Raw genomic sequence first — 111620 nt, 5'->3', positions numbered from 1 at the left:
CTTCCCATCACTGGACAAGCGCATCCAGCTTCGATTGGCCGAGACGAGGCACTTCGACACCGTGGTGATGCTGCGCTACCGCGCCGACTGAAGTTCGTTCAACCGCAACGGCCTTCGTCCTGCCGGAGGATGATCCGAGCAGACGAGCAAGAGGCGGCAATGATCGCAGCGGCGTCGTTGTCTCTCCCACAGGCGTGTGCTACTGATCGTCTCGTCGACAGTCGAAAAGGCTCGAGGCGGGGTTCGCGTCAATACACTGTGCGGTGAACTTCTAGGCAGGAGGGGGCTTCTGGGCACGCTCTGGAATTTCGTCGTCGATCATCACAGGCAGCTGCTCACCGACTCGTACCTGCATGTATCCGCGGTGGCGCAGTCGATGCTGATCGCGACCGCGTTGGCGGTGCTGATCGGGATCGCGGTGCACCGCAGCCCGTGGGGGTCGGCGCTGGCGACCGCGCTGGCCAGCATCATTCTCACCGTGCCGTCGTTCGCGTTGCTGGGCTTGCTGATTCCGGTACTGGGGCTGGGCGTGCGGCCGACTGTGGTCGCGCTGGTGCTGTACGCGCTGCTGCCGATCCTGCGCAATACGATCATCGGGCTGGGCGGGGTGGATCCGGCGGTGTCGGACGCGGCGCGCGGGGTCGGGATGAACCGGCTGCGGGTACTGGTCGGCATCGAACTGCCGCTGGCGTGGCCGTCGATCCTCATCGGGATGCGGGTCAGCACCCAGATGATCATGGGGATTCTGGCCATGGCCGCCTACGCGAAGGGGCCCGGACTGGGGAACCTGATCTTCTCCGGGCTGGCCCGGCTGGGCAGCCCGACCGCGGTGCCGCAGGCCTTCACCGGCACGGTGCTGATCATCGTGCTGGCGTTGCTGCTCGACGCCCTGCTGGCCGGCGTCGGCCGATTCACTACTCCGAGGGGGATTCGTGTCTGAAACCGTCACTGCGGCGAACGATTCCGCGCACGCGCCACGTGGCGCGCGGATCGTGCTCGACACGGTCAGCAAACACTATCTGGGGCAACGGGATCCGGCGGTCGACGAATTCTCCATCACCATTCCGGCCGGGGAGATCGTGGTGTTCGTCGGCCCGTCGGGGTGCGGCAAGACCACCATCATGCGCATGATCAACCGGCTCATCGAGCCGAGTTCGGGCACCATCACCATCGACGGGCATGATATCGGTCGTCAGGATCCGGACCAGCTGCGCAGACAGATCGGGTACTCGATCCAGCAGGCCGGGCTGTTCCCTCATCAGACGGTGGCGCGCAACGTGGCCACGGTGCCCGCGCTACTCGGCTGGAATCGCGCGAAGATCAATGCCCGCGTCGACGAGATGCTCGACCTGGTCGGCCTGGATCCGGGCACCTTCCGCCGCCGCTACCCGCGCCAGCTGTCGGGCGGTCAGCAGCAGCGCGTCGGCGTCGCACGCGCACTCGCCGCGGACCCGCCCGTCCTGCTGATGGACGAGCCGTTCGGCGCGGTCGACCCGATCACCCGCGGGCTCCTCCAGGACGAACTGCTGCGCCTGCAGGCCGAACTGCACAAGACGATCGTCTTCGTTACCCACGATTTCAACGAAGCCGTCAAACTCGGCGATCGAATCGCTGTGCTGGGCAACGGCTCCCGACTGTTGCAATACGACACCCCGGCCGCCATCCTGGCCGCACCCGCCGACGACACTGTCGCCGGATTCGTCGGAGCGGACGCCGGGCTCAAACAGCTCACGCTCACCCGCGTCGAGGACGTCGAACTCGGGCAGTGCCCGACGGCTGCCGAAACCGATGAGATGCAACCCCTGCTCAACGCCCTCGCCGAGCGGGAATGGCACTGGGGCCTCGTGCTGGACGCGGAACAGCGTCCCCTGCGCTGGGTTTCGGCCGAGGAGCTGGCCCACGCCCCCGCACTGCGCGAGGCCGGACACCCGGTCACCGGCACGGTCGCCCTGCGCTCGTCCCTGCAGGAGGCGCTGGAAATGCTGCTCACCGAGAGCACCGCCCACGCCGTGGTCACTGGCGATCACGGTGAATACGTGGGCTTGATCGCGATCGACACCCTCGTCACCCACCTCTCCACCACCCGCGCCGAGAGCGGCCGAGCCACCACGAAACCCGCCGATGCGGTCAAGGATTCCAGCGCGGCGGAATCGGGCGAGCGGGCATGAGGGGGCGGAATACCGACCGGCGGTCGGAGCTGATTCGACTGGTGGCGCAGCCGGTGTTGGCGGTGGGGCTGGGGGTGGCGGTGCTGGTGTGGGCATTCGATCGGGACCTGACAGCCACACAGAAGGCGAGTATGAATGCGGCGAATATAGGGACCGTCACTCGACAGCATGTCGTGATCACGGCGACGGTGGTGGCCATCGTTGTCGCTATCGCGGTTCCATTGGGGACCTTGCTCACCCGGCCCGGATTTCGCAGGCTGGCACCGCTTTTCGTGGGGATGGCCAATACCGGTGCGGCTGCACCGGCTATCGGGCTCATCGTGCTTTATTACCTGGTGACCCAGCGTACGGGGTTCTGGGTCGGGGTGGTGCCGATCGCGTTCTACGGGTTGTTGCCGGTGTTGCGGAACACCATTCTCGGGTATCAGCAGGTTGATCCGACGTTGGTGGATGCTGGGCGGGGACAGGGGATGTCCGCGGCTATGGTGTTGCGGCGCATCGAGTTTCCGCTTGCCGTGCCGTACATCCTCGCGGGTCTGCGGACCTCGCTGGTGCTGGCGGTGGGGACGGCGACGCTGTCGTTCCTGGTCAGCGCGGGTGGGCTGGGAATTCTCATCGATACCGGATACAAGTTGCGGGACAACGTGACGCTGTGGGTAGGGGCGATGCTGGCGGTGGCGCTCGCGCTGCTGGTGGATTGGCTGGGAGCGCTCGCCGAACAGTTCCTCGGCCCACGGGGTCTGCGATGAGGAGACGATGGACGGCGGTGTTGGCCGTGCTCGGGCTGATGCTGGTGGCGGGATGCGGGCTCGAGTCCGGCGGGGCGGTGCCATTGCAGGTCGGAGCCGGCAGCATCCGGCCGGATCCGAGGTTGCAGGGGGTGGCGATCACGGTGGGGTCCAAGGATTTCACCGAGCAGAACATTCTCGGCTATATGATCGAATTCGCGCTCACCGCGGCAGGCGCTCGAGTGCGCGATCTCACCAATATCACCGGGTCCAACAGTTTGCGCGATGCCCAGCTGCACGGACAGGTCGACATTGCCTACGACTACACCGGCACCGGCTGGATCAACTATCTGGGCAACGAGACGCCGATTCCGGACTCACAGCAGCAGTTCGAGGCCGTACGTGACGCCGACCTGGCCGCGCACGGCATGCTGTGGGCGGACGTCGCCCCGATGAACAACACCTACGCGCTGGTCACCAATGTGGCAAGCGCACAGCGGACCGGGACGAAGACGCTCTCCGACTACGCGCGGGCCGTGAACACCGAACCCGGCACCGGACCCACCTGCCTGGGCACCGAATTCAGTGTCCGCCAGGACGGATTCCCGGGCATGGCCCGCAAGTACGGCGTCGACATCGGCAAGGTGCACAAGCAGATCATGCAGGACGCGCTGGTCTACACCTCCACCGCGAACGGCGGCTGCCAGTTCGGGTCGGTCGCCACCACCGACGGCCGTATCAAAGCCCTCGACCTGCGCATTCTGGACGACGATGTCGGGTTCTTCCCGAAATACAATGCGGCACTGGTGATGCGGAAATCCTTCGCCGACGCGCACCCTCAGGTGGCCACGGTGATGGAGCCGATCTCGCGGTTGCTGACCAACGAGACGATCACCGAACTCAACCGCAAGGTCGACCTCGAAGGCGCCGAACCCGCTACCGTCGCGCGCGACTGGCTGGTTTCCCAGGGGTTCGTCACGGCCCGATAAGCCCGCTGACCCACCCATCGTCTCCGCATCGCGAAGAGTTCGACGGATACGGTTCTGCCCGTACACGCACCCCTCGGACGTTGTGCCCGGGTCTTGATACGAGATTGGGCCGCCGAGCCGTAGCTCAGCGGCCCAATCTCGGGTGATCGCTAGTCCAGATAGTCGCGCAAGACCTGGGAGCGGCTCGGGTGGCGGAGCTTGCTCATGGTCTTGGACTCGATCTGGCGGATGCGTTCGCGGGTGACGCCGTAGACCTGGCCGATTTCGTCCAGGGTTCGGGGCTGGCCGTCGGTGAGGCCGAAGCGGAGACGGACGACGCCCGCTTCGCGCTCCGACAAGGTCTCGAGGACCGACTGCAACTGGTCTTGTAGCAGCGTGAAGGACACCGCGTCGACCGCGACGACAGCTTCGGAGTCTTCGATGAAGTCGCCGAGTTGGGAGTCGCCCTCGTCACCGATGGTCTGGTCCAGGGAGATGGGCTCGCGCGCGTACTGCTGGATTTCCAGCACCTTCTCGGGCGTGATGTCCATTTCCTTGGCGAGCTCTTCGGGGGTGGGCTCGCGGCCCAGGTCCTGGAGGAGTTCGCGCTGGATGCGGCCGAGCTTGTTGATGACCTCGACCATGTGCACGGGGATGCGGATGGTGCGGGCCTGGTCGGCCATGGCGCGGGTGATGGCCTGACGGATCCACCACGTCGCGTAGGTCGAGAACTTGTAACCCTTGGTGTAGTCGAACTTCTCGACCGCGCGGATCAGGCCGAGGTTGCCTTCCTGGATCAGGTCCAGGAACGCCATGCCGCGGCCCGTGTAGCGCTTGGCGAGCGAAACGACCAGTCGCAGGTTGGCTTCCAGCAGGTGGTTCTTGGCGCGGTTGCCGTCGCGCATGATCCACTGGAAGTCGCGGCGCGACTGCACGGGCAGCTTCTCGCCCTTCTCGGCGAACTCGCGCAGCTTCTCGGTGGCGTAGAGGCCGGCCTCGATGCGCTTGGCGAGCTCGACCTCCTCCTCGGCGTTGAGCAGCGCGACCTTGCCGATCTGCTTGAGGTAGGCGCGGACCGAGTCGGCGGAGGCGGTGAGCTCGGCATCCTTGCGGGCCTGGCGCAGCGCCTCGGATTCCTCTTCGTCCCAGACGAAGTCGCCGGACGCCTTGTCCTTCTCCGACGGCTCGTCGGCCTCTTCGGCCTCCTCGCCCTCGGCGGCGGGAGCGGCCGGGCTGGCTTCCTCGTCCTCTTCGACCTCGTCGACCAGCTCCTCGTCCTCGCCGAGGTCGTCCTCGTCGATTTCGATGTCACCCAGGTCGTCGTCGAGCTCCAGCGAGTCGTCGTCGAGGACCTCGTCGCCCTCAGCGCCTTCGGCGCCGGGCTCCGCGGCCTTCTTCGGCGAAGCCTTCTTCGCCGCCGTCTTCTTGGCGGTGGCCTTGGTGGCCTTCTTCGCCGCGGTCTTCTTGGCCGCAGTCTTCTTCGCCGCGGCCTTCTTGGCCGGGGCCTTCTTCGCGGCAGCCTTCTTGACCGGCCGTTCTGCGGTGGTGTCCGCGGAGTCGGCGGCCTCGGCCGATTCGGCGGTCTCTCGGGTATTCGTGGCTACCACGTACGCCCTTTCGTGACGGTCTCGTGCGGCGTCACGCCAGAGTGGTGATCCGGCGGAGCGGTTCTGTCGGGGGGTAAACCGGCTCTCGTGCCGGTGTCGGTTTCCGGCCTACCGCCGGGCATGTGTTCCATTGTAACGATCGAACCAGCTTACTTACGGTGCGATCCCGGCTGACACCGCCATGGCTGCTCCGACGATGCCGGCGGTGTTGCGCAGCGCGGCGGGCACCACCGGGGTTCTGTTGGTGAGCAACGGAATCCACTCCTGGTAGTCGCGGCTGATGCCGCCACCCGCCACGAACACGCTCGGCCAGAACAGGTTTTCCACGGTAACCAGCACCTTGCTGACCTCCCGCGCCCACTCCGGGTAGGACATGCCGACCCGATCCTTGACCGAGGCGGCGGCCCGGTGCTCGGCCTCGCGGCCGTCGACCTCCATGTGCCCGAGCTCGCTGTTGGGCAGGAGCACGCCGTTGTACATCATGGCCGATCCGATACCGGTGCCGAAGGTGAGCAGCATTACCAAACCGTCGAGATCCTTTGCCGCGCCGTACCGGTCCTCGGCCATGCCCGCCGCGTCGGCGTCGTTGAGGACGGTCACCTCGCGGCCGCCCAGCGCCAGCGAGAACAGGTGCCGCGCGTCGATGCCGATCCAGGTCGGGTCGATATTGGCGGCCGTGCGGATCTGCCCGTGCAGCACCACGCTCGGCATGGTGATGCCGACCGGGCCCTCCCAGCCGGACTGGGCGACGAGCTTGGCGACCGACTCGGCGACCGCGTTCGGAGTGGCCGGGTGCGGCGTCGCGATCTTGATGCGCTCATAGACCAGCTCGCCGGTCGCGAGATCGACCTCGGCGCCCTTCACACCGCTGCCGCCGATATCGATGCCGAACGCGCGTCCGGGATCGGACATGGACCACTCCTCGTTCTCCAGGGATGCCGGCGAGTCGAAGCCACCGGCCGATGACCGCTCGATCGACCTCCGCCTTGTGTCGTGCACGACAAGCCTAATGCGCCGGATGCCGGATCTGTGCTGCGATGGTGCTCGTGCCGGAATCGAATTTCACTTCCACCGTCCCCGCCCCAGCCACGAACACCGACACGTCCGATATTGCCGAACTGCGCCGCGTCGCGGTATTTCTGGCCGAGACCGCCGCCGCGCACGTCCGCGAGCGCCGGCCGCAGGTCTTCGGGCCGGGCGCGCACGAGCAGGACGCTGTGCAGTCCAAGAGCACTCCCACCGACCCCGTCACGATCGTCGATACCGAGACCGAGCAGCTGGTCCGCAAACTGGTCGCCGAACTGCGCCCCGGCGACCGCGTGGTCGGCGAGGAGGACGGCGGCAACCTGGCCGAGGACTCGGATCTGGTGCACTGGGTCGTCGATCCCATCGACGGCACCGTCAACTTCGTCTACGGCATCCCGTCCTACTCGGTGTCGGTGGCCGCGGTCCGCGGCGGCCGCCCGGTCGCGGGCGCGGTCGCCGATGTCGCGCACGTGGTCACCTACAGCGCCGGGCTCGGGCTGGGTGCGCACCGCGCCGACTCCAGCGTGGACGGCACCGCTCCGGGCGGTGCGCCGATTGCCTTGCGTGCCAACGACGTCGACGTGGTGTCCATGGCGCTGGTGACCACCGGCTTCGCCTACGCCACCGAGCGGCGTACCCGGCAGGGTGAGCTGGTGGCGCAGGTGCTGCCGCACATTCGCGACATCCGCCGCTTCGGCTCGGCGGCGCTGGACCTGTGCGCCGTCGCCGAGGGCCGTACCGACGCCTACTACGAGCACGGCCTGAACCTGTGGGACTGGGCGGCGGGCGCGCTCATCGCCACCGAGGCGGGTGCACGTCTGATCCTCCCGCCCGGACCCGACTCGCCGGGCGCCGCAGGCGATTTGGTGTCCGCCGCCGCGCCCGGCATCGCTGACGAACTGTTCGGTCTGTTCGGGCGTCTGGACGTCACCACCCCTATTCCGGTGTCGTGACAGAGGGCTGGACGACCACGAGGCCCGGCTGACAGTCGGTCCGGACCGGGCAAAACGAATCGCCGCGATCGAAGGATCGCGGCGATTCCTGTTATCCGGATTCATATATACGGTTGCGCCGGTTGGAGTTTCGCGCCGGGTCTGTCGGTCAGAGCACACACCCCGCGAAAGAGATTCTCAGCACTTCGCGTGCCGCGCGGCCTCCAGCAGCTTCGGGTCGATGGCCGGCGCGGTGCCGGGCGTCGGGTTCTTCAGGGACTTCAGCACCTCCTCGGCGTCGGTACCGGGCCGGATATCGCGGAACAGCGAGCCCAGCACCATGTCCACGGTGTCGTCCTGGCGCTGATCCTCGATGAGCTCGGCACACGGAACCACCAGCTGTACCGACGCCGCGGCGGACCGGCCCCTCGCACCGAAGCGGATCTGCCCGGTGCATTCGAGGTCGCCGTTCACGTATACCGGATCGTTACCGATCTGCACGTCCGGCGCACTGGCGAAACCGAGGTCGCCCAGCTCGGAGGCCACGTGCGCGGCCTGACCGCGCTGGCCGTTGGCATTGAACACGCGCACCTTCGACTGGCTGAGGGCCGCCGGCTCCACATCCCGCAATTTCGACGCCGACACCCGCTCGCCGAGGGGGGCGGGCGGAGCCGTGGACGTGCTCGAGGCGGGGCTGGGGGAGTTGCAGGCCATCGCACCCTGGTCACTCTCGCTCGTGTTCAGCGCCTTGTACCACACGCCGACGCAGATGAGAGCGATGACGCCCACCATGGCCGCCCAGGGCTCCCAGCGCCGCCGGATGAAGGACCGTCCGTTCGGATCGGTCGAGTTACCTTGGGTGATCAGTGAAACCACGCCCACACTCTACGAAAACGTCGGGATTGCCGTGTGAACGGCTACGGCAAGTCGGCCGTTGGGTGTGGCGGGGAGGTCTCGGACGATGCCGGGAAGATCTCGAAGAGTTCCCTTGTCGGTGACGATTACCCCTCAGTTTCAACTCGCAGGGGTTTTGATTGCGACTTTTGTCCCGGGGTCCGCTATTGTCTGGCGGCCCAGATCGTACAAGCCAGGTGAAACTGGGGTTCGATTTCGGGAACAACAAGGGCATGTCCTGCGTTGACCGAGCGCGATCCGGTGCGGATGAGGAGTATCCGGCTCGGATCTGTGACCGGTGTACGCGTGACGTACACCACGGGCGGGGCGGCATCCCACCCGATCCGGCTCCTGCCAGGAGCCGGTCAGGAGGGTGCCGGTCCGGGATATACGGAGTAAGGACGAGGGGAAGACGACATGGCAACCGACTATGACGCACCGCGGCGCAATGAATCCGACGATGTGTCGGAGGACTCGCTGGAGGAGCTGAAGGCTCGCCGCAACGAAGCCGCGTCCGCCGTCGTGGATATCGACGAATCCGATACCGCGGAATCGTTCGAGCTTCCCGGCGCGGACCTTTCCGAGGAAGTGCTCTCGGTCCGGGTCATCCCGAAGCAGGCGGACGAATTCACGTGTTCGAGCTGCTTCCTGGTGCACCACCGCAGCCGACTGGCCAGCGAGTCCGGCGGTCAGCTGATCTGCATGGACTGCGCCGCGTAAGGCACGGTCCCGGAGCGTAATCCGTCAGCCCGCGCTCGGTCCGCCGAGCGCGGACCGGACGGGGCTGCGCGGAAAACCCAGTGCGAGGCAGGGCGGAAAGATCTCTTCGCAGCAGGGCGCGAGACCTCGATGAATCAGGATTGCTCGGCCGCGTTCTTCAGGCCGAGGGCCGTGATGATGCGTTCCGGATGACGCGTACTGACCAGCCAGTACGGCGTCGGATCATCCGGATCATCGAGCACGAGCAACACCAGGGGCCCGATCCAGGCCCGATGCTGGACGAACGCGGCGGGGTCGAGCTGTCGGCCCAGCGCCGCGCTTTTCGCACTGGTCGGCACCGGCGCGGCGCGCTTGACGAAGGTCGCGGGCAAATGGGCGCGATCGGTGCGTAGTTCCGGGACACCGGCGTCGTCGGGAGCCACTTCCACGCGATGGCGGGAGAACCACAGCAGCACCCACACGGGGACGGGGAACAGCAGCACGTACGGCAGCCAGGCCCGCACTCCCGGTGCGCCCATGTGGATTTCGGCTGCCAGCAGCCCCGTCACGACGAGCGCGACGGGCCACCACCACAGCGGCACCCAGAGGCGCTCGGTGTAGAGGGGCTCGGTCTGCTGCTTGGGATCCATGGTCACCTGAGGGGGCTGGTCGGACACGACATCAGACTAGGTCAATGACCGAGAGGGTGAACGCGTAGGCTCGGCCTACGTGACCGGTATTCCACCTATTCCCCTGCTGCGGCTCGATCCCGGCATCCCCGTACCGACGCGTGCCCACGAGGGCGACGCCGGCGTGGACCTGTGCACCACCGAGGACGTCATCATCGAACCGGGGGAGCGGGTGCTCGTCGGCACCGGCGTCGCGGTGGCGCTCCCGATCGGCACGGTCGGGCTGATCCACCCGCGGTCGGGCCTGGCGGCGAAGGCGGGACTGTCAGTTGTCAATACCCCCGGCACGGTCGACGCGGGCTACCGCGGTGAGATCAAGGTGTGCCTGATCAATCACGATCCGCGCACGGCCATCGAGCTCCGCCGCGGTGACCGCATCGCGCAGTTGCTGGTGCAGAAGGTCGAATTGGTGGACTTCGTGGAGGTCGAGGCGCTCGACGACACCGCACGCGGCGCAGGAGGATACGGATCCAGCGGTGGGCACGCCAGCCTGTCCGCGCAGTCCGGTGGGGCGGGTCAGGCGACCGGCAAGGAGGCATGACGATGGTGTTCGGACGCAAGAAGAACAAGGGCGGCGACAGAGACGACGCGTCGCAGTACGACGACGAGTACGACGAGTACGAGGACGCGGACGAGTACGACGAGACCGGCTACGCGGCAGACGAATTCGAGGAGTTCGACGAACCCGCGGCCCGCGGCCCGGAGACCGGTCCCTACGACTACGAGGACGTCGCCGACCGGCTCGAGTCGATCGCCGAGCAGCGCCTGGATCTGGGCTCGGTCATCGTGCCGGTGCCGCCGGGCGGGCAGCTGCAGGTCGAGATGACCCCCGAAGGCGCGCCCCAGGCGGTGCACCTGGCCACCCAGCACGGCCGGATCACGGTGGCGGCCTATGCCGCTCCCAAGACCTCGGGCCAATGGCGTTCGGTGGCAGCCGATCTGGCCGAGACGCTGCGCAAGGACGGCGCGCAGGTGTCGGTGGTGCAGGGTCCGTGGGGCCGTGAGCTGCACGCCGTGACCCAGGGCGCGGATCTGCGCTTCATCGGCGTGGACGGCTACCGCTGGATGGTGCGCCTGGTCGCGGCCGGTCCGACCGGTGCGGCCGACGAGAACACCCCGCTGGTGGCCGCGGCTCGCGCGGTCATGAGCGAGACCGTGGTGCGCCGCGGGGACGAGCCGCTGCCGGTGCGTGAACCGCTGCCGGTGGTCCTGCCCCAGGAGCTGGCCGACCAGCTCGCCGCCGCCCACCAGCAGCAGCTGGCCGCCCAGCAGCAGGCCATGCAGGCCCAGATGGCCGCCATGCAGGGCGGCCCGGCCTTCCAGCCCGAGCAGGCGCCCTCCGAACCGCGTCGCGGCGCGGAGGGCTCGGCCATGCAGCAGCTCGGCCTGAACTGACCGGACGGTCCGGACCGGTCTGCCCGGATTCGGCTGCACGACAATCGAAACGGGGATCCGCCACTGTGGCGGAGCCCCGTTTCGCTGTCAGCGCCATGAAGGTACGCAGCGCGGCCGCCGGGCTGTCGTGGGCACGACCCACCGCAGTCACGGACGGGCGTTGTGACGGATTCCGGTCAGGGGGTGGGGATGCGGCGGGGGAGCAGGGCGTTGATCCCCCGGGCGCCGAGGACCGACGGGTCCGCGCCCAGTTCGTCGAGGGTGATCGAGTGCAGGGTGGCGTGCGGGAGCAGCGTGGTCCAGCGTTCGGCGACGACGAAGGGGTGGACGGGATCGTCGATCGCGCCGATGATCTCGACGGGGGCGGTGACGGCGGCCAGGACCTCGGGTTCGGGCCAGCGGTAGGCGGCGGCCTCGTCCAGGGCGGCGGGCAGCTCAGGCCACTGGGAGGTCCAGGAGCGGGTGAGGGCCTCGGCCAGCCAGGCGGGGCTGGACTCGCGCATGCGGGTCAGGACGGCGTCGAGGCCGTCCGCGCGCAGCTGGGCGGCGGTGGCGGCGGCGCTCAGGGCGGCGGGGCAGCCGGTGGTGTCGGCGCCGGTCCAGGCGGGAAGAGCGGCGACCACGCCGTACACCGACTCCGGGTGGTGCGCGGCCCAGTCGACGGCGACGGCCGCACCCAGCGAGATGCCCGCGATCAGCACGGGGCCCGAGCGCGCGGCGGCGTCCAGGGCGCTGCGGTAGCTGTCGATCACCCCGCGCGGGTCCGGGTCGACCGCCAGGAACGGCAGATCCAGTGCGGCGCAGGCGGATCCGAAGGCGCGGCGGACGAAATGGGCGTCGGAGCCGGTTCCGGGCAGGGCGACGGCGACCGCCGGACGTGGTAGATCGGGCATCGATCGAGAGTACTGGTGACGGGCGTGCGTGGCGGGTACAGGCCGTCCCATCTACAGTGGCGGAGGTACGGCCACTGGCGGCCGGGTGGCAGACCGCCGGGCGCCGTGGAAGGAACGAACGACGTGAGACCCACGCCGTAGAGCTCTACAGGAGAGCGTGCGAGATGCCATCCGCGGGTGGGAAGGACACCCCGTCGGGCTATTTCCGGCGGCTCGGCCGGCGCCTGACAGAGGACCTGGATCGTTTGGATGCCGAGGAGCTCGCCGACACGTCGGAGGCGTCGGGGGCGTGCCGGGCATCGGAGTGCCGGCGCGGTGAAGAAGTCACCATGCTTGGCCGGCTCCGCAGTGTCGCGGCCTGTCCCAAGTCGGCGGGCGCCGAGGTGGAGGCCGAGTTCTTCGACGGCACCGACAGTGTGGCGCTGGTGTTCATCGGGCGGCGTCGCATTCCGGGAATCGAACCGGGCCGTCGTATCCTGGTCCGAGGCCGGGTCGGCGAACGCGACGGCGGCAAGGTCATCTACAACCCCTACTACGAACTCCGCGGGAACTCCTGACACTCATGCCGAACCCCACCAGCAGCGGCGACCAGGGCCGTGATCGCACCGAGTCCTTCGGCGCGCCTGCCCCGTTCGATCCGCCCACGGTCCAGCTCAATGCCGTCTCGGGCGACGAACCGCCACTGCGCATGGACCACGCGCTGCTGGACGAGGACATGCAGGCGCTGGTCGACGCCGAGCTCGCGGCCCGGGACGACGAGGGTGAGCAGGAACCCGAGCAGACGCTGCTCGAGCAGATGGGTGGCCTCAGCGGCCTGATCTACTCCTCGCTGCCGGTGCTGGTGTTCGTGCCGGTGAATTCGCTGCGTGGGCTGACCGCCGCCATCTGGGCGTCGCTGGGCGTGGCCGCGGCGATCCTGGTGTGGCGCCTGGTGCGCCGCGGTCCGATCCAGCCGGCCATCTCCGGATTCCTCGGGGTGGGCGTGTGCGCGTTCATCGCCTACCGGATGGGTGAGGCCAAGGGCTTCTTCCTGTTCGGCATCTACGCCAGCCTGGTCTACGGCGGCGTGTTCCTGATGTCGCTGGTGGTGCGCTGGCCGTTGGCGGGCGTGATCTGGGGTGCGTTGAACGGGCACGGCACCGAGTGGCGTTCCGACAAGCGCGTCATGCGGCTCTACGACATCGCGACCGCGGTGTGGGCGGTGGTGTTCGTGGCCCGCTACCTGGTGCAGAACCACCTCTACGACGCCAACAGCACCGGTCTGCTGGCCGTGGCGCGCATCGCCATGGGCTGGCCGCTGACCGCGGTGGCGGCGCTGGTGACCTTCTGGGCGGTGCGCAAGGCGGGCCATCTGCCCTCCTCGGCCGCCAAAGCCCCCGAATCCGCGGGCTAGACAACCGCCCGATCGGGCCCTTATCGCGCTAGCTGTCAGGGGCGCAACACCTTCGGGGCCATTGGGGGACGAAAGGGGGTGACCAACCCACCCCTGGGGTACCTATTTCGGCGGGCCTCCGGCGAGCACGATCTTTCTCAGAAGCTCTCAGCAGCTCATTCGGAGAAAGGATCGCGGAGTTGGTTACCGACGGCAAGGCAGTGGCGGCGCAGGACCGGGGCGAGGGTCTCGGGACCGCGGTGCAGACGGCAGCCTCGCGCCGGCACCCGGCGGGGCGGGGAGGCAAAGCAGGAAGTGTGGCGACGTCGGAGTCCCGGCGCGCCGCAGCGGAATTGGAGCAGCTGATCGGCCCGGCCGCCGCCGGTGACCGGGCCGCGGTCTCGGAGATTCTCAAGATCGTGTATCCGCTGGTGCGCCGCTACTGCGCGGCGCGCATGGGCGGCGCGGGTCACCTGCACGTGACCGCGGACGATGTGGCGCAGGAGATCTGCCTGGCGACGGTGCAGGCCATCCCGCGCTACCGGGATCAGGGCAAGTCGTTCCTGGCGTTCGTCTACGGCATCTCGGCGAACAAGGTGGCCGACGCGTTCCGGCGGGCGCAGCTGCACCCGGCCTACCCGGTCGCGGAGTTCCCGGACGCGCCGATGAACGAGGCGGGACCCGAGGAGCGGGCGCTGGCGATGGAAACCCGCCGGGCGACACGCGATCTCATGCAGGTGCTGTCCTCGACCCACCGTGAGGTGCTGGTCATGCGGATCGTGCTGGGGTGGACGGCGGCGGAGACCGCCGAGGCCATCGGCACCAGCCCTGGCGTGGTGCGGGTCATGCAGCATCGCGCGCTGAACCGGCTGCGGGCCGAACTGCGGGTGGCGTCCTGACGGTTCGGTGTGGACAACGGCGAGTGGGCCGGGCGCAGGGGGTGCGCCCGGCCCATTGTTGTGTCCGGATCGGTGGTCGTCGCGCAGTCAGGCCGGAGCGTCGGCTGTGCTGTTGAACCCGTTGACGCCGAGCGCTTTGCGCAGCTCGTCCTCGGCTTCGACCGAGGCAACGAACAGCAGCTCGTCCTCGCCTTCCAGGGGGTCGTCGGCCTGCGGGACGATGACGCGGCCGCCGCGGAGGATGGTGACCAGGGCGGCGTCGCGGGGCAGGGTGAGGGTGCGAACGGCCTTGCCCGCCAAGGGGGTGTCGGTGGGCAACGTGATCTCGACCAGGTTGGCCTGCCCCTGTCGCAGGGTCATCAGCCGGACCAGGTCGCCCACCGAGACGGCCTCCTCGACCAGGGAGGCGAGCAGGCGCGGGGTGGAGACCGCGACGTCAACCCCCCATGACGAGTCGAACAGCCACTCGTTGCGGGGGTCGTTGACCCGGGCCACCACACGCCCCACGCCGAATTCGGTCTTGGCCAGCAGACTGAACACCAGGTTCACCTTGTCGTCGCCGGTGGCGGCGATGACCACGTCGTAGGTTTCCAGCCCGGCCTCTTCGAGGGTTTCGAGTTCGCAGGCGTCGGCGTGGGTCCAGACCGCGGAGGGCGCGCTGGTGGGGTCGATGTGGTCGAGGCGGCGTTCCAGCAGCATGACCTGATGGCCGCCACGCAGGAGTTCCTGGGCGATGGAGCGGCCGACGGCTCCGGCGCCGGCGATGGCTACCTTCATGCTCGGGCTTCTTTCACGATCAGTCCTCGATAGCGGGGGGATTGGCGGCCAGTGCGACGGCCTCGCCGACGGTGCCGGAGGTGGCGGCGACATAGACCAGGTCGTCGGCCTGCAGCATGGACTTGCCGTTGGGCAGTACGCCCTGTCCGAAGCGGATGATGAAGGCCACCCGCGCGCCGATCGCGTCCTCGAGCGAATGCACCGAACGCCCGTACCAGTTCTCGTGCAGGACGAGTTCGGTGACCGCGACGGTGCCGGTGGGGTCACGCCAGGTGGTGGTCGACTGGTCGGCGACCAGGGCGCGCAGGAAGCGGTCGGTGGTCCAGGGCACGGTGGCGATGGTGGGGATGCCGAGTCGCTCGTACACCGCGGCGCGCTTGGCGTCATAGATGCGGGCCACCACGCGTTCCACGCCGAAGGTCTCGCGGGCCACGCGCGCGGAGATGATGTTGGAGTTGTCGCCGGAGGACACCGCGGCGAAGGCGCCCGCGCGCTCGATTCCGGCGCGGGTCAAGACATCTCGATCGAAGCCGACGCCGGTGATGCACGAACCGGGAAATTCGCGGCCGAGCCGCAGGAAGGCGCTCGAGTTCTGATCGATCACCGCGACCTCGTGGCCGATGCGGACGAGGGCGCGGGCGAGCGAGGAGCCGACCCGCCCACACCCCATGATCACGACGTACAACGTACGAACCTCATTCCCGAAAACCATGGTGTGCGGTCTGGTTGCTTGCTCGGGTCGCAACCGTACCGTTCAAGCTTCACTGCGGGCACTTTCCCCCTCCGGACGGCATTCAAACCGGAACCGGGAAACCTCACAGCCCGTACCCGCCACCCTACGACGGTGAGGTCGCGCCCCGAACACGGTCACTCGCGCCCTGCCTTATGCTGGCTGGAGTGTCGAAGTTGACGACGGCCGCCAAGCGCATGCTGGTCGGCCGCCCATTCCGCAGTGATTCTCTCGGGCATACGTTGCTGCCCAAGCGGATCGCGCTCCCGGTATTCGCCTCGGACGCGTTGTCCTCGGTGGCATACGCGCCGGAGGAGATCTTTCTGGTGCTGTCGGTGGCCGGACTGTCGGCCTACGCCTACGCGCCGTGGATCGGTCTGGCGGTCGCACTGGTGATGGCCGTGGTGGTTGCCAGCTACCGCCAGAACGTGCACGCCTACCCCTCGGGCGGCGGCGATTACGAGGTCGCGACCAAGAACCTCGGCGCTACCGCGGGATTGACCGTCGGCAGCGCGCTGCTGGTGGACTACGTGCTCACGGTGGCGGTGTCGATTTCGTCGGCGGCTTCCAATATCGGGTCGGCGGTGCCGTTCGTCGCCACCCACAAGGTGCTGTTCGCGGTCTCGGCGATCGTGATCCTCACCGCGATCAATCTGCGCGGCGTGCGGGAATCGGGTACGGCCTTCGCGATTCCCACCTACGCCTTCATGATCGGCATGTTCGTCATGCTCATCTGGGGCTTCACCCGGATCGGCCTGGGGCAGACCGTGCAGGCCGAGTCGTACGGCTTCGGCCTGAAGGCCGAGGACGAGCATCTGTTCGGGCTGGCGTTCGTGTTCCTCCTCGCGCGTGCGTTCTCCTCCGGTTGTGCGGCGCTGACCGGTGTCGAGGCGATCAGCAATGGCGTGCCCGCGTTCCGCAAACCCAAGTCCCGCAATGCCGCGACGACTCTGCTGCTGCTCGGCTGTATCGCGGTGACGCTGTTCATGGGCATGATCGTGCTCGCCCGGAAGGTCGGCATCGTGTACGCGCACAACACCGACGACCTGATCGGCGCACCCGCCGGATACGAGCAGAAGACGCTGGTGGCGCAGCTGGCGGGCGCGGTGTTCTCCGGATTCCAGCCCGGCTTCTACTTCATCACCATCGTCACCGCGCTGATCCTGGTGCTGGCGGCCAATACCGCCTTCAACGGCTTCCCGGTGCTGGGTTCGATTCTGGCGCAGGACCGTTTCCTGCCGCGGCAGCTGCACACCCGCGGTGATCGGCTGGCGTTCAGCAACGGCATCCTGTTCCTGGCGGGCGCGGCCATCGCCTTCGTGGTGTTGTTCGGCGCGGAGGTGACGCGCCTGATCCAGCTCTACATCGTGGGTGTGTTCGTGTCGTTCGTGCTGAGTCAGACCGGCATGCTGCGGCATTGGACGCGACTGCTGCGCACCGAGGCCGATCCGGCGGTGCGGGCGCGGATGAAGCGGTCGCGGGTGATCAACGCCATCGGCCTCTCCATGACCGCGACCGTGCTGCTCATCGTGCTGGTCACCAAGTTCCTGGCGGGCGCGTGGATCGCCATCGTCACCATGGCGGCCATCTTCGGGCTGATGAAACTCATTCGCCGCCACTACGACACGGTGTCGCAAGAGCTGGACGAGTCCGAGTGGGACGGCGTGTTGCCCAGTCGCACGCACTCCATCGTGCTGGTGTCCAAGCTGCACCTGCCAACCAAGCGCGCCCTGGCCTACGCCCGCGCGACCCGGCCCGACACGCTCGAGGCCATCACGGTGAACGTCGACGAACCCGACACCCGGGCGCTGGTGCGGGAGTGGGAGCACAGCGATGTCGCGGTGACGCTCAAGGTGATCGAGTCCCCGTACCGTGAGATCACCAAGCCGGTGGTGGATTACGTGAAGCGAGTGCGCACGGACTCCCCGCGTGACGTGGTGACCGTGTTCATCCCCGAATACGTGGTCGGCCGCTGGTGGGAGCAGTTGCTGCACAACCAGAGTGCGCTGCGGCTGAAGGGCCGCCTGCTGTTCGAGCCCGGCGTCATGGTGACCAGCGTGCCCTGGCAGCTGTCCTCCTCGGCGGGCCGGGCCCGGCCCGGCCGGTTGATCGATGCGCCCGGTTCGGTGCGCCGCGGATTCGGAGACGAGGCATGAGCGCCGGATCCGATTGGTACGGAGAGGTCTTCGAGGTCCGCTTGGGCCCGCCCGGCCACGGTGGTTTCTGCGTGGCCCGTCACGAGGGCCGCGTCCTGTTCGTCCGCCACGGCCTGCCCGGTGAACTGGTCCGCGCTCTGGTCACCGAGGACCGCGGCGGCTCCTTCTGCCGTGCCGACGCCATCGAGATCCTCGACGCCTCGCCCGACCGCGTCCCCGCCACCTGCCCGGTCTCCGGCCCGGGCGGCGCCGGCTGCTGCGACTTCACCTTCGCCACCCCCGTGGCCCAGCGCGAACTCAAACGCCAGGTCGTGGCCGAGCAGCTGCGCCGCCTCGCCGACTGGGAACCGGACTTCGCCGTCGAACCGATCCCGGCACCGCCCGGACTGGCGATTCGTGGTGTGGCACAAGGAACCTCGCTCGGTGCACCGATCCCGGACCTCGGCCATCCCGGGCGGCTCGGCAGCGTGACGACCAACCTCGGTTCGACTCTGCTCGGCGGTCGCGCCGAGCCCGCCGCGACGGCCCCGCGCCCGACCCCGGGCACGAGCGTCCCGCCGGGTCGAATCGGCGGAGTGTCGACGCCCTCGGCGCGTGCGCTCATCGCTCGTCCCGGTGCCGGGGAGACGACGCAGGGCGGCGAGCCTCCGGCGGGGTCGTATACCGCCGGGTGGCGGAGCCGGGTGCGGCTGGTGGTGGACGCGGAGGGGCGGGCCGGGGTGCACCGGTATCGGAGCACCGAGGTGATCGCGGATCTGCGGTGCCCGCAGCCGATGGCGGGGGCCATGGCGGGGATCGGCGAGCGGGTGTGGACGCCCGGGGCGGATCTGGCCGTGGCCGTGGACGGGGACGGGGTGCGGCATCTCGTCGAGCTGGCTCCGGCCGGGGCGGAGGAGGGCGGTCCGCGCGGGCGTCGTGAAAGAGGCGATGGGGCAGGGGGTTCCGGTCGGCGCGGCGGGGGTGATCGGCGCAGTACCGCCGCGCGGCGGGCGGCGGCGCACAGCGCGCGGACCGAGCGCGTGGTCGATGGCAGTGGCCGGGCGGTGCAGTACGTGGGCGAGCGGCGGTGGGAGCTGTCGGCGACCGGGTTCTGGCAGCCGCATTACGGTGCGGCGCAGTGCTATTCGGATGTGGTGGCGGAGTGGGCCGACTGCGCGCCCGGGGCGCTGGTCTGGGACCTGTACTGCGGTGTGGGCGTGTTCGCCGCGCGGCTGGCGGAGCAGGTCGGCGTGACCGGGATGGTGCACGGCGTCGAGTTCGCGCGCACCGCGGTTGCTGAAGGGCGTGCCGCGCTGCGGGATCTGCCGTGGGTGGACCTGACCGTCGAACGTGTCGAGCGGTGGATTCACGAACAGCCGGATGCCGCACCGGATGTCGTCGTGCTCGACCCGCCGCGCGCGGGCGCGGGCAAGGACGTGATCAACGCGCTGAGTGAGCGTTCCCCGCGCCGCATCATCCACATCGGTTGCGACCCAGCCGCTTTCGCTCGGGACATCGGTCTCTACCGCGCCGCCGGCTACCAGCCGGTGGACCTGCGCGTCTTCGATGCCTTCCCCGGCACCCACCACGTCGAGTGCATCTCGGTCCTGGAGCGCTGACGAGGTCCTCGGTGTGGTGCGTCGGGTCGAGGGGATGGGTTGGGGCGCGGGCGGTTTGGGTGTGCGCCAAGATGTTGCCCATGACTACGTTGTCGGATCCGACTGTGGCGTCGGTGGTGGAGCTGATCTATGGGGATCAGTCGCGGTTCCACTCGCTCGAGGCATTGCTGCTGGGGGTGGATCTCAAGCGGCCGGAGTACGGCGTCGAGTTGTGGGTGAACGCCGACAGCTACTGGGGGCGGCTGGTGACGCCGGTGTACGGGGCGCGGCTGGCGGCGCTGGGCGGGAACGCGGAGGCGGATCGGGCGCTGCTGGATCTGGTCGAGGTGACGGTGGCGCGGTTCCTGCAGGGAGAGTCCCTGGCGCGCAAGAGCCTTCCGGCGTGGATGCCGGCGCTGCGCACGGCGCTGCTCGAGGACGGTTACCGGATGAAGATCGACCGGGTGATCGGTGCCGGGACGGAGGCGAGGGTGCGATGTCGCCTGAAACCCACGGCGTGGCTGCCGGTGCGGCTGGCCGGGCAGGTGGCGCTATTGGAGACCGAGCTCGAGGTGCGCGGCCAGCAGACGGCGCTGGATCACCTGCGGAAGGCGGTCGAACACTATGAGCGCGGCCGGTTCCCGGCGTGCGAGAAGCGGCTGCGGTCGGCGTTGCAGCAGGTGACGGCGTATGCGGCGGGGACCGGTGATCCGGACGGCGGCCGCAATGTGCGGCACCTGGTGGACACCGGCCGCCTCACCATCGCGCAGGGCACGCGGCTGCTGCACGATCTGCGCGGGATGGTTGTCGGGGACCCGTTCCCGCATCGAACCCGGGCGGACGCCACCCGGTTTCGCATTCAGCTCACCGCCGTGCGCGCCGGTTCCCTGCTGGCGCAGGTCGAGCTCTGAGGTTCAGATCAACTGCCAGGTGATCCGGACGCTGGTGGACAGCTCGCTCTCGCCGAGCTCCACCGGCACCGCGCCGCCCGGAGCGGCCACCTTGTTGGCGGCGAACGCGATTCGCGGTGCGGGCGCGGGACCGGATACGTTCTCGGTGATCTCGATGACCGATCCCAGCCTGCGGCTTGCCCGGAACGCGTACTGCTCGGCCTTGCCCAGTGCGTGGTCCCAGGCGGCGTCGCGGGCGCGGACCATGAGGCTCTCCTCGTCGGCGACGGTCAGCGTCAGCCCGCCCAGGCGTACATCGTCGCCGCCCGCGTCGACGGCGTGCGCGATGATCGCGGCGGGCCCGCCGTCGGCGGCGGGTTTCGCCTCCCCGCCGGGTCCGCCGATCTCGCGCAGCGTGACCGTCAGTGCGGTGCCCGCGATATAGCCGACCAGCTTCTCCCGATTCCCTTCGGCCCATACGGTTTCCGCGCGCACCGTGAGCCCGCTGGTCGTGATGTCGCGACCCGCCACGCCGTCCGCGCGCAGTGACGAGATCACCGCGTCGGCGCGTTCCCCGGCCCGCGCGTAGGCGGTGGCCACGGTATCGGCGTGTGTCTCCACCGAGATCGACACCCGCATGATGTCCGGCGTGGCACTGGCACTGCCGGAGCCGATGATCGTGATCGTGCCGATGGCGTTCTCGCTGGTCACGGATTCCTCCTCGATCGATGCGGGCACAACCCAGCCGATGCTACCGACGGCCGCCGAGCACCTGACGTCACCGCGTCGACGAGGCGTGACGCGGTTCAGGCGACCGGTTGCCCGGTTCCGGTCGCCTGGTCGAGGGTGGCGGCGAGCGAGCGGGCGCCGGTGGCGATCTCGCTCGCCGCGGCCAGCTCCAGCCGGATCTCCAGATCCGGCGCGGCGGCCGGGCCGTCGTGATGGGTGAGGCCGGATTCGGTGATCACGTAGTGGAAGGCGGTCTCGCCGATGCGGACCGTGACGGTGCCGGCGGGCACCAGCTCGGCCACGGCATGTCCGAGGGGGAGCGCGAACCAGTGCGCCCGCACGGCGTCGGTCGCGCGCTGCTCGCCGAGTTGTGCCGCGCCCCAGGTCGATAGCGAGTCCAGCACCGGCCGCAGCGCCGCGCCGGAGTCGGTGAGTTCGTAGACCGCGGTCCCGGCGCGGGGGCCGACGCGGCGTTTGGTGAGAATCCCGTCACGCTCGAGGTCCTTGAGCCGGGCGGCCAGCACGTCGGTGCTGATGCCGGGCAGGTCGGCGAACAGGTCGCTGTATCGGCGCGGGCCCGAACACAATTCGCGGACCACCAGCAGGTTCCACCGGTCGCCGACGATGTCGAGGGCGCGGCTGACGGTGCAGTAGTGGTCGTAGCTTCGGCGTGTCACGATTCCACTCTAACCAACAAGTTGGAAATACCAAGTGCAAACTTGGAATTTCCAAGTAGAGTGTGCGGCAACCACACCGAGAAGGGGTCGTTTGATGCAGGTGAAGCAGTCGAGCAAGCTGGCGGGCGTGTCCTACGAGATCCGCGGGCCGGTCGCCGAGCACGCCGCACGGCTGGAGGCGGAGGGGCATCACGTCGTGAAGCTCAATACCGGCAACCCGCTGACCTTCGGCTTCGAGGCGCCCGCCGAACTGCTTCAGGACATGGTGCGCAACCTGCCGCAGTCCAGCGGCTACTCGACCTCCAAGGGCCTGCTCTCGGCGCGGCGCGCGGTGGTGCAGTACTACCAGACGCTCGGACTGTCCGAGCTCGACGTCGAACAGGTCTTCCTGGGTAACGGCGTCTCCGAGCTCATCATGATGGCCATGACCGCGCTGCTGGAGAACGGCGACGAAGTCCTGGTTCCCGCACCGGATTTCCCGCTCTGGACCGCCGCCACCGCGCTCAACGGCGGCCGGCCCGTGCACTACATCTGCGACGAGGGCTCGGACTGGATGCCGGACCTGGCCGATATCGAGTCCAAGATCACCGACCGCACCCGGGCGCTGGTCATCATCAACCCGAACAACCCTACGGGCGCTGTGTATTCGCCCGAGGTGGTGCGCCAGATGCTGGAGATCGCCCGCCGTCACAACCTGGTGGTGTTCTCCGACGAGATCTACGACAAGATCCTCTACGACGGCCTGACCCACACCGCCACCGCCGCGCTGGCCCCGGATCTGTTGTGCCTCACCTTCTCCGGGCTCTCCAAGTCCTACCGCGCCGCCGGATTCCGCGGTGGCTGGCTGGCGGTATCGGGCCCGATCGAGCACGCCGAGAACTATCTCGAGGGCCTGACCATGCTGGCGGGTCTCCGGCTGTGCGCGAATGTCCCTGCGCAGCAGGCGATTCAGGCCGCGCTCGGCGGACATCAGAGCATCTACGACCTCACCCTGCCCGGCGGCCGCCTGCGCGAGCAGCGCGACCGTGCGTGGGAGGCGCTCAACGCCATCCCGGGCATCTCGTGCGTGAAGCCCCGGGGCGCGCTGTACGCCTTCCCGCGCATCGACCTCGACATGTACCGGATCCACGACGACGAGCAGTTCGTGCTGGATCTGCTGCTGCGCGAGAAGATCCACATCGTGCAGGGCACCGGCTTCAATTGGCCACGCCCCGACCACTTCCGGATCGTGACGCTGCCGCACGCCGATGAGCTCGAGGCCATCATCGAGCGCATCGGACGTTTCCTGGCGACCTACAAGCAGTAGGTCTCAGACCGGGCGGCCCGCCGTCATACCGCCGTCGACGACGAACTCGGCGCCATTGCAATAGCTGGATTCGTGGCTCGCGAGGAACACCACGAGCGCCGTGACCTCGTCGGGCACTCCGAGGCGGGCCAGGGTGTTCGCATCGCGATCCGTGGTCGAACCCTCGGGCACGCCCAGCATGGGGGTCAGAATCCCTCCCGGGTGAACCGAATTCACCCGCACTCCGTGCTGGGCGAGCTCGAGCGCAGCGGATTTGGTGAGCCCGCGCACCCCGAACTTCGATGCGGTGTAGGCGTGCGCGCCCGGCACGCCCTGGATCCCGGCGGCGGAGGAGATGTTCACCACCGCCGCCGGACGGGCTGCCACCAGGGCGTCGCGGGCGGCGGTCAGGCCCAGGAAGGGGCCGGTGAGATTGATGGACAGGGTCCGCTGCCACTGCTCCTCGGTGTAGGTGCCGAGCGGTCCGAAGTCGAGGATGCCCGCATTGTTGACCAGCACGTCGAGCTTGCCGAACCGTTCGACCGCGGTGTCCACGGCAGCGCGCCAGTCCGCGGCGCTGGTGACGTCGAGGTGGACGTACGCCGCGGTGTCACCGAGTTCGGCGGCCAGCTTCGCGCCCGCCTCGTCGGTGATGTCGCCGATGAGCACCGAGGCGCCCTCGGCCACGAACGCGCGGGCGTGCGAGGCCCCCATTCCCGATGCCGCGCCGCTGATCAGCGCCACCCGCCCGTCGAGTCGTCCGCTCATGCCGCATCCTTTCGAGCCTGAACGGAGCCCGCCATGGTCACGCTCCGCAAGCGTGGGGAGGAGGAGCGACGCCTCCCGGTTCGACCCCTCATGCTCGGTGCCTTCCGTCGAGATCGATGATGGTCCGCTCCGGCCGGAACACGCAGCGGGTGGTGGTGTAGATGGTGGGCATGCACTTGTTGCAGTGCACGCACGCCGACCGCGTGGCCGCGTCGGCCTGGATGCGCTGCAACAGATTCGGTTCCCGCAGCAGCGCGCGGCCCATGGCCACGAAGTCGAAGCCCTCGGCCCGGGCCAGGTTCATGGTGTCGAGATTGGTGATGCCGCCCAGCAGGATCAGCGGCATGGACAGTTCGCGGCGGAACTGGCGGGCCCGCTCGAGCAGGTACGCCTCCTGATACGGGTACTCCTTGAGGAAGGCGCGCCCGACCAGCCGGAAACCCAGCCGAGCCGGACCGGGCAGCACCTGCGCGAATTCGCTGCGCGGTGCGTCGCCGTGGAACAGCAGCATGGGATTGAGCAGCGAACTGCCCGCGGTCAATTCGAGGGCGTCGAGCGCGCCGTCGGCCTCCAGCCAGGCGGCCACCTGCACGCTCTCGGGGACCGTGAGCCCGCCGCGGCGACCATCCTCCATGTTCAGCTTGGCGGTCACCGCCAGCCGGTCGCCCACGGCTTCCCGCACCGCACAAGCGATTTCGCGGGCCAGGCGAGCGCGATTGGCGAGCGCGCCGCCCCAGCGGTCGTGGCGGCGGTTGAGCAGCGGGCTCAGGAACGAGCTGACCAGATAGTTGTGGCCGAAATGGATTTCGACCGCGTCGAATCCGGCCTGCTCGGCCAGCAGCGCCGCATTCGCGTGTGCCGCAATGAGTTCCCGGATCTCGGAGTCGCCGGGCACGTGCATGGCCTGCATGCTCAGCGGGCTGAACATGCGGCTCGGCGCGAGCGCGGGCGCGCGATTGGAGGCGGCGTTGGCGACCGGCCCGGCGTGCCCGATCTGGGCGCTGGCGGCCGCGCCCTCGGCGTGCACGGCGTCGGTCAGTTCGCGTAGTCCGGGAACGGCTTCGGGCCGCATCCAGATCTGGTGCCGGTCGGTGCGACCGCCCGGCGCGACCGCGCAGTAGGCGACGGTGGTCATGCCCACCCCGCCCGCGGCGACCTCGCGGTGGAAGTCGATGAGCTGGGGGGTGACCAGCGCGTCGGGGGTGCGTCCCTCGAAGGTGGCGGCCTTGATCACCCGGTTGCGCAGGGTGATCGGGCCGAGTTTCGCCGGTGCGAAGATCTCGTTCATGGTTGTTCTCCCGATGCGGTGAGTCCGGCCACCACGAAGTTCCGCAGGGCCGTCAGCGCCGGTTCGGGCATCCCGTGATCCTCGATCTCGGGAGCGCCGAACCGCATGATGATCAGGTCGAAGGCCAGCATCCAGCGCCGTCGAGCCTCACCGGCCCCCAGTTCGGGCAGCAGCGCGGTCCAGGAGTCCATCCGGAACCACGGCCCCTGCCACGAGGTCTGATGCCGGCCCAGCACGAAGCGGGCCAGCAGCCGGAGATGCAGGCGCCCCAGCGGATCTGCGGCCAGCTCCTGGAACGGCGCGAGGATGGTGTCCACCACCGCGGGCACCGAATCCCGCCCGCCCGTGGCCCGGGCCAGCCCGTCCTCCCACAGCGGCCCTAGCCGGGCCTCGATGAGGGCGGCGATCAGCGCCTCCTTGGATCCGAAGTGGTAGTGCACCGCTGCGGGATTGGCTCCCGCCGCCGCGCACACGGCGCGCACCGAAACCTCGTCATAGGGCTCGGTCAGCAGTAGTTGCTCGGCCGCCGCGAGCAGCCGTTCCCGCGTTCCCGCGGACACCTTCTCGACCATGCAAGCAGTGAAACATGGTTCAATCAGTAATTCAATCATTGATTGAAAATTCTGGATGGCGTGTGGCGTGGTCGCCGGGACCGAGTGGGGCCCGCACTAGTCCGGCGGGTGTGTCGGGCCGGTCGGGCGATCCTGGCGGGGCGGTTCAGCGCCTTCTTCCGCACCATGCTGCCGCAGCTGGTGGGCATGTCGCCCATGCCTTTTCGGCGCTTCGTGCTCGCGAGTGCGGCGGGTGCGATCATCCGGAGCGCCGTCCGGTGCTCGCCGTGCTGGGCCTGGTCTATCGGAAGTGGCGGCAGCACCGCGCCGGCCGGCAGTGAGCGGTCACTCGCTCTGCGACCAGGCCGCTACCGGCAGGGTCAGGTAGACGCCGATATTCGCGTCGACGAACTTCTCGATATCGGCGAGCAGGCGGTCGCAGCGCTCCTGCCGGTTCTCGGCCCGGCTCTCGAAATACTTCGACCGGACCTCGATGACCACATCCATCCCGGAGCGATCGAACTTGCCCAGCGGGTGGAAGCGGATCTCGACATCTCCCGGCTGCAGGTCGCCGTCGTAGGGCTCCTCCGGGCATTCGACGGCGATGGACACCAGGTGCGGCAGCCATTTGCCCAGCTCACGCAGCACGGTCTCGGGAAGCTCCGGCTTGTAGGTCACGTCGACGAGGGGCATCCGGCCAGTGTATTAGCCGAGGCACCGAGGTGGACCCGGTGTGCTCGAGTCGTAAGACCTTCGGCCCCAATGCCGCTCGGATCGCCCGGGCGTCGTCGGCGTACCAGGTGGGCTAGCGGGGTCGGGCTCCTCGAGGATCACCGGCACCGCGTAGGGGCCGGCTCGCCGACGAGCGCTGCGGAGATCTCGTCGCGTCGCCCGTGGTGGCCACGACCTCGGCCTGATCGGCGCGGGTCAGGAGGCGCGGAGGCTGGCGACCATCTGCGCGGCCCGGTCGGCGGCGAGTTCGCCCTGGGTGCCGCGGTCGGCCAGGATGGCCAGCACCAGCAGCGCCTTGTTCGGGCCAGAGAACGCGAAGGTGTAGATCGAGTAGCTGGTCGTGGTGCAGCCCGGTGCGGACGGCTGCCAGCTGCCGGAAGTCTCGACCTGCTGGCCGGTGACGCCGCTCGTGGTGGTGACCGCGACCGGCGCGCCCTGGCTGCCGCCGGTCGCGTCCGAATAGCCGCCCTCGGCCGAGATTCTCGCCACCTTGACGGCCGCGGCGGCGGGATCGCTGCCGTCGACGTGGGCGACGAAGGCGAGGGTCCGATACGCGGAGCCCGCGCAGTAGTCGTTGCCCTCGGTGGACTTGGCGTGCCCGATGACCGAGCCGTCGGTCCCGGTCTGCACGGTGATATCGGTGGGCTCGGCGATCGTCCACCCGGCGGGTACGTCGTAACTGATACCCAGTGCCGGGGCGACCACGGTGGTGCTGCCGGGCTTGGGGGCACCGGACCGGGACGGCCCGGTGCCGGACGGCCCGCCGGAGGATGCGGCGTCGGTCGTGGCGGGCGCGGCGGTGGTGCCGCTGTCGGAGGAGTCCCGGGTCAGCGCGTACGCCGCGATACCGCCGCCGGCCAGCACGATGACCGCGGCCAGCGCGGCGAGGATCACCAGGGTGCGACGGGGCCCGCCGCCGGGTGCGGGTGGCTGCGCGTAGCCCGGAATCGGTTGCTGCCCCGGATAATTCGGGACGGAATGCTGCCCGGTGACGTACTGGGGCTGCTGGCCGGTGATGTGCTGCGGGGGCGCGGGTTGGTACCCCGGCGGCAGCTGCGCGGCAAAGCCGAGATACTCGGCCGGCTGCGGTGCCTCGCCGGCCGGGTAACCCCAGTCCTGTTGTCCCGCATCGGGATAGCCCCAGCCCTGTGGCCCGCCGTGGGGGTTCGCCCAGTGATCATTGTTGTCGGTCACGTGTTTTCACCCTCCGGCCGCACCGAGCCGCCTCGGCTTGGTCGAAGCCCGACCCTATCGGGTGTGTACTAGCCCTGCGACGCGGGCGCGTCCGGGCCGGAAGCCGGCCGGGCCGGGGAAACCCGGATCACCCCGGCATCCAGATCGAGGCTGACCCGGGGCCGGTGGCCCTCGCCGCTGCCGTCCTCGCTGCCCTCGTCCTGCAGCTTCCTGCCGGGGAACAGTTCGCCTATGACGCCCACGAATTCACCCTAGCCCTCACATGCGGTGGTAGCGCGGACCGTGATACCCGTACCCGCGCCGCCCCCGCGCGAAGATGAAGAAGAGCACCGGGAACAGGAAGAACGGGAAGAAGTGGGTGGTCACCGCGAACGCGATCACGAACACGAGCAGCACGCCCGCACCGATCGGGGCCAGCGGCATCGGGCGGCGTGGAGCGGGCGGCGGGGTGGGGATCCGCGGCGCGGGCGGTTGTGGCCGGGGTAGGTCGCCGAACAGCACCGCCAGCTCGCCCGCGGTCTTGGCCGCGTACGCCCGGCCTACCCGCTCGTCGTATTCCGCGACGTCGAGCCGGCCGGCGGCGAAATGTTCGCCCAGTGTCGCGGCGGCCTGCTCGCGCTCCGCGGTGCCGACGCGGACGGTGGACGGTCCGTAGACCGCGGGATCGAAATCGGTCATGACAATCCACCTCGGGGGAGGGAAGCAATCTCGTTGTCCGCCAGCGTAGGCGCGTTCGCGGCGGCGCGCCTGCACGCGTGTGCGTAATCCCGGTTACGCCTGCCGACGTAGGCCCGCCGCGGGCTGTCCGGCGGCCAGTCCCGCGAATTCGGCGACCTTGGGATGGTCGGTGTCGGTACGCCACACCAGCCGGACCCGCGCCTCGGGCAGGCCGGTGAGCGGGACGAATGCCACCTCCGGATGGGTGAAGTAGGTGGGCATGGCGGTCGTGGTGGCGAAGACGGCGTTGTTGTGGGCGACGGCGGTGAGCATCTCGGGTTCGGTGCGCGCGGGCGCGACCCGCGGGATGGGCCGCCCGCGCGGGGTGGTGCCCGGCGGCCAGAAGGCGCGCGCGAATTCGGGCGCGACATCCGGATGCGGTCCGATCACCCGCAATTCGGCCAGATCCTCGACATCGATGCTGTCGCGGGTGGCCCACGGATGACTGCGGGCGATGGCCAGCAGCCGCGGGAACACTCCCACCTCCGGTCCGACGGTCAGGCCGAGCTGCTCGACCGGGGCCAGGCAGATCTGGATGTCCACCTCGCCGCGCCGCAGCGGGCCGAAGATGTCGGTCCACGCCAGCTGGGTCAGCGTGACCTGGCATTCCGGATGGCGGGCCCGGAATCCGGTCAGTGCCGTGTCGAGGGTGGACGCGTAGGGCCCGAGGAATCCGATGCGCAGACCCCGTGCCGCGGTGCGGGTTTCGGCGAAGGCCCGCTGCAGCTCCCAGAAGGCCGGGCGGGTGCGGGCCAGCAGATGCTCGCCCAGCGGATTGAGGGTGACCCGGCGACTGGTGCGCTCCACCAGGCGGCGGCCGACGCGGCGCTCCAGGCTGCGGATCAGCTGGCTGACCCGGGGCTGGGACAGTCCGAGGCGGTCGGCGGTCCGGCCGAAGTGCAGTTCTTCGGCCAGGACCACGAACGCTTCCAGTTCGGCCGGGTCGACGCGGGGTTCTCGAGGCGAGTCTTCGATCAGCATTTCTTATCGATCTTCGCGGATTTCGGCGTTGATGGCTATCCGACACGTGACGGATGCTGAGGCGGTGAGCGAATCGCGTCGACTTGTGGTGGGCATCAGCGGAGCCACCGGCATCGCCTACGGCGTGCCGGTGCTGGAGCTGGCTCCACGCTGTCGGTCTATCTCTCCGAGGTGGAGCAGCACTCGTACCGCGCGGGAAAGGTCATCTATAACTGCCTGCTGGCCGACCTGTTCGACGACTCCCAGCGCCCGGTGAAGGGCAGCTTCGAAAACGGCTGGCCCGCAGCCGTTCAGCGGCGCGTCCTGGACCGCTGGCAGGAGTACGGCTACCGCTGATCGCGGGAACGACTACGGGCGGCGTCGTGCGACCGGACGAGGGGTGTCGGACGAGGCTCGGCCCGAGGCGGGGCAGATGCCGCCGTGCGCCGCGCACGGCGGCATCGGCCTGCGTGTAGGCGGCGGCCGCCAGCCGTTCCAGCAGTGCCGGTTCGATCTCCGGGGTCCGACCGGTGAGCTGGTCGAAACGCGCGGGCGGCAGGACGGCGACCCGAACGGTGGTCTCGGCGCAGACGTCATTGGTGTCGGGCACGCCCGCCGGGCTGAATCGTGAAGGCGGCGTCCAGATCTCCTCTGCCGTACACCCGCCCATCCGCGGTAGCCAGGCAGATGCCGAACGAATCGGGTTGTACTGCCGCCAGTTCCGGAATGCAGTCGGCCAGCGTTCCCGACGTGTCGGCCCGGTACAGCTCGTACACTTCGTCGATGATGCGGGCGACGACGCCGCCGGAGCGGCCACCGGGCCACTGCAACCGGCGTAATTTGTGTTGAGCCTCACATCTGCTACGGATGTCGCAGGTGGCGTTTCGTTCCTGGCATCGGGGGCCGGAATGGGCTCCGTAGACTGTTGCAAACACAGGAGACATCCGGAGGGAGCAATAGCCGTGGGAGTGCTTTCCCGGGTCGACACGCCCGAGGACCTGCGTCGGCTGTCGGTACCGGAGCTGCACGAGCTGGCCGAGGAGATTCGTGAGTTCCTGGTGCGGAAGGTCGCCGTCACCGGCGGGCACCTGGGGCCGAACCTCGGCGTCGTGGAGCTGACCATCGCGTTGCACCGGGTTTTCGACTCACCGGCCGACCCGATCATCTTCGATACCGGGCATCAGGCCTACGTGCACAAGATCCTTACGGGCCGCAAGGACGGGTTCGACACGCTGCGCAAAGAGGGCGGACTGTCGGGGTACCCGAGCCGGGCCGAGAGCGCCCACGACTGGGTGGAGTCCTCGCACGCGTCGGCCTCGCTGTCCTATGCGGACGGCATCGCCAAGGCGTTCGCGCTGACCCGGCAGAAGCGGCACGTGGTCGCGGTCGTCGGTGACGGCGCGCTCACCGGCGGCATGTGCTGGGAGGCGCTGAACAATATCGCCGCCGGGCAGGACCGCTCGGTCATTGTGGTGGTCAACGACAATGGCCGCTCCTACGCGCCGACCATCGGCGGGCTCGCCGAGCGGCTCGCGGGGCTGCGCACCCAGCCCGCCTACGAGCACGCGCTCGACGCCACCAAGCGGATCGTCCAGAGCATTCCGCGCGTGGGGGATTCGGCGTACTCGATGCTGCACGCCATCAAGACCGGCATCAAGGACGCGGTCGCGCCACAGGAGCTGTTCAGCGATCTCGGGCTGAAGTATGTGGGTCCGGTCGACGGGCACGATCCGGTGCAGCTGGAGGCGGCGCTGCGGCGGGCCAAGGACTTCGGTGGTCCGGTCATCGTGCACGCGGTGACGCAGAAGGGTCGCGGCTACAAGCCGGCCGTGGATCATGAAGCCGACCAGATGCATTCGATCGGCGTGATCGATCCGGAGACCGGTGAACCGCTCGCCGGATCCTCGGGCACCAGCTGGACTTCGGTGTTCTCCAAGGAACTCATCGCCCAGGGCGAGCAGCGCGACGATATTGTCGCCATTACCGCCGCCATGCCCGGGCCGACCGGTCTCACCCCGTTCGGAGAACGCTTCCCGGACCGCATGTTCGACGTCGGAATCGCCGAACAGCACGCCATGACCTCCGCGGCCGGTATGGCCCTGGGCGGCCTGCACCCGGTGGTGGCCATCTACTCCACCTTCCTCAACCGGGCCTTCGATCAGCTGCTCATGGATGTGGCGCTGCTCAAGCTCCCGGTGACCCTGGTGCTCGATCGCGCCGGCATCACCGGTGACGACGGCGCCTCGCACAACGGCATGTGGGACCTGTCGGTGCTGGGCATCATCCCGGGCATCCGGGTCGCTGCCCCGCGCGACGCCGCCCGCCTGCGTGAGGAATTGGGGGAGGCCCTGACCATCAGCGACGGACCCACCGCCATCCGCTTCCCCAAGGGTCCTGCGATCGCAGAGATTCCGGCGGTGGAACGCTTCGAGGGCGTGGATGTGCTGCGCCTGCCCGACGCGAAAGATGCTGCCGCGTACTCGGTGCACGCCGATGTCCTGCTGATCGCGGTCGGCGCCTTCGCCGACCTCGCCCTCAAGGTCGCGGATCTGCTGGAGGCCGAGGGCGTCTCGGTGACCGTCGTCGACCCGCGCTGGGTCCTCCCGGTCTCCGACACCGTGGTGAAGCTGGCCGAGAACCACCGCCTGGTGGTCACCCTCGAGGACAGTGGCCTGCACGGCGGCATCGGCTCCACAGTTTCCGCCCGGCTCCGCAGTTCGGGCGTCGACGTCCCGACCCGCGACCTCGGCGTCCCCCAGCAATTCCTGGACCACTCCTCCCGCGCCAAGATCCACCAGGACCTCGGCCTCACTCCGGGCGAGGTGGCCCAGCGTGTGCACGTGTGGCTGGGCGCGGCCGATGCCTCCGGCAGCGAGATCGAGCAGGCCCTGCTCCCGGCGGCCGAGTGACGTTCCGCTCGTGACGGGCCCGCGATCCTCCGATCGCGGGCCCGTTTTCTATACGGAGCTGGGGTTCTCGCGTAGATTCTGAAACAGGTTACAGTTTCGGGACGGGAGTTCGGATGTCGTTTGTGCTTGTCGAGAAGCCGCGGCCGGGGATTGCGTTGGTCACGTTGAACCGGCCGGACCGGATGAACGCCATGGCGTTCGACGTGATGGTGCCGCTGCGGGAGACCCTCGAGGGCGTGGCGGCCGACAACGACGTGCGGGTGGTGGTGCTCACGGGTGCCGGGCACGGGTTCTGCTCGGGCGCGGATCTGCAGCACGCGGGCAAGGTGCCGGGGGTGGAGGGGTTGACGCGCACCAGCATTGCGCGCCGCTCGATGGAGCTGCTGAACAATGTGATGCTCACGATCAAGCGGATGCACCAGCCGGTGATCAGCGCCATCAACGGCGCGGCCATCGGCGGCGGGTTCTGCCTCGCCATGGGGACCGATATCCGAATCGCCTCGGAGGACGCGTATTTCCGCGCGGCAGGCATCAACAACGGCCTGACCTCGGCCGAACTCGGCATCAGCTACACACTGCCGCGGGCCATCGGCTCCACCCGCGCCTTCGAGATCATGCTCACCGGCCGCGACGTGGATGCCGCGGAAGCCGAGCGCATCGGCATCGTCTCCCGTGTCGTCCCCGGCGACAAACTCCTCGAGGCCGCCTACGACACCGCCGACCAGATCATCCGCTGGAGCCGGGTCGGCGGCGAACTCACCAAACGCCTCCTCTGGAATGGCTTGGAGGCGGGCAGTTTCGAATCCCACATGCAGAACGAGGGCATGGCCCAGCTCTACGTCCGCCTCACCACCGACAACTTCGACGAGGCCATCCGAGCCCGCCGCGACCGCCGCCCACCCGAATTCCAGGACTGAGCGAACGGCCGCCGCGCGCCCGGCGCGTTCTAACTGCCGGATCCGAGCAGGTTCGCACTGCCGGAGCCGAGCAAACTGCCGCTGCCGGATCCGACGCAGGTGCCCTGCTGCGGTGGCTGCTGTGGGGTAGGTGATCCCGGTGGCGCGGCGACCACGGACACCGGGATCACTGTCGGCTGGGACGCCATGAACGGAATAGCGCCGATGAGCGCGAGGGAGAGCTTGTGCGTCCCCGTGGTGGTCGGAACCCACGTGACGGCCACGTGGCCGGCGTGTGGGAGTGAGATGCTGCCGAGGCATTTCCCGTCGTCGTAGAAGTTTGCGGAAGAGTACATGGACTGCCAGGAGTCTGTGCCCCCGGGGGAACCCGTGTCGAAGGAGTAGGTGTGTCCGACGACGTAGGTTGACGGCAACGTGCAGGTGCCGGTCGAGCAATCCCAGGCATTGGGAACCTCGTACTCGATATCGGCGGTTGCGGTCGGCGTGGACAGCGCGGCGATGGTCGCGGCCACCGCCAGAGTTGTTGCGCCCCAGCCGATGCGGTGTGTGGTGTGATGACGCATTTCGTTGCCGTCTCTTCCGTATCCGTGATCAGAGTCCGGCGCTGCCGGATCCGTCGAGGGCGGCGCTGCCGGATCCGATGAGGTTGGCGCTGCCGCCACCGCCGCAGCCGGGTTGCTTCGGCGGCTGGGTGGGGGTGGATCCCGCGGGCGCGGCAGTCACGTCGTACTTCTCCGAGATCTCCTTGACGCCGCCGACGATGGTGAGCGTGTGCGATCCGGTGGCGGTGGGAACCCAGGTGATCTGGAGTGCACCCGGACCCGATATCGGGGCGCTTCCGATGCATTGCCCGTTGTCGTAGAAGTCCGCTGTGCTCGCGAACATGGGCTGGAAGTTGATGCCCGAGTAGTACGTGTAGGCGTGTCCGACGACCGCGGACCCCACCTCCGCGCCGGTTGCGGCATCGATGAGCACGGGAAACCCGAGGGAGGCGGAGGCGGTAGGTGCCGACAGCGTGGTGGTGGCCGCGGCCAGTGCCAAAGTGGTTGCGGCCCAGCCGATGTAGTGCAGGGGGCGGCGGGTGACGTGCATTGGTGGACTCCTCTTGTGTACCCCTTGGTTCGGGGTCGACAGAATCTAACTTTCACCAACTGTGAAATAGGTCCACTTCAGAAAACCCTCGTGCCCCAACTTTCTTGGGCGATATTTCCGGGGTCAGCTCTTCGGGTAGAGGGCTTCGCTCAGGCGTGGGACGGTCAGGGCGAGCTGCCAGGCGCGGGCGCCGCCCGCGGCGAGGTAGCCCTCGATGAGGGTCGGCGCCTCGCCGTTGGCGACCGATTTGGGCAGGCCATCCCAGCACATGCGGCGCAGCAGGTCCGGGGTGAGCAGGTTCTCGACCGGGACCGACACCTCGGCGGAGAGGTCGGTCATGGCCGCGCGGGCGCACTGCAGGCGGGCGGCGGCGGCCGGGTCGCGGCGCTCCCAGCGGTTGACCGGGGGCGGGCCGTCGAAGGGCTGGGTGAGCGGCGGGAGCTCGCTGTCGGGAAGGGTGCGGGCGCGTTCCACCGCGCCGAGCCATTCACGCGAGTAGCGACGCTGGCGGGGGCCGCCGAAGATCGGCAGGGTACGCAGCTGGGCGATGGACCTGGGCTCATTGGTGGCGGCGGCCACGATGGCCGAGTCCGGGAGGATGCGGGCCGGGGCCACATCGCGCAGGCGGGCCAGGCGGTCGCGGGTCGTCCATAATTCGCGGACGATGGCGAGCTGGCGGGTGCGGCGCAGGGTGTGGATGCCGGAGGTGCGCCGCCAGCGGTCGGCCTTGGGGCCGGCCGGCTCGGCGGTGCGGACGTGCTCGAATTCCTCTGCGGCCCACTCGGATTTGCCCTGCTCGGCCAGGTCCGCGGCGACCGCGTCGCGCAGCTCGACGAGTAGCTCGACATCGAGGGCCGCGTAGTTCAGCCAGTCGTCGGGCAGCGGCCGTGTGGACCAGTCTGCCGCGCCGTGGCCCTTGCGCAGCTCACGGCCGAGCAGCTTCTCCACCATGGCGGCCAAGCCCACGCGCTCGTAACCCGCGAGGCGGCCACCGAGTTCGGTGTCGAAGAGCCGGGCGGGGTGCAGCCCGAGTTCGGCCAGCCCGGGCAGATCCTGATCCGCGGAGTGCAGCACCCACTCCAGATCGTTGATCGCCTCGGCCAGCGGCGCGAGCTCCCCGTCCACCGGGATCGGGTCGATGAGGAAGGTGCCCGCACCCTGACGGCGCAGCTGGATCAGATACGCACGATTGGAGTAGCGGAAGCCGGAGGCGCGCTCGGCGTCGACCGCGAGCGGTCCGCTGCCGGCGGCGAGCCGGCGGGCGGCGGCGGCCACTGTGGCGGCGGAGTCCAGTACCGGCGGTACACCGTCCACTGGCGCGAGCAACGGTACCGCGGCAGTGGCTTCGGGTTCATCTGGTACGGACATGGTCTTGAACTCTACGGGTTGGGCATTGGCGGGCCGCGTCACGTCGGTGAAACGACCGGCCGTGACACTGCGTCGGGCCATGGGGAATCGTACGTGGCGGCCGTCGATTTCGTTGCAGTACAGATGTTCTCGCAGGCGAGAGGGGATTTTCCGGCGACCGGCGCGAGAATTTGCGGATTGGCCGCCCCGATCTCGCGCCCAACTATTCGGTGCTCTCGCCCCGGCGCACGTCCAGAGGGGTTACCCCCGCGGGCGGCAGTCCGGCCGCATAGGCGAGCACCTCGCAGAAGGCTTCCACGTGCGGCCGCATAACGGTGTCGGACACCGTCCAGGAGGCGCGCAGTTCGAGCTGGTGCGCGCGCGGCGGCCCGGCGATGTCGCCGTAGCGCACCGAGCTGGTGGAAGTGACCGTGCCGCCGAGGGCGGTGAAGGAGGTGCGCGAGTCCAGCGCGTCGACCAGCCAGCTCCACGCCACCTCCGGCAGCAGCGGGTCGGCGGCGAGGGCGGAGTCGATGTCGGCCTGGATGTAGGCGACCAGACGGAACACCCCGTGCCAGGCTTCCTGCCCGGCCGGGTCGTGCAGCAGGATCAGCCGGCCGAACGCATCGCCCTCGGAATCGACGGGCACCACATTCGTATCGGGTCGCGTGACCTCCGCGCCGAGGGCGTACGAGTACGGGGCGAGGCGCTGTGGCGGGCGGATCGGTGCCAGCTCGATTCGAGGATGCACAGATGCGGTTCCCATGGCCTCGACCGCGGCGCGGAACCGGGGTGGTTCTTCGGGCTCCGGGGTGGGGGCAGCGCCGTCGCGAAAGTCGAGCGGTGTCACGAAAGGCACCGTAGACCTCTCCGGTGCCCAGTAGTGCGAGGCGCGCCGCCGGGCCCCCTTTACGATGGGCGGTGATGAGTACTCACACCCGACGCCTGCTGACCGATGCCCCGTTCCTTGCCGCCGCCACCGGTGGCGTGCCGCATCGGCGTCCGGTGTGGTTCATGAGACAGGCTGGCCGGTCCCTTCCGGAGTATCGCGAGGTGCGTGCCGGAATCGGCATGCTGGAATCATGTTTCGATCCGGAGCTGGTGTGCGAGATCACCATGCAGCCGGTCCGCCGCCACCAGGTTGATGCGGCAATCCTCTTCTCCGACATCGTGGTTCCGCTCAAGGCCGCCGGCATCGATCTCGACATCGTGGCCGGCGTCGGCCCGGTGGTCGCGAATCCGGTGCGCACCGTTGCCGATGTGCGTGCGCTGCCACGCCTGCGCGACGAGGAGGTGGGCGCGGTCACCGCCGGTGTGAGGCTGCTGCTGGACGCGCTCGGTGACACCCCGCTGATCGGATTCGCCGGTGCCCCGTTCACTTTGGCGTCGTACCTGGTCGAGGGCGGGCCCAGCAAGAACCACGAGCGCACCAAGGCGATGATGCTCGCCGATCCCGAGACCTGGCACCAGCTGCTGGGCGTGCTCACCGACATCACCATCGAATTCCTGCGCGCCCAGATCGACGCCGGCGTGGACGCCGTGCAGCTGTTCGACTCCTGGGCGGGCGCGCTGAGCCTGGCCCAGTACCGGGAATACGTTCTGCCGCACTCGGAACGGGTCTTCACCGAGATCGCGTCCGCGGGTGTACCGCGCATCCACTTCGGCGTCGGCACCGGAGAACTGCTGGGCGCCATGGGCGAAGCGGGCGCGGACGTGGTCGGCGTCGATTGGCGGATTCCACTGAACGAGGCCGCGCGCCGGGTCGGTCCCGGAAAAGCGTTGCAGGGCAACCTCGATCCGGCCGTGCTCTTCGCGGGCCCGGCGGCGATCGACGCCGAGGTGCGCCGCATTGCCCGCGAGGCCGACGAGGCAATCACCTTGGGCGCCAAGGGGCACATCTTCAACCTCGGCCACGGCGTTCTCCCGAATACCGACCCCGGCGTCATCACCGAGACCGTAGCCCTGATCCACAGCCTCCCGCTCCCGCTCTGACCAGCGCTTCCCGCTGGCCGAGGGGGTGGGGAGTTCGGGGGTGGGGTCGCCGAGGCCGCCCACCGCCGATATGACGGCCTGCGTGAGGGCTGGATCGACGACGTCTGGTGTGAGCTTCCGCTCGTCATCCAGGGATGGCCCGCTGCTCGAAGCCCGGCATCGGTTCGGCCGGGATTCATCGAGATTCCGGCCGAACGCTTGCTGGAATGAGGGCGATGCGCGCCGGGTGTGGCGGGCAGGACTGCGACCGGCGGGGTGTTCGCGGGGCGGTGTCAATCACGTTCCGATGCGTGCCATTTCTGGGCGGACGGCTCGAAGGTGCTGGTGAGCGTGGTTCGGGGCGGCTGTGCCGACGTGGAGCGGGGCTGTGAGGGGCGGGCACCGGAGGCGGGGATAGCGGGTGTCGGGAGTAGGTTGGCTCGGGGCGGCTCGAGGTCGAGGTGCGGGTCGCGGGTCGCGGGTTCGTGTGGTCGCGGTGTTCGACGAGTGGCGAGGAGTTGTCGATGCGGGTCGCGGTTGTCGGTGGTGGCATCAGTGGGCTGGTGGCGGCGTATCGGCTGCGGAAGGCACTCGGGGAGTCGGCGGAACTGATCCTGGTGGAGCGGCGGGATCGGGTCGGGGGGATCCTGCGGACCGTGGAGATCGAGGGGGATCCGGTCGATCTGGGGGCCGAGGCATTCGTGGGCCGGCGGCCCGAGATTCCGGAACTGATGGGGGAGTTGGGGATTGCGGACCAGCTCGTTCATCCGGCGGGCAAGCGGCCGCTGGTGTGGTCCGAGGGGGTGGGGCATCGGCTGCCGGAGCGGACGCTGATGGGCATCCCCGCCGCGCCGGAATCGGTTGCGGGGCTGGTGGATGCGCAGACCCTGGCCGTCGTTGCGGCGGAGCCGTCCCGGTCGCTGCGGTGGGAGCGGGGCGGGGACATGTCGGTGGGGGAGCTGGTGCGGGATCGCTTCGGGGAGCAGGTGGTCCGGCGCAGCGTGGACCCGCTGCTCGGGGGAGTGTATGCGGGACTTGCGGATTCGATCGGCGTGCGGGCCGCGCTACCGACGCTGGCCGCCGCCCTGGATCGCGGCGCGACCAGCCTGACCCGGGCCGTGTCCGAGGCCCTGCCGCCGCCCAGCACCACACCGGTGTTCGGCGGCATCCGTGACGGTTACCGCGCCCTGTTGGACGCGCTGCGTGCCGCCGCCGATGTGAAGGCCGAAACCGGCACGGCGGTCACTACTCTCGCCCGCACCGTGCGGGGCTGGCGGCTCGACCCGGTCGGCGACGTGGACGGCGTGATCCTCGCGACCCCCGCCCCGGTCACCGCGGAACTCCTGCGCGAGGTGGCCCCGGAGGCCGCCGAACTGGCCGCCGGAATCGACCTGGCGTCCTCGGCGGTGGTGGCCCTGGCCCTGCCGCCCGAGACCCCCCTCCCCGACAACTCCGGCATCCTGGTCGCCACCGGTGAACCGTTGCGCGCCAAGGCCTTCACCCTTTCCAGCCGCAAGTGGCCGCACCTGGCCGCCCGTGACGTGGCCCTGGTCCGTGCCTCCTTCGGCCGCTTCGGCGACCCGGCCTCGCTGTCCTGGTCCGACGACGACCTCATCACCGCTGCCGTCGAAGATCTCACCACCGTCACCGCCGCCGCCATCCGTCCCCTGCGTGCCGTGGTCCAGCGCTGGCCCGGCGGCCTCCCGCAGTACGCCCCCGGCCACACCGCCCGCATCGCCGATCTGCGTTCCGCCACGGCCGACCTTCCCGGCCTGGCCCTGGCCGGCGCCTACCTCGATGGTGTCGGCGTCCCCGCCTGCGCCGCCACCGGTACCAAGGCCGCCGCCCGCATCATCGCGCAGCTGTCCTGACCCACTCGCCGGGCCTCGCCTGCCGGGACCCCTCTCGGGTCGGCGTGGTGGTACGACGCGGTCGAGGCCGGCAGGTCTTCGACCCAACAAGTGTCGACGCTGCCTACATCCATCGCCTATGCGCGCGCCGCGCACATTATGTAAGTGAAGTCAACATTTGGAGGTGGATTGCCCGATGACGGGTGACTCGTTCTCGCGGCTGGTACTGCGACCGGTCGATGTGATTGCCCGCGAAAGGTTTTCGGCTGATTTCAGCGAGGTACCAGGTCGACCGGATCGGTGTTCGCGCCGCAGACGATGACCGCCACCCGTTCACCGGGGGCGGGGACGTAGGCGCCCGACAGCAGGGCGGCCAGGGCCGTCGACGCGCCGTGCTCGACGGCGACACGGCGGCAGTCCCACAGGGTTTGCCGAGCAGCGATGATCTGCTTGTCACTGACCAGGACCGAGCGGACATCGCCTGCGTTCGCAGCGGACAGGGCCATCGGCGTGACGCGGCGCGCGCCGAGGGAATCGGCTGCGACGGAGTCGATTTCGACATCGACCGGTTCCCCGGCCTCGACCGCCGCATTGAAGGCGCGGCAGTGTTCGGGTTCGACCGCCACCACCCGCACACCGTGATGATTGGCCGACACCGTGATTCCGGTCAGCAGCCCGCCGCCGCCGACCGCGACCAGTACGGTGTCGAGTTCCGGTACCTGCGCGACGATTTCGTCGAGCAGTGTCCCCGCGCCCGCGGCGATGTGGGGATCGTCGTAGGCGTGTGAGCGCAGCGCCCCGCTGGCCGTGGCGTAGCGCTCGCATTCGGCGGCCGCGTCGGCGTAGGCGTCGCCACCGCACAGCACCTGCGCCCCCAGTGCCCGCAGCCGCGCCACTTTCACCGCGGGTGCGGAGTCGGGCAGGAACACGGTGGCCGCGGAGTCGACCAGCCGGGCGGCCCACGCGCATGCCACCCCGGCGTTCCCGCCGGACGCGATGGTGATCCCCACCTTGGGCAGCATCCCCTGTTCCCGCTGTGCCAGTACGAAATTCGCGGCCCCGCGCGCCTTGAAGCTGCCGGTGTGCTGCATATGCTCGAGCGCGAACCAGACCTCGCCGGCCACCGGGACGGTGTCGGCGTCCGCGCGGGCGAGGACCACCGGGCGGGTGTGGCCGGCGATTCGGTCGGCAGCCGCTGTCACGTCCCCATATGTCGGATGCACTGGCGCTTCTTTCGTTTCCGTCGCTGATTCTCGTTCCGCCGAGCGGCCGTACGGCACGGCTCACGGAACACACCCGAGTCGATGGACCCCCCTTGTTCCACTGTAACTGACGCTGGTCCTAAGCCTGGGAACTCGAAGTTGCTCGAGGAGGCGACGCCCGAGGCCATCGCCCGGTCCAGCCTGGCCGCCCTCGGCCCGGACGAATACCCGGTGCCGGCAACTCATCTGGACGTCATCAGTGAACTGCTCATCAGTGGCGCCGTTTTTCACGGCGGCCGGCGCCGTCTCATCGCCTCCCGGGCCGCCGGTGCGAGCTGAATCACGCTGTCCGCAGTGCCCCATTTCGGGCGGGTTCGGGCGCAGTGGCACGATGGAGGCCATGGCGCGACTCGACTACAAGGCCCTCAACGACACCATCCGCTACCTCATGTTCTCGGTGTTCCAGGTGGAGCCCGGCGTGCTCGGCGAGGATCGCCAGGCGGCGATCAAGGAGGCGCGGGCCTTCTTCGACTCGCTCGAGGAGCGCGGCGTGGTGGTGCGCGGTATCTACGATGTCGCCGGCCTGCGCGCCGACGCCGACTTCATGATCTGGTGGCACGCGGAGAAGATCGAGGATCTGCAGGCCGCCTACGCCGACTTCCGCCGCGTCACCGAGCTGGGCCAGATCTCCAACCCGGTCTGGAGCAATGCGGCCCTGCACCGCCCGGCCGAGTTCAACAAGTCCCACATCCCCGCCTTCCTCGCGGGTGAGGAGCCGGGCAACTACATCTGCGTCTACCCGTTCGTGCGCTCCTACGACTGGTACCTGCTGCCCGACGAGGAGCGCCGCAAGATGCTGGCCGACCACGGCAAGGCCGCCCGCGACTACCCGGACGTGCGCGCCAACACCGTGGCCTCCTTCGCGCTGGGCGACTACGAGTGGATCCTCGCCTTCGAGGCCCCCGAGCTGCACCGCATCGTCGACCTCATGCGCGACCTGCGCGCCACCGAGGCGCGTCGCCATGTGCGCGAGGAGATTCCGTTCTTCACCGGCCCGCGCGTGGAGCTCGAGCAGCTCATCGCCGCACTGCCGTAGCGACCCGTGATGAGATCGGGCCCGGCCGCATACCGCGGCCGGGCCCGATGTCGTCAGCGGGAAGACGGCCGGTGTCCTGCCCGCACAATTCGGGGCATGCGCGAAATCGCGCATGCCCCATAGTGTTCCTGAGACTCACTCAGCTGCGCTGTCCGAGGGGTGCAATCGGAGCGAGATCGAGTTGATGCAGTAGCGCTTGTCCGTGGGCGTGGGATATCCCTCGCCCTCGAACACGTGCCCCAGATGACTGTGGCAGTTCGCGCACAGCACCTCGACGCGCCGCATCCCCAGCGAGTTGTCCTCCACCAGCAGCACGGCCTCCGACTTCGCCGGATCGAAGAACGACGGCCACCCGCAATGCGAGTGGAACTTCTCGGCGCTGCGGAACAATTCGGCCCCGCAGGCCCGGCAGGAGTAGACGCCCTCGGTCTCGGTGTCGGTGTATTCGCCCGTGAACGCCCGCTCGGTGCCCGCTTCGCGCAGCACCCGGTATTCGTCCGGGGTCAGCTTGGTCCGCCATTCCTGCGGGGTCAGCCGGATGCGCGGGGCGGGCAGCCCCTCGATCCCTGTGGAGCTGTCAGCATCGGAACTCATGGCCCTACGCTAATACGAGGCGGTCGCCTTCGTCCGGGGCGAGAGGGTGACCTCGGGTTCGGCGCTGACCCATTCGGGATGCATCCACGCGGGATCCAGGGACTTGCCGGCCTCGAGGCGGCCTTCGCGTCGGGCGGCGAGGTAGCGGTCGCCCAGCACGCAGAACACCACGATCAGCAGCAGCCCCCACCCGAAGGTCGTGCGCAGGTACTCCAGATCGCGGCCGATGCTCTGCCAGCGGTCCGAGAGCCACTTGTCGTAGGACATGAATCCGAAGATCGCCACCCACGCGGGCCAGTTGCGCAGCAGCGAGTTGCGCAACACCACGGTCATCAGCATGGGGAACAGGAACATCGAGTAGTACATCTGGCCCAGCGGGCCCAGCAGCATGGCCGCGGTGATCAGAATGCCGGAGGTGTTGCAGATGTAGAACACCTCGTCCTCGCGGTAGTACCGGTGCAGCAGCCACAGCGAGATCAACACCAGCACGCCGACGGTGATGCGCATGGTCCAGGTCAGCCACTCGGCGACACCGTAGTACCCGGCATTGCCGACGATGGCGCTGTTGAAGTAGTCCCGTGCCTCCGACAGGTACGGCAGCGTGTGGGTCCAGAACCGCTTGTAGTCCACGATCAGCGGCCAGGCCAGCAGGTTCAGCGCCACCGGGATACCCAGCGCGGTGATGAACACCTTCCACTGTCCGCGCACCAGCGGAATCAGCAGCAGGGGTGCCAGCAATGGACCCTTCACCGCGATGGTCAGCCCCAATGCCACACCGGCCCACAGGTCTCTGCGCTTCAGGAGTAGGTGGATGAACACCAGCATGGCCATGAACAGGCAGCCGTTGATATTGGTGAAGGCCAGTGTGTTCGTCACCGTCTCGGAGACGAACATGGCCAGCAGCAGCGCGGGCGCGGCGACGGAGTTCAGCGTGTAGTTGAACAGTTTCAGCAGCAGATACCAGGCCAGCAGCAGAGCGATCGCATTGACCAGGATGAAGGCCCACCGCGACTTTTCCGGATCGATGATGGCCAGCGGGGAGATGAGCAGCGTGCCGCTGGGCGGATACAGATAGGCCGGATCGGTGGAGCTGAAGTTCGCGTTGTATACGGGCCGGTGGTTGAGGAACGCGAGGGACGCGTTGTACACCGGTGTGAAGTCATTGGTGATGTGGTAGTTGACAGCGTTGATGAACACCCGGTGCAACACGGTGAGGACCGCGAGCGGCCACAGAGCGAAGTTCAGTACCTCGGCGGTGGTGCGAGCAGTGCGAGGCTCGAGCTGTCGAAGGAACACTCGGGCACGGTACACCGAATCCCAGCGTCACACATGCGCCGACCCGCCTAATGCGTCGTGCGGGGCACACCACCCACACCGGTCGGATAAAACCCCGGCCTGCCCCGAATGCTCAAGCCGGTCAAGCACACTCCGCGCTCCGTCGAGTAGTGACCGGCGTCACTTCACAGGTGTGTACTCAGGCCGGGCAGGCGGTGCCGTCGGCGGGCAGTGTGGCGTCCTTCAGGTAGTCGGCGAGGGACTGCTGGGCGCAGCCGGAGTGGGCGAAGGTCGGGTGTCCCCAGCCCTGCCAGACGACGGTGGAGGTGCGCGCACCCGCCGCGCCGAGCGCACCGGTGACGGTGGGCCGGCCGTCCTGTCCGGTGACGGGATCGGCGCTGCCACCGAGCACCAGGACCGGCAGGTCGAGCTTGTCGGGCAGGGTCATGGGGGCGGCGGCGGGCCAGGCCGAGCAGGCCATCAGATCGATGGCCGCGACCTTGCCGAACACCGGATACTGTGTGCCCCAGGCGGTTTCGAGCTGCTTGGCCTTGTCGGGGGTGGAGGGTTCGTGATTGTCGCTGCAACGGTTGACGAATTGACCGTCGGTGGCGATCCCCGAGGCGGCGCGCAGCACGAACGGCGTGATGGGGCCGTGGTCGCCCTTGCCGAGGGCGCTGAGGGCGTCGGCGAATTCGGTGATCTGCGCATTGCCGGTCGCGCGGGAGTCGCCGAGGAATCCGCTCAGGGTGGTCACCAGCACGGCGGCCGACAGGTCGCCGAGCTGTCCGGCGCCGGCCCGGTTCACCAGATCGACGACGGCGGCCCGCGGGTCGCCCCCGAGCGAGCAGTTCAGTGAGGCGCACCGCTGCCCGAACGCGGTGAGCGCGGCCTCCTGTCCCTTGACCCGCTGCTCGGCACGCCCGTTGGCGTCCGTGCCGACCACCTGCGGCGAGTCCAGCACCAGCCGGCCCAGGTGCTGTCCGTACTTGCGCACGTAGTTCAACGCCACGTTCGCGCCGGTTCCGGTGCCCAGCAGTGCGAGGTGGTCCACCTGCAGCTGTTTGCGCAGCTGCTCGAGGTCGTCGGCGGCGTGTGGTGCGTCGAAGGTGGCCTGGGCCGGGGCCAGGAAGTCCAGGCAGGCGACGGTGGCGTCGCGCCCGGCGGTGCTCATGGTGTCGACGGGATCGGTTGCGCCCCGGGTGAATTGGGTCTGATCGGCGATGGCCTTGCGTTGCGGGTCGGTCATGCAGGTCACCGGCTGGGAGCTGCCGATGCCGCGCCGGTCGACCGCGATGATCGGCCGCGCGGCCAGCAGCGCGCTGGCAGGCCCGGCCGCGAGCCCGGCCAGGGTGGCAGTCGAGGACCGGTCGGAACCGGAGGTCAGGATGAGCGGCGCGGCGTCCTTGGGCGTCCGGTCGTAGCGGGCCCGCATGGCCGCATTGCGGAAGTTGCCCGCCACATTTCCGGCCACATCCACCTGTGAGGTGTATTCGGCGCATTCGAGTACCAGCCCCTGCGGCGGCGCGCCCAGCGACAGCAGGTTCAATGTCGGTGCGGTGCAGTCCTTCCAGGCCAGGTCGGCCTTGGGCACCTCGGGTGCGGGCGGGGTCGCGTCGGCGGGCGCGGTGGAGGTGGCGATTCCGGCCTGATGCGGCTGTTCCACGGCGACGGCGGGCCGGTCGGACGGCCCGGCCCCACAGGCGGTGGTCACCAATATCGACAGTGTCGACGCCAGCAGAGCGGCCCGAGTCCAGCGCATGCGCTACAGCCTGCCAGGTCCGGCACGCGGTTTCAGCCTCGGGTGTGCGCGCGTTCCCATCGGGTCAAGATCGTGCCGTCGGTGTCGAGCAGCAGGTGGCAGGGGTTCATCGGGGTGGGCAGCGCCTTGGGGGACACTGCGATTCGCCCCGCTGTCCCGCCCACCAGCTGCGGGGATACGGTCAGGCAGAGCTCGTCCACAGCCCCGGCGGTGAGGAATTGGCCGAACAGTGAGGGCCCGCCCTCGCACAGCACTCGCCGCAGTCCGAGACCGTCCAGTGCGGTGTGGACGGCGGTCACGGTGGATTCGTTCGCGTCGGATTCGATCACTTCGGCGCCCGCGTCGACGAGCCGCTTCTTGCGGTCGCCGGGCGCGGCGGTGGTGGTGAGGATGATCGGCCGCGCCCCGGTGTCGGTGAACAGCTTGCTCGCCGGATCCAGCGCGGCGGAGCCGGTGACGACCGCGATGCGCGGCGGCGTCCCGTCCGGATCGCCGCCGAGTCCCTCCCGGTGCAGCCGCTTGCGCAGTTCCGGATCGGTGTGTGCCGCACCGTAGTTCTCCGCACGCACGGTTCCCGCTCCGACCAGCACCACGTCGGCCAGATCCCGCAGCAGCGCGAAGACCTGCCGGTCGGCGGGCGTGCCCAGCGCGCCGGAGCGCCCGTCCACGCTGACCGCGCCGTCGATGCTGGTGACGAAGTTGACACGGACGTACGGAGCGGATGGCTCGACCGGATACGCGTACAACTCGACCAGGTCGTCGCGGGTGAGATCTGTGAGCTGAATCGCATTCGGCATACGCTGCATAAGGACCCATCCCACCACGCATCTACGCTGACGCAGTGCAACAACGCCTCGTCGATCGCCACCCGGAGGTTCCGGCAGACCAGCTCGTGGCCCAGATGGTTCCCCCGCCCACCTTCGACGAGGTGAGCTTCGGTTCCTACATCCCGGATCCGAAGGAACCGTCCCAGGCCGCGGCCGTGCTGAAGGCCGAGCTGTTCGCGGATCAGGTGACCAAACTCCGCAAGTCCGCGGACAAGAAGAGCCTGTTCGGTAAGAAGAAGCCGGTGCGCGGCATCGGCCTGTACCTGGACGGCGGCTTCGGTGTGGGCAAGACCCACCTGCTGGCCTCGATCTTCCACAGCGTGCCGGAGCCCAAGTCCTTCGGCACCTTCGGTGAGGTCACCAATCTGGTTGGCGCACTGGGCTTCAACAATGCCGTCGAGCGGCTCTCGGCCAACAGCGTGCTGTGCATCGACGAGTTCGAGCTCGACGATCCGGGCGACACCATGCTGGTCTCGCGCCTGCTCACCGAGCTGACCGACCGCGGCGTCTCCGTGGTCGCCACCTCCAACACCCTGCCGGGCCAGCTGGGTGAGGGCCGCTTCGCCGCTCAGGACTTCCTGCGCGAGATCAAGAAGCTGGGTGCGCTCTTCGAGGCCGTCCGCGTCGACGGCCCCGACTACCGGCACCGTGATCTGCCGCCCGCCCCGGAGCCCACCGCTGACGAGCTGCTGGCCGAGAAGGCCGCCGACACACCGGGTTCCACGCTCGACGACTTCGACGCGCTGGTGAAGCACCTGAGCACGCTGCACCCGTCCCGCTACGGCGCCCTGATCCACGACGTCTCGGCCGTGTACATCTCGGATGTGCACCCGGTGACCGATCAGGCGGTCGCGCTGCGCATCGTGGTGCTCGCCGACCGTCTGTACGACGCGGGCATCCCGGTCACCATCTCGGGCGCGAAGCTGGATCAGATCTTCACCCAGGAGATGCTCGACGGCGGCTACCGCAAGAAGTACCTGCGCGCGATCTCGCGTCTGCTGGCGCTGTCGCGGTTCGAAGCCCCGGCTCACGCGTAACCGCAGCACCGGCTCACGCGTGACCGCCAGCCCGGGACGCACGTAACCGCCAGGTGGGACCCGGTTTCCCTCATAGTTTCCTTAGGTAATAAATTCCGGGGGTCAGCGAAAGCCGGGCCGGATTCGGTTTTCGGCCCCGGAAGGAGATCTGCCTTGCGTAACCGTGCTGTCCAAGCTGCTGCGGTGGTCACCATCGCCCTGTCCGCGAGCCTCGGGTCGGTGGCGACCGCCTTCGCCGCCGACCCGCCCGCCGTCACCAGCAGCGTGCTCGTCAATACCGACAACCGTGCCCTCGGCCTGACCGGCGTGCTCAACGCCCGGGACGCCGGCGGCTACCAGACCATGAACGGCCACACCGTGCGCACCGGTCTGGTCTTCCGCACCGGCGACCTGAGCAAGGCCACCGACGCCGACCTGGCCAAGCTGGCGTCGCTGAACGTGGCGTCCATCCACGATCTGCGCACCGGCTACGAGCAGCAGTTCATGGGCGTGGACAAGGTCCCCGCCGGCGCCGCCGAGCACCACGACGACATCATCGGCCAAGCCCCGCCGCAGGTGATGGTCTCGACCCTGTCCGCGGGCACCGACCTGTATCGCGCCTTCATCACCGCTCCGGGCGCGAACGAGGGCTTCGCGAACGTGCTGCGCGACATCGCCTACAACCCGGGCGGCGTGCTGTTCCACTGCACAGCGGGCAAGGATCGCACCGGCTGGACCTCGGCAGTGCTGCTGACCATCCTGGGCGTGGACAAGGACACGGTCTACTACGACTACCTGCTGTCCAACTACTACCGGGGCGCCAAGGACGGCGACATGATGAACGGCGTCACCGCCTCGGCGCTGGATTCGGCCTTCGACCAGGTCGACAAGAGCTACGGCAGCTTCGACAACTATGTGCACGACGGCCTGCAGCTCTCCGACGCGGACGTGGCCGCGCTGAAGGCGAAACTGCTGGCCTGACAAGGTCGTTCACGATGTGACGGCGAACGCCGGGTGGGTCTCACCACCCGGCGTTTTCCTTGTCCACGGAGGAGTTGGGTGCGCGGCGGGCCCTGCAGGCCACCCGGACCTATGGCAGTTTCGGCGACTACGTCCGCGACGGATTGGGGCTCTCCGACACCGATATCGCGGCGCTGAAGGCGAAAATGCTTTCCTGAGAACTGCTTTCGCGAGCAGTTACTTCCCCGAGCCGCGCTCGGCGTCCCACCGGTCGATGAGGGCGGGCAGTTCCCGGCCCATCCTTGTGATCGCTTCGTCGCGTCGAGCTTTGCTCCGCGTCGAGTCCCCACTCACGCCTATCCGCCTGTCGGCGTTCGATTTTCGCGTGGGCTTCACCCATCCGGCTCGTCTCGAGCCGAGAACAGGAGACCCTCCTGCTGCGCCTCATCGCCGGTTGCGAAGTCCCCGACAACGGCGAGGTCATCGTGCAGGCCCCGGGCGGCATCGGTTACCTGGGACAAAGCCTCGAGTTGCTGCCCACCGCCACCGTCGGTGCGGCAATCGACCTGGCCCTCAGCGATATTCGCGCGCTGGAGGCCCGGATGTGCACGGCCGAGGCCGAATTGGCCGTGTCCGGACCGCTCGGTCGCCGCCTCGAGCTGGCGGCCACCCTGGCTTCCGCGCCGAAGTTGCTGCTGCTCGACGAGCTCACCAACGCCGGATGCGGCAGCGCTTCACCGGTCGCCGTCTGGGGCTTCAGAATTCGTGCAGCATGACGTAGTCGTGGTGCAGCTGGTTCCCGACGGTGAAGGTCTTGGTGCCGGCGACGGTGAAGCCGTGTTTGCCGTAGAACCGCTGTGCGCGCGCGTTCTGCTGGTTCACGCCCAGCCACACGGCCTTGCTGCTGTCGGCCCGGGAGCGCTCGAGCGCGCTGTGCATGAGTGCCGCCGAGACGCCTTTGCCGTGCTGACCGGGCAGCACGTACATCTTGCTGAGCTCGGTCACCGGGCGCAGGGTGATGACCTCCGCCACGGCGGGATCGGCCGGTCCCGTGGCATTGAGCAGCGCGTAACCGACGATCTCGCCACTCAGCGCCGCCTTCAGAACCACACGGCCGGGATCGGCGAGGTACTCGTGGAACCGGTCCGCGGACAGCACCTCCGCGATGAAGGCGGCCATGTCCTCGGGTGCGGATCCGGGCGGGCAGGCCAGCGGAAAGGTCGCGGCGGCGACGGCGGCGAGTTCGCCGGCGTCGTCCACAGTCGCCGCTGTGATGGTCAGGGTGTCGCTCACTGTTCCAGTCAAGCAGGCTCCGCGGCGGGCTCGGCGGCCTCGGGGGCGTCGTCGGTGCGGCGGTGGAAGACCCGCGCGCAGCCGATCAGCACCACCGCGAAGGCGAGCGGTATCGCGAATCCGGCACGCAGATCGGCGGCGTCGGCGACCGCGCCCACCACCGCGCCGCCGACCAGGGTGCCCGCGTAGTTGAACAGGTTGAGCCGCGCGATGAGCGCGTCCAGTTCGCGCCCGCTGGTGAGTTGCCCGGCCTCGCTGAAGCACAGCGGCGCGATCACCGGCAATCCGATTCCGGCGACCAGGAATCCGAGGATCGCGGCCACCGGTCCCGGGGCGGTGACCACGATCACCAGGCCGACCGACCCGACCGCAGCGGCCACCCGCACCACCATGCGCGGCCCGAACCGGCGCACCCACAGGTCGCCGGTGAGGCGGCCGAGCAGCGACGCGCCCTGGTAGGCGGCCAGCGCCAGCGCGGCGGTCGCGGAGGAGGACAGCAGTTCGTCCTTCAGATACAGCGCCGACCAGTTGCCCACCGCCAGGTCGATGGCGAAGGCGAGGGCGATCACCGCGCCGAAGATCCAGAAGATGCGCATCGGCACCGAGCCGGCCGGCTCGTGTTCGGCCGGACCGGCTTCCGCCTCGTCGGTGCCCAGCAGTCGAGGTCCCGCTGCCAGGCAGCCGATGGCCACCACCGCCGCGGCCACCAGGATCGACGCCTGCAACGGCACTTTCAGCGCCTCGAACGCCGAGACGAACAGCGCGCCGGTGATCGATCCCGCACTCCAGGCCGCGTAGAACGAGACCAGAATGAATCGGCCATAGCCATGTTGTATGAATACCGCCTGCATATTGGTCCCGGCGTCCACGATGCCGACGGCCACGCCGTACACGCCCAGGGCCACGAAGGCCGCGATGATGTTCGGCGACAGCGCGATCGCCACACCGGAGACCGCGATCAGCGCCAGCCCGATCCGCAGCGCGGTGCGGCTCGACCAGTGCAGCGCGATCCGCTCGGCGGTGATGCTGCCCGCGCCCGCGAGCAGGGAGATGAGCGCGACGATCGCCACGATCAGCCCGTCGGAGAGCGTGAATTTGTCCTTCAGCTGCGGGAGCTCGGTGAGAATCACGGCCAGGAAGAACCCCTGCAGCGCGAAGGCCACCGAGTTCGCGGAGCGCGCCGCCCGCAATGTCGGATGGAGAGCGCTGAGCTGCGGCTTCGGGGACTGACTCGGGGGCATTTCGAAAGAGTAGCGGCGGCGGGCCGGTCCGGCATCCCGGGCATGGGTTACGATCCGCGCCGCGCTTGATCACACGCGGCTCGCGGTTGGGTAACGAATCTGGTCGCTTTCGTGTCTTCGGGCGCATGCCCTGCGGCACTCTGGAAGTGACGGCTCGGGCTGGTGGTTTCCGATACAACGGAAACGGTCCTTGCGGTGAGTGTGGTGGCTGGGGTGATCTTGTGAGCACGAGGCGAGTGGAAGTTCCGCGGGAGCGGTCGGTGGCCCTGGCCGACCCGGATCCGCGCGCGAATTCTGCGACGGCCGTGGGGGATTCGGACAAGCCTGTGCGTGGGACGGTGGAGAAGTCTGTGCGGGGCGACGCGGACGCGGCTGTCCGCGGTGCTGACGGGCGTGGCCATGCGGCGGGGGAACGGTGCCGGGAAACCGACTGTGCGGACTGCCGCTGGGATGTGCAGCGGCTCAAATTCTGGCTGCGTGGTCGGCTGCTGGCGGCCGGTGCCGAGGATGTTCAGCTGGATGTCGCTGTCGGCGCGCTGCTCTCGGATGTGCTGTGGCGCAAGGGTGATCGCTGCGGCGCAATCGAGGTGTCCAGCGCGCCACCCGAGTTGGCGCGCGCCCGCGCGGTCACCGCCGAGCTCCGAGCCGGCGGTTCCAGCGAAGTGCTGTGGATCTGCCCGCCGGGTTTCTGGACCGCGCAGCTGCCCGCCCTCGGCCTCGACGATTTCGCCGCCGAGGGTTGCGAGTACCGGGTGGTCGGCGGCATGCTGTCCTCCGGCCCGGGCGGTGTGGTGTCGGCGCGCCAATCCGCTTGTGAACTGCGTGAATTCGTGACCGGCTGGGTGGCCGGAGAAATAGCGTTCGGCTGCCGCGACGAGCACACGGGAGGATGGGCGACGGTGACCGACTGGGAACGCCACACTCGGACACAGGCGGCCGTCATCGCACGGCAGCGCCAGGAACTCATGAATCAGCGCACCGCTCTGGCGCTGGCCCGCAAGGCCACCCGTGACAAGACCAAGCAGCTGCTGCGCATGACCCACCGCCTGGAGCGTGCGGAGATCGCCGCCCAGCAGCAGGCCGATGATCTGGCCCAGACCCGCCGCAAGATCGCCGACCACAATCGGGTCGACGCCACGCTCCGGCTCACGGTCGCCGGCCAGAAGTCCGCGATCCTGCACTGGCAGCTGATCACCTGGTTCGCGGTGATGGTGATCATCACCCTCATCGCCGCGGGCATGGTTCTGAAGTAGCCGTCGTATCGCGAATCGCGACCTGAATTTCCCTCCCCTTTCAACGTATATCGCAGCGGGGGTCTTGCGGCAAGGCCCCGGGGGTGCCGCAGAATCGTCGGCCGAAGGGCGATTACCTGCGGAAATCAGGAGGATGGCGATTCATGGCCGATGTGATCATTGCGGGTGCCGGGCCGACGGGATCGATGCTGGCCGCGGAGTTGCGGTTGCACGGGGTGGATGTGCTCGTGCTGGATCGGGATCCGGAGCCGACAAAGGTGGTGCGGGCGATGGGGATGCACGCACGCAGTGTCGAGGCGCTGGATCAGCGTGGTGTGGCGGATCGATTCCTGGCGCTGGGCAAGCAGCACGATCCGAGTGCCTTCTTCGCCGGGATCGTGCCCGCGCGGCCGGTGCGCTTGGACACCACGTTTCCGTTCGTGCTGGGTCTGCTGCAGCCGATCACGGATCGCCTGCTGGCGGAGCGCGCGGTCGAGCTGGGGGCGGAGCTCCGGCGCGGGTGCGAGGTAACCGGGCTGAGCCAGGGCGCGGACGAGGTGACGGCCCAGTTGGCCGACGGTTCCCAGCTGCGCTCGCGCTACCTGGTCGGCTGTGACGGCGGCCGGTCCACGGTGCGGAAACTGCTCGGCATCGGGTTCCCGGGCGAGCCCGCTCGCCTCGAGACGCTGATGGGCGAGGTGGCGCTGACCACACCGCAGGAGGAGGTGATGGCGCTGGTCACCGAACTGCACAAGACGCATCGGCGCTTCGGTGCCATGCCGCTGGGCAATGGCGTGTACCGGCTGGGCGCCCCCGCCGACGGCGTGGCCGAGGACAGTGACGTCCCGCCCACTCTCGACGAGCTCAAGCGTCAGGTCCGGGCCGTGGCGGGCACCGATTTCGGCGCCCACTCACCCCGCTGGCTCTCCCGCTTCGGCGACGCCACCCGCCTGGCCGACCGCTACCGGTCCGGTCGCGTCTTCTTGGCGGGCGATGCCGCGCACATCCACCCGCCCAACGGCGGTCAGGGCCTCAACCTCGGCGTCCAGGACGCGTTCAACCTGGGCTGGAAGCTCGCCGCGGCCGTGAACGGCTGGGCCCCGGCCGATCTCCTCGACACCTACGAATCCGAACGCCGCCCGGTAGCCGCCGACGTCCTCGACACCGCCCGCGCCATGAGCGAACTCACCTCCCTCGAACCCGGCCCCCAGGCCCTGCGTCGCCTGCTCACTCAACTGATGGAGTTCGAAGAGGTCCACCGGTTCCTGATCGAGCGCGTCACCGCCCTCGGCGTCCGCTACGACTTCGGCCCGGGCGACGACCTCCGCGGTCGCCGCCAGCGTGACGTGGCCCTGAAGCGCGGCCGCCTCTACGGGCTCATGCACCGGGGCCGCGGCCTGCTCCTCGACCAGACCGGGCAGTTGTCGGTCCAGGGCTGGTCCGACCGTGTCGACCACGTGGTCGACGTCAGCGAGGAACTCACCGCCCCCGCCCTCCTGCTGCGCCCGGACGGCCACATCGCCTGGGCGGGCTCCGACCAGCAGGACCTGCTCGAAGTCCTGCCCCGCTGGTTCGGCACCGCCACAAGCTGATTCGGCATGCTCTGGACCGATTCGGCACCACGACAGGCTGATTCGGCCGTGACCGAAATTCCGCTGTGAGAGCTCCCTGATCTTCGAAAGGGTCAGGGGGTCAGGCGGAAGGGGGCGCGGAGCCAGTGCCAGTTGTGGCGTAGGACGAGGGCGGCCAGGTCGAGGAGGTCGATTCCGGTCTCGGTGCGGTAGGCGTCGAGGGTCGACCAGGTCATCGGGCCCGTGGACAGGCGGCTCGTCAGGGTGGACTCGTGGTGGGGGTTCACGGTGCGCGACAGCAGTTCCGGGATGCCGTGGCGGCTGCCGGTCCAGGTGAGCCAGCCCCAGCCGCGGGAGAAGGCGTGGGCGCGGGTGGCGGCGGAGCGGGCGCGTTGTGGGTGCAGTGCGGTGTGGGCGAGGGGGAGGACGTCGATGAGGACGGTGCGGCCATCGGTGAATCGCGCTGCGGCGGTGGGGTAGTGGACGCGGTTGGCGCCGTCGAGTTCGTAGGTTACGGCGGCGGGCAGTTCGCGGAAGGATTCCACGCGCGGGCTGGCGTCCAGCAGGCGGAGCAGGCGCGCCTGCAGGGCGGTGTCGAAAGTGACTTCGCGGCCGAGCTTTTCGGAGTACATGCGCCCGCGCCCGTCATCGTCGTAGTCCAGGCGTCCGGCCGGGAGGACCGGAAGTTCCTCGGGGCTGCCGTCGCCCCATTCGACGCGCCGCAGCCACGTGTTCCACATGTCGTCGGGTGTGTCATCGGATTGCGCCGCGGGCAGCAGATGCCAGCGTCCCTTCTGCTGCCAGCCCGCGATGCGCTGAAAGACGAAGCCCGCCAGTCGTTTCGAGTCCTGCAGATCGTGCCCGGCGAGCCGCAGCTTCAGATATGCCCAGTCCTGTGCCGCGATATCGCCGTCGGTGGCATAGGTTTCCGCGAGCAGTGTCCGCACCAGTCGCTCGTCACCCCACCCCACGGGATACCGGTCCGCGAACACCCCCAGATCGTGCTGCCCGGTGGCCAGTGTCTGCCGCAGCATGGTGCCCACGGCCCGCGTGTACAGCTGCCGCGCCCGATCGCGGGACACCCCGAATCGCGCACCCAGCAGCATGAGCGTCTCCGGACCCTCCCCGTCCAGTCCGAGCCGGCAGGTGATCAGCTCGGCATCGCGTGGCCGATCGGCCACGACGTCGCCGACCATGGCGGCCAGCACCTCATTGACATGCTCCAGCCCGAAGTCGACTCCCTCGGCCGGGTCGTCGCGCGGTGTGGCGCGCGCGGTGCGTGCATCGCTCGTCGTCAAGGCCCCTACCCGTCTTCGCCAGTCTGTTCGACGAGCCTAACGGTGCCCACCGACACACGGCGCACCACGCGCTGAACGGCCGGAATTGCCGTGGAACGGTCAGGATCCGATGACGGCATTCATGATGGTGCCCGCGCTGGTGGCGATGATCCCGCCGATCATCGCTCCGGCCACCATCTTCGGGGAGGCGAGCCCGCCACCCGACCACTTCTCCCAGGCGAAGCGGCCACCGGCGTAGGTGATCCCCAGGACACCCGACAGCAACACGAACCAGGTGAAGTACCGGACGAGCTTCATGAGCTTGTCCGCCACCGGCGGTGTCTCCGGTGTCGGATTGCCGAGCTGGGCGAGCACGGCGTGTTGGGAAAGCACAGTGTCGTGGAAGGCGCTGAGCAACATGGTCACTCTGACAAGGTTACCGCGAAATCACGCCGATATGGCTGCGAATGTGCTCGGGACCTATTGTGTGTGAACAACTTTCGCGGCTCAGGCGCTGCGTCTCGTTGTCTGTGTTGAGCGGATGACGGGATTCGAACCCGCGACCCTCACCTTGGCAAGGTGATGCGCTACCAGCTGCGCTACATCCGCATCGCTTCCGTCCGGCCCGTTTCGGCCCGCCCGGCTGCGAGAGAGAACACTAGCCCACCTTCCCCGCATTTCCAAAACGCCTGGCAAACCCCGAGTTGCCCCGGCGCGCCGCCGGGGCGGGGTGGTGGCGTTCCGGTTGTGGCGCGGTGGCTATTTGGGGGTGTCCTCGTTCATGGGCACGATGGCGGAGATGAGGGTCGCGTCTCCGATCTTGGTGGTGATGACCAGCTGTGGGGACCAGGTGCGTTTGGTGGCGTCGGGGTGCTGTTCGGTGACGACCATGATGTGCTGGCCGTCGAAGGGGCCGGGCATGATCTGCACGCAGTAGGTGGTGCCCACCGGGATGGTGTCGATGCCGGCCTGGATCTGGTCGACGGTCGGCGTGGGTGCGTCCGGCGCGAACATCGCGCGGACCGCCTTGCCGGAGCGGTCGACGTAGTAGCGGTTCTGCAGCGCGAGAATGGCGTCCGGGCCGGATTTGGTGCTGCCGGGACCATTGCCGCGGACATTGCCGCCGTTCACCTCATTGGGGCAGAGGTTGGCGGGCACGCCCGACGCCGGTTGGTCGGTGGGTGACGCTGCGGCGGGTATGGATGCGGCGGGTGCGGCCCGAGGGGTGGCGACATGGGGTTTCGCGGGTGCGTCGCCGCCGGTGACCTTGGAGATCTGAACCGCGATCGCGGCCGTCACCGCGAGGACGGCGAGCAGGCCTAGCAGCGGGACGGCCCACTGACCCCCGTTCAGCGTGGGGAGCGCGAATCTCGGTCGCGACCTGGTCGGCCGCGCGGCCCGCTTCAGGGGCCGGCGGGCGGTCGGGTAGCCCGGCGGGGGACCGTCGGTGCCCGAGGCGTGCCGGGCGAGGTCGTAGGCCGTGAGAGCTCGTGGCGGATCGCCTGCCCGGGCGCGGCCCAGCCGGGCGTGGGACGCGCTCGCCTGCAGGGTGTCCGACGGCTCCTCGATCGACCGAGCGTGGGCCGAGCCGGAAGTCGGCCGGGTGCCCGGCCCGCTGTGCTCCGAAGCGGTTTCGGCCCGGCGGGTCGCCTGCTGGGGATTCGAATCCGCCGACCGCGGTTCGTAGTACTCGTCGTCGAAATCGTCGTACTCGTCGTCGAATTCATCGGCTTCGTACTCGTCGTGACCGGCCGCGTAGCCCTCGCGGCGGGCCGCGCTTTCCCTGCGGCTGCCGGACTGCTCGGAATACTCGCCGTATCCGGCGAGCACCGGCCCGGCCGCGCCGGTGATCCAGTCCGACCAACTGCCCGTATACGCGTGCTCGCCCTCGTCCGGCGGGGTGGGCGGCTCCGATTCCGTTGTCCGCGACTCCGATTCGGTGGTGCTCATGGCGTCGCCCGCGGGCTGAGCTCGGGGATCAGTGGCGCCCCGCTGGTGGTGGGTGTGGTCGGGGCGGGGGAGAAGCTCAGCACCGGGACGCCGCTGCTGGGCGTGCTCGGGCCGGTGCCGCCGCCGAGCGGGAACTGCCCGTTGGGTGCGACGCTGGTGGGAGTCGTCGAGGTGCCCGCGAAATCCATTCCCAGCGTGGGTTTGTCGCTGCCGCCGCTCGGGACTGCGCCCGGGGTGGCGGCCCCGGACAGGTCGTGGGCGACGGCCGCGAACCACTGGCCGACCCAGTCGGTCGGGCTCTCCCCGAATCCCGCGCCCTGGGCGTGGGTGTAGTCGTGCTTCTGTGCGGTGTCCCAGTATCGCACCCAGGTGGTGATGTCGAGCAGATCCTTGTTGTCGGTGACGTTCTGGGTGACGGCCGTGAACGCCTGCGTGGTGAGCCGGCTGATGGTGGTGGGCGGCACCAGATTGGTGACCGCGCCGACCAGCTTGGTCCCGAACACCGCCAGTCCGGCGAGGGGGTTGGCCAGTCCGGCGGTCGCGATCTCGGTGATATTGGCCGGGGTCAGAATGTCCTTCACCACGGCCACAATGGAATTGATGGCGATGGTGCCGACCTTGAGCAGCGCCTGGAACGCCCCCGGGACGTCCACCTGGTTGTTCGGGTTGGAGGCTTCGGCGATGCGCTGCGAGATCGACTTCTGCGGTTGGTACGACAGATCCGTGAGCGAGTTGCCGGATACGTCGTTGTTCACCACCGAGGTGACGGTCTTGATCGAGGTGTAGGCCAGCGCCTCCGCGATGGACTTCAGCGACCCGATCGGGTCACCCGCCGAAATCTCCACCTGCCCAGCGATATTGGCAACCGTCCGTACCAGCGGCGCGCCCACGGGAGTATCGCAGGCCAGGTCGCCCTCGGTGCAGAATTCGGCGACCCGCCCGACCAGGGTCCCGAAGTTCTCCAGTGTGGCGCTGTCGGGGGCGATGCCCGCCCCGGACGCGGTCTTGGTGGCGGGCGGATCCCCCAGTGCCGCCACCGATTTGCCGTCCGTGCCGGGTGCGGCGGTGGGCAGCTTCTGATCCGGCTTGCCCGGGAACAGCGGTGCGTTGGTATTGCGGTTGGGATCGCCGAAGAGCGCGACGGCCGCGATCCGGTCGGCCGGGACGGTGCCCTGGCCCGCGCCGACCTCCTGCGCGAACTGCGAGGCCACGTGTGCGCCCTGCGAGTACCCGGCGATGGCGAGTTTCGTGCTGGGGCAGCGGTCGGCGACCTGTTCGGCCATGGACCGCAGCCGGTCCAGGCCGCCGGTGACGGACTGGCTGTAGGTGGTGGTGGACACCGTCACCGCGCCGCCGAAGGACGCCTCGTAGGGCACGTAGGCGCGGTCCACCAGACCGGCGTCGCTGGCGGCGGCCATCATGGGCCGGAAGACTTCCGACAGCATGCCGGTGTCGGTGGTGACGGCGGCGTCGGGGGAGGATTCGCCGGTGCCCTGGACACCGAGTGCGAACAGCGCCGGGCATTTGTCGATGGGGACCGTGGTGTCCGGTGGCCCGCCCCGGGCTTCCGCCGAATTCAGCACAGCAGGCCCGACGGCTGCCGTCGCCACGATGCAGACGGCTGCGGTCAAGAGTGCCGAACTCCGAAACCCCACGGTGGGCAGCAGTTTTCGATGCATGTCGCACCTCGATCAGGTTATGGACTGGCTGGTTCCGCGCCTTGCTGCGCGCGTTCGGTGATCCGCGCCCCGGCAATGCGCGCCGCGGTGAGAATCTGCTCGGCCAGAAGCCGAACCGGTTGCGGCGGAGTGCGAGTGGGATCCCCGTCGTCCACCGGTGAGCCACCGGCGGCGGGATCCCATTCCGCCATTTCGTAGGGTTCGAGGGCTCGCCACTGTTCGAGCCAGCCCAGCCGCCAGGTGCGGGCCCCGAGCGCGACGGCCAGGCCCTCCATCTCCTCGCGCCGCTGCGCGACCGGAATCGGCAGCGGCCGAGCAGAATCCGACACGGTCACCACGCCGACCACCTGACTGCCGGCGGGCGTGGCCCTGGCCTGATGCGCCAGCAGCGCCCGGTGCAGGGCATTCACCCCGCGCAGATGACTGCGCCCGACGAGCACCACCAGCGGCGAATCCAGATCCCCCGCCAGCCCGATCCGCGCGGGCCACCGCTGCCCCGCGTCCCCCGCCCAGCTGAGACTGGCCGCGAGACTGCTGACCCCCGCACCCCCGTGCACACCGACCAGCCAGACCAGTGGCGGGCGCGGCGGGCGATTGGGTACCGCGCGATGCCACATCGGCACCGGAGGAGCCGCGGGCGCGGGCGGGCTCGGCGGCGGCGCGTCGGAATGGTCTGCGCCGCCGCGCCATTCGCCGCCGCCCAGCGGTTGCCATGCGGTGCTCGGCGCAGACGGCCGACCAGAGGTTGTCTCGTCGCCATCGTAGGGACTGTGGGCGGTTCGCGGTGCTGGACCCGAGTTGCCGGTGTCGTGCGGTGGCGGGGTGTGGGCGGCGTGCGGTGCCGGGTCCGGTTGTGTTGAGGCGCGGCGTGGGTCGTGGAGCGTGGTCATCGCAGCGCTCCGACGAGGGTGAGGTAGGCGTCGCGGGTGGGGGCGGTGAGATGGTGCCAGGTGATGGGGCCGCCGGTGGCGAGGTGGAGGTCGAAGGGGATCGGCACCACGGCGCGGACCCAGGAGCCGAGGTGGGTGCGCACATGGTCGAGAACCGCTGCGGCCGAGCCGGGTACCTGTTCGGTGAGGACGATGACCGCGTCGCCGACGACGAATTCGCTGAAGTTCTCGTCCAGCCAGGTGAGGGCGGGCTGGAGGCGGTTGATGGCGTCAGGGCGTGCGGCCACGGTGATCACCAGCCCCACCCGGGGATCCGCCAGCAGCGGGGCCGCCAGCCGGCTGGTGACCGGTGCGCCCGCATCGAAAACCCCGAGCAGCCCCGCATTTTCGAGATGCCGCGCGACCGACACCAGGGATTCCCTGCGCGGCAATGGATCCGGCGTCCGCCCCAGCACGCGAACCCCGGTCGACGTCTGCCCCGAGCATGCGCCCACGCTCGACGCCAGCCCCGGATACGTAGTGCCGAGCCACTTCTGCAGGCTCCCCACGGGAGCCGCCGCATCACACCCGCGCAGCGCCACGTCCCCGCCCCCGAGTGTGGCGTCCACCACTACCGGCCACACCTCGCCGTCACTGTCCACGGCCGCCGCCGCGGCCAGCCCCAGCGCCGTCGTACTGGCCCCCGACGCCCCCGACCCACCCAGCACCAGCACCGGTGGCACGGCAGCCCGCACCAGCCGCCCCTGCCCACCCCGCAACGGCACACCATCGGTAGGCGAACCGGCGGGGCCGGGTTGCATCAGCTCACTCCACCCCGAATCCCTCGAGCCCCCAGCCTCGTTCGCCCGCACCGCCTCCACCAGCCGTGCCTCCACAACCGCCCGCTGCATCGACCCGCCCGGAGCGGCCGGACCGCCCGGGTGCGCTGAGTCGATCTGTCCCGCAGGATCGGTTGGGTGTGCTGAGTCGATCTGCCCCGTCGGACCCGTTGGGTGTGCTGAGTCAGCGTGGCTCGACGACTCGGCTGTGCGTGATGAATCAGGTTGGCGCGCACTCGTGTTCGGGTGTTCTGGACCGGATCGGAGTCTGGGGGTTGCGGGGGGACCGGGGGCTGTGGGCCGGAGCCGGTCGTCGATGTCGACCATGGCTCACCGGCTTCCGGCGACGATGGAGGTGATGCGGACCTGGCCGTCGCGGGCGGCGGTGGTGATGACCTGCTGCCAGGAGGTCTGGCTGCCGTCGGGATGTTTCTCGTCGACGGTGACGTTCCAGCGGTCGGCGTCCGCGCCGGTGATGGTGACGCAGTGCTTGGTGCCGGCCGGGGTGGCCGAAATCGCGTCGCGGGTGGCCTGTTCCGCGGCGACGTGGGCGTCCGGCGTGAGCAGGGCGCGCACCGCGCCCGCGTCGCGCAGCACGTACCAGGCGTATTCGAGGTGCATGATGACGCCGGGCCCGCTGATGAGGTCGCCCGCGGTGTCGCCGCTCACCCGCTGTGGCGTACTGAGTTCCTGGCACCAGGCGACCAGCCCCGGCTGATTCCCGCCGGAGGCGCGCGTGTCCGCCGTACTGGTCGCCGGAACCGCCTGCGGCGCCTGCGAGTCGCCCGGCGTGAGCGCCAGCCACCCGACCACCGCCACCAGAACCAGTGCCAGCGAAACTCCGGCAATCGCGAGCGCTCGATTGCGAATCCGCAACCGCCGCTGCGTCTGCACCGCCCGCCGCCGTGCCTCGGACACCAGCGCAGCCATCGGATCCTCGGCCCTCAACTCGTCCGCCCGAACCAACTGCCGCCCCGCCTCACCCGCCGCCGGCACCGCCGCCTCGGTCAGCCACGAGGCCCACCCCGGCGCCTCCGCCTCCACCGCCTCCACCGGGTCCCCACCGCCCGGAGCCAGCACCGGCATCACCGGCCGCCCCCCACTCGCCCCCGAACCCCCAACGCCCCCGGCCAGATTCCCGGCGGCCCCTTCCCGGTCCGCCGAGAATCCCTCCCAACCTTCCGCAGCCCGATGCCGCCCAGCCCCGCCTCGACCGTCCATAGCGGCACTTTCGGCCCGGGCTGCGCGGCCTTCGATCCGAGCCGTGGCGGATGCCGGGAGGGCGGGATCGGGGTCGAGGGCGAGGAAGTCGTGGGCGCGGCCGGTTGGGGTGGGGGCGGGGTGACGGGGCGTGGTGGTGGAGTCGGGAGGCAGGTGGCCTGGAGCGGAGTGGGAGGCGTTGGTGTCTGGAGTCACGGCGTTGCCCGTGCCGTTCCGGTCACGCACCCGGCGTGGCGGGTTGCAGGGCGGCCATGAAGGCTTCGGGGGTGAGCGGGGGCATCTGCGCGACGGCGGTGCGGAACGAGTCGACCTGCGCGTTCATACCGTCCACCACCTGCTCGACCACGGGCGCGGCCTGCGGCACCGCCGCGGCCACCTGCTGCCCGACCCCGGTAGCCGCCTGCTCCACCACCGGCGCGACCTGTTGCTCGACCATGGTGGCGACCTGCTGTGCGACCGGTGCGATCTGCTGTTCGACCGTGGTGGCGACCTGCTGGCCGACCAGCGCGACCTGCTGCACTAAAGGCGCGGCCACCTGCGCGATCGGCGCGGGCAATCCGGAGATCGCCGAAACCGGCTGCACCCCGGGCAAACCCGTCGCCGGATCCGAAACCTGTACCTGCGCAGCGGTATCGAGCAAAGCTGTCGGGGCAGCCGGCGGCGTGGTCGGAGTGCCTCCAGTGAGACCGCCGAGAACACCGCCCGCTACCGCGCCGAGGGCGGCACCGACGAACATGCCTGGGAATCCGGCGACTAGTGAGCCTGTTAGGCAACCAACTGAACCACCAATGCCTGCGCCGACGGGGGCGCCCACGCCGCCGGTGGGAATGCCGCCGATCGCAGCCCCGGCGACACCGCCGATAACGCCGCCGACCGCGCACCCGCCAACCACAAAAAGCCCGGTGCTGACCATGCCGACACCCGCACCAGCAACACTGCCTGACACGCTTCCGGCGGCCATTCGGTCGGATTGGTCACGAGGGAAACCCAATCCGTCGTAGAACGCGGCAATCTGCCATTCCGCCATATCGAGATAGGACTGCGCCTTGTCCCGAGTCTTGGTATCGACGAAGTCCGGCAGTTCGACGGCATTCGTGCCGACACGAAGTTTGTGTGGGTCCGACGGCATTACTTCCGGCGCATTGGCTGCGGGCTGGTCCGTCTGCGCCTGCGGTGCATCTGCCTGCGGCTGAATGATGGTGTCCTGCTGCGGTGTTGTCTGCTGCTTCGGCCGGGGACGGTTCGGGGGCGCGATCGGCGGATCCGGGATGTAATCCGCCGGGCTGGGCGTGGAATTCGCGGGCGGCTGTTGCGGCTGGGTGCTCAGGCCCGGTTGCCCGTCGCCGGGTACGGCGAGGCCCGGCTGGCCCGGGGCCGCGGCGGCGACGCCCTGGCCGGCCACCAGCGCGATGGGCAGCATCGACAACAGGATCGAAGTTCGTGTGGTCTTCATGTCCCCAATTCCCCTTCCCCGAATGGACAGCATTGGGCGCACGGCCCGAATCCCCCGGATGCCATGGCATTCCGCACCACTGGCCGATGACACAGGTGACCCATCGGAACCAGGTCCCGACGATCCATCATGAACCCCACCACCTGCGATGATCATGTTGCGGCCCTGATCTTACCCGGATCATGATCCCCCACAACCGGTTCCGTTACAGGAGTGACGAATTGTTAAACCGAGCCGAGCAACACTCGTAGATCATTGCCCGGCACTCGTAGGATCACGACACGTCGCCCGCCTATGCGTCATCCGAACCGGCTTCACCGCAACACTTCTCGATCACGATCAGGTCTACCCGGAGGAATCCTCATGCGCGCCAAGTCAGCACACCACGCGCAAACCTTCGCCGCCGCGGTCTCGACCGTGGTCGTCTCCGCGGCCGTCCTCAGCGTCGCTGCCTGCGGCGTCAGTGATCAGAACGCCGCGAAAACGACCACCACACCGGTCGATCCGGCCCGCGCTCCCGCCGACGTGCACTGGGAGAACTACCAGGGAGTCCAGCTCCCCATCGGCAGTCACGACGGTCCCAGCAAACTCGGCACCACCGCGGCGGGCTTCTCTCACACCCCGCAGGGCGCGGCCCTGGCCGCCATCAATTGCAGCACCCGGCTATCACTGGCCCCGGACGGCGCATGGCCGCAGGTGGCGGCCATTTCGCTGATTCCTGGTCCGGCCAAGGACTCTTGGGTGCTGGCTCGCGCGCAGGTCTCGATCACCGCCCCCGCCAATCCGGTGGTCGCCCCGCGCATCACGGCCTACAAGCTCACCGCCTACACCCCCGATCGCGCCGACCTCACCGTCTATGCCACTTACTCCGACGCCAGCATCACCGCGACCGCCGAGACCGTGCTCTGGGCGTCCGAGGATTGGCGGCTCCTCCTCGCGGATCCCGCCACCAAAACCCAGACCGTGCAATCGGTTCCGAGCGTCCCCGCGGACGCGGTCGAGCTGGATCCCCCGAAATAGCGGCTACCCGACCAGCTTCAACCCGATGACGCACGCCACGATCCCACCCAGCAGCAGCACCTTGACCGCACTGACCGCGGCCCCGCCGGTAGCCATGGAGTAGACGACGGTCAACACCGCCCCGATCCCCACCCACACCGCGTACGCCGTCCCCACGGGCAGCCCCCGCATGGCATAGGCCAGCCCCGCCATGCTCACCACGATCGCCACCCCGAACACCACCGTCGGCCCGAGCCGGGTGAACCCCTCCGACTTCCCGAGCGCGGTGGCCCACACGGCCTCGAAAACCCCGGACACGACCAACACCAGCCACGACATGACAACCTCCGAAGGCCGTCTTGTCGCACACCGGGTACGGCTCCCTCGTCCGGGCCCCCAACCGGGGACTACCTACACGATGGCAAATATTCAGCGACCAGGGCAAATTCTCGGCCGGTGATCTCGGCCTCCATCCGCCGAGATCACCAGCCGCAGCTCAGCGCCAGATCCCACTACCGAGGAATCGATCCCACTGCTCACCGGAGAAGACGAGCACCGGCCCGCCCGGATCTTTCGAGTCGCGCACCCCGACGACGCGCGCGCCCTTACCGATGAAGGCGATCTCGACACACTCGTTGGCGTCGGCTGATCTCGACGACTTGAACCACCTGGCATTCGACTGATCGGCTATCACGCCGTGTGCTCCTTCGCGATGTCCGACATCAGATCTCTGGTGTCATTCTCGCTCAACGCTACTCGCCGAATACTCGAGATTGCCTTTTTGAACCGATCGATCACTCGGTCGCTCTCGAGGTAGAGCGCCCCCTCCGCTCCATCGATGTAGACGCAGGGTGGTTCCATCAAATGGCATGAGAGGGGTGGAAATTCGAGCATCGTGAACGACAGGATGACGAGACCCTCGTGTGTGTTCTTGTTGAACGGCACGACTCGGATCGAAATGTTGTCTCGCGTGCCGGCCTCGCAGAGGTAGCGCAGCTGGGCGGCCATCACCGCTGGCCCCCCGGGCCTGTGGCGCAAGACGGCCTCCGACAGTAGTGCGTCCATGCGGTAGTCCGGTTCTGCGACGCGTTCCTGCCGGCGTGCCGCGAGTTCCAACCGGCGTTCGACATCGATATCCGACAGGTCCGGGTGAGTGGCTCGAATAATCGCTCGGCGATACTCGGACGTCTGCAACAGGCCTGGTACAAGGACGAGTTGGTGACTGACCCAGTGGTTACTCGTCGCTTCGAGTCGCAGGTAATGGTCGAAATGCGGGGCGTACTGGTCGGCGTAGGCCTGCCACCACCCCTTGTACGCGCCCTGAAGCTTGGCGGCCTTGTCTTGCTGCCGGACCTCATACCACATCTCCAGCGCCTCTTGCCGGACAGTTGGGCTGACCTCGTACAGGTCCAGTAGCGACTTCAGCTGCGGCGTAGTGACTTTTGTGGGCCGCCCGTCCTCCAACCGGACCAATGTTTGCTTGGAGGTGTCTATTTGCAAGCTGGCCGTTAGCAACGACGCTCCGACATGCTCGCGGAGCCCGCGAAGAAATCGACCGAATGCCCTTTTGGGAATGGTGGATCCGACCATTTCGTTAGCCTCGCTATCTGGGGAGTGCCTTTCGTGGGGTGGTCCATCGTGGAACGTCAACGTATTTCGTTGAAGCTCTTCCGCAAGGGTGGCTGTGCAATCACAGTGGAGTCAACCGAGAATTCGCTACGAGGAGGTCGAAATGCCCTGGGACGCATGGGCGCTGCTGTCCATCATCGTGGTCTGCACCGCCATTACCGCCCACACCGCGTGGGACTCGTACCGCCTCGGCCGCGAGTCCCGCCACACCACCCTCCGCCTATCCCTCACCACCGGCGGCCACATCGACATCCGCTGCCCGCCAGGCCATCCCACCGGCAGGCACCGCCCCCAAGCCCCGAGGTGACCCCATGACCCCCGCTGAAATAGCCGTACTCACTGCCCTCCACCCCGACCACACCCTCACCGCCCCACAGATTCAGCAATCCGCCGTTCTCAACGGCTACCGCACCCGAAACGCCCTCTCTCAACTCGAATCCCGAGGTCTCGTCACCCCCAGCCGTCCCCGCGGCCGCTACCGCATCACCCCGCGCGGCCGACTCGCCCTGTCTACCAAGTCCCGCCGCTTCGCCTGACCCGGGCCTCGGCGAAGTCGTGTATCACGTGGTGCGACCTGCTGTTCCTGGTGCGAAATGTTGGGGGATGGTGGACGCCGAACGGGCACGGCAGTTTTCGAGATGGCCACGGTGTCCGCGCCGGTTGAATATCGAAGGACACTGCCGTGCTTGCTCGTTCACTCTCGCTCGAATCCCATAGCCGGTGTCGAATCGGCCGTGGATTCGCCGGATGGGGGACCCGAGTTAGGTGTCAACGAAAACGTCGAGACCGTGCCCTCGCTGACGTCGGCTCTCCGCCGCCCCCCGGATCAACCACCGTCATGGGCTCGTCGGAGCTATTCACAACGAGCCTCATCGCCGTGGTGATGCCAGGTCATTTCATGGTGGCGAGGTTGTGCCAGAGGTGTCTGAGGCTGTCGGTGCCGCCGAAGAGCGTGGTGAAGTTGGTGGAGTCGATGAGCAGGATGTCGCCGGCGCGCGGGCCGGCGGGCGGCATCCAGATCAAGGCGTTGAATTCGGTGTTTCCGGCGGTGGTGAAGGGATGCGGTCGGTTGGGGTCGACGCGCTGGCGGGCCAGCACGCGTAGCGAGTCGCTTTCGGGCGCGGTGAGGTGGTAATGCGGCAGATGGGGGTGGAAGTTGAATGTGGTGACCTGGTCGAGGAGCCGGGGTGTGTCCAGGTCGGGGAACGCTGTGACGGGAGCAATCTGATTGGTGCCCTCGACGACTGCCGGGCGTAGGCCCCAGGTGTTGTGCACCGGCACATCGAGCGCTTTCATCAGCGAGCGCGTGTACTGGCCGAATCGTTGCTGGCGCGGCACGAGCGGGTCGCCGTGATGTTCGTATTCGATCTGCCGCTGCGCGTTGTCGTCGGTGAAGCCGACGTCGTGGTGTGGCGCCAGCAGCAGGCAGGTGCCCTCGCGTTGCAGCCACTCACGGATGGCGTCGATCTCCTCGGGGGCGGCCTGCTGTTCGGCGAGGAGATGGTCGAGCCCGAACACCATCAGGGTGTCGGTGTCGGCCAGGACGCGTTCGTCGACGGGCAGGGAGTAGCCGGCCTGGTCGATGCGCTGGAAGACCGCGACGGGGTGACCGGTGGCCTGCCCTGCCAGCTGTTGGAAATCCAGTGTCGAGCGGTGGAACAGCTCGAGGGTGCCGGCGATGCCCTGCAGGAAATGGTCCTTGTCGTAGTCGGGGGTCTCGTAGGCCGGCCATGCGACGTTGCGGACCTCGGTCATCGTGGAGAAGCGGTTGTAGATTTCGGCGGGATCGCGTTGGGCTTCCCAGGGGTAGCTCCACGTCCAGTAGATGCTGATCCGCCGCCGCCCGTCGGCCGTGCGCGGAATGTGGCTCTGGTTGTAGGTGCGTGCCGTCGGCAGGCTGCTCATGAGGTCCCTACCTCTCGGTTTCGAGCGTGGCCAGGTAGCGCAGGGCGCTGATACCGGGCAGGAAGAAGTACGCTCCGCCTTTGAGAGTGGTGAAGGCGGGCAGGCTCGTGTACACCTTTCGGATCGGCCGCTTGGGGATGGTGAATTCCAGGGTGCCGTCCTGGGTTCCGCAAATGGGGTCGTGCTCATTGCCGAGTTCGTGGAATGCCTTGTCGTTGATCCAGACGTTCTGGGCGAACTCGAACTGGCGAACCAGGCTGGCGCAGATGATGAAGGCGGCGATGCCCCGGTCCGCACCGTCGTCGGGCGCATCCTCGGGCAGCGCCGGTCCGTAGGTGGCTCCGCGGCGAATCATCCTGCGCCGGTTCATGTTTACCGCGGTATCGCGCGGGTTGAGTCGGCGCGCATGCGCGCCCAGCGGCACCGCATAACCGTGCGGGTCCATCTGCTCGTAGTTGAAGTCGTTGTTGCGCAAGGGATCCGCGCCCAGCTGGGGATCATCGTGATCCGGTGCCAGCACGAGGGGTGCGCCGCTGCGCCACCGGCCCATGAGTTTGGCGGCGAGGAGTTCCTGACCGTCCGGCGTGTCGGCGTTCTCACGCAGGAAGTCCCGAAATGCACCCACGTGTTCTTGCAGCCGCCGGTAGGCCATGTAGCTGCCGTTGCGGGACAAGACCTCCGGCTGCGGCAGCCCGTGGGGTGGCCCTTCCTCGTCGGGGTAGCCCAGGATGAATTCGCCGGGTTGCAGCGGCGCGCCCGAGCCCGGGGTCGGTTCTTCCCCGGATCCTTCCATCACCGGCTGGGACAAGCGGTCGCGAAACCCGAAGTGGTCGTGGGCGTAGTTGAACGGCGGTGTCGCGTTCAAATCCAGGAACGACAACACGCGCACGCCCGGACAGCCGGCCACCAGTTTCTCGTGCTCGGCCGTACATCGCTGTCGTTCGTCCTCGGTGCGGGCGAACAGGATTGCGATGGCGTGCAGGTCGGCGCCGGCCAGCCCGCCCACCCAGTTGTCGGGATGATTGGCGCCGGTGTCACCCAGGATGTCGGCCCGGGCAGCCATGCCCTCGCGGAATTCGTCGGGAAAGGTGGCAAGCGCTTGCTCTGGCACCCCGAGCGCCCGCAGCCCGTTCCAGGTGAAGGCCAGTGTGACCCAGCGCTGCGAACTGTCCATCGTGGCGCGCGCGTCCGCGGCCGACTGCACCCGGTCCAGCAGCGGAGTCAACCAGGCCCGGCCCCCGGCGGGGTCGTCGAAGGACAGGAACTCATAGCGGCCGGTCACCGCCGGGGTGCGGGTCAGCAGGATGTGCTGAATATCCTCGAGTTCGAGCATGGCGTCGGCTACTGCATCTGATCGAGCATGTCGGAGAATGCCGCCTTCGCGCGCAGCGCCTTCTTGATCTCGTCAGAGGTGACGTAAGGATACTCGCCGTACTCGAGGAAACTCGGAAACTGATGTTTGCGAACGAATTCGACGAATGACTCCGGATTCTCTTTCCAGTCCTCCGGGAATCCCTCGAGGTTTGTGAAGACGGTGTCTATGCCGGTCTGCGAGAACAGCATCACGGCGTCTTCGGTGTACTTGTCGAAATCGGTATCGAAGATGCCCTGATACTGGAAGTACAGTCCGAAGCCGACATCGAACAGCAGCCACCGCAGGTAGTGCAGCCGGAGCGGTGCCAGTACGTCCGGGCTTGCGGCCACCGCGTCTTGGATCCGCTTGCCGTGGGCGCGGATGGCCTCTTCCCGGCCGGGCTTCACCTTGGCGATGATCGAGAACCCGTAACAGGCCGGGGTCCGTGGATAGGTGGGACCGTATCTGCCGCGCTGCAGTTCGAAGTAGCCCTCCTTGGGGATGGCCAGCGCTGCTGGTTTACTCCAGTCCTGATCGGCGGTTGGCATGTTGCCCACACCTTTCGCAGTAAGCCACATATTGAGACCGTGTCGTAACCCGCACTCGGCACCGAAAAATGGATGCCGCGAATCGGCTGAGGTCGAAGGTCGGAAACTGTTGTCGATTTGTTAGGCTGCCGACCGCGATACGCGGCGGCAATACCGCCGAATTACCGGGGCAGGCAACCCATTCTGGCAGGATGACCCCATGCCGACTCCGTCGCAACAAAGCAAGCCTGCGCCGCCTCTGGGTCAACTGTCAACGCCGCGAGCCGCCGCACTGGCAGGGGTGCTCTTCGCGATATTGCTCGGTACAACGCTGGTCTTGATTCGCATCCAAATGCCCGACCACGTCGAGGATTCGGCGCAATGGCTGCAGAGCCGGCACGGCGCGCTCGCCACGGCGACCGTGCTGATGCCATTCGCCGGAATCAGTTTCCTATGGTTCATCGGCGTCGTCCGCGACGGCTTCGGACGCCACGAAGACCGGTTCTTCCTGTCGGTATTCCTGGGCAGCGGACTGCTCTTCCTCGCGATGATGTTCGTCGCGACCGCTGGCATCGCCGGCCTCGTGACGAGCAACAACAGCGTCACCGATTCGGCCGCCCGCACCGAGGTGATCAACTTCGGCAGGATGATGGTGATCTCGGCGAGTCAAACCTACGCACTGCGGATGGCCGCGGTATTCATGATCTCGCTCGCGACGATCTGGGCGAAGACCAGGCTGATGCCCCGGTGGCTCGTCGTGCTCAGCTACGTGCTCGCTGTGGCGCTGCTGATCGGCAGCGAGATGAGCCGGTGGGTGACGCTGGTGTTTCCGGTCTGGGTGCTCGTGGTCAGCGGCTTGCTGCTGGCCCGCGCCGGTCTGATCGGCGAGCAGCGCGGTGAGGGCGATCGGTCTCGGAGGCTTTCGTGAACGAATCATCTTCGCGTTTGCCCGATTTGGAGATGCTCTACTTCGTGGTGGCGGACCGCCATCTGCAATACGAGAATCTGCTCTGGCAGGTGCCTGCGCTCAGCCTGACCGCTCAGGCCTTCCTGTTCAGTATCTCCATGGGAGCAGGCAATGATCCCGTCGCGCGGATCGCATCCTCGCTGCTCGCGCTGATCGTCTCGATCATCTCGATCATGCTGATGGCGAGCCATCGCCTCGCCGGCCGCAAGGACGAGCTCTGGCTGGAGCGTTTCGAACAGAATGAACTCGACGTGGGAACCTGGGGCGCGCACGGCGCGGCATTCGCGATGCAACAAGACATCGCGGACCTGGACGCAGGGTATGTGGGCAAGCTGATACCGATGCGGCAGATGTTCAAGGTATGGGTTGTCGGACTCGGCTGCTTCGGCATGGCCGCTGTCTTCATGATTCTGCGGACAGTGATCGGTCTCGGCGATTGAGCAGTCTCGAAAGCGGGGCCGACCTGCTGGCCCGCGAATGAAGACGTCTGGCCCCTAGCGATGCTGGCCGATCGCGGTTAACCTGAATCAGCGTCCTTTGCCTCAACACTGTGAAAAGGACGTCGCTTCGGTCCAATACAGCTACCGGAGCCGCCAGGTCGACGCGGTCGTGACAGGGCCTGGCACCGGACCATTCGCACAAGGTCTGGTTCGGCAAATTTCACCGTGTGGCTGTCGCTCGTCATGTAGGACCATGACAACCGGTCGGGGTCGAGAACGGACGAAGTGTGTCATGAGCCGCTTCCGAGAGCGGCGAAACGAGCGACAGCATTCATACCACCGTCTGCCGTAGCAGACTTCGCCGCTCAATCGCCAGCGCAGCGGCTCGGCGGCAATCACTGAGGTTGCCCGGCTGCACTGGACAAATCACTCGACATCGAGGAACAGATATGTCCAGCAAAATGATCAAGTTCGTGGCCGCAATCGCTATTGCCTTGCCGCTGGGCGCTATCGCAGCTCCGGCAGCTTCGGCCGCAACGCCTAGTTCGACGTCGACCGCGGTTACTCCTGCGGATGGATCAGTTGCTATCTGCTTCCCCCTGGGCAGTGTGGTCTGGTGCATCTGAGACCAAGGGACTGACGTCTCCGCATGGCTGGAAGGAGCTGCGTGGAAACTGTGGCATCCCCGGATTCCGACTTCTCGGGGCCGGGGATGTCCCCATGTTCACCGGGTAGACATATCGATCGGTTAGTACCTGTGCACCTTGTTCCGTCAACGGGAGAAGGTATGCGATAACGCAATTGAACATTTATCTCGAAGGCACATTACCTTGCCTCCCAGTCGTTTCCACGCTACATCGCGGGTAGCCGGTCTCCCTGGACGAGTTCTATGTCCAATTCGATACGGACGGTGGTGCCCACCGCGGCGATGCCCGCCTGCACCATGACGTTGTAGTCGAGCGCGAAATCCTCCCGGTGCAGGAGGGTTTCGGCGTGGAATGCCGCGCGAACGCCGCCCCACGGGTCGGGGCCGTAGCCGCCGTAGTTGACCGTGAGTTCCGTGGGGCGGGTGCGGCCGTGCAGGGTCAGGGCGCCGGGCATCGACCAGCTGGCAGGGCCGGTGCGGTGGAATCCGGTGCCACGGAAGGTGATCAGCGGATAGCGCTCGACATCGAGGAAGTCCGCCGACCGCAGGTGGTCGTCGCGCATGGCGATGCCGGTGTCGACGGTGGCGGCCTTGATTTCCGCGTATCCGGTAGTGCGCTCGAAGATCTCGGCGATGTCGAGGCGGCCGCCGACCTCGGCGAAGCGGGCCTTGATGCCGGCGATGCCGAGGTGGCGGGCGGTGACCAGGACGGTGGAGTGCGCCGGGTCGATGGTCCAGGGACCCGGGGGTGGGGTGGTGACCGCATCGGCGGAGCGTTCCAGGCGGATTTCGCCGAGAGTGCCCGCGCCGGTGGCCGAGATGCGGGCGATCAGGGCGACCGGCTGGTGGCCGGGCGCGGTGACGACCGCGGTGTGCGTGCCCGGGGGCAGCGGCGCGGTGGCCGCCGCCCCGGTCGCATCGGCGGCGGCCTGGGCGAGCTGGTGGCCGTCGAGGTCGGTGACGGTGAGTACCGCCTCGGCGACCGGCCAGCCCTCCGGATTGCGAATCGCGGCGGTCAGGCCGGTCACGACGACTCCGCGGCCGGACCGGAACCGGTTGCGGAGAACTCGGTTTCGTCGTGCTCGGCCGGAACCCGTTCGGGCTCGGTGCTTTCCAGGTCGTAGCGGAGCTCGACAGAGTGCTCGACCTCGCCGCCGAGCACGGTCACCCGGCTGGTCACCGGCGGATAGCCGCGGGCGACGACGGTGTATGCGCCCGCGTCCAGATCGGTGAGCGTGTAGTGGCCGTCCGCGTCGGTGCGGGTGGTCCCGACCGGAGTACCCGCCGCGTCCAGCACGGTGACCTCAGCGTTCGCCACCGCCTGGCCGTCGCCCCGGACCGTGCCGGTGAGCGTCGCCGTCGGGGTCAGTTCGATGTCGTAGCGCAGCAGGCCACCGGCGGGCACCACCAGTGCAGTGGCCGTCGGGCGCAGTCGTTCGGCCGCCGCCACCAGGGTGTACGTACCGGCTCCGACGCCGTGACAGACATAACCGCCGTCGTCACCGGACATGGCCGCGCCGACCACCTCGCCGTGCAGGTCGGTTACCGTAATGGTCACGCCCGCAAGCAGTTCGCCGCCTGCGGTGCGCACGGTGCCGGACAGTTCGCCCGAGCCCTCCAGCGTGAGATCCAGTTCCGGCGACCGCCCGTTGATCGACACGTTCACCGCGGTCGGCATGTGCCCGTTCGCCGAAGCGATGAGCACATAGCTGCCGGTAGCAGGCGAGTCGATGCGATAGCGGCCGTCGTCACCGCCGGTGGCGCGCGAAACCTGATGCCCGCGTTGATCGATCAGCGTGAGCGCCGCAGCGGGGACAGGGCTGCCGTCCGGCCGCCGGATCCGGCCGCCGATCGACGAGCCGTCCGCCCCGCCGAGTGCGGCCGTCGCGATCCGCTGCGCCACCCGGTCGTCGGCCGTCGCCGCCTGCTCACCGGCCGGCAGCGCGTGGCCGTTCGCGATGACGCTGTGCCCGTTGACAATCGAGCTGTGCGCCGCCGCGGCCGCGGCCAGCACCGGCTCGGGCTGGGAGATCGCCTGGGCCGCACCCTCCCATACCTGATCCTCGGCCCACTCGGCCTCGGCCTCCTGCGCCGCGACCGCCGGATCGGATTGCGCGGCACGGGGATCGGTGCCCTCGGCCGGAGCGGCCGGGGCCTCCTGGAGCGGGATCTCCTTCATGAACAGCAGCACTATGCAGGCCACCAGGGCCACTCCCGCCGCGGCCCAGAACACGCCGTGCATCGAGTTGGTGAACCCGATCAGAATGGGGTCGCGTACCTGGGCCGGCAGCGCCGCGATGCCCGCGGTATTGGACTGCACGCTGGAGAGCTTGTCGGCCGAGAATCCGGGCGGCAGGTGTCCGCCGAACGCGTCGGTGATCTTGTGCGGCAACAGGTTGAACAGGATCGTCAGGAAGACCGCGACGCCCAGCGTGCCGCCGACCTGCCGGAAGAAGGTCGCCGCCGCGGTCGACACACCCATATCCGAACGCGGCCCGGCATTCTGCACCGCGATGATCAGCGTCTGCATGCAGCCACCCAGCCCGAGACCGATGATGCCGCCGTAGACCAGCGGCTGCCACAGCGCGCTGTCGTAATGCACCGTCGCGTACAGCGCACCGCCGCAGGCGATGATGAACGTGCCCAGCACCGGCAGGATCTTGTACCGCCCGGTGCGCTTGGTGACCTGACCGGAGACCAGCGATCCGATCATGATGCCCGCCACCAGCGGCAGCATGAGCAGACCCGCCTTGGTGGGCGAGAAGCCGCGCACCACCTGCATGTACAGCGGGACCATGGAGATCGCGCCGAACATGGCGATACCGACGATGAAGCCGCCCACGATGCACACCGTGAAGGTGGAATTCTTGAACAGCCGCAACGGAATCAGCGCGGCGTCCGCCATCAGGTGCTCGACGACGAGGAACAACACGAGGCCGACGAGCCCGATGGCGTAGCAGACCATCGCCCTGCCCGAACCCCAGCCCCAGCCGCGGCCCTGTTCGGCGACGATGAGCAACGGCACCACGCAGATGGCCAGCGCCACCGCGCCGCCCCAGTCCACGCGCAGGTCACGCCGCTCGTGCGGCACGTTCAGTACGCGCGCCACCACACCGAGCGCGAGCACGCCGATCGGCACGTTCACCAGGAACACCCAGCGCCAGCCCTCGATCCCCCACAGGTGGTCGAAGCCGGAGAACCAGCCGCCCAGCACCGGCCCGAGCACGGTGGCGATACCGAAGGTCATCATGAAATAGCCCTGGTAGCGGGCTCTTTCACGGGGCGGCACGATATCGCCGATGATCGTCATGGCCAGCGACATGAGCCCGCCCGCACCCAGCCCCTGGAAGGCCCGGAACCCGGCCAGCTCGTACATGGAGGTGGCGAAGGTGCAGGCCGCGGAGCCGATGACGAACAGACCGATCGCGGTGAGGTAGAAGGACTTTCGCCCGTAGATGTCGGCCAGCTTGCCGTAGAGCGGGGTGCTGATGGTGGCCGTGATCAGGTAGGCGGTGGTGGCCCAGGCCTGCTGGTCGAACCCGTGCAGGCTGTTGGCGATCTTGACGATCGCCACGCTGACGATGTTCTGGTCCAGCGCGGCCAGGAACATGCCCAGCAGCAGCCCGGACAGGATGGTGAGGATCTGCCGATGCGACAGTTGGGGTGGAGCGCCTGCCGGTGCGCCTGCGTGCGCGTCGGTCGTCGCTGTTGTCATGTGTCGATGCCCTGTTTCGAATCGATTGTTGCGGTGGTCTTTTCGATGCCGTCCACGAGCCGCGCCAGCAGACCGGTCAACGCTGCCCGGTCGGCGGTGGACCAGTCGGCCACCATTTCGGCGATCCAGAGATTGCGCAGCCGCCGGTTCTCGGCGAACACGCGCTCCCCGTCGGCGGTGGCCTTGAGCACGCACGCGCGTCCGTCGATCGGATCGGCGCCGCGCTCGACCAGCCCGTGGCGCACCAGGTTCCGGCTCTGCCGGCTGATGGTGGAGATCTCGGCGTGCAACAGCTCGGCGAGTTTCCCGGTGCGTTGCGGCCCGTCGTGGACCAGAGTGAACAGCATGGCGTAGGCCAGCTGTTCGAGTCCTTCGGGACCGTGTTTGATCACCCGATGCTTGGCCCGACCGACGGCTCGGAGGAGCCGAACCAGTTGCGCCCCTAGCGCGTCGGCATCCCCCAGAGCCCCGGCGTCCGACAGGTCGGTGGTGGTGTCGGGATCGTGGGCGGTGAGAGCCATGATCGGTTCCTTCTCACACTTACTTAGCACGTGCAACTACTTGCGTGTGCTAACTATACCCACGTTCGCTCGCCTGATTCCAGTCCCGAGTTCGGCGGCCATCGCCGCGAACCAAAAGCGCGGCCGGGAAATTCGTGCGACAGGCGGGCGTGATCGGCTTCCACACCCCGGTGCCGGGCTCGGTCGTGCGTTGGAGTTGCCCGGTGCCGAGCTGTTCGATCCGTCGTCGCGGCATCGGCCGATGGAGGACTGGGTGTGCGTGCCGCACGCGAACGCCGGTCGCTGGCCGGAATTCGCCGAGATCGCCTACGGTCGTCCACGCTGAGTAACGTCCTCAACCGGTCGCTCGGCGGTGCTGGATCGCCCACCAGACCTGTAATGCGGTGCCCGCGCCGCGCAGGTCGGTATCGGCCAAGTCCTCGAAACGGGACAGGCGATAGCGAACGGTGTTGGGGTGCACGATGAGTCGCTCGGCCGTGACGTCGACTCGCATGCCGGTGTCGAGGAAGCACTCGGCGGTGTCGATCAGGGTGCGGGCGGCCTCGCCGGAGCCGAGCGGGTCGAGGTAGCGGCGCACGAGCTCGGCGCCCAGCTCGGTGTCGGCGGCGATCGCGGGCAGCAATCCGACGCGATCGAGGTCCAGCGGGCCGGTGAGGTCGAACAGCTGAGCGGTGGCGAGGACCCGGGTGGCCAGGCGGAAGGAGCGGTCCAGATCCGCGATCCGCGTGGCGGGGCCGTAGGCGATCAGGCGCGACCCCTCGAGCCTGCTGGAGTTTTCCACAAAGCCCGCGAGATCGCCGTCCACCGTGGTGGCGAACCCACGTGAGGTCGAGATCCCTTGCAGCGCAGGAGCTGTCGGTCCCTCGTCCGGACGCGCCCGGTACGCGCGGTACTCGCCGTCGACGTCGAGACCGAGCTGCTGGGCACGAATCTGCAGCTCCGCGGGACCGATCGTGCCCAGCAGCAGGGCGCGGGTGGCCTCGGCGCGGAACTGCTCGTCATGGCGGGCGAGCGCGATCTCGACCTCGCGATGGGCGGAGCTGAAGGCGATGGAGGCCTGGTCGACGAGGTCGAGCAGGTCGGTGATGGACTCCAGCAGCACCCGGTCGGGGACCTTGCCGGCATGGGCGGCCGCGGTCAGCTCGGCCAGGATCTCGCGCACCGCGATGCGCCAGCCGCTCTGCACGTCGGCCAGTGAAATGCCCTGGCGGGCACGGGTTGCACCGAAATCCCCAAGGGCGTCGAGGTCGTCGGCCAGCAGCGGGCGGGAGTCGAGCAGAGCCCGGGCCAGCCGCTCCAGAATGGCTTCGGTGCTGCGGACAACGGTTGTCGCGGACAGGCGGGCGTAGACCGGCATCTCGGCCCGGGCGCGGGCGACCACGCGCTCGGACGCCTCGGGGACGCGGTCCAGGACCCCGGTGATCATCCGTTGTTTCGCGGTCGCGCGACTCGAACTCATGGTGCCCCGACCCTACGACCGGTGTCTTGGAGAAATCAACAATCCGGCGACCTCGAATTGAACCCCATCTCCATGGCGCACGTCACAGTGCCCGCGAATACTCGTGACACCGACCACAGTTGTTCGACGAAGGGTTACCCGATGTACCTGACCCAGGGGCTCCACCGCGCCGCCCAGCAGCGGCCCGACGGCGTCATGACCATCTGCGGCGAGCGGACCCGCACCAATCGGGAGGTGCTGGATCGCGTGTCCCGGCTGGCCGGGGCGCTGCGCGGACTGGGGGTCGCACCGGGGGACCGGGTGGCCATGCTGTCGCTGAACTCGGACCGGTACCACGAGTACCTGCTCGCGGTGCCCTGGGCGGACGCGGTGCTCAACCCGGTCAATATCCGCTGGAGCGCCGCCGAAATCGCCTACAGCCTCGCGGATTCCGACAGCCGCGTCCTCCTGGTGGACGACGCCTTCGCACCCCTGGTGCCTGCGCTGCGGGAACGATACGACGGACTGACCACGGTGATCCACTGTGGTGACGGCGCGACGCCCGAGGGCATGGAGTCGTACGAGACGCTGATGGCCGCGGCCGAGCCCATCGCCGACGCGCGCCGCGGCGGTGACGCGCTGGCCGGAATCTTCTACACCGGCGGCACCACCGGATTCCCCAAGGGCGTCATGCTCAGCCACGCGAATCTGATGACCTCCGCGCTCGGCGGTGTCGCCACCGGCTACCTGATGTCCCCGGACGCGGTGTTCCTGCATGCCGCGCCCATGTTCCACCTGGCGGATCTGGCCGGTTGGCTGGGTGTGCTCATCTCCGGCGGCACCCACGTGACGATCCCCGCCTTCGACCCCGTCGCTGTGCTGAGTTCCGTTCAGCAGCACCGGGTCACCTCGAGCGTGCTGGTGCCGGTCATGATCCAGCTGCTGGCCGACCACCCACGGGCGCCCGAATTCGACCTGTCCAGCGTCGAGCACCTCATGTACGGCGCGTCCCCGATCTCGGAGGCGGTGCTGGAGCGGGCCATGCGGCTGTTCCCCCGCGCCGGATTCACGCAGGCCTACGGCCAGACCGAGGCCTCGCCCATCATCACCCTGCTCAGCCCCGACGAGCACCGCGCCGGCCGGTTGCGTTCGGCGGGAAAGGCGGTGCCGCACAGCGAAATCCGCATTGTCGACGGCGACGGGCAGGACGTGCCGGTGGGTGCCGTCGGCGAGGTGGTGGCCCGCGGCGGCAACGTCATGCTCGGCTATTGGAACAAGCCCGACGAGACCGAGGCCGCTCTCCGCGCGGGCTGGCTGCACACCGGCGACGGCGGCTACCTCGACGCAGAGGGCTTCCTGCACATCGTCGACCGGTTGAAGGACATGATCGTGTCCGGCGGTGAGAACGTCTACTCCGCCGAGGTGGAGAACGCCGTCGCCGCGCACCCCGCCGTGGCCGCGGTCGCCGTCATCGGCGTCCCCGACGATGAATGGGGTGAACGAGTCCACGCGGTCATCGTCTGCAAGCCCGGCCACGCCGTGACCCCGGCCGAGATCCGCGATCACACCCGGCAGCTCATCGCCGGCTACAAGGCCCCGCGCAGCGTCGAGATCGTCGACGCCATGCCGGTGTCGGGAGCCGGAAAGATCCTGAAACGCGACCTGCGGGAACGGTATTGGGGAGACCACGCGCGCCTGGTCAACTGACGAGTCGAAACCCTAGCGGGTCGGTGGTGCATCGCAGGCCGCGGGGCGTTCGGCGGCGGTGAAGAACTGGCAGATCCAGCTCGGAACGATCTGCCAGGCACCGTCTTCGGGAACGAGCGGAATCTCGAACGGCAACGCGTGCGATCCGAAACTCATGACTCCGGTCGCCACCAGCAGGCCGTGACGTAGACGGTGGACATCGCGGATCTGGTAGCGGGCCGATTCGGTCGCGTTGTCGGCCGCCCACGCTTTCCTGATGTCGCCGTTCTTGTCCCCTGCGATGCGCAGTGTGGGCGTTCCCGCGGTGGGATCGGTCCGCAGCGTGTCGCTCAGTTCCTGGTCGACCTCCGTGGCCGCCGGGACCGGCGGCTCAACGACTTTGGGGTCGGCGGCCGGTACCAGCCCCGTGCCCGGGTAGAGCGCGTCGACGAGGTCGAACCACAGCAGGGCGGCATCGACCGGCAACAGCTGCGAAGTCCCGGGACCGTATTGGTTGACCGCGACCGCCACGGTGGCGTGCTTGTCCGGCAGGTAGCCCAGCTGGTCGGTGAAGCCGAGGACCGCTCCATTGTGCCCCAGCCACCGGCCCATTCGAGCGATGCCGAGGCCGTAGCCGATGTCCCCGCCGTCCAGCTGCGTGAATCGCGTTCGGGCCTGGAAGGTTTCGGGTTTCAACAGCGTGCCGGTAGCGAGCTGTGGGCCGTAGCCGGCCAGATCCGAGATCGTGGAAACCATCGACCCGGCCGCGCCGTACACCGACGGCGGCACCCGGTTGGTGACGTCGACGGCGGCGTTCTCGTCGAAGGAGTACCCGTCCAAGTGCGGTTCGGGGACGGCCGTATCCCGGGTATAGCTGGTCTCGTGCAGCCCGAAATCCTGTGCGGTGCCGTCGAGTACCTCCGCGACCGGCTTGCCCGTGACCTTCTCCAGCACCAGGCCCAGCAGGTAGAACTCCGAATTCGAATAGCTGGTCTGTTGATTCGGCGGTTTCGCGTGTTCCGGATGCGCGATGATCGCGCGCAGGGTGTCACCGTCGTTCCACACCTTGTCCGGCGCATGCGCCACAGCCTGCGTGCCGAAATCCGTGTCGCCGTCGAGCTTCCACACCCCGCCCCGCATCCCCAGCAGATCAGCGAGGGTGATGGTCGTCCCGTTCGGCACGCCCGGGACATACTGCTCGAGGGTGTCGGTGAGCCGCAGCCGTCCCGCGTCGGCCAGCCGCAACACGGCCGCGGCCGTGAATGTCTTGGTGATGCTCCCGATCCGGAAGTGGTCCTGCACCTGCGCCGTTCGGCCCGTCGCGGTGTCGGCGACACCGTACGCGTGGATGTAGGTGCCCTTCGCCGGATCGACGATGGCGACCTCCGCGCCCGGAATCAGCCCAGCCGCCAGATGCGTGGCCACGATCTCGTCGATGGTGCGCACCAGATCCGCATCCAGCGCTCCCTCACCGCCGCGGGTGTGCGAAGCACACGCCACCGCCGTCGACACCAGGCACACCGACAGGATCGCGCCCGCCATCCGCGCGACTCCGCACCGCTGTGTAAACCTGATCCGCACGTTCAGCCTCCCCTCCGAGCGAAGCTTCAAACGTATCGCGGAGGTGTATTGGGAACCAACCGAATTCGAGCCTCCCGTGCAGCGCTGTGCAGCGGAGTCGAGGGCCGGAGCCCCCACACTTCGGGCCGGGACACCTTCCGTGTCCCGGCCCGAAATGTGCTGCGGAGCAGAAAGAACTACTGGCCCGTCTGGCAGACGCCGTTCAGGATGGCCGCGTTGTTGCCGACCAGTGCGACGTCGCCCTTGGCCAGCGCGTCGGCGTAGTTGTCGATCGCCCACCGCTCCTGGCCGCTGGCGTCGATGGCGTGCAGGCGGTCGGCGGCTTCCTGCTTCTGCTGCGGGCTCGGGCCGAGCGAACCGTAGCTGGCGAGGATGTCGTTGGCCGCCTGGCAGGCCGGGGTGAGGGCGTTGGCGGTGCCGGCGGGCAGCACCAGCAGGGCGCCCACGGCGCTGGCGGCCAGCAGGGCGGAAGGCAGGATCTTGCGCATTCATTCACTCCAAGAGCTCGTGTGCGGTTTGCGCCTCCGAGTTTGCCCGATGCCCGTCGAAAATCGATCACCGACATCTGCTCGACGGCGCATCATCGGGGCTGATTAGGGAGAAATCCCCCAATGGTGTGCGGCTCCCGGGCATCGGGTGGGCGGCTCGCCCGGCATCGGGTGAGCGGCTCGCCCGGCATCGGGTGAGCGGCTCGCCCGGCATCGGATGGGCGGCTCGCCCGGCATCGGATGGGCGGCTCGCCCGGCATCGGATGGGCGGCTCGCCCGGCATCGGATGGGCGGCTCGCCGCCGCCGTGAGTCCACGATGCGCACGGTCGGCCGCTCCCCGCCTCGCGCGAGGCTCAGCGTGTCGCCGGAGCGACGGGGGTGGATCGCCTCGGGGCGGCCGGTGCGGCACGGGCCCTCGGAGTTCCCCGGGGGCCCGTCCGCCCCGTCCGCTCCCGCCTGCTGCTGCCGATCCCGTTCGGCGATCCGGGCGAACAACCGCACCACGGCATCCTCGAGCGGCAGACCGAGCGATTCGGCCCGCAGCGCGGCCATCTCCAACGCGAACTCCCCGTCAGCGGGGGTGGGGTCGCTCAGGATCTCGTCCAGCGCCATCCCGTCGATGGCCTGCTCCCGGGTCAGATCCCACCCCGGCAGCCAGCTCAATACCCATGTCCCACCGTCGGGACCGAATACCAGATGCGCGGTCTCGGGCGTCATGTCGCTGGTAATCGCGCGACCGGATATGCGGAGCGCCATAGCCTTTCACCCTCTCGGAGTGTGGGATCCCCTCGAAATCTACGGGCGCAGCCTTAAAGATCTCTAGCGAATTGCTTGCCCCGCACTACAACCGAAGGTTGTCCTCCGGCCCTGCGGTAGCGTGCGTTCCGCCAGATCGAGATCACTTGCAGAGGGACGGATCATAAGGAGACGCAACGCCGTGCACGCGGCAGGCTGAACGGCGGTCGTCTCGCCGCGGTATGTCTCGCCACGGTTGTGCCGACCGCGACGGCGCAACCGGGTGCTCGATTACCGAGGCCGTAGTGGACCAGGATACCCAACTCCTGTACGTCTACACCGACCGCAAAGTGACGATCCTGTCGCGCCCGCTGAGGGCGACCATATGCCGGTCCGCACCCTGACAGTGCGCGGCGGCAACGAGCAGATCGGCGCCGATCTGGCGGGTCTCGGACACAGCGACCATGCCGCGCGGATCGCGCCCTACGGCGATCCCGCGCGGGCGCGCCCCACCTCCCTCGAACGCAACCATTCCACTCTCGCCGCCGCGCCCGCGGTGTCGCCGACGCCTTCGGGGGTACCGGTCGACGGCAACGAATTCGACACCGCCGCAGTCGGATACGACATACCGGAACGGCCCGCCTGCTCGGCGGTGTGGTGCCAGCCGGCCCTCACCACGACCGGACACCCGATGATCGGCCGCAATGTGGACCGGTACATCCGGCCACTCCGTCACGGATGGGTGGCAGGGATTGCGCCGGTCAGCGAAGTCCGGCGAAGAGGTCGTTTTCCTGGGCGGGTGCAGCGACGACGCGGTTGAAGTGGCGGACGAAGCTTTCGGTGGCGAAGATCGTGTGTTGTAGTTCGGCGGGCATCTGGAGGAACGGCACGCTGTCACTCTGACTGGCGTGGGCCTCGAGCGCCTTGATCTTGCGCCGGGTGTAGGGGGCCACGTCCACGACGGTGGTGATCTGATCCATGGGCGTGCCGAAGTTGTCCGGCGGCTCGAAGTCGATCAGGCCTCTCGCTCGCAGATCCGCGAACATCTCGCGGGAGGACTCGCGCGGAAGCGCGGTGTAGTAGAGCTTGTCCGGGATGCCGGTTGCCGATGCCGCCGCCACCGCGACCCGGTTGGCCTGGATGTGGTCGGGGTGGCCGTAGTTGCCATTTTCGTCATAGGTGACGACCACCTGGGGACGGTAGTGCCGCATGAGGTCTGCGAGTCGTGCGGCCGCCTGGTCGACCGGAATATTCCGGAAGGCTTCGGGGTCGTGGTTGGCGTCCCAGCCGTCCATCCCCGAATCGCGGTAGCCGAGCAGCTCGACGTGCTCGATATCCAGCAGCGCCGCCGACTCCTGAAGTTCGGAGAGTCGTTGGGCTCGCACCGCATTCGGATCGTGGCCCGGCCGTCCCGGCTTGATCCCGCCGGGCGCATCGCCCTGTTCGCCATTGGTGCAGGTCACCAGGACCGTCCGGATTCCTTCGGCGGCATACCGCGCGAAAATCCCACCGGTGCTGAGGACTTCGTCGTCCGGATGAGCGTGTACGGCCATGATCGTCAGTTGCTCGGTCATGAGTCCCGTGTGTGCTCGGCGATTCGGTGCATTCACGCTACGAATGAACACCAGGAACCGGAGGGGTGATTCCCCCGCCGCGGAATCGAACGGCGAACAGCGCGGCGATCGTCACGTGTACCGCGCGGTATCACCGGATGTTCGACGCCGCGAGCCGGTGGCGAGGCGCGGGACCGGTGTTTGGTGTCGACGTACGCGCCGCGGCACTCGGGTCTGCTCGACGCCGAGTCGAATCGGCCGATCTTGAATGAGGTACGTTCGAAAGGGGGGCGCGACAGGAGGATTCAACGGTGACCGCTGTGCACGGGATGTCGGTCGACGTTCGGACGCCGGACGGTATCGCGGACGCGTACGTCGTCCATCCCGACGATGGCGCGGCCCATCCGGGAGTGCTGGTGATCCAGGACGGGTTCGGGCTGCGGCCGAGCCTGCGGTCGCTGGCCGATCGTATTGCCGCCCACGGCTACACCGTCCTGCTGCCCAACGCCTTCTACCGGCACGGGCGTGCACCGGTGATCGAGCTGCCGGACTTCATCGACCCGTCGGAGCGGCCGGAGATCTTCCAGCAGGTCTTCCCGATGATCCGCGAGCTGACTCCGGAGCGAATGCGTTCCGACGCGGGCGCCTACCTCGACTGGATGGCAGCATCGCCGCAGGTCGCGCCGGGCAAGGCCGGTCTCACCGGCTACTGCATGGGTGCGCGGCTGGCGGTGATGATCGCCGCCATGTTCCCCGATCGGGTCGCGGCGGTGGCCGGATTCCACGGCGGACCGCTCGTCACCGACAGTCCGGAAAGTCCGCACCTGACCGTCGGAAACATCACGGGGGAGCTGTATTTCGCCCACGCCGGCGAGGATCACCACATGACTCCGGAGCATATTGCCCAGTTCGACAAGGCACTCGATGCCGCCGGCGTCCGCCACCGCACCGAGGTCTATGAAGGCGCGCAGCACGGCTACACCCAGGCCGACACGTCCGCCTACGACGCCGAGGCCGCCGAACGGCACTACCGCGAACTGCTGGACCTGTTCGACCGCAACCTGCGCTGACACCCGACTCGGCTGAGCCCCGGATCGTCACACATCGGCGAATCGGTCTTGATCGATGACCGAACTCAGCGCATGCGTTGGTAGCGAAGGTAGACGACCTGGGAGCCCACTGTCCGTGACTCGATCAGTCGCAGGTCGAGGTGCTTGTCCAGCGGCGGGAAGTACGGGGTGCCGCTGCCGAGAATGACCGGTCGCACTAACTGGCGGTATTCGTCGATCAGGTCCTCGGCGATAGCGGCCGCGGCGAGTCTCGCCCCACCGACGGCCACCACGCCGCCGCCCAGCCGATCCCGCAACCGGCCGACCTCGGTGACGATGTCCTCGGTGGCCAGGCGCGCGTTGCCCGCCACCGAATTCAGCGTCCGCGAGAACACCACCTTCGGGATCGGCCGCCAGATCCGGGCGAACTCCAATTCCGCGTCGCCGGACATGGTTTGCTCGGCCGTCTCCCACACCAGCATCTCCTGATACAGACGGCGTCCGCACAGGTGAGCGGCGATGTCACGGGTCTGCTCGAGGTGAAATCGCATCTGCTCCGCGTCAGGAGCGGTCCAGCTGATGTCACCACCCGGTCCTGCGATGAAACCATCCAGCGACACGCTCATCGAGTAGATGACAGGCAACATCGGTATCCCCTCGGCGACTGGGCGGTGCGTTCGAGCTGGTCGAGAACCTGATCGAGGCCCTCGGTCCCATAGTCGCACTGCGTCTCGCGATCCGCGGCTTCGTATTCCCAACCGGGCGTGGACATCCGGCGGTGGAGCTCTTCGGGGCCGGGGCTCGCATCGTGGTAATCGTCTGCGCCCCAATCGAAATCACAGAAAGGCAGACGGGAGAACCAATTGGCCGGTTCGGGGCGGGAGATCACCCGGGCGCGGGCGGTGAAGGCGATGGGCTTCGGTGGCCCGTTGTCCGGATGCCCGCCCTCTCACACTCCGGACCCTCGGACGGGCGGCGCCGGAGTGCCGGCGCCGCCCCGTGCGGGTTAACCCACCAACTCGGGGACGCGCAGGTGCGCGAGCGCCAGTTCGAACTCACCGACGTCGGTCACTTCGACGCCGGCCTGCTGGGTTGTGGATGCCCGGAGATCCGCGGCCTCCATGCTGTTGCGGGCCATGGCCTCGGCGCTGTCGAACGAGGCAGACGAGACGGCGGTCCCGGTTGTCCGATTGACCATGAGGCTGGCACTGCAGAACCCTTCCAGCCCTTCCATGCCCGGCAGGGCAACAGATCGGTAGATTCCGATGGCCGAGTCGAGCTGACCCGGAGTGGTCCGGGTCCAGATCGCGCGCACGCAGGCACCCTCCTGCGCGAGGTGGTCCCGATGCAGAACGGCGATATCCCATTCCTCGACCAGCGGGCCGCCACCCCCGAACATTTCGACCACGCGATCACGAATCGAGCGAACTCGACCCTGACTGTCGCGCATCGCTTCTTCCGTTTCCCACGCCGTCGTGGCGATGCACCGGCCGGAGCGTCGGTCGACCAGCAGCGACAGGCCCACCCAACCGGGCATGTCCGCCAGTTCGGACATCACTTCATCGCGCATGTAAGCAATCCCGGCATCGATAGAGGACAGCTGCGCCTGAATCGTGCTAGAGCGTGCGAACACGTTCGATCCACCTCCTCTGAGCGGGGGCAGCGCCTCGGTGACGCCACCGATGCCCCTCAGCCTGCCTCGGCATGATCGCTGTGGCAATAGCCTGCCCGGCAAACATCAGCCTGCCCGGCAAACGTCCGGCAGCCACGGGCGAACACCGGAAACAGATCACCCGGGGAGCGTTCGCCACAGATCGAACAGGTGGGTTGCACGGTCCCGGTGTGTACCAACGGGGATCAGTGTCGTCGGCGGAATCGAGGCCGGAATCTGGTATCCCGCAATCGATTCCGATCCTTCGCCGTCGGCGCCGCGGGATCGATGCGGGCTGGCGTTGCCGACGGCCCGGGTCTGTTGTCGCGGCAAGTCAGGGCTGCCGGTCGAGGGGCCCACGCGCTACCGGAGGTGGGCGACGCAGTTCGTGCTGCCGATGCACTCTTGAAGCTCCGCGGCCGTTATTCGGTGGCTTCCTGTTCTCGGCGGACTGCGGCTTCGTAGGCGGCGGTCAGTTCCGACAGGACGCCGTCGGTCGGGGGCGGTGCGCCGTGCAGGTGGATGGCGCGGAGTTCGGTCATGAATCGCTCCCACAGGGCGGGGCCGCCGGCGGCGAGGAGCTCGGCTCGCACGGTCAGTTCCGGGGTTGTGTCGAGCCAGCGGGCACCCCATGCGCCGAGTTGAGCCATGACCGGCACGAGCTGGATCGCCGCTTCGGTGAGGTGGTATTCGACCTTCTGGCGGTGGCTCGGATCGTCGTCGCGGGTGAGCAGGCCCGCGGCGACGAGTTTCGACAGGCGCGCCGCGAGGATGTTCGAGGCGATGCCCTCGATGGATCCGGAGAGTAGCTCGCGGAAGTGGGTGGCGCCGCTGAACATGATGTCGCGCAGGACGATCAGACTCCACCGGTCCCCGAGCAGCTCGACCGTCATGTTGATCGGGCAGCCCGACTTCCCCGGGGGCGTCATCAGCTTGTCATGAGCAACTGGTTGCACCATGAGATCAGTGTAGGTACAGTTCGGACTGATTGCAGATTGCAACCAGAAGGGATTGTCGATGGCGCAGATGGTTCGGGTTCACAATTTCAATCTCTCCAGCGATGGATACGGCGCGGGCGAGGGGCAGAGCCTTACACGCCCGTTCGGCGACGTCGACGCGACCGCGCTGTTCTCCTGGTCCGGCGCCACCGCCCACGCGCCCACCCGGACCGAGCCCGGCGGCAGCTACGGCCTCGACGACTACTGCACCCGGGAATGGCACCGCAATATCGGCGCAGAGATCATGGGCCGCAACAAATTCGGCCCCCAGCGCGGCCCGTGGGAGAACTACGAATGGGAAGGCTGGTGGGGAGAAGAACCGCCCTTTCGCACACCGGTATTCGTCCTCACCCACCACGTCCGGCCGTCGATCACCCGGGGCGCCACCACATTCCACTTCCTGAACACATCGCCGAAGGACGCCCTGGAACAGGCTCTGGAGGCCGCCGAGGGCAAGGATGTCCGCATCGGCGGGGGCGTGGCCACGGTCCGCCAATTCCTCGATGCCGACCTCATCGATACCCTCCATTTCGCCGTCGCGCCGGTCGAATTCGGCCACGGCGAAAGACTGTGGACGAGCCCCGACGAACTCACCGACCGCTTCCACCTGGAGCAGATCCCAAGCCCGAGCGGCGTGACGCACCACTTCTTCTGGCGCCGATAGATCGGATCCGCTGACGGTGCCGCCCGGGCGCGCAGGGCGGCGCCGAGGCCGGCGCGGTCCTGCGGCCAGCGGCAGTGGTGACGTTGCCGGACACTGAAGTGATGGCTAATCGCTGGGTTGGGGTGACCATCGACTGCGTCGACGTGGAACGGGTGGCGAGCTTTTGGAGTGTGCTGCTGGACCGGCCGCGGGGGTCTTCCGAACCCCGCTGGGTTTATCTCGGGGATCCCGGAGATCAGCAGCCTCGCCTTGTCTTCCAGCCGGTGGCCGAGCCCAAGCGTGGCAAGGTACGTGTGCATCTTGACGTCGCAGTGGACGATATCGATCAGGGGATAGCGCAGGTCGTCGCGCTCGGTGGGAGGTGGACGGGGGAGCGGCACGATTATGACGAGGGTGTGGTCGTTGTGATGACCGATCCCGAGGAGCATGAATTCTGTCTGGTTCAGTACCGTCAGTAGTTCGGGATTACCCGACTCGGTTCGGCCGTGGATGCCGACCGAAGCTGCTACTCGGGCTCGGCAGGCCCCGAGCTGGTGCCGTGTGGTCCCGTCGACCACGATTGAGCGGATCATCCCACCGATGACGGATTCGATGACCAATCCAATGCGCTACTTCGAGAAGTCAAGTGCCTGTTAGAGTTCGCGGCTGTCTTTGTTTCGGGCGTGGCGGGCATTCGACAAGAGGAATGGGTTGGGGATGAAGCGTGTGTTCGGGGTGGGGTCGGCCGGTGCGGCGGCGTTCGCGATGGCAATGGGTGTGGCGGGTGCGGCTCCCGGCGATGTGAGCAACGGCGACCCGAATGTGCTCGCGCAGCAGCAGATTCGGCAGGTGTCGGTAGGCGTGGATATCGCATCCGACACGTGGGTGTTCTCGCCCCCGGCGGCCGGGCTCGCCTGCTACTGGGGGTACGTGCCGTACCCCGGCCATGACGCACAGGGCAAGCCGTATTCGCCGTGGACGGACACCGTGCACGTCGTGGGACCCGGCGGCTGGACCGAACGTCTGGAGTCCGGATCGGTGATCGAAACCAACTGCTACATGCATCGAACCGGGGTCTGAACCAGCACTGGTGGATCAGGTGGCCTGTGCGGCGAGTGCTCGCGTCCAGAACTCGATCACGGCCTCGACGGAGGATTCGATCGTGTGGCCGTCGATGGGCTCGAGCACGACACCGTGGATCTGCGCTTCGACCGCTTGAATCAGTAGCAGTGCGGTCAATGCGGGATCGGCTCCGGCCACACCGAGACGGCTGAGGTGAAAGACGACCTCGCCGGCCAGCAGTTGCTCGAACTGTCGGAGCCTCGCCGTGCCCGCGGGAGTGCGAGGCGCCTGCTCGTAGAGCAGCCGATGCATATGCGGTGCGGCAGTGTGCAAGCGGGCGACTGCGGTGATCAGCCGTCGCACGGTGTCGGCCAAAGGTGGCTGCTCGTTGCGTAATTGGGCTGCTTCGGCCAGCAGGTGCTGGGCGCCGTCGCGGAGATGGCGTTCGGTCAGGGCGTAGAGCAGCGCGTCTTTGTTGGGCACGTAGTGGTAGAGCGTCCCGATGGACACGCCGGCGAGCTCTGCCACCTTGTTGGTGGTGGTCGCGGCGTAGCCGTGTTGCTGGAAAAGTCGAGCAGCCGCGTCGAGGATCGCATCGAAGGTGAACTCCGATCGCTGTTGGCGCGGTGTTTTACGGGGTGTCGACATGGGCTCCCGAAACCGAGTTGTCAAAACCGAGGATTACTCGAATTATTGTGACATGCACGGCATCTACCTCGCCTATCTTCCCGCCGATCTCCGGCGCGACCTGCAACTCCGGCCCGAGTCGACGTGGTGGCCATGGCGTGGCGCGCGCATCCACATCGAGCGCGTCAACCGACCGCAGGCGCGCGTGCGAATGCTGTTGGTGCACGGTGGCGGCGGACATTCGGCGCTGATGTGGCCGTTCGCCGCCTTGGCCATCGCTCAGGGCTTCGAAGTATCGGCACTCGACCTGCCGGGGTATGGCCGCACCGAGGTGGGATCGCCTCGGGCAGTGCGTTATTCGGACTGGGTCGACTGCGTTGCCGACCTGGTCCGGGCCGAGAAGGCGGTCGATCCGCGCCCGCTGGTCGTGTTCGGGGCCAGTATGGGCGGGATGCTCGCCTACGAGGCGGCGGCCCGCACCGGGATGGTCGACGCGATCGCTGCCACCTGCCTCCTCGACCCTCGATCGGCCGGAGCCCGTAGCTCGATCGGCAGGCACCGCTGGCTCGGTCGCTACGGCGCGCAGTTGCTCGTCCCTGCCCTCGACAGCATCCGATTGCCGATGCGATGGGTAGCCAACATCATGGCGATGTCCAGCATTCCGGCCCTCACCTCTACTGTGATCTCGGATCCCCGGGGTGGGGGAGTCCGGATACCGCTGGGCTTCCTGCGTACCTACCTGCGAACAGCCCCGCTGGTCGAGCCGGAGAACTTCACCGCCTGCCCGGTGTGGCTGCTTCACCCGGGCGCGGATCGCTGGACACCGCTGGCGCTCAGCAAATCGTTCTTCAGCCGGATCGCCGCCCCGAAACACCTTGTCGTCCTGGACGATGCGGGCCATTACCCGGTGGAAGACCCCGGAATCCGCCAACTGGCCGCAGCATTGGCGGACATCCATCATCAGATTGCCGCCGCCACCTGACCGAGACGGCATCGGAACACCGGCCAGTTGGCCGCCGAGCTCAGCGACCCGACTGCGTAGGCGCGAGCCGCGCGGGCTCCGTGAGTCGATGCCGCCCACCGGCGGAGGCTGCCACCGGGGCGGGGAGCACGACTGTCGGCGGATCCAGCAGGGCGTACAGGCGGGCGCAGAAAGCATCGATGCTGCCGTAGCGCGCGAGGATCTCGCGCAGCAGCGCGTGGACGGTCGAGCCTGTCGGATCGGTCATCTCGGCCCCTCGGAAGTTCATCGGCCAGCCGGGCCGGTTCTGCCTCGGCACTCTGCATGATCGGTCGGATCACGCAGCTAATTCGGGGATATCTGTCAGTACCGTGCCGTGAACACTCCCGATTCATGCCACGCTCACGGGATTCCTGCCGTTCCAACGCCGGGTATCGCTACTGTCCGGTTCGGGTGGACCGAGTGCTGAACGCGGCATGTCTGAGGGTCTGGTTACCCCGCCGCATTCCCTGCTTAAACCGTCATTTCCGGGCCGCCGCGCCCAAGAGCCGAATCACCACCCGGCCCACCGCATCTCGCTGCTCGTCGGTATTGCTGCTCCGACCGGCCGCAAGGTCACCCCCGGGCCGCGAACTACGGTGTTGCGCAGCCATTTCAGTCCGGTCAGTGGTGCGGGCATGTCATGCCGACCACGGCGTCGGCGAAGGAGACAATTCGTATGGGCTCGTACCTGCGTCCACGCCGGACCGGGATACGATTCGAGCTGCTCGTCCGTTTTTTGTGCTCCACGCTCCACGATTTCAGTTCCAGGAACGAATCGAACGGTGGTTCACATCATGCGTATCGGGAACGCTGTCGGCGCGGTCGCCGGCGCACTCGCGGACACCCTGACCAAGTCCGGCATCGGCGCCACGGCCGATTTCGCGCGCCGCCGCCTCACCGGGGACTATCGTCTCGACGAGTTCGGCCTCGACGAACACCTCCTGGAGTCGGTGATTCTGCCGGCCCTGCGTCCGCTGTCGGAGCTGTGGTTCCGAATACAGGTCGACGGCGTCGAGAACATCCCAGAATCCGGCGCGGCGCTGATCGTGGCGAACCACGCAGGCGTGGTGCCGCTGGACGGGCTGATGCTGCAGCTGGTGGTACACGATCGGCATCCCGGGCAGCGGGCGCTGCGACTACTGGCCGCCGACCTCGTCTTCGAGCTGCCGATCCTGGGCGAGCTGGCCCGCAAAGCCGGGCATACGCACGCCTGCGCCGCCCACGCGGAGCAGCTGTTGCGCACGGGCGCGCTGACGGGCGTCTTTCCTGAGGGCTTCAAGGGTGTGGGCAAGCCGTACAGCGAGCGGTACAAGCTGCAGCGGTTCGGACGCGGCGGTTTCGTCTCCGCGGCCGTGAGAACAGGGGTGCCGATCATTCCGTGCTCGATCGTCGGCTCGGAGGAGATCTATCCGAAGCTCGCCGACATCAAGCCGCTTGCCCGGCTGCTCAGCCTGCCGTATTTTCCGGTGACGCCGCTGTTCCCACACCTGGGAGTGCTGGGCTGCATACCTCTGCCGTCGAAGTGGTACATCGAATTCGGCGAGTCCCTCTCCACCGGTGTCTACGGTCCGGAAACCGCCTACGATCCGATGATCATGTTCGAGGTCACCGATCGGGTCCGCTCGACCATCCAGCAGATGCTGTACAAGCGGCTGACCGAGCGTCGAGGACCATTGACTGGCGGACTGGGTCGACGGGGCTTCCGTCCACCTCTGCTCAGTACGTAGTGAGAACGTCGAAGCCTCGGCTGGAGAACCGGCGCACGCGCCCAATCAGGCGATGACCGATGCCGTTTCGAGGACATTCCCACCCGCCACGCACCGGGTCAGGTGTCGAGCTCGGTGGCGAAGCCCCGGTCGATGCGGGTGAGGAAGTCGGCGACCAGTTCGAGTTCGGCAATGGTGTAATCGGCGATCTCCCGTCGCCACGCGCCCAGTAGTGGACCGAAGATCGGGGCGATGTCGGCGCGCGCCCGGTCTTGCGCCAGGTGGACGAGCACTCGCCGGCGGTCGGTGGCGTCGCGCTCGCGGCGGACCAACGCGGCCCGTTCGAGCCGATCGACCAGTCCCGTCATCGACGCGGTCGTCAATCCGGTGAGTCGGGCCAGCTCACCCGCGGTCCGTGGCTGGTGCTGGAGCAGCTGTAGCACCTGCATGTCGCTGGCATTGATGCCCAACCGGCCCGCGGCGAGCTGGTTCATCCGCATCCCGAGCTCGGCGGTCCGGCCGACGCCTGCCAGCACGGCGTCGATCAAACGCGCCTTCTCCGTTGACATCCCGCATTCCTCTCGTCATCCTGATATCTAGCTATCCTAGTAATTAGATTTTCTTGACATCAGTTTACCGAGAGGAATGACAATGGCGCGCCTACTGTCCCCGCTGTTGTTCGTGCTCACCACCACTGTGCTGGTCGCAGCCTGCGGCTCGGCGCCCGCCGATTCCGTTGCCGAGAGCTACCAGGGTCGGTGGAATTACGACCTGCCCGACGCGGCCACCATGACCAATATCGCGACCATGAACATCGGCGAGGGCCTCCGGGGGCCGCAGATCGGCGACATCGTCTTCACCTCCGCCGGTCCCCACCGGATCGTCGGCCGCACCGACGTCGGCTGCACCTGGCAATTCGACATCACCGGCGACGGTCTGGCCTTGGCCTCACCGGGTCAGACCTGCTACAACCCCACCGCGGGCTATGCCTACACCATGACCGAATGGGCGATCCACGTCTCGGGCGTCCACGAAACCGAATCCATCAAGGCCATCAGCCATCACAGCGACCGCGACTACGAATTCGATCTGGCCCACGGCGCCCGCACCCGCACCACCGAAGACGACCCCGGCTCGGCCAAGGCCTTCCTGGGCGCCTGGTCCTACGGTCTCCCCGACCCCGCAACCGGCGTCAACACCCAACTCACCGCCGGCGCCGCACCCACGCCCCTCACCGGCTCCATCACCATCACCGGCGATTACGGCAGCCGAGTCACCGCACACACCCCCGACGGTTGCGACTGGACGCTGCTCACCCGTGGCGACACCGCCAAGCTGGACCCACCCGCCCAAACCTGCACAGTCGCCAATTCCGCTGTGACGCTGACCTATTGGACCATCGCCACCGACGGCAGCCATCAGATTTCGGCCGCCTACGGCACCACCCCCGACAACACCCGCTTCTCCGCCAATGGCGACCTCCACAAACGATAGAGAGATAGTTTCGCTTGTGCGCCGACGGATACCTCGCGCTGGGCGCGTGCGAACCTCGCGTCTGGTTGCGCGCGATCGACTACCGAGCTGGAATCCATTGCACGCGAACACCATCCACCGCTGAATGCCGTGCGTGGGAGGGCAGTCTGGTCGCGGGGCGGTCTACCTGATCGCGTGGCACCAACCGCACCCAACGCCCATCGGGACGGGACACCCCCTGGACCGGCACGACGCGCCTTACCCGGGCGTTCAGGGGCAGCTGGTGGCCAATGGCACACCACGCAGCGCCGAATCGATCAACTGCTGCAATGCACCGTCGATCGGCTCTTGGCCGTGGGAGACCGTACGGCCGGGGCAGAACGATTGAATACCGACATTGGTCGCACCCGGCAGCGGGCTCTTCTCCGCCCCGGCGTTGTCGGAGAAGAAGTGGTAGGCGATCAGGCCCGACGGCACCGCGGGATCCGCATTGAGCCGAGTCAGGAATGCCGAACCCGGCACCAGATCTTGGCAACCCGGGGACACCCCGGAGCATACGGTTCCGAGGTCGTCACCTTGTTCGGGTGTGCCGTAGTCGATGTAGGTTCCGACCGAATCGATTCCGCCGAGGAATTTCACATAGGCCCGCTGTGCGAGACCGCCCATGGAGTGACCGACCAGATCCACCCGCCGTGCCCCGGTCTGTCGACGGATATCGGCGACCTTGTCGGCGACGGCCTGCGCTGACTCCGAGATCGGTGCTGTCCCCGTAGGATTCCCGGCCAGCACCATCGAAAAGGTGGAATATCCGCGTGCATCGAGCCAACCCTGGAGGCTCTCCAACCGCGCCTGATCCGCATAGATGCCGCCGATCACCAGGACCGGGTCCCGGTCGCCGCCTTCCGCTGCCGCGGTCGCGACGTGCCCCGTGACCAATCCTGTTGCCGCGCACAGCAGGACGATGCCTGTGCGTGCGATCTGCATGAGGGAGTGCATCGGCCCGCTTTCGTGGAAGATCTGACTGCCGTTCTACCACCACAGTGATCAGCGTGCCGAGTCGGTCGGCACAATTAACCCGGTTGTGCCTGTGGTTGCTGACCCCGGGAGTTGAAGGCCCTCGAGATCACGCTCACCGTCACAGCGCTGATCGTCGTTACGTCAGACATGATGTGGTTTCGTCTCTGGCGGCACGGAATGCGAGGTTTCACCCTCTCCATGCTGCCCGGGTACCAAGTGGCCGCACGCTACGGCGCCGATACGGTCGAGTTCCAAACCGCCGTAAGCCGATCCCGTTTCCCCTACTCGACAATCCACGCGGTGACATTCCACGAATCGATCGCGGTGCTGACGACCAATCGAGCATCGATGTATCCGAGCCAGCTGGTCCCGGACCGGGCCCTCGCGCACATGATCGAGCGAAACCCGCGAATCGTCGTCAAACGCTGAGGTGGACAACGGCCTGAGCGCCCGCCAGCGTCCGGCGCAGTGGTGACGTCCGGTGCGGCTGTGAGCGGAATCTGACGGCCTGCCCGGCATAGGATGCTGCCGTCCAAGGTCCGGCGGCAGGCATGGTCCGTTATGCCCGAACGGTTTTAGGATCCCCTGGGCGCGCCGCCGCATGGTGGCCGCGCCGCCCCTCCGCGCCCAAGCACGATTGTCCGACCGGCGGACCGTATCCCCGTGGCGGTGGGGTGAGCGGAAATTCGTCCTTGGCCGGGAGCCTCTGCGGCGCGGCGGGCAGACGATGGGGGCAGGCCGCGGGCCCGCCCCGGACAGAGCGCGGCGCGCTCAGGACCGCGTTCACCGACGGGCAGGACTGCGCCATCCTGGTGTGGCACTGCTCGGAATGCGGTCACTGGGAGCCGTACGAACCCCATCCGATGGATCCGGAAGCGACTGTGCCGAACTGCCTGTGCGGTGCGGTCATGGTCGATGTTTCTCCGTCGCAATGGGATCCGTCGAAGTTCCGAATCGTCATGTGCACCGACTGCGGGGCATATGACACCTGGTGGGCCGCCCGCCACGACAGCGGATACCAGCGGGACACCGGCCACACAACGGAGTGTGCGCACGAAACCCGCCGGTTGATCGATGAATTCAGCGAGGAATGCATCGATTGCGGCATCCGCGCCAGATCATCAACTTCGGCCGCGATGAGGAGCGCCATTTCCTCTGTGCGCCCGATTACACGACACTGCTGCAGATCCTGCTCGAGGAAGTACTCACCGGTGCTTGGCCTGCCACCGAAATGGCCAGCCAGTCGCCCGATGGCACGTGGACCAACCTGCCCTGGTTCGGCGACCCCGACGACCACTTCTTCAATGCTCTCTATAGCCGTTTCGAAGACCGGGGACAGTAGCGAGACCACACTCAACTCGACAAGACCGGACATCCGGGAGTGTTGATCGCAGCGAGTTTCGTCCGCTTTCGGCGAGAGGAACGATCGTGCGGGGTTCGGCGTGACCATCAAATCGGTCACAGCAGGAGTGGCCCTGTTTACCGAAATCCGATCGGCCAGCCGGTCAGGGCGGGTGCGGGTTTTCACCCTGGGGTGGGTGTTGCGCGATCCGTTCACAGACCAGGATTGACCCTGTCCACGTCGTGAGCGATACCGCGCCCAGGGAAGTGATGCAGATGCCTCTTGCTGTTCAGTTTCTGTCTTCTCGTCCAGGGACCCCCGGCAGGCGAATGCACTCGCTTGCCCGGCGCGGCGTCCGGCTGTCGATGGCCCTTACCGGCGGACTCATGCTGCTCGGCCCCAGCGTCTTGGGGATGTCGGGGTCGCTGCCGCTAGCCGCCGCATCACCGGTGGCATCCGTGTCGTCGTTCGATGCCGCCTCGCAAAGCCACTGGCATCCGCCGATGCTTCGGTGCCCTCGCTTCGACTGCTAACTCAGTTCCCCACCGGGCGGCGGGTTCCCCAGGACACGGCGGGGCGGAGGCTCCTGCCAGATCTATCCGGGGTGTTCCAGCCCCGGACCAGGGCGGACTGGCTGCGGCGTCCCGGGCAGCCCACCCTGTGACACGAGCGCAGCGGCTGCGAGGCCAGGCACGGTTGCCCCAGGGAGCAACCGAAGCCCAAGGATCCATGGCCAGACCCACAGCCCCTGCCTCAGCCGGTGCTGGTGCGGATCGCATACGGAAGGCAACCACCGCCCGGACTTACCGAGTTCGCACGTCGTCGCATCGGCATCGAAGACCAGTTGACTTCGTCAGTCCGCATGACGCGAGTTATCGACGTATCGACGTGCGGTCGGCGCTGGTTCGCCGACGCCGCGGAGACATCGGTGCCTACAGCGGGTTCTTTTTGAACCAATCGATCAAACCCTGATCGGTCTTGGGACGGTTCGAGGGGGAATCGGGATCGACTGCTTTGACTCGAATGGCGATGTCGCTGCTCTGATCCAACGCAACGAGCGTCGGCACAGGATCGGTGGTGCAGGTGAACCGGTCGACGGTCGCGCCATTTCGAATCGACGGTTGCTCGGGACCCGTTGCACCGTCGCACGCGCGCCCGCCGGACTTCCTCATGACACCATCGAAAAACTGGGTCGCGATCGGATGGTTGGGAAATTGGAAAAACGTTGCTGTCGGCGCACCAGACTCGTTGCCCAAACATACGACGACGGCGGTCGCATCGCTCTCGGGTGACTCGTGTCGACAGTATCGTGGGTTGTAAGTTTTCGGCAGTTTGGTGAGCAGATCGCGGTCGGCCTGCGTGGTGTAGTCCGGGTCCTTCGGTTTGGTCCGGAATTGCGAATTTCCCTCTCCCGTGTCGTTCAGTGTCCAGAACAAGCTGGCGCTACCACCCACCGACTCGGTGAAGTAGAAGACCGCCATGCTCATGGCCGCGTCGTCGGTTTGGATCACCCCCGAGGTCGGTGGTGTCGTAGTGGCATCCATGAAGCAGGCCGTCCGCCCGACCTCCCTGCCGTCTCTCGTCGCCGCGCCGTCCGGGCCGGGTGGATAGCCCGGGCAGTTGCTGGTCTGTACCGGTAAGCCGTGATAGGCCTTGCCTAGCGCATCGGCGTTGGGAAACAGGTGGAACTCCGCTCTCGGCACGCGGATTTCGGGAATTTCGTCGCAGGCGAGACGGGCTTTCTCCCCCAGAATCGCCTCTGGGTTCCAGTGATGACAGATGCTGCGGTTGTACGGGCCTTGCACGTTCATCAGCAGGGTGATGTCGTCGTCGGTGAACTCCGATTTCGCCGCCCCTGGGGCCGGTGGTGTCGGCTTGTGGAGTCGCGGCCAGGCTCCGACGGCCACGACGGCCACGACAGCCGCGGCAGTGGCGGCAGTGGCGATCCAGAGGGCGCGTGGCCGGCGCCTGGGCCCCCGGACGGATCTCGCCTCGGGTGCGAAGGTCGCCCGGTGTGCGGGATGCACCGCCACGGTGGGATCGTATTCGAATACGGCAAGGGGACCATCGTCTTCGGCGTCGCCGGTAGACGGTACAAGTGCGGCGTGAGCGGCGGCGGCCAGTTCGCCGGCGCTGGAGTAGCGTTCATCGGCCGACTTCGCCATGCCGCGCGCGACGACAGCGTCGATCGCGACCGGGATTCCCGGTGCGTAGCTGCTCGTTCGGGGTGGAAGTTCGATCATGTGGGCCCGCATGATGGCGGCGTCGCCGCCGTCGGTCGCGTAAGGGCGGGTGCCGGTCAGGCATTCGTGCAACACGCACGCCAGGGCATACACGTCGACAGCCGGGGTGGCCGGGCCGGATCCGAAACGTTCCGGTGCCATGTAGTTGAACGACCCGATCGCCGATCCGGTCTGGGTCAGGCGTTCGTCGGTATTCGTGTTGGCCAGGCCGAAGTCGGCCAGGTAGGCGAACCCGTCGTGGGTGAGCAGGATATTGTCCGGCTTCACGTCACGATGGACCAGGCCGTCGTGGTGTGCCGCGTCGAGTCCGGCTGCGATCTGGCAGATCACCGAGACAGCTTGCTCGGGCGGCAGCGGGCCGTGGCTTCTCAGCACTGTGCGGAGGCTTTCGCCGTGCACGAGTCGCATGTCGATGTAGAGCAGCCCGTCGATCTCGCCGTAGTCGTGGATCGGGATGACGTGGGGCTCCTGCAGCAGCGCGGCGATGTGGGATTCGCGCCGGAACCGGGCCCGATAGACCGGGTCGTCGGCCAGCTGTTCGGGCAGCACTTTCACCGCGACCACCCGGCCCTTGGAGGTGTCGAGTGCCTCGAATACCCGGCCCATTCCGCCGGAACCGATCAGCCGCCGCAGGCTATATTTCCCGAACGTCGACCCTGGCATCAGCGGCGGCCGTGGGTTGTTCACGACTGCCTTGCCTGCGTTGTGCGCAACCCGCGCAGGTTGATCAGAATCGAGAATCGGCGCTTGAACATTGTCGACTTGCCGGTGGACGACGACGCGGCCTCGGCCCCTTCGGCGAAAGTACGACCCCACTGCCACACGATCTATGCCCCTCCAAATTTTAGTCCAACGGTATGGGCCGGCTTACTACGACTGCTCGGGGATCGACCGGCTCTCGCGCCGACACATCCAGCGAATGCTGGTGACTCACTGCTGATAGGGGCACCGTCTCGTTCCACAGACTCGCCTGGAGGATTTTGGTTCGCTGCATGCTGCGCGCAGCGTGCGGCACGCGGCCGGTACTGCGATCGCTCCGGCGTACGGGCAACCGAAGCACGCCCGCAAGAACTCGCGTCCAGGCGGATACGGCAACGGCTCCGCCCGATCGGCCTGCGGACGGCACGGTGGCCGGACCCCCACTGCCCGTGCGTCGGAGTCGAGTGCACGATGTTCACCGCCTCCGCGACCAGTTCGCGGCCCACCTCGCGGAAAAAGGTGTAGCGCGGTAGGCCTCGGCTCGGTCGCGAACATCCGCGACAAAGGTGGACGGCATTCGTGAACTCCTGGAAAGCTGGTTCGTGTATCGGCGCTGCGCGCGATGGGTGAGGTCTGCCCGCTTCGTTGGTAGCAGCCTTGACAAGAATCTTCGGCGTCGGCGCTCGTCCCGAATAGCCACCATAGGTGGCGATCATTTTCACCCCTGGGCAACATCTCACGCCCTGGGTGCCGACACAGCACGGCTGGTCGGCGCCGATTCCGCCGCGGTTGTACAACGGGACGGTTTGCTGCGCGACGCGATTCCGCGCCCCCGGTTCCATGTCAACGCCGGCCCGTCCGCCATGAATGAGACCGATATGAATGGCTGCATGTTATCTGCGGCTTGTCGATTCGGCGGGCCGATCGGTGCGTCTGCCGTACTACCTCCTTCACGTCAACCCGGAGTTGTGGGACCTGGTTTACAACGGGATCCGATATTCGGTGGCCAGCGGCCGTGCCCGTCCGGATCATTGGACTCGGCGAGCGCTGCGGCTTCCCTGACCTGCTGCTCGAAGTCGCCAAACCAGGTCCGACACTGTCTACCTGCGCGACCGCACCGCCTTCACCCGATTCTTTGACGGCTTTACTTTGCTGGAGCCGCCCGGCGTCATTTACGCCACTGCGTCGAGTTCCGAAGCGGATCAGCCTCTGCGAAGAAATAGAACGCCGTGTGCATCGCTGCTGGTAGAGACTCTGCTGAGCCCCCATCCGATATCCGAGTGGGGCTCAGCCGTTTCGCCGGCGCCGCGCCGATGACCGGTTCGGACAGCGCACTCAGCGGCAGATGCGGACGTTCAGATGCGGGACCTCGTCGCTCGGCTAGGAACGTTGGAGTGGGAATTCGAGCTCGATGCTTCGCATGCCCGGATCGGGACGTGGTGTCTGGCAGGCCCTATTGAAGGGCGAGTGTTCGTGCAGGTGTAGTGAATTGGTGGAAGCTGTCGACGAAGTCCTTCAGGGCGTGGCGATCTTCGTCACCGGGCGGGCGATGGCCGCGTTCGGCAGTAACCACGACGAGGTCACCGGCTCGTATCTGTAGAACATCCCAGCACACCGGCAACACGAGAGCGTGGACCGTACGTCCATGGCAGCTGATTGTGAGATAGGAGCTGTACCGGCTCGCTACGGCTGCTAGGTCCTCGGCAATGTCCACGGTGAGCTCTCCGGCCGTCCGGAATTCCTCAAAGTGCATGTCGTCGTTCCCCCGTGCCTTCCTGTTCGTGTCGCCGCTCCCCAGCCTATGCAACATTAGGTACTCAACGCGCCAAACTCGGCATGAGCGCACACAGCCGGCGACCGTACGGCACTCTGCCCGTTGATCTTTGGTTGCCCCGCGCTGGCCGGTTCGGTCAGCGCGGTATGCGGCAGGAGAGTGCGCTGCCATGCGGGTATGAACGGCCAACCCAACTGTTCTAAACGTGCACTACAGCTGAGGAATTGGTGTGAAATTGCTGCTCTACGCCGGATTGTGAGGGAGTGCACCGGTCGCACCGAAGATCGGCTGGTCGACCACCACAGTGCCCGACCAAACCCGTGCGCAGTACCGAGATCAGTTAGAAGAGTTGGCCTTCGCTCTCGTGGCCTACCGGCGGCGCGAGCCGGATCGGTGCGGCGGACGCAAGTCCAACAACAACGGCCCCTCGGCAGAATGCCGGTGCGGGCGCAAGATTCGGGTCTCGCGGACTGCGTTCGAGGTTGCGCCGATCTACTGTGGCAGCTGCGGCGCAGAGGTCAGCGCCGAAGGCGAACCTGGGGGAGGGGACCCAGTTCAGATTGAGTTCACAGACCTCAGTTCACGTTGAGCTCATGACAGCAGAAAGGCCCGGCGGAAACCGGGCCGATCTGGTCGAACGTTGGTGCGCGATACTGGGATTGAACCAGTGACCTCTTCCGTGTCAGGGAAGCGCTCTCCCGCTGAGCTAATCGCGCCGAAAAATCCCCCGTGGAGCGGATGACGGGATTCGAACCCGCGACCCTCACCTTGGCAAGGTGATGCGCTACCAGCTGCGCTACATCCGCGTGCTCGCCCGGCCTTGTGGGCCGATCGGCTTGCGGGACAGAACATTAGCCTATGGGTGGGTGGTTAATGCAAATCGCCAGGAAAACGGGGGATTTCGGGCGTGGCGGCGATGGTCAGCCGGTGACGGGCTGGGGTTCGGAGGCGGGGGCGGCCTGGGCGCGGGAAAGGCGCACCGCCGCAACGCACATGACGACGACCGAGGCGGCGACGAAGGCGGTGCCGACGGGGCCGGAGCGCAGCCGCTCGTCGAGGACCGTCATGCCGAGGAAGGCCGCGCCCAGCGGTTCGGCCACGGTGAAGGCCGGCAGGGAAGCCGACAGTGGGCCTACCTGATAGCCGCGCTGTTGCACGTACAGGCCGAGCATGCCGCACGCGGCCAGGACGTAGAGCTCCCAGCTGGTCAGTGCGGTGCCGATGCCGACCCGGAACAGTCGGGTGACATGCTCGGTGAGAGCGGCGGAGATGCCGAACATCAAGCCTGCGGCCGTGCCCAGCAGCAAGGCCTGCAGGGTCGGCACCTTCACCGTGGTTGCCACCGCGATGCCAGCGACGATCGCACCCAGCGTCAACCCCAGCGGCAGCATCCATCGATGCCAGGGCGCGTCGGTCACCCCCTGGGTCGGGTCCCCGACCACCAGGAAGCAGGCCAGCGCGATCGACAGTGCCGCCGCCTGTATCCACATCTCCGCCGTCACCCGGCGTCCGCTGTAGTGCGCGGCCAGCGGCAACGCGAACACCAGCGCTGTCACCAGAATCGGCTGGACCACCAGCACCGAGCCCAGCGCCAGCGCGGCCACCTGGAAGGCGAAACCGCCCGCGTCCCCGATCAAACCCGCCAGCCACCGCGGATTCCGAATCAACTTGGCCAGCAGCGCATCCCCTTCGGGCACATCCGCCGCGGCCCGCTGCTGTGCCACCGCCGACACCGCAAACAGGATCGCACCGATGAACGCACAGACCACCGCTGCCACAGGTAGGTTTCCCATCCGGTCAGTCTGCCCGACCGGCCCATGCCGGTCGGTCGCCAGGGGTCTTCTGCCACCAGCGGAATGTGAGGCGGTCGCCAGAGGGTAGCCGTCAGCGGTCGATTTCCTCGGCCCAGGCTTGCGCGTCGGCCATGAAGCCGCCGCGTTCCGCGGCTGAGCCGGGACCTGGCGCGCAGCAGGGGGTCGGAGCGGCGGTTGATGAAGGTGGCCACATCGTCGCGGGCTGTTGCACATCGCCCGCACCACAACGGCACTGCCGGCCTTCGTGCTCATTATCGCCGTGGTGTCCGGCCCGGAACCGTCGCGTCAAGCGGTTCTGTTGGCTCCCAACTGAATTCGGGCGGCCGGGGCGGCGCCGTGATAGAAGTACCGTCCCAGCCCGACGGAGAACACCAGCATCCCGTACAGCGCGTGCTCGACCGAGGCGGTGAACAGCGACTGTGTCCGCATGTACCGCGCGGCGAACAACCACCCGCCGACGCTGCTCGCCGCCACGGAGAACCAGCTTCCGAATACGATGTGCACGTAGCCGAATGCCGCGGCACTGGCCGCCACCATCGCCCGCCCGTCACCGAACACCGGCTGGTAGCGGTGGAACAGGAACGACCGGAAGATCAACTCCTGCGGATACACGCTCAGAGCGGGATACAGCACCATCACCGCCAGCCAGATCAGCGGATTCCGCCGCGGCAGATCGAACAGATCCTCCCGCCGCAGCGCCGCGGTGACGGCGGTCAGCGCCACCGCGTTGGCCCCGGCGGTCACCGCCATGGACCGCGCCTGCTCGGGGAACGCCTCCGCCCGCCACAGCGACCCTCGATCGAATCCCTTCGACCGCCGCAGGTATACCGTCACCCCGGTCCCCAGCACCAGCAGCGCCGGAATCGGCGGCTTCCCCCGCAGTACCGCGTTGTACAGGGTCGTCCCGCCGAAGAACAACGCCGCGTACTCGGCGGCCAGATAAACCCGCCGCCACCGCCGAATCCTCATGGGCTACACCATAATTTCCCGCGCGTGAACGCGCTGATCAGAACCGATTCTCCCGATTCCCACTTCGCTGACGCAATGTCTAGTTAGTCTGTGTTGTGTTAGTGAATCTGGATTGCTAGGACCTCTCGTGGGCTACTCACTCATCATCGGCAACGGCACGATCGTCGACGGGACCGGAGCGGAACCGTATCCGGCCGACATCGCGGTGGAGAACGGACGGATCGCGCTGATCGCCGCGCCCGGGGCGCTCGCGAACACGCTGGCGCAGAACCGGATCGATGCGACGGGGCTGCTGGTCACCCCGGGCTTCGTGGACATCCACACGCATTACGACGGGCAGATCACCTGGGACCCGCAGCTCACGCCCAGCTGCTGGCACGGCGTGACGACCGTGGTGATGGGGAACTGCGGGGTCGGGTTCGCCCCGGTCACGCCAGAGAAGCGGGAGTGGCTGATCGGGCTGATGGAGGGCGTCGAGGACATTCCGGGCGCGGCGCTGTCGACCGGAATCCGGTGGGACTGGCAGTCTTTCCCACAATTCCTCGACGCGCTGGACCGGCTGCCGCTGGCCATCGACGTCGGCACCCAGGTGCCGCACGGCGCGGTGCGCGCGTACGTGATGGGGGAGCGGGGCGCGAAGAACGATCCAGCTTCGCCCGAGGACATCGCCATGATGGCCAAACTGGTGCGCGAAGGCATCGAGGCCGGAGCACTGGGCTTTTCGACCTCACGCACGATCGTGCACCGCGCCATCGACGGCGAACCCGTGCCCGGCACCTTCGCGGCCGAGGAGGAACTGTTCGGCATCGGCCAGGCGCTGGCCGACGCGGGCGCGGGCGTCTTCGAACTCGCCCCCGCCGGCATCATGGGCGAAGACCTCGCCGCACCGGATCGCGAACTGGCCTGGATGCTGCGCCTTGCCGAACAGACCGGCCGCACAGTGAGTTTCGGTCTCCTCCAGCACGATGGTGCGCCCGACGACTGGAAACGCCTGCTGGACGCGGCTGCCGCCGCCTTCGACTCCGGAATCCCGGTGCGCCCACAGGTTTCCGCGCGTCCACTAGGCCTGCTGATCGGCCTACAGACCTTCAACCCGTTCTCGTTCCGGCCCTCCTACCGGGCCGCGGTCGAACGCGCGGGACAGAACCTCGACGCCCTCGTGGCCGAACTCCGCGATCCGGCACTGCGCGAGACGATCCTGACCGAGGCCGATCTCCCCGACAATCCGATGGCCTTCATCAGCATGGGCCTCGACCGCACGTTCACCCTCGGTGACCCGCCCGACTACGAACCGGACCCGGAAGCCAGCCTGGCCGGCGACGCCGCCCGCGCCGGTGTCGAACCGTTCCGCTACATCTATGACCAGCTGCTCTCCCGCGACGGCCGGGCACTGTTCTACCGCCCGCTGCTCAACTACTCCCGCTTCACGCAGGATCCGATCCGCGAGATGCTCCTGCATCAGGCCACCGCGGTGGGTCTCGGCGACGGCGGCGCGCATGTCGGTGCGATCTGCGACGCCTCCAACACCACCTACCTGCTCACCCACTGGGCGCGCGATCGTGCGCGGGGCGAACGCATTCCGCTACCCGTGGCGGTCCGGAAGATGACCTACGACACCGCCCAGATGTACGGCCTGGACGACCGCGGCGTCATCGCCATCGGTAAGAAAGCCGACCTCAATGTGATCGATTTCGAGGCGCTGCGCCTGCTGCCGCCCGCCATGGCCTACGACCTTCCCGGCGGTGCTCGCCGATTGCTGCAGCGCGCCGAAGGCTACCGCGCGACGATCGTTTCCGGCGAGGTCGTGCTCCGCGACGGCGAGGACACCGGCGCCCGCCCAGGAGCCCTCGTCCGCTCCCAGCGTTCACACTGACCACCGGACATGACCGCCCGCGTTCACTTTTCGAGGAGCGTGAACGCCCTACCTCGAGCCCTGTGACTGCAGCAAGTAGGTGATATCGGCCTCGCCCGTTCTGGGTGAAGTGACATCGGCCGGGCCGGATCAGCTCAGCTGGACCACTGCGGTCGCGCGGCCGAATATCTTGCGGCCCTCGTGCGTTGCGGTGAGCGCGACAGCGGCGGTGCCGGCCGCCGGATCGATCGACTTGACCTTGCCGGTGAATTCGATCGCGGCCGGCTCGTCGCTGCCCACGTAGACCGGATTGCTCATGCGCACGCTCAGCTGCTTCAGCGCGCCCGGATCACCGAGCCAGGACGTGACGAAGGCTCCGGCGTAGGCCATGGTGAGCATGCCGTGCGCGACCACGCCACGCTCCAGACCCACCATGCGGGCGGCGTCGGGGTGCCAATGGATCGGGTTCGCGTCGCCCGCCACCCCCGCGTAGCGGACCAGATCGCCGATGGTGAGAAAGACTGTGCGACTGGGTAACTCGTCGCATTCGTGGACCGAGCCGACCGCCCGCGAGTCGGTGCTCCGGTACGTGGCCGGCGTGGGGATCCAGTCGACGAGCTCGACCTGCTCGGGCGAGTGCCGCACGAAGGTGTCCACCCCGCGGTGCACCAGCGCTCCGATCCGCTGTGCCACCTCCACGCTGTGTTCGGACCGCTCCGATCGCGCGATCATGCTGGTCGTCCCCGTGACCACCGCCTCGCCCCGCTGATCGGTGACGCAATTCTCGAACACCAGCATGTCCCCACCGAACGCCTGGCGAAACGAGTGCAGCAAGACATTGCTGGTCAATCGATCCCCGACCAGAACCGGCCGATGGAACTCCAGCACCTGATCCGTGTGTACCGAAGCCCGCAGGTCGTAACCCAACAGCAGCTCGCTCATCCCGTGCAGCACCGGCCCGCCCAGCAGCGCCACGAATGTCGGCGAAGCCGGCAATGCCGAATACCCCAGCGCGGCCGCGGCCATGTCATCCCAATGCGCCGCATGTTCATCCTGAACCGCTGCCGCGAACTCCAGCACCTTCTCGCGCCCGACCTCGTAGTACCCGTCCAGCCGGAACCGCCGCCCCGCTATCTCCCGCGCAGGTTCCATCACATCGAACCCGCCTCGGATACCCACGCCGACCCTGGCGTTCATTACACCACCTCTTCCACGAACCGAAGCGAACGATCTCGAGTCATCGATGTAGTGCAACAGCCGAGTGGTCCAGCGAACCCCGGTTCGATCGAACGTGAGTCGAGCGAAACCCGTAACGGCGTGACAAGGCAGAGTAACCAACCCGCGCCCACTTTTGTCGCATCGACCCCGAAACAGACAAAGACCCCCGAGTGAGTGGACGGCTCGGCGGCTGCAGTGATTCCGAGTCGATGCCCAACGAGGGATGCGGGCCGCCGACCGATCACCGATACCGCACGACAGCGGCCCATGAAGCGAATCGGCCGCAGGCGCCACAGGGTCGGCGTGATCGAATAGGGTCATGTTGTTCCGCCAGCTCGAGTATTTCGTTGCGCTCGCGCGGGAGCGTCATTTCGCGCGGGCGGCGGCCGCCTGCTACGTCTCGCAACCGGCGTTGTCGGAGGCGATACGCAAACTGGAGAACGAATTGAAGGTGCCGCTCGTGAAGCGCGGCCGCACTTTCGAGGGGTTGACTCCCGAGGGAGAGCGGCTGGTGCTGTGGGCGCGCCGCATCCTGGCCGACCACGACGCGCTCAAACAGGAGGTCACCGCGCTACGGACCGGTCTGTCCGGTGAGCTGCGGCTAGGTGTCATTCCCGCCTCCGCGGCGACCATCGCGCTGCTCACCGACCCGTTCTGCGCCGCGCATCCGCTGGTGCGGATCCACGTCGAGACCAGTCTCGCCTCCTCGGACATCGTCGATCGGTTGCGCCGGTTCGAACTCGACGCGGGTGTCATCTACCCCGACGGGCAGGACACCTCCGGACTGACCGTCACGCCCCTGTACCGCGAAGAACAGGTGCTGCTCGTCGGCGCCGATCTGGTCGCCGAGCGGACGAGCCCGCTCGACTGGATCGACATCGTGGAATTGCCGCTGTGCCTGCTGAATCCCGGAATGCGAGGCCGTCAACTGGTCGACACCGCCCTCGCCGCCCGGAATCTGGTCGCGCATCCGCGCCTCGAAACCGACTCGGTCGCAACCCTTTTCGCGCATGTCTCCACCGGTCGCTGGGCGACCGTCATCCCCTCGACCTGGCTGCGCACCACGCCGCCACCCGCCGGAGCCCGGGTCGTGCCCCTGCGAGACCCTGCCGCCGACTCGATGATCGCGCTGGTCATCCAGTCGGCCGAACCGGTCTCTACGCTGGCCCGAGCCCTGATCGAAACCGCCCGCGCCGCGCGCCCCGATGCCGTCGTACACGAGCCCACAGATCGCCGACCCACTAAGGGTGGTCCCGAAGCGCGTTGATCTCCGGGGCGCGGGGTGGTTTTGAGGTGGGCTGATCTCCGGGTCGACCGGCGTTGATCGGCGTTGTTTATCGGGGGATAAGAATTGCCGTTTGAACTGGGCATTCATGATCGACGACAATGGGTTCGCGGACGAATACCCCGGATCGGTGTCCCCCCGGCGTTGTCGGATCCGGGCGTCGGTCGGCTCGTCCGTCACCACCTCGCACGAACTCCGGCTCACACCCGTCGGTGGGCGTGCCGTATTCCTATGCCCGGTGGCGTCTTCCCATTGTCACCGGCAGGCGATGCGGAGCTGCCCGTACGACGATCGGAGACCGGCTGTGCGCCTGATACGCGGACTGACACGCGAACTGCTGGTGGTCGGCCCCCGCGGCGCCGACCACCACCATGCGGTGCGCGTCGCGTCCGGGCTGGCGATCCCGGGCACCGTACTGGTGCTGGCGGGCAGGACGGATCTGCTGGTATTCGCGGTATTCGGCTCCTTCGTCGGCATGTACGGGCGTGGCCGCACCCGCTGGTCACGGCTGCGGCACCAGCTGCTCGCGGCCGCGCTGATCGGTGCGGGCGCGACGATCGGTGTCCTGCTGGCGGCGATCCACGCCCGTCCGGTGCTCCTGGTCGCCGTCGAGACCGGATTCGCCGCTGCCGGTTCGCTGTTCGCCGATCGCGCCGAACTGCGTCCCGGCGGGCCCTTCTTCGGATTGTTCGCGCTCGGCGCGCTGGCGTCGGTTCCCGCGTGCGCGGCCGCACCATTGCCGGGACTGTCGCTGTTCGCCGCCACCGCGGTGCTCTGCGTCCTGCTCGGGACGCTCCACGCCGACACCGTCGCGCCGACCGTCGAAGCCCGGGCGTTCGAGCTCGGGGAGTCGGCGCGCCACGCCGGCCGCTATGTCCTCGCGGTCGCCCTCGCCGGTGCGGTCGGGGTGGGGTGGGGCGTGGCCCATGCCAATTGGGCGATGGCCGCCGCCGCGGTACCCCTGGCGGCAGCGGACGCGCGCGGCCACGTCCTGCGCGGAATGCACCGCGTACTCGGGACTTTCGTCGGACTGGCCGCCACCGCGGTCCTGCTGTTGCCGCATCTGCCCGCGGCGCTGCTCGGTGTGCTGGTCTTGCTGCTGCTGTTTCCCACCGAACTGTTCATGGCCCGCAATTACGCTCTCGCACTGGGCTTCTTCACCCCGCTGATCATGGTGATGACCGATCTCGCCGCGCCCGCCGACCCGGTTCGGCTACTTCTCGATCGCGGAACGGACACCATCCTGGGGGTGGGCATCGGTATCGGCGTGGCGATCGCCACCCGGCCAGGGACGATTTCCGGGGCGTCGCAGCCCGAGCTCCCGGCGGAGGATCGGGACGACGTCGCGCCGGGGCTCGAACCTCGCCCCTGAGCCGAATATCGAAAGCCTTGTATTCGTCGATGCCCGGTCAGCGTCCCGAGGCCTCGACCCGTACGCTGACGTTCTTCATGATCGGCTGGTCACTCTGGGTGCTGTAGTCGCCGATCGCGCACAGCACATTCATCTCCGGCATGTACCCGGCCGCGCAACCGCGCGGAATGTCGTAGGGAATGACCTTGTAGCGGCTCAACTTCCGGGTGCTGCCGTCACGGGCGATGCTGGTGATGTCGACCTCGTCGAACTCCCGGAGCCCACGCTCGCGCATATCGCCGGCGTTCATGAAGATCAGGGTGCGCAGATTCTTGATGCCCCGGTAGCGATCGTTGTCCGAATAGATGGTGGTGTTCCACTGATCGTGTGAGCGCATGGTCGCCAGCGTCAGCACATCCGCGTTCTGGGCCGGTTGCGGCAGCGGGGCCGCGGAGAACTCCGCGCGCCCCGACGGCGTGCGGAAGACGAGTTCGCGTGCGGGCTGGCGGATCCGGAACCCGAGCGGCAACCGCACCCGCCGGTTGAAGTCCTCGAATCCGTCCAGGACGGCGGCCATGGTCTCGCGGATGCGGTCATAGTCGTCGACGTAGTCCTGCCAGGGGGTGCGGCTGTCGGGCAGCGCGGCCCGCGCGATCCCGGCGATGATCGCCGGTTCGGAGAGCAGATGCGTGGACGCGGGGTTCTTCATGCCGGTCGACAGATGCACCATGCTCATCGAGTCCTCCACCGAGGTGGACTGGATCCCGTTGCGCTGCATGTCCTTCTCGGTGCGGCCCAGGCAGGGGAGGATGAGCGCACGGCGTCCGTGCACCAGATGGCTGCGATTGAGTTTGGTGCTGACATGAATCGTCAACTCGCAGTTGCGCAATGCTTCGAAGGTGTAGGCGGTGTCCGGCGCGGCGAGCGCGAAGTTCCCGCCCATCCCGACGAACACCGTCACCCGCCCGGCGGTCATCGCCTCGATGGTGGCGACCGTGTCCAGGCCGTGTGCGCGCGGTGGCTCGATGCCGCACACCTGGCCGAGCCGGTCCAGGAACGCCTCGGCAGGCCGATGGTCGATGCCGCAGGTGCGGTTGCCCTGCACATTGCTGTGCCCGCGCACCGGTGACGGACCCGCGCCCTCGCGGCCCAGATTGCCGCGGAGCAGGAGCAGGTTCACGATCTCGCGCGCCGTGTCGACGCCGTGCTCGTGCTGCGTGACTCCCAGACACCAGCTGACGATGGTGCGGTCGGCCGCACGGTAGATGTCCACCGCCGCGCGAATTTGCGCTTCGCTGACTCCGGACAGCTGCTCGATCTCGGCCCACGAGGTGGCCTCGCAGACCGCACGATAGGCGTCGAACCCGCTGGTGTAGCGGTCGATGAATTCGTGGTCCAGCGCCTTCGGATCCGACTTCGATTGCTCCAGAACAGCTTTGGCCATACCCCGGAGCAGGGCCATATCGCCGCCGATGCGGGGCTGCAGGTTCAGATTGCTGGTCGGGGTGGCCCGGAAGGTGGCCATCGCGAGGAATTCGTGCGGGATGATCGCCTTGCGCGCAGCGGCCTCGACCAGCGGGTTGATGTGCACGATCCGCGCGCCTCGCTTGTGGGCCTCGACCAGCGCCGTCAGCATGCGCGGCGCGTTCGACGCCGCGTTGACCCCCAGGATGAACAGCGCGTCCGCAGCTTCCCAATCCTTCAGATCGACTGTGCCCTTGGCGGTTCCGAGCGAGGCCTGCAACGCGCGACCGCTGGCTTCGTGGCACATGTTCGAGCAGTCCGGCAGGTTATTGGTGCCGAGCTCCCGCGCGAGCAGCTGATACAGGAACGTGGCCTCGTTGCCGAGTCGGCCGGAGGTGTAGAACGCCGCCCGATTCGGATCGTCCAGCTCCCGCAGCGCGCGCCCGGCCATCTCGAACGCGTCCGGCCAGGAGATGGGAACGTAGCGGTCGGTATCAGGGTCGTAGCTCATCGGTTCCGTCAGCCGGCCCTGGTTCTCCAGGTCGAACTCGCTCCACGCCGACAGCTCCGTGACGGTATGGGCCGCAAAGAATTCGCGCCCGACGCGCTTGTGGGTCATCTCCCAGGTGACGTGCTTGATGCCGTTCTCGCAGATGTCGAGATGCAGGCCCTTCAGGTCGTCGGGCCACGCGCACCCGGGACAGTCGAAGCCGCTGTTCTCGTGGTTCATCTTCAGGATCGCGCGCGGTCCGACGATCAGCTCGCCCTCGCGGGCCAGGAATCCGGTCACGCTCTTGGCTGCACCCCAGCCGGCCGCGGGGTGATGGTAGGGGTGAAAAGCGGGTTCGTGCTCGTCGCTGTCGCCGACGCTCTCGGGTGAAACCGTGGCCATCACGCTTCCCTTCGACGATCCGATGATCCGACCGGGCCGGGCCGGTAACTATCCTCATCCTCGCCAGTGCTCGCCGATGACGTCCAAGACGCATCAACGAATAACGATAGATCTCGCCGATCACCGCGCGCGAGCGCCCCCGCCGATTTCTCGCAGTGCCCATCCACGACGGAGAGCGCAGTGCCCGAGACAGCGGAAAGGCCCGGCGTGAGCCGGGCCCGATCTGTATGAAATATGGTGCGCGATACTGGGATTGAACCAGTACCGTGATCCGGGGTCACGACATTCCTGGGCGTTGCCGGGCTCCCCATTTCATATTCCCGTTGCTGGTCGGGTGGCCGATCCTGGCGTTTTCTCCACGGCCGTGTCCGCGTTGTCGACAACATCCGAGCGGACTCGAGCAGACCGACCGGTTGGAGATCTCGTATGGCCGCTGTCCGCGCCTATATGCTTGTTTGGCGGGTTTCTGTTGCCAGTGTGGGCACCCGAATCGCGGGCTGGGTGTTTGCTGGTCGGGTGTCGGATTGAGGGTGTTCCCGGAAGGGAGGGGTCCTCAGTG

The 111620-nt window shown here is 67.9% G+C and carries 109 protein-coding genes, 3 tRNA genes, 3 pseudogenes and 1 riboswitch (1 of these 116 running past the window's edge); of the genes and pseudogenes, 48 read left to right on the top strand and 67 right to left on the bottom strand.

The window, feature by feature from the left end; translation table 11 throughout:
* The 5 genes and pseudogenes from ABZ909_RS12105 to ABZ909_RS12085 form a co-directional block, all read left to right on the top strand.
* A pseudogene (locus tag ABZ909_RS12105) lies at window positions 1-91 on the top strand (dihydrofolate reductase family protein); its annotated part reaches 80 nt to the left of the window's first position; the annotation flags it as partial.
* 198 nt (window positions 92-289) lie between these two features.
* Window positions 290-940 (top strand): ABC transporter permease, encoded by a 651-nt coding sequence (locus tag ABZ909_RS12100; RefSeq protein ID WP_356998525.1) that lies wholly within the window; start codon window positions 290-292, stop codon window positions 938-940.
* The gene (locus ABZ909_RS12095) at window positions 933-2168 is read left to right on the top strand and encodes an ATP-binding cassette domain-containing protein (RefSeq protein ID WP_356998089.1); all 1236 of its coding nucleotides are present in this window, start codon (window positions 933-935) and stop codon (window positions 2166-2168) included. The genes ABZ909_RS12100 and ABZ909_RS12095 overlap by 8 nt, the downstream gene beginning before the upstream one ends.
* Entirely contained in the window at window positions 2165-2917 is a 753-nt protein-coding gene (locus ABZ909_RS12090) for an ABC transporter permease subunit (protein WP_356998087.1), read from the top strand. Before ABZ909_RS12095 ends, ABZ909_RS12090 begins: the two co-directional genes overlap by 4 nt.
* Complete coding sequence (locus ABZ909_RS12085) at window positions 2914-3885, top strand: glycine betaine ABC transporter substrate-binding protein (RefSeq protein ID WP_356998085.1); 972 nt, start codon at window positions 2914-2916, stop codon at window positions 3883-3885. The genes ABZ909_RS12090 and ABZ909_RS12085 overlap by 4 nt, the downstream gene beginning before the upstream one ends.
* Window positions 3886-4034: 149 nt before the next feature.
* On the opposite strand, the pseudogene ABZ909_RS12080 reads toward ABZ909_RS12085, so the two are convergent.
* Window positions 4035-5513, bottom strand: a pseudogene (locus ABZ909_RS12080) (RNA polymerase sigma factor); the annotation flags it as partial.
* 111 nt (window positions 5514-5624) lie between these two features.
* Entirely contained in the window at window positions 5625-6383 is a 759-nt protein-coding gene (ppgK, locus tag ABZ909_RS12075) for a polyphosphate--glucose phosphotransferase (RefSeq protein WP_356998083.1), read from the bottom strand.
* A gap of 134 nt (window positions 6384-6517) precedes the next feature.
* Between ppgK and ABZ909_RS12070 the strand changes: the two genes are divergently transcribed.
* Window positions 6518-7450: an inositol monophosphatase family protein gene (locus tag ABZ909_RS12070; protein WP_356998082.1), complete on the top strand. Its 933-nt coding sequence runs from the start codon at window positions 6518-6520 to the stop codon at window positions 7448-7450.
* 177 nt (window positions 7451-7627) lie between these two features.
* On the opposite strand, the gene cei is transcribed toward ABZ909_RS12070, so the two are convergent.
* A complete protein-coding gene (gene cei / locus ABZ909_RS12065) occupies window positions 7628-8305 on the bottom strand; it encodes an envelope integrity protein Cei (RefSeq protein WP_356998081.1) in 678 nt (225 codons plus the stop codon).
* A 435-nt stretch (window positions 8306-8740) separates the two neighbouring features.
* On the opposite strand from cei, the gene ABZ909_RS12060 reads away from it, so the two are divergent.
* Window positions 8741-9043, top strand: coding sequence for a DUF4193 domain-containing protein (locus tag ABZ909_RS12060; RefSeq protein WP_356998080.1), 303 nt, complete (start codon window positions 8741-8743; stop codon window positions 9041-9043).
* 134 nt (window positions 9044-9177) lie between these two features.
* Here ABZ909_RS12060 and ABZ909_RS12055 read toward each other — a convergent pair whose 3' ends face one another.
* On the bottom strand, window positions 9178-9672 hold the full coding sequence (locus ABZ909_RS12055; RefSeq protein WP_356998524.1) for a DUF3093 domain-containing protein: 495 nt from the start codon (window positions 9670-9672) through the stop codon (window positions 9178-9180).
* Window positions 9673-9751: 79 nt separating this feature from the next.
* Between ABZ909_RS12055 and dut the strand changes: the two genes are divergently transcribed.
* Both dut and ABZ909_RS12045 read left to right on the top strand, forming a co-directional pair.
* Window positions 9752-10252, top strand: coding sequence for a dUTP diphosphatase (dut, locus tag ABZ909_RS12050; protein ID WP_356998079.1), 501 nt, complete (start codon window positions 9752-9754; stop codon window positions 10250-10252).
* Window positions 10249-11106, top strand: coding sequence for a DUF3710 domain-containing protein (locus ABZ909_RS12045; RefSeq protein ID WP_356998078.1), 858 nt, complete (start codon window positions 10249-10251; stop codon window positions 11104-11106). Before dut ends, ABZ909_RS12045 begins: the two co-directional genes overlap by 4 nt.
* A 176-nt stretch (window positions 11107-11282) precedes the next feature.
* Here ABZ909_RS12045 and ABZ909_RS12040 read toward each other — a convergent pair whose 3' ends face one another.
* Entirely contained in the window at window positions 11283-11999 is a 717-nt protein-coding gene (locus tag ABZ909_RS12040; RefSeq protein WP_356998076.1) for an alpha/beta hydrolase, read from the bottom strand.
* Between the two features lie 164 nt (window positions 12000-12163).
* Here ABZ909_RS12040 and ABZ909_RS12035 point away from each other — a divergent pair, with 164 nt between their 5' ends.
* The 3 genes from ABZ909_RS12035 to ABZ909_RS12025 all read left to right on the top strand — a co-directional run bounded on the left by ABZ909_RS12035 (window position 12164) and on the right by ABZ909_RS12025 (window position 14270).
* Entirely contained in the window at window positions 12164-12556 is a 393-nt protein-coding gene (locus ABZ909_RS12035; RefSeq protein ID WP_356998074.1) for an OB-fold nucleic acid binding domain-containing protein, read from the top strand.
* 158 nt (window positions 12557-12714) lie between these two features.
* A complete protein-coding gene (locus ABZ909_RS12030) occupies window positions 12715-13392 on the top strand; it encodes a DUF3159 domain-containing protein (RefSeq protein ID WP_356998523.1) in 678 nt (225 codons plus the stop codon).
* A gap of 296 nt (window positions 13393-13688) precedes the next feature.
* Entirely contained in the window at window positions 13689-14270 is a 582-nt protein-coding gene (locus ABZ909_RS12025; RefSeq protein WP_356998072.1) for a sigma-70 family RNA polymerase sigma factor, read from the top strand.
* A gap of 87 nt (window positions 14271-14357) precedes the next feature.
* Here ABZ909_RS12025 and ABZ909_RS12020 read toward each other — a convergent pair whose 3' ends face one another.
* Both ABZ909_RS12020 and ABZ909_RS12015 read right to left on the bottom strand, forming a co-directional pair.
* A complete protein-coding gene (locus ABZ909_RS12020) occupies window positions 14358-15047 on the bottom strand; it encodes a TrkA family potassium uptake protein (protein WP_356998070.1) in 690 nt (229 codons plus the stop codon).
* Window positions 15048-15066: 19 nt separating this feature from the next.
* Window positions 15067-15732, bottom strand: a complete 666-nt coding sequence (locus ABZ909_RS12015; RefSeq protein WP_356998521.1) for a TrkA family potassium uptake protein — start codon at window positions 15730-15732, stop codon at window positions 15067-15069.
* 212 nt (window positions 15733-15944) lie between these two features.
* On the opposite strand from ABZ909_RS12015, the gene ABZ909_RS12010 reads away from it, so the two are divergent.
* The 3 genes from ABZ909_RS12010 to ABZ909_RS12000 all read left to right on the top strand — a co-directional run bounded on the left by ABZ909_RS12010 (window position 15945) and on the right by ABZ909_RS12000 (window position 20421).
* Complete coding sequence (locus tag ABZ909_RS12010; protein ID WP_356998068.1) at window positions 15945-17933, top strand: APC family permease; 1989 nt, start codon at window positions 15945-15947, stop codon at window positions 17931-17933.
* Window positions 17930-19531: a TRAM domain-containing protein gene (locus ABZ909_RS12005; protein WP_356998066.1), complete on the top strand. Its 1602-nt coding sequence runs from the start codon at window positions 17930-17932 to the stop codon at window positions 19529-19531. The genes ABZ909_RS12010 and ABZ909_RS12005 overlap by 4 nt, the downstream gene beginning before the upstream one ends.
* 80 nt (window positions 19532-19611) lie before the next feature.
* Complete coding sequence (locus ABZ909_RS12000; protein WP_356998064.1) at window positions 19612-20421, top strand: hypothetical protein; 810 nt, start codon at window positions 19612-19614, stop codon at window positions 20419-20421.
* Window positions 20422-20424: 3 nt separating this feature from the next.
* Here the strand turns inward: ABZ909_RS12000 and ABZ909_RS11995 are convergent, their stop codons facing one another.
* Window positions 20425-21111 (bottom strand): SIMPL domain-containing protein, encoded by a 687-nt coding sequence (locus ABZ909_RS11995; protein WP_356998062.1) that lies wholly within the window; start codon window positions 21109-21111, stop codon window positions 20425-20427.
* 95 nt (window positions 21112-21206) lie between these two features.
* On the bottom strand, window positions 21207-21806 hold the full coding sequence (locus ABZ909_RS11990) for a helix-turn-helix domain-containing protein (protein ID WP_356998061.1): 600 nt from the start codon (window positions 21804-21806) through the stop codon (window positions 21207-21209).
* Window positions 21807-21900: 94 nt separating this feature from the next.
* On the opposite strand from ABZ909_RS11990, the gene ABZ909_RS11985 reads away from it, so the two are divergent.
* Window positions 21901-23112 carry a pyridoxal phosphate-dependent aminotransferase gene (locus tag ABZ909_RS11985; RefSeq protein WP_356998060.1) on the top strand — a complete coding sequence of 404 codons (1212 nt, stop codon included), beginning with the start codon at window positions 21901-21903 and terminating at the stop codon, window positions 23110-23112.
* 3 nt (window positions 23113-23115) lie between these two features.
* Here ABZ909_RS11985 and ABZ909_RS11980 read toward each other — a convergent pair whose 3' ends face one another.
* The 8 genes from ABZ909_RS11980 to ABZ909_RS11945 all read right to left on the bottom strand — a co-directional run bounded on the left by ABZ909_RS11980 (window position 23116) and on the right by ABZ909_RS11945 (window position 29322).
* Window positions 23116-23859, bottom strand: coding sequence for an SDR family oxidoreductase (locus ABZ909_RS11980; protein WP_356998058.1), 744 nt, complete (start codon window positions 23857-23859; stop codon window positions 23116-23118).
* Window positions 23860-23947: 88 nt separating this feature from the next.
* On the bottom strand, window positions 23948-25147 hold the full coding sequence (locus tag ABZ909_RS11975; RefSeq protein ID WP_356998056.1) for an NADH:flavin oxidoreductase: 1200 nt from the start codon (window positions 25145-25147) through the stop codon (window positions 23948-23950).
* A complete protein-coding gene (locus ABZ909_RS11970) occupies window positions 25144-25719 on the bottom strand; it encodes a TetR family transcriptional regulator (RefSeq protein ID WP_356998054.1) in 576 nt (191 codons plus the stop codon). The genes ABZ909_RS11975 and ABZ909_RS11970 overlap by 4 nt, the downstream gene beginning before the upstream one ends.
* A 324-nt stretch (window positions 25720-26043) precedes the next feature.
* Window positions 26044-26391 carry a hypothetical protein gene (locus ABZ909_RS11965; protein ID WP_356998052.1) on the bottom strand — a complete coding sequence of 116 codons (348 nt, stop codon included), beginning with the start codon at window positions 26389-26391 and terminating at the stop codon, window positions 26044-26046.
* Between the two features lie 234 nt (window positions 26392-26625).
* Window positions 26626-27624 (bottom strand): hypothetical protein, encoded by a 999-nt coding sequence (locus tag ABZ909_RS11960; RefSeq protein ID WP_356998051.1) that lies wholly within the window; start codon window positions 27622-27624, stop codon window positions 26626-26628.
* Between the two features lie 68 nt (window positions 27625-27692).
* Entirely contained in the window at window positions 27693-27866 is a 174-nt protein-coding gene (locus ABZ909_RS11955) for a hypothetical protein (protein ID WP_356998049.1), read from the bottom strand.
* A gap of 16 nt (window positions 27867-27882) precedes the next feature.
* Window positions 27883-28302 (bottom strand): DUF1707 domain-containing protein, encoded by a 420-nt coding sequence (locus ABZ909_RS11950; protein WP_356998048.1) that lies wholly within the window; start codon window positions 28300-28302, stop codon window positions 27883-27885.
* Between the two features lie 93 nt (window positions 28303-28395).
* Window positions 28396-29322: a LysR family transcriptional regulator gene (locus ABZ909_RS11945; RefSeq protein ID WP_356998046.1), complete on the bottom strand. Its 927-nt coding sequence runs from the start codon at window positions 29320-29322 to the stop codon at window positions 28396-28398.
* A 171-nt stretch (window positions 29323-29493) separates the two neighbouring features.
* On the opposite strand from ABZ909_RS11945, the gene ABZ909_RS11940 reads away from it, so the two are divergent.
* A complete protein-coding gene (locus tag ABZ909_RS11940; protein WP_356998045.1) occupies window positions 29494-29658 on the top strand; it encodes a hypothetical protein in 165 nt (54 codons plus the stop codon).
* Window positions 29659-29921: 263 nt separating this feature from the next.
* Here the strand turns inward: ABZ909_RS11940 and ABZ909_RS11935 are convergent.
* Window positions 29922-30131, bottom strand: a pseudogene (locus tag ABZ909_RS11935) (glutaminase); the annotation flags it as partial.
* A 132-nt stretch (window positions 30132-30263) separates the two neighbouring features.
* On the opposite strand from ABZ909_RS11935, the gene dxs reads away from it, so the two are divergent.
* Both dxs and ABZ909_RS11925 read left to right on the top strand, forming a co-directional pair.
* Window positions 30264-32210, top strand: coding sequence for a 1-deoxy-D-xylulose-5-phosphate synthase (dxs, locus tag ABZ909_RS11930; RefSeq protein ID WP_356998044.1), 1947 nt, complete (start codon window positions 30264-30266; stop codon window positions 32208-32210).
* Window positions 32211-32323: 113 nt separating this feature from the next.
* Window positions 32324-33127, top strand: coding sequence for an enoyl-CoA hydratase (locus tag ABZ909_RS11925; RefSeq protein ID WP_356998043.1), 804 nt, complete (start codon window positions 32324-32326; stop codon window positions 33125-33127).
* Between the two features lie 29 nt (window positions 33128-33156).
* Here the strand turns inward: ABZ909_RS11925 and ABZ909_RS11920 are convergent, their stop codons facing one another.
* From ABZ909_RS11920 to ABZ909_RS11905, 4 genes are all read right to left on the bottom strand, one after another.
* Window positions 33157-33690, bottom strand: coding sequence for a hypothetical protein (locus tag ABZ909_RS11920; RefSeq protein WP_356998042.1), 534 nt, complete (start codon window positions 33688-33690; stop codon window positions 33157-33159).
* 28 nt (window positions 33691-33718) lie between these two features.
* Window positions 33719-34219 carry a hypothetical protein gene (locus ABZ909_RS11915; RefSeq protein WP_356998040.1) on the bottom strand — a complete coding sequence of 167 codons (501 nt, stop codon included), beginning with the start codon at window positions 34217-34219 and terminating at the stop codon, window positions 33719-33721.
* Between the two features lie 123 nt (window positions 34220-34342).
* Window positions 34343-35587 carry a ribonuclease D gene (locus ABZ909_RS11910; RefSeq protein ID WP_356998519.1) on the bottom strand — a complete coding sequence of 415 codons (1245 nt, stop codon included), beginning with the start codon at window positions 35585-35587 and terminating at the stop codon, window positions 34343-34345.
* A gap of 202 nt (window positions 35588-35789) precedes the next feature.
* Complete coding sequence (locus ABZ909_RS11905) at window positions 35790-36416, bottom strand: DUF3000 domain-containing protein (RefSeq protein WP_356998038.1); 627 nt, start codon at window positions 36414-36416, stop codon at window positions 35790-35792.
* A gap of 74 nt (window positions 36417-36490) precedes the next feature.
* Here ABZ909_RS11905 and hemE point away from each other — a divergent pair, with 74 nt between their 5' ends.
* Both hemE and ABZ909_RS11895 read left to right on the top strand, forming a co-directional pair.
* On the top strand, window positions 36491-37558 hold the full coding sequence (gene hemE, locus ABZ909_RS11900; protein ID WP_356998036.1) for a uroporphyrinogen decarboxylase: 1068 nt from the start codon (window positions 36491-36493) through the stop codon (window positions 37556-37558).
* A gap of 503 nt (window positions 37559-38061) precedes the next feature.
* Complete coding sequence (locus ABZ909_RS11895; RefSeq protein WP_356998034.1) at window positions 38062-39408, top strand: protoporphyrinogen oxidase; 1347 nt, start codon at window positions 38062-38064, stop codon at window positions 39406-39408.
* A 251-nt stretch (window positions 39409-39659) separates the two neighbouring features.
* Here the strand turns inward: ABZ909_RS11895 and ABZ909_RS11890 are convergent, their stop codons facing one another.
* On the bottom strand, window positions 39660-40610 hold the full coding sequence (locus ABZ909_RS11890; RefSeq protein WP_356998032.1) for a threonine/serine dehydratase: 951 nt from the start codon (window positions 40608-40610) through the stop codon (window positions 39660-39662).
* Window positions 40611-40748: 138 nt separating this feature from the next.
* On the opposite strand from ABZ909_RS11890, the gene ABZ909_RS11885 reads away from it, so the two are divergent.
* Window positions 40749-40928, top strand: coding sequence for a hypothetical protein (locus ABZ909_RS11885; protein ID WP_356998030.1), 180 nt, complete (start codon window positions 40749-40751; stop codon window positions 40926-40928).
* Window positions 40929-40989: 61 nt separating this feature from the next.
* Window positions 40990-41685: a hydrogen peroxide-dependent heme synthase gene (hemQ, locus tag ABZ909_RS11880; RefSeq protein WP_356998029.1), complete on the top strand. Its 696-nt coding sequence runs from the start codon at window positions 40990-40992 to the stop codon at window positions 41683-41685.
* A gap of 135 nt (window positions 41686-41820) precedes the next feature.
* Here the strand turns inward: hemQ and msrB are convergent, their stop codons facing one another.
* The 4 genes from msrB to ABZ909_RS11860 form a co-directional block, all read right to left on the bottom strand.
* Window positions 41821-42279, bottom strand: a complete 459-nt coding sequence (gene msrB / locus ABZ909_RS11875; RefSeq protein WP_356998028.1) for a peptide-methionine (R)-S-oxide reductase MsrB — start codon at window positions 42277-42279, stop codon at window positions 41821-41823.
* A 9-nt stretch (window positions 42280-42288) separates the two neighbouring features.
* Window positions 42289-43575, bottom strand: coding sequence for a glycosyltransferase family 87 protein (locus ABZ909_RS11870; protein ID WP_356998026.1), 1287 nt, complete (start codon window positions 43573-43575; stop codon window positions 42289-42291).
* A gap of 178 nt (window positions 43576-43753) precedes the next feature.
* Window positions 43754-45316: an alpha/beta hydrolase gene (locus ABZ909_RS11865; protein WP_356998024.1), complete on the bottom strand. Its 1563-nt coding sequence runs from the start codon at window positions 45314-45316 to the stop codon at window positions 43754-43756.
* Between the two features lie 32 nt (window positions 45317-45348).
* Window positions 45349-46122, bottom strand: coding sequence for a pyrimidine reductase family protein (locus ABZ909_RS11860; protein ID WP_356998023.1), 774 nt, complete (start codon window positions 46120-46122; stop codon window positions 45349-45351).
* Window positions 46123-46157: 35 nt separating this feature from the next.
* Here ABZ909_RS11860 and zapE point away from each other — a divergent pair, with 35 nt between their 5' ends.
* The 4 genes from zapE to ABZ909_RS11840 all read left to right on the top strand — a co-directional run bounded on the left by zapE (window position 46158) and on the right by ABZ909_RS11840 (window position 48895).
* Window positions 46158-47180 carry a cell division protein ZapE gene (zapE, locus tag ABZ909_RS11855; protein WP_356998022.1) on the top strand — a complete coding sequence of 341 codons (1023 nt, stop codon included), beginning with the start codon at window positions 46158-46160 and terminating at the stop codon, window positions 47178-47180.
* Between the two features lie 153 nt (window positions 47181-47333).
* Window positions 47334-48140 carry a tyrosine-protein phosphatase gene (locus ABZ909_RS11850; protein ID WP_356998021.1) on the top strand — a complete coding sequence of 269 codons (807 nt, stop codon included), beginning with the start codon at window positions 47334-47336 and terminating at the stop codon, window positions 48138-48140.
* Between the two features lie 59 nt (window positions 48141-48199).
* Window positions 48200-48337: a tyrosine-protein phosphatase gene (locus tag ABZ909_RS11845; RefSeq protein WP_356998020.1), complete on the top strand. Its 138-nt coding sequence runs from the start codon at window positions 48200-48202 to the stop codon at window positions 48335-48337.
* A 267-nt stretch (window positions 48338-48604) separates the two neighbouring features.
* Window positions 48605-48895 (top strand): hypothetical protein, encoded by a 291-nt coding sequence (locus ABZ909_RS11840; protein WP_356998018.1) that lies wholly within the window; start codon window positions 48605-48607, stop codon window positions 48893-48895.
* On the opposite strand, the gene ABZ909_RS11835 is transcribed toward ABZ909_RS11840, so the two are convergent.
* Together ABZ909_RS11835 and ABZ909_RS11830 are read right to left on the bottom strand one after the other, a co-directional pair.
* Window positions 48876-49412: a GNAT family N-acetyltransferase gene (locus ABZ909_RS11835; protein ID WP_356998016.1), complete on the bottom strand. Its 537-nt coding sequence runs from the start codon at window positions 49410-49412 to the stop codon at window positions 48876-48878. The two genes, ABZ909_RS11840 and ABZ909_RS11835, sit on opposite strands and share 20 nt — an antisense overlap.
* Before the next feature lie 8 nt (window positions 49413-49420).
* Window positions 49421-50653: an MFS transporter gene (locus tag ABZ909_RS11830; protein ID WP_356998015.1), complete on the bottom strand. Its 1233-nt coding sequence runs from the start codon at window positions 50651-50653 to the stop codon at window positions 49421-49423.
* 221 nt (window positions 50654-50874) lie between these two features.
* Here ABZ909_RS11830 and ABZ909_RS11825 point away from each other — a divergent pair, with 221 nt between their 5' ends.
* On the top strand, window positions 50875-51906 hold the full coding sequence (locus ABZ909_RS11825; protein ID WP_356998014.1) for a hypothetical protein: 1032 nt from the start codon (window positions 50875-50877) through the stop codon (window positions 51904-51906).
* Window positions 51907-52049: 143 nt separating this feature from the next.
* On the top strand, window positions 52050-53477 hold the full coding sequence (rox, locus tag ABZ909_RS11820) for a rifampin monooxygenase (protein WP_356998012.1): 1428 nt from the start codon (window positions 52050-52052) through the stop codon (window positions 53475-53477).
* A gap of 92 nt (window positions 53478-53569) precedes the next feature.
* Here rox and ABZ909_RS11815 read toward each other — a convergent pair whose 3' ends face one another.
* The 9 genes from ABZ909_RS11815 to ABZ909_RS11775 all read right to left on the bottom strand — a co-directional run bounded on the left by ABZ909_RS11815 (window position 53570) and on the right by ABZ909_RS11775 (window position 62744).
* Entirely contained in the window at window positions 53570-54754 is a 1185-nt protein-coding gene (locus ABZ909_RS11815) for a hypothetical protein (RefSeq protein ID WP_356998011.1), read from the bottom strand.
* A gap of 99 nt (window positions 54755-54853) precedes the next feature.
* Window positions 54854-55153 carry a hypothetical protein gene (locus ABZ909_RS11810; protein ID WP_354837076.1) on the bottom strand — a complete coding sequence of 100 codons (300 nt, stop codon included), beginning with the start codon at window positions 55151-55153 and terminating at the stop codon, window positions 54854-54856.
* A gap of 116 nt (window positions 55154-55269) precedes the next feature.
* Window positions 55270-55342 (bottom strand) — tRNA-Gly (locus ABZ909_RS11805).
* A 150-nt stretch (window positions 55343-55492) separates the two neighbouring features.
* On the bottom strand, window positions 55493-56683 hold the full coding sequence (locus tag ABZ909_RS11800; RefSeq protein ID WP_356998010.1) for a hypothetical protein: 1191 nt from the start codon (window positions 56681-56683) through the stop codon (window positions 55493-55495).
* Window positions 56680-58362 (bottom strand): cutinase family protein, encoded by a 1683-nt coding sequence (locus ABZ909_RS11795; protein WP_356998008.1) that lies wholly within the window; start codon window positions 58360-58362, stop codon window positions 56680-56682. Before ABZ909_RS11795 ends, ABZ909_RS11800 begins: the two co-directional genes overlap by 4 nt.
* 17 nt (window positions 58363-58379) lie before the next feature.
* Window positions 58380-59252 (bottom strand): hypothetical protein, encoded by an 873-nt coding sequence (locus ABZ909_RS11790; RefSeq protein WP_356998006.1) that lies wholly within the window; start codon window positions 59250-59252, stop codon window positions 58380-58382.
* On the bottom strand, window positions 59249-60052 hold the full coding sequence (locus tag ABZ909_RS11785) for a hypothetical protein (RefSeq protein WP_356998005.1): 804 nt from the start codon (window positions 60050-60052) through the stop codon (window positions 59249-59251). The genes ABZ909_RS11790 and ABZ909_RS11785 overlap by 4 nt, the downstream gene beginning before the upstream one ends.
* A 348-nt stretch (window positions 60053-60400) precedes the next feature.
* Complete coding sequence (locus tag ABZ909_RS11780) at window positions 60401-61156, bottom strand: hypothetical protein (protein ID WP_356998003.1); 756 nt, start codon at window positions 61154-61156, stop codon at window positions 60401-60403.
* Between the two features lie 352 nt (window positions 61157-61508).
* Window positions 61509-62744 carry a hypothetical protein gene (locus ABZ909_RS11775; RefSeq protein WP_356998002.1) on the bottom strand — a complete coding sequence of 412 codons (1236 nt, stop codon included), beginning with the start codon at window positions 62742-62744 and terminating at the stop codon, window positions 61509-61511.
* A gap of 363 nt (window positions 62745-63107) precedes the next feature.
* Between ABZ909_RS11775 and ABZ909_RS11770 the strand changes: the two genes are divergently transcribed.
* Complete coding sequence (locus ABZ909_RS11770) at window positions 63108-63764, top strand: hypothetical protein (protein ID WP_356998000.1); 657 nt, start codon at window positions 63108-63110, stop codon at window positions 63762-63764.
* 3 nt (window positions 63765-63767) lie between these two features.
* On the opposite strand, the gene ABZ909_RS11765 is transcribed toward ABZ909_RS11770, so the two are convergent.
* From ABZ909_RS11765 to ABZ909_RS11755, 3 genes are all read right to left on the bottom strand, one after another.
* Window positions 63768-64082: an SMR family transporter gene (locus ABZ909_RS11765; protein ID WP_356997999.1), complete on the bottom strand. Its 315-nt coding sequence runs from the start codon at window positions 64080-64082 to the stop codon at window positions 63768-63770.
* Window positions 64083-64091: 9 nt separating this feature from the next.
* A riboswitch (guanidine-III (ykkC-III) riboswitch) is annotated at window positions 64092-64154 on the bottom strand.
* A gap of 85 nt (window positions 64155-64239) precedes the next feature.
* Entirely contained in the window at window positions 64240-64437 is a 198-nt protein-coding gene (locus ABZ909_RS11760) for a DUF397 domain-containing protein (RefSeq protein WP_356997997.1), read from the bottom strand.
* Complete coding sequence (locus ABZ909_RS11755) at window positions 64434-65333, bottom strand: helix-turn-helix transcriptional regulator (RefSeq protein WP_356997996.1); 900 nt, start codon at window positions 65331-65333, stop codon at window positions 64434-64436. The genes ABZ909_RS11760 and ABZ909_RS11755 overlap by 4 nt, the downstream gene beginning before the upstream one ends.
* Before the next feature lie 142 nt (window positions 65334-65475).
* Between ABZ909_RS11755 and ABZ909_RS11750 the strand changes: the two genes are divergently transcribed.
* Both ABZ909_RS11750 and ABZ909_RS11745 read left to right on the top strand, forming a co-directional pair.
* A complete protein-coding gene (locus ABZ909_RS11750; protein WP_356997994.1) occupies window positions 65476-65679 on the top strand; it encodes a hypothetical protein in 204 nt (67 codons plus the stop codon).
* 4 nt (window positions 65680-65683) lie between these two features.
* A complete protein-coding gene (locus ABZ909_RS11745; protein WP_356997992.1) occupies window positions 65684-65908 on the top strand; it encodes a hypothetical protein in 225 nt (74 codons plus the stop codon).
* A gap of 355 nt (window positions 65909-66263) precedes the next feature.
* Here the strand turns inward: ABZ909_RS11745 and ABZ909_RS11740 are convergent, their stop codons facing one another.
* The 3 genes from ABZ909_RS11740 to ABZ909_RS11730 are packed head-to-tail and all read right to left on the bottom strand — an operon-like array spanning window position 66264 to window position 69179.
* Window positions 66264-67277, bottom strand: coding sequence for a hypothetical protein (locus tag ABZ909_RS11740; protein WP_356997991.1), 1014 nt, complete (start codon window positions 67275-67277; stop codon window positions 66264-66266).
* A 7-nt stretch (window positions 67278-67284) separates the two neighbouring features.
* On the bottom strand, window positions 67285-68610 hold the full coding sequence (locus ABZ909_RS11735; RefSeq protein WP_356997990.1) for a peroxidase: 1326 nt from the start codon (window positions 68608-68610) through the stop codon (window positions 67285-67287).
* Window positions 68611-68618: 8 nt separating this feature from the next.
* Window positions 68619-69179: a hypothetical protein gene (locus tag ABZ909_RS11730; protein WP_356997988.1), complete on the bottom strand. Its 561-nt coding sequence runs from the start codon at window positions 69177-69179 to the stop codon at window positions 68619-68621.
* A gap of 199 nt (window positions 69180-69378) precedes the next feature.
* Here ABZ909_RS11730 and ABZ909_RS11725 point away from each other — a divergent pair, with 199 nt between their 5' ends.
* Window positions 69379-70086, top strand: a complete 708-nt coding sequence (locus tag ABZ909_RS11725) for a hypothetical protein (RefSeq protein WP_356997987.1) — start codon at window positions 69379-69381, stop codon at window positions 70084-70086.
* Window positions 70083-70565 (top strand): hypothetical protein, encoded by a 483-nt coding sequence (locus ABZ909_RS11720; RefSeq protein ID WP_356997986.1) that lies wholly within the window; start codon window positions 70083-70085, stop codon window positions 70563-70565. Before ABZ909_RS11725 ends, ABZ909_RS11720 begins: the two co-directional genes overlap by 4 nt.
* An 852-nt stretch (window positions 70566-71417) precedes the next feature.
* On the opposite strand, the gene ABZ909_RS11715 is transcribed toward ABZ909_RS11720, so the two are convergent.
* The 3 genes from ABZ909_RS11715 to ABZ909_RS11705 are packed head-to-tail and all read right to left on the bottom strand — an operon-like array spanning window position 71418 to window position 75447.
* The gene (locus ABZ909_RS11715) at window positions 71418-72239 is read right to left on the bottom strand and encodes a YceI family protein (protein WP_356997984.1); all 822 of its coding nucleotides are present in this window, start codon (window positions 72237-72239) and stop codon (window positions 71418-71420) included.
* Window positions 72236-74926, bottom strand: coding sequence for an MFS transporter (locus ABZ909_RS11710; protein ID WP_356997982.1), 2691 nt, complete (start codon window positions 74924-74926; stop codon window positions 72236-72238). The genes ABZ909_RS11715 and ABZ909_RS11710 overlap by 4 nt, the downstream gene beginning before the upstream one ends.
* Entirely contained in the window at window positions 74923-75447 is a 525-nt protein-coding gene (locus ABZ909_RS11705) for a MarR family transcriptional regulator (RefSeq protein WP_356997980.1), read from the bottom strand. Before ABZ909_RS11705 ends, ABZ909_RS11710 begins: the two co-directional genes overlap by 4 nt.
* Window positions 75448-75637: 190 nt before the next feature.
* On the opposite strand from ABZ909_RS11705, the gene ABZ909_RS11700 reads away from it, so the two are divergent.
* Window positions 75638-75772 carry a hypothetical protein gene (locus ABZ909_RS11700; RefSeq protein ID WP_356997979.1) on the top strand — a complete coding sequence of 45 codons (135 nt, stop codon included), beginning with the start codon at window positions 75638-75640 and terminating at the stop codon, window positions 75770-75772.
* A 9-nt stretch (window positions 75773-75781) separates the two neighbouring features.
* On the opposite strand, the gene ABZ909_RS11695 is transcribed toward ABZ909_RS11700, so the two are convergent.
* Window positions 75782-76906: a helix-turn-helix domain-containing protein gene (locus ABZ909_RS11695; protein WP_356997977.1), complete on the bottom strand. Its 1125-nt coding sequence runs from the start codon at window positions 76904-76906 to the stop codon at window positions 75782-75784.
* Window positions 76907-77047: 141 nt separating this feature from the next.
* On the opposite strand from ABZ909_RS11695, the gene ABZ909_RS11690 reads away from it, so the two are divergent.
* Complete coding sequence (locus ABZ909_RS11690) at window positions 77048-78592, top strand: long-chain fatty acid--CoA ligase (RefSeq protein WP_356998517.1); 1545 nt, start codon at window positions 77048-77050, stop codon at window positions 78590-78592.
* 12 nt (window positions 78593-78604) lie between these two features.
* Here the strand turns inward: ABZ909_RS11690 and ABZ909_RS11685 are convergent, their stop codons facing one another.
* The 3 genes from ABZ909_RS11685 to ABZ909_RS11675 all read right to left on the bottom strand — a co-directional run bounded on the left by ABZ909_RS11685 (window position 78605) and on the right by ABZ909_RS11675 (window position 81397).
* Window positions 78605-80113, bottom strand: coding sequence for a serine hydrolase domain-containing protein (locus ABZ909_RS11685; RefSeq protein WP_356997976.1), 1509 nt, complete (start codon window positions 80111-80113; stop codon window positions 78605-78607).
* 215 nt (window positions 80114-80328) lie between these two features.
* Window positions 80329-80640: a hypothetical protein gene (locus ABZ909_RS11680; RefSeq protein WP_356997975.1), complete on the bottom strand. Its 312-nt coding sequence runs from the start codon at window positions 80638-80640 to the stop codon at window positions 80329-80331.
* A gap of 67 nt (window positions 80641-80707) precedes the next feature.
* Window positions 80708-81397, bottom strand: coding sequence for a hypothetical protein (locus ABZ909_RS11675; RefSeq protein WP_356997973.1), 690 nt, complete (start codon window positions 81395-81397; stop codon window positions 80708-80710).
* 364 nt (window positions 81398-81761) lie between these two features.
* Here ABZ909_RS11675 and ABZ909_RS11670 point away from each other — a divergent pair, with 364 nt between their 5' ends.
* On the top strand, window positions 81762-82196 hold the full coding sequence (locus ABZ909_RS11670; RefSeq protein ID WP_356997971.1) for a hypothetical protein: 435 nt from the start codon (window positions 81762-81764) through the stop codon (window positions 82194-82196).
* Here the strand turns inward: ABZ909_RS11670 and ABZ909_RS11665 are convergent.
* Window positions 82138-82950, bottom strand: a complete 813-nt coding sequence (locus ABZ909_RS11665; protein ID WP_356997970.1) for a PIG-L family deacetylase — start codon at window positions 82948-82950, stop codon at window positions 82138-82140. The two genes, ABZ909_RS11670 and ABZ909_RS11665, sit on opposite strands and share 59 nt — an antisense overlap.
* A 290-nt stretch (window positions 82951-83240) precedes the next feature.
* On the opposite strand from ABZ909_RS11665, the gene ABZ909_RS11660 reads away from it, so the two are divergent.
* Window positions 83241-83999: a dienelactone hydrolase family protein gene (locus ABZ909_RS11660; protein ID WP_356997968.1), complete on the top strand. Its 759-nt coding sequence runs from the start codon at window positions 83241-83243 to the stop codon at window positions 83997-83999.
* A 65-nt stretch (window positions 84000-84064) separates the two neighbouring features.
* On the opposite strand, the gene ABZ909_RS11655 is transcribed toward ABZ909_RS11660, so the two are convergent.
* The 3 genes from ABZ909_RS11655 to ABZ909_RS11645 form a co-directional block, all read right to left on the bottom strand.
* Window positions 84065-84625: a dihydrofolate reductase family protein gene (locus ABZ909_RS11655; RefSeq protein WP_356997967.1), complete on the bottom strand. Its 561-nt coding sequence runs from the start codon at window positions 84623-84625 to the stop codon at window positions 84065-84067.
* 359 nt (window positions 84626-84984) lie between these two features.
* Complete coding sequence (locus tag ABZ909_RS11650; RefSeq protein WP_356998515.1) at window positions 84985-85611, bottom strand: hypothetical protein; 627 nt, start codon at window positions 85609-85611, stop codon at window positions 84985-84987.
* 440 nt (window positions 85612-86051) lie between these two features.
* A complete protein-coding gene (locus tag ABZ909_RS11645) occupies window positions 86052-86588 on the bottom strand; it encodes a helix-turn-helix domain-containing protein (RefSeq protein ID WP_356997965.1) in 537 nt (178 codons plus the stop codon).
* Window positions 86589-86646: 58 nt separating this feature from the next.
* Here ABZ909_RS11645 and ABZ909_RS11640 point away from each other — a divergent pair, with 58 nt between their 5' ends.
* The 3 genes from ABZ909_RS11640 to ABZ909_RS11630 all read left to right on the top strand — a co-directional run bounded on the left by ABZ909_RS11640 (window position 86647) and on the right by ABZ909_RS11630 (window position 88350).
* Complete coding sequence (locus ABZ909_RS11640; protein WP_356997964.1) at window positions 86647-87291, top strand: dihydrofolate reductase family protein; 645 nt, start codon at window positions 86647-86649, stop codon at window positions 87289-87291.
* A 101-nt stretch (window positions 87292-87392) separates the two neighbouring features.
* On the top strand, window positions 87393-87749 hold the full coding sequence (locus tag ABZ909_RS11635; RefSeq protein WP_356997963.1) for a VOC family protein: 357 nt from the start codon (window positions 87393-87395) through the stop codon (window positions 87747-87749).
* 238 nt (window positions 87750-87987) lie between these two features.
* Window positions 87988-88350, top strand: a complete 363-nt coding sequence (locus tag ABZ909_RS11630) for a hypothetical protein (RefSeq protein WP_356997962.1) — start codon at window positions 87988-87990, stop codon at window positions 88348-88350.
* A 15-nt stretch (window positions 88351-88365) separates the two neighbouring features.
* Here ABZ909_RS11630 and ABZ909_RS11625 read toward each other — a convergent pair whose 3' ends face one another.
* On the bottom strand, window positions 88366-88980 hold the full coding sequence (locus ABZ909_RS11625) for a TetR/AcrR family transcriptional regulator (protein WP_356997960.1): 615 nt from the start codon (window positions 88978-88980) through the stop codon (window positions 88366-88368).
* A gap of 52 nt (window positions 88981-89032) precedes the next feature.
* Between ABZ909_RS11625 and ABZ909_RS11620 the strand changes: the two genes are divergently transcribed.
* Complete coding sequence (locus tag ABZ909_RS11620; protein ID WP_356997959.1) at window positions 89033-89941, top strand: alpha/beta hydrolase; 909 nt, start codon at window positions 89033-89035, stop codon at window positions 89939-89941.
* 40 nt (window positions 89942-89981) lie between these two features.
* Here the strand turns inward: ABZ909_RS11620 and ABZ909_RS11615 are convergent, their stop codons facing one another.
* The gene (locus ABZ909_RS11615) at window positions 89982-90188 is read right to left on the bottom strand and encodes a hypothetical protein (protein WP_356997958.1); all 207 of its coding nucleotides are present in this window, start codon (window positions 90186-90188) and stop codon (window positions 89982-89984) included.
* A gap of 568 nt (window positions 90189-90756) precedes the next feature.
* On the opposite strand from ABZ909_RS11615, the gene ABZ909_RS11610 reads away from it, so the two are divergent.
* Window positions 90757-91689, top strand: a complete 933-nt coding sequence (locus tag ABZ909_RS11610) for a lysophospholipid acyltransferase family protein (protein ID WP_356997956.1) — start codon at window positions 90757-90759, stop codon at window positions 91687-91689.
* Between the two features lie 98 nt (window positions 91690-91787).
* Here ABZ909_RS11610 and ABZ909_RS11605 read toward each other — a convergent pair whose 3' ends face one another.
* Window positions 91788-92237, bottom strand: coding sequence for a MarR family transcriptional regulator (locus tag ABZ909_RS11605; RefSeq protein ID WP_356997955.1), 450 nt, complete (start codon window positions 92235-92237; stop codon window positions 91788-91790).
* A gap of 82 nt (window positions 92238-92319) precedes the next feature.
* Between ABZ909_RS11605 and ABZ909_RS11600 the strand changes: the two genes are divergently transcribed.
* Entirely contained in the window at window positions 92320-93162 is an 843-nt protein-coding gene (locus ABZ909_RS11600) for a hypothetical protein (RefSeq protein WP_356997953.1), read from the top strand.
* 249 nt (window positions 93163-93411) lie between these two features.
* Here ABZ909_RS11600 and ABZ909_RS11595 read toward each other — a convergent pair whose 3' ends face one another.
* Entirely contained in the window at window positions 93412-94125 is a 714-nt protein-coding gene (locus ABZ909_RS11595) for an alpha/beta hydrolase (RefSeq protein WP_356997952.1), read from the bottom strand.
* A 123-nt stretch (window positions 94126-94248) separates the two neighbouring features.
* Between ABZ909_RS11595 and ABZ909_RS11590 the strand changes: the two genes are divergently transcribed.
* Window positions 94249-94587, top strand: a complete 339-nt coding sequence (locus ABZ909_RS11590; protein ID WP_356997951.1) for a hypothetical protein — start codon at window positions 94249-94251, stop codon at window positions 94585-94587.
* Between the two features lie 406 nt (window positions 94588-94993).
* Here the strand turns inward: ABZ909_RS11590 and ABZ909_RS11585 are convergent, their stop codons facing one another.
* From ABZ909_RS11585 to ABZ909_RS11560, 6 genes are all read right to left on the bottom strand, one after another.
* The gene (locus tag ABZ909_RS11585; RefSeq protein ID WP_356997949.1) at window positions 94994-95686 is read right to left on the bottom strand and encodes a hypothetical protein; all 693 of its coding nucleotides are present in this window, start codon (window positions 95684-95686) and stop codon (window positions 94994-94996) included.
* A 746-nt stretch (window positions 95687-96432) separates the two neighbouring features.
* Window positions 96433-98565: a serine/threonine-protein kinase gene (locus ABZ909_RS11580; RefSeq protein ID WP_356997948.1), complete on the bottom strand. Its 2133-nt coding sequence runs from the start codon at window positions 98563-98565 to the stop codon at window positions 96433-96435.
* A 2292-nt stretch (window positions 98566-100857) separates the two neighbouring features.
* Window positions 100858-100932: transfer RNA gene (locus ABZ909_RS11575), tRNA-Val, on the bottom strand.
* Between the two features lie 14 nt (window positions 100933-100946).
* A tRNA-Gly gene (locus tag ABZ909_RS11570) sits at window positions 100947-101022 on the bottom strand.
* A gap of 114 nt (window positions 101023-101136) precedes the next feature.
* Window positions 101137-102009 carry a DMT family transporter gene (locus ABZ909_RS11565; protein ID WP_356997946.1) on the bottom strand — a complete coding sequence of 291 codons (873 nt, stop codon included), beginning with the start codon at window positions 102007-102009 and terminating at the stop codon, window positions 101137-101139.
* 306 nt (window positions 102010-102315) lie between these two features.
* Window positions 102316-102999, bottom strand: coding sequence for a CPBP family intramembrane glutamic endopeptidase (locus ABZ909_RS11560; RefSeq protein ID WP_356997945.1), 684 nt, complete (start codon window positions 102997-102999; stop codon window positions 102316-102318).
* 127 nt (window positions 103000-103126) lie between these two features.
* Here ABZ909_RS11560 and ABZ909_RS11555 point away from each other — a divergent pair, with 127 nt between their 5' ends.
* Window positions 103127-104872 carry an amidohydrolase family protein gene (locus tag ABZ909_RS11555; protein WP_356997943.1) on the top strand — a complete coding sequence of 582 codons (1746 nt, stop codon included), beginning with the start codon at window positions 103127-103129 and terminating at the stop codon, window positions 104870-104872.
* 129 nt (window positions 104873-105001) lie between these two features.
* Here the strand turns inward: ABZ909_RS11555 and ABZ909_RS11550 are convergent, their stop codons facing one another.
* On the bottom strand, window positions 105002-106048 hold the full coding sequence (locus ABZ909_RS11550) for a fused (3R)-hydroxyacyl-ACP dehydratase subunits HadA/HadB (protein WP_356997942.1): 1047 nt from the start codon (window positions 106046-106048) through the stop codon (window positions 105002-105004).
* 340 nt (window positions 106049-106388) lie between these two features.
* Here ABZ909_RS11550 and ABZ909_RS11545 point away from each other — a divergent pair, with 340 nt between their 5' ends.
* Window positions 106389-107336 carry a LysR family transcriptional regulator gene (locus ABZ909_RS11545; RefSeq protein WP_356997941.1) on the top strand — a complete coding sequence of 316 codons (948 nt, stop codon included), beginning with the start codon at window positions 106389-106391 and terminating at the stop codon, window positions 107334-107336.
* A 322-nt stretch (window positions 107337-107658) separates the two neighbouring features.
* Window positions 107659-108726 (top strand): FUSC family protein, encoded by a 1068-nt coding sequence (locus ABZ909_RS11540; RefSeq protein WP_356997939.1) that lies wholly within the window; start codon window positions 107659-107661, stop codon window positions 108724-108726.
* A 37-nt stretch (window positions 108727-108763) separates the two neighbouring features.
* Here the strand turns inward: ABZ909_RS11540 and ABZ909_RS11535 are convergent, their stop codons facing one another.
* Entirely contained in the window at window positions 108764-111061 is a 2298-nt protein-coding gene (locus tag ABZ909_RS11535) for an FdhF/YdeP family oxidoreductase (protein ID WP_356997937.1), read from the bottom strand.
* Between the last annotated feature and the right edge of the window lie 559 nt (window positions 111062-111620).

Source organism: Nocardia sp. NPDC046763 (assembly GCF_040645495.1).
Taxonomy (GTDB): domain Bacteria; phylum Actinomycetota; class Actinomycetes; order Mycobacteriales; family Mycobacteriaceae; genus Nocardia.
The sequence above is the reverse complement of the archived record's forward strand: the minus strand, read 5'-3'. Positions and strand labels throughout refer to the sequence as shown.

What these genes read in the sequence shown, in the direction of transcription:
- ABZ909_RS12090 (WP_356998087.1), top strand. Translation starts at nt 2,165, where the DNA reads ATGAGGGGGCGGAATACCGACCGGCGGTCGGAGCTGATTCGACTGGTG.
- ABZ909_RS12085 (WP_356998085.1), top strand. Translation starts at nt 2,914, where the DNA reads ATGAGGAGACGATGGACGGCGGTGTTGGCCGTGCTCGGGCTGATGCTG.
- ppgK (WP_356998083.1), bottom strand. Translation starts at nt 6,383, where the DNA reads ATGTCCGATCCCGGACGCGCGTTCGGCATCGATATCGGCGGCAGCGGT.
- ABZ909_RS12060 (WP_356998080.1), top strand. Translation starts at nt 8,741, where the DNA reads ATGGCAACCGACTATGACGCACCGCGGCGCAATGAATCCGACGATGTG.
- ABZ909_RS12055 (WP_356998524.1), bottom strand. Translation starts at nt 9,672, where the DNA reads ATGGATCCCAAGCAGCAGACCGAGCCCCTCTACACCGAGCGCCTCTGG.
- ABZ909_RS12045 (WP_356998078.1), top strand. Translation starts at nt 10,249, where the DNA reads ATGACGATGGTGTTCGGACGCAAGAAGAACAAGGGCGGCGACAGAGAC.
- ABZ909_RS12040 (WP_356998076.1), bottom strand. Translation starts at nt 11,999, where the DNA reads ATGCCCGATCTACCACGTCCGGCGGTCGCCGTCGCCCTGCCCGGAACC.
- ABZ909_RS12035 (WP_356998074.1), top strand. Translation starts at nt 12,164, where the DNA reads ATGCCATCCGCGGGTGGGAAGGACACCCCGTCGGGCTATTTCCGGCGG.
- ABZ909_RS12030 (WP_356998523.1), top strand. Translation starts at nt 12,715, where the DNA reads ATGCAGGCGCTGGTCGACGCCGAGCTCGCGGCCCGGGACGACGAGGGT.
- ABZ909_RS12020 (WP_356998070.1), bottom strand. Translation starts at nt 15,047, where the DNA reads ATGAAGGTAGCCATCGCCGGCGCCGGAGCCGTCGGCCGCTCCATCGCC.
- ABZ909_RS12005 (WP_356998066.1), top strand. Translation starts at nt 17,930, where the DNA reads ATGAGCGCCGGATCCGATTGGTACGGAGAGGTCTTCGAGGTCCGCTTG.
- ABZ909_RS12000 (WP_356998064.1), top strand. Translation starts at nt 19,612, where the DNA reads ATGACTACGTTGTCGGATCCGACTGTGGCGTCGGTGGTGGAGCTGATC.
- ABZ909_RS11985 (WP_356998060.1), top strand. Translation starts at nt 21,901, where the DNA reads ATGCAGGTGAAGCAGTCGAGCAAGCTGGCGGGCGTGTCCTACGAGATC.
- ABZ909_RS11980 (WP_356998058.1), bottom strand. Translation starts at nt 23,859, where the DNA reads ATGAGCGGACGACTCGACGGGCGGGTGGCGCTGATCAGCGGCGCGGCA.
- ABZ909_RS11975 (WP_356998056.1), bottom strand. Translation starts at nt 25,147, where the DNA reads ATGAACGAGATCTTCGCACCGGCGAAACTCGGCCCGATCACCCTGCGC.
- ABZ909_RS11970 (WP_356998054.1), bottom strand. Translation starts at nt 25,719, where the DNA reads ATGGTCGAGAAGGTGTCCGCGGGAACGCGGGAACGGCTGCTCGCGGCG.
- ABZ909_RS11965 (WP_356998052.1), bottom strand. Translation starts at nt 26,391, where the DNA reads ATGCCCCTCGTCGACGTGACCTACAAGCCGGAGCTTCCCGAGACCGTG.
- ABZ909_RS11950 (WP_356998048.1), bottom strand. Translation starts at nt 28,302, where the DNA reads ATGACCGATTTCGATCCCGCGGTCTACGGACCGTCCACCGTCCGCGTC.
- ABZ909_RS11945 (WP_356998046.1), bottom strand. Translation starts at nt 29,322, where the DNA reads ATGCTGATCGAAGACTCGCCTCGAGAACCCCGCGTCGACCCGGCCGAA.
- ABZ909_RS11925 (WP_356998043.1), top strand. Translation starts at nt 32,324, where the DNA reads ATGTCGTTTGTGCTTGTCGAGAAGCCGCGGCCGGGGATTGCGTTGGTC.
- ABZ909_RS11920 (WP_356998042.1), bottom strand. Translation starts at nt 33,690, where the DNA reads ATGCGTCATCACACCACACACCGCATCGGCTGGGGCGCAACAACTCTG.
- ABZ909_RS11915 (WP_356998040.1), bottom strand. Translation starts at nt 34,219, where the DNA reads ATGCACGTCACCCGCCGCCCCCTGCACTACATCGGCTGGGCCGCAACC.
- ABZ909_RS11910 (WP_356998519.1), bottom strand. Translation starts at nt 35,587, where the DNA reads ATGTCCGTACCAGATGAACCCGAAGCCACTGCCGCGGTACCGTTGCTC.
- hemE (WP_356998036.1), top strand. Translation starts at nt 36,491, where the DNA reads ATGAGTACTCACACCCGACGCCTGCTGACCGATGCCCCGTTCCTTGCC.
- ABZ909_RS11895 (WP_356998034.1), top strand. Translation starts at nt 38,062, where the DNA reads ATGCGGGTCGCGGTTGTCGGTGGTGGCATCAGTGGGCTGGTGGCGGCG.
- hemQ (WP_356998029.1), top strand. Translation starts at nt 40,990, where the DNA reads ATGGCGCGACTCGACTACAAGGCCCTCAACGACACCATCCGCTACCTC.
- msrB (WP_356998028.1), bottom strand. Translation starts at nt 42,279, where the DNA reads ATGAGTTCCGATGCTGACAGCTCCACAGGGATCGAGGGGCTGCCCGCC.
- ABZ909_RS11865 (WP_356998024.1), bottom strand. Translation starts at nt 45,316, where the DNA reads ATGCGCTGGACTCGGGCCGCTCTGCTGGCGTCGACACTGTCGATATTG.
- ABZ909_RS11860 (WP_356998023.1), bottom strand. Translation starts at nt 46,122, where the DNA reads ATGCAGCGTATGCCGAATGCGATTCAGCTCACAGATCTCACCCGCGAC.
- ABZ909_RS11830 (WP_356998015.1), bottom strand. Translation starts at nt 50,653, where the DNA reads ATGCCCCCGAGTCAGTCCCCGAAGCCGCAGCTCAGCGCTCTCCATCCG.
- rox (WP_356998012.1), top strand. Translation starts at nt 52,050, where the DNA reads ATGGCCGATGTGATCATTGCGGGTGCCGGGCCGACGGGATCGATGCTG.
- ABZ909_RS11810 (WP_354837076.1), bottom strand. Translation starts at nt 55,153, where the DNA reads ATGTTGCTCAGCGCCTTCCACGACACTGTGCTTTCCCAACACGCCGTG.
- ABZ909_RS11800 (WP_356998010.1), bottom strand. Translation starts at nt 56,683, where the DNA reads ATGAGCACCACCGAATCGGAGTCGCGGACAACGGAATCGGAGCCGCCC.
- ABZ909_RS11795 (WP_356998008.1), bottom strand. Translation starts at nt 58,362, where the DNA reads ATGCATCGAAAACTGCTGCCCACCGTGGGGTTTCGGAGTTCGGCACTC.
- ABZ909_RS11790 (WP_356998006.1), bottom strand. Translation starts at nt 59,252, where the DNA reads ATGACCACGCTCCACGACCCACGCCGCGCCTCAACACAACCGGACCCG.
- ABZ909_RS11785 (WP_356998005.1), bottom strand. Translation starts at nt 60,052, where the DNA reads ATGCAACCCGGCCCCGCCGGTTCGCCTACCGATGGTGTGCCGTTGCGG.
- ABZ909_RS11780 (WP_356998003.1), bottom strand. Translation starts at nt 61,156, where the DNA reads ATGCCGGTGCTGGCTCCGGGCGGTGGGGACCCGGTGGAGGCGGTGGAG.
- ABZ909_RS11775 (WP_356998002.1), bottom strand. Translation starts at nt 62,744, where the DNA reads ATGAAGACCACACGAACTTCGATCCTGTTGTCGATGCTGCCCATCGCG.
- ABZ909_RS11770 (WP_356998000.1), top strand. Translation starts at nt 63,108, where the DNA reads ATGCGCGCCAAGTCAGCACACCACGCGCAAACCTTCGCCGCCGCGGTC.
- ABZ909_RS11765 (WP_356997999.1), bottom strand. Translation starts at nt 64,082, where the DNA reads ATGTCGTGGCTGGTGTTGGTCGTGTCCGGGGTTTTCGAGGCCGTGTGG.
- ABZ909_RS11755 (WP_356997996.1), bottom strand. Translation starts at nt 65,333, where the DNA reads ATGGTCGGATCCACCATTCCCAAAAGGGCATTCGGTCGATTTCTTCGC.
- ABZ909_RS11750 (WP_356997994.1), top strand. Translation starts at nt 65,476, where the DNA reads ATGCCCTGGGACGCATGGGCGCTGCTGTCCATCATCGTGGTCTGCACC.
- ABZ909_RS11745 (WP_356997992.1), top strand. Translation starts at nt 65,684, where the DNA reads ATGACCCCCGCTGAAATAGCCGTACTCACTGCCCTCCACCCCGACCAC.
- ABZ909_RS11740 (WP_356997991.1), bottom strand. Translation starts at nt 67,277, where the DNA reads ATGAGCAGCCTGCCGACGGCACGCACCTACAACCAGAGCCACATTCCG.
- ABZ909_RS11735 (WP_356997990.1), bottom strand. Translation starts at nt 68,610, where the DNA reads ATGCTCGAACTCGAGGATATTCAGCACATCCTGCTGACCCGCACCCCG.
- ABZ909_RS11730 (WP_356997988.1), bottom strand. Translation starts at nt 69,179, where the DNA reads ATGCCAACCGCCGATCAGGACTGGAGTAAACCAGCAGCGCTGGCCATC.
- ABZ909_RS11725 (WP_356997987.1), top strand. Translation starts at nt 69,379, where the DNA reads ATGCCGACTCCGTCGCAACAAAGCAAGCCTGCGCCGCCTCTGGGTCAA.
- ABZ909_RS11710 (WP_356997982.1), bottom strand. Translation starts at nt 74,926, where the DNA reads ATGACAACAGCGACGACCGACGCGCACGCAGGCGCACCGGCAGGCGCT.
- ABZ909_RS11705 (WP_356997980.1), bottom strand. Translation starts at nt 75,447, where the DNA reads ATGGCTCTCACCGCCCACGATCCCGACACCACCACCGACCTGTCGGAC.
- ABZ909_RS11695 (WP_356997977.1), bottom strand. Translation starts at nt 76,906, where the DNA reads ATGAGTTCGAGTCGCGCGACCGCGAAACAACGGATGATCACCGGGGTC.
- ABZ909_RS11690 (WP_356998517.1), top strand. Translation starts at nt 77,048, where the DNA reads ATGTACCTGACCCAGGGGCTCCACCGCGCCGCCCAGCAGCGGCCCGAC.
- ABZ909_RS11685 (WP_356997976.1), bottom strand. Translation starts at nt 80,113, where the DNA reads ATGGCGGGCGCGATCCTGTCGGTGTGCCTGGTGTCGACGGCGGTGGCG.
- ABZ909_RS11680 (WP_356997975.1), bottom strand. Translation starts at nt 80,640, where the DNA reads ATGCGCAAGATCCTGCCTTCCGCCCTGCTGGCCGCCAGCGCCGTGGGC.
- ABZ909_RS11675 (WP_356997973.1), bottom strand. Translation starts at nt 81,397, where the DNA reads ATGGCGCTCCGCATATCCGGTCGCGCGATTACCAGCGACATGACGCCC.
- ABZ909_RS11670 (WP_356997971.1), top strand. Translation starts at nt 81,762, where the DNA reads ATGCCGGTCCGCACCCTGACAGTGCGCGGCGGCAACGAGCAGATCGGC.
- ABZ909_RS11665 (WP_356997970.1), bottom strand. Translation starts at nt 82,950, where the DNA reads ATGACCGAGCAACTGACGATCATGGCCGTACACGCTCATCCGGACGAC.
- ABZ909_RS11655 (WP_356997967.1), bottom strand. Translation starts at nt 84,625, where the DNA reads ATGTTGCCTGTCATCTACTCGATGAGCGTGTCGCTGGATGGTTTCATC.
- ABZ909_RS11645 (WP_356997965.1), bottom strand. Translation starts at nt 86,588, where the DNA reads ATGGTGCAACCAGTTGCTCATGACAAGCTGATGACGCCCCCGGGGAAG.
- ABZ909_RS11640 (WP_356997964.1), top strand. Translation starts at nt 86,647, where the DNA reads ATGGCGCAGATGGTTCGGGTTCACAATTTCAATCTCTCCAGCGATGGA.
- ABZ909_RS11635 (WP_356997963.1), top strand. Translation starts at nt 87,393, where the DNA reads ATGGCTAATCGCTGGGTTGGGGTGACCATCGACTGCGTCGACGTGGAA.
- ABZ909_RS11630 (WP_356997962.1), top strand. Translation starts at nt 87,988, where the DNA reads ATGAAGCGTGTGTTCGGGGTGGGGTCGGCCGGTGCGGCGGCGTTCGCG.
- ABZ909_RS11625 (WP_356997960.1), bottom strand. Translation starts at nt 88,980, where the DNA reads ATGTCGACACCCCGTAAAACACCGCGCCAACAGCGATCGGAGTTCACC.
- ABZ909_RS11620 (WP_356997959.1), top strand. Translation starts at nt 89,033, where the DNA reads ATGCACGGCATCTACCTCGCCTATCTTCCCGCCGATCTCCGGCGCGAC.
- ABZ909_RS11615 (WP_356997958.1), bottom strand. Translation starts at nt 90,188, where the DNA reads ATGACCGATCCGACAGGCTCGACCGTCCACGCGCTGCTGCGCGAGATC.
- ABZ909_RS11610 (WP_356997956.1), top strand. Translation starts at nt 90,757, where the DNA reads ATGCGTATCGGGAACGCTGTCGGCGCGGTCGCCGGCGCACTCGCGGAC.
- ABZ909_RS11605 (WP_356997955.1), bottom strand. Translation starts at nt 92,237, where the DNA reads ATGTCAACGGAGAAGGCGCGTTTGATCGACGCCGTGCTGGCAGGCGTC.
- ABZ909_RS11600 (WP_356997953.1), top strand. Translation starts at nt 92,320, where the DNA reads ATGGCGCGCCTACTGTCCCCGCTGTTGTTCGTGCTCACCACCACTGTG.
- ABZ909_RS11595 (WP_356997952.1), bottom strand. Translation starts at nt 94,125, where the DNA reads ATGCAGATCGCACGCACAGGCATCGTCCTGCTGTGCGCGGCAACAGGA.
- ABZ909_RS11565 (WP_356997946.1), bottom strand. Translation starts at nt 102,009, where the DNA reads ATGGGAAACCTACCTGTGGCAGCGGTGGTCTGTGCGTTCATCGGTGCG.
- ABZ909_RS11560 (WP_356997945.1), bottom strand. Translation starts at nt 102,999, where the DNA reads ATGAGGATTCGGCGGTGGCGGCGGGTTTATCTGGCCGCCGAGTACGCG.
- ABZ909_RS11550 (WP_356997942.1), bottom strand. Translation starts at nt 106,048, where the DNA reads ATGAACGCCAGGGTCGGCGTGGGTATCCGAGGCGGGTTCGATGTGATG.
- ABZ909_RS11545 (WP_356997941.1), top strand. Translation starts at nt 106,389, where the DNA reads ATGTTGTTCCGCCAGCTCGAGTATTTCGTTGCGCTCGCGCGGGAGCGT.
- ABZ909_RS11535 (WP_356997937.1), bottom strand. Translation starts at nt 111,061, where the DNA reads ATGGCCACGGTTTCACCCGAGAGCGTCGGCGACAGCGACGAGCACGAA.